Below are 115343 nucleotides of genomic sequence, written 5' to 3' on the forward strand. Positions count from 1 at the left end.
ATTTGAAGACAGAATTTCACAAGTTGATTTATTGAGTTAGGGGGCTAGCCCCCTAACTCAATAAATCAAATGACACAGTTTAATGAACACTCCCCATCCTATCAGTCATGCCATTAGTGGCTTACTTCAACCCATATTTCAAATCCAAACTATCTCTTAAAGGTAAATCTGTTACGTTGTGTTTTGTCCAATAGTCAGTCATGATTGTTTTCTTTAAAGTAGCTTTGCTCATTAAAGATTTTCCTTTGCTAATGTTTGTCTCTGTCCAACCCATAATTTTATACGGAAATGCTTCTTGAAAAATAATTTCTACAGAACGCTTCTTTTCAGGATAATCAAGACTAAATACTTTCAGTTTTTTCTCGCTAAAATCTGTTCCTGTATAATCTTTTAAGCTTGCATTAGCTTGAAGTACTGCGGGCAATTGATGTCTCAATCGACAATAAGTAAAACTTGGAATAATTTTAATTTCACCCGTTGGTAAACTTTCAGGATTAAGACGAATTTTATTCCAAATTTCATCTTCTAAAAGCACTCTTTCTAATGCTATATCTTCTTGTACTTCTTTCTCAAAATAGCTTTTCCCTTCTATTTGATAAGCTCTGTCTCGATTATTCAATTGTAAATAAGCCATTCCGCACCATTCTTGTACAGAAGTAGCTACTTTTAAAGCATGAGGAAAAGCTTTAGTATCAACTGGCGAAAACACAGAAGTCATCACAGAATAATCATAAATTCCAGTCAGGAACTTTTCGATAAAATTTACTTTTAATACATTGGTAGCGGCTTCTTTATTATCAGATTCTAGTTTTACTTGTTTATCCGTTCTGAAATCTTCGGTAACAAAAACTAACACAGCTTCTCCCGGGCAAATTTGTCCGTAACGGTCTTTTTCTAAAGTATAACTACTGATTTCGGCTTTGCCTTTGTACCAATAATTGGCAAAAGTTTTGTCTGAAGCCGTCGGCATTGCCAAGGAAGGAAGTACAGTTTTGGCTGGTTCTTGTTGATAAACGGTTGCACCTTTTGCAAAAGCAAAAACGACCGCTAGCGTGACACAAATGGCTAAAAAATTATTTCTGATGAAGTGATTCATACAATAGAAATTTCAAAGATTGAAATGAGATTCAATTTACACATTTTAGATAAATTCCGTATCTTAGAAAAAGAATAAACGTGGTATCGTTTTAGGTACTTACTAATCTAAATTATCAACATTCATCAAACATTCAAACCATGAAAAAACATTTATCAAGTTTCCTTACTTGTTGTTTATTAATCTTTTCTCTAACATCCATCGCACAAATTGAAAAAGCACCTCCACGAGCTGAAGGCGAAGGACAATTCAACCGCATGATTATCAGAGGAGTAAATCTAGTCAACGGAACAGGTTCGCCGATGCAAGGACCTTGTGATATAGTTGTCGAGAAAAATAAAATTGTAGAAATAAAAGTAGTAGGTTATCCAGGCGTTCCGATTGACCCCAAAAGTCGCCCAAAACTCAACCCAGGCGATAAAGAATTAGATTGCACAGGCATGTATATGTTGCCCGGTTTTGTAGATATGCACGGACATATTGGTGGAAAATCGCAAGGAACACCCGCAGAATATGTCTATAAATTATGGCTTGGACATGGTATCACCACCATTCGTGACCCATCGGCAGGAAATGGATTGGATTGGGTTTTAGAACAAAAAGCAAAATCATTAAAAAATGAAATTACTGCACCAAGAATCTTAGCTTATACAGCATTTGGAATGGGTGCAAAAGAAACTATTTCAACCGCAGAACAAGCAAAAGCTTGGGTAGAAGAAAATGCTAAAAAGGGAGCTGATGGTATTAAATTTTTTGGTGCAAGACCAGAAGTAATCGAAACAGCTATTAAAAGAAATAAAGAATTGGGTTTACGTTCAGCTTATCATCATGCACAAGTAGATGTGGCTCGTTGGAATGTGTTGAATTCTGCTAGAGCGGGACTTACTTCAATGGAACATTGGTATGGTTTGCCAGAAGCACTTTTTGAAAACCAAACGATTCAGGATTATCCAGCCGATTATAATTATAGCAACGAGCAAAATCGTTTTGAAGAAGCAGGGAAATTGTGGAAACAAGCTGCCAAACCGGGTTCAAAACGTTGGAATGAAGTAATGGATGAATTGTTGAAATTGGATTTCACCATCGACCCAACTTTTAATATTTATGAAGCCAATCGTGAGTTAATGTTAGCTCGTCGCTCAGAATGGCATGAAGAATACACCATGCCACAATTATGGCGTTTTTATCAGCCTTCGAGAGTTTCTCATGGTTCGTATTGGCAAGAATGGGGAACTGAGCAAGAAGTGCAATGGAAAGAAAATTATAAACTTTGGATGGCATTTATCAATGAATATAAAAATAGAGGAGGCAGAGTAACGGCGGGTTCAGATTCAGGCTTTATTTTTCAGTTATATGGTTTTGCTTACATCCGTGAATTAGAATTATTGCGTGAAGCAGGTTTTCATCCTTTAGAAGTAATTCGTGCGGCCAGCTTAAAAGGTGCTGAAGCTTTAGGAATGGCAGATAAAATTGGCAGTATTGAAGTAGGGAAATTAGCAGATATGGTGATTTTAGAAGAAAATCCGTTAAAAAATCTAAAAAATCTTTACGGAACGGGCGCAATCAGATTAACAGAAAACAACGAAGTAATACGTGTCGGCGGTGTAAAATACACGATAAAAGATGGTGTAATTTATGATGCAAAAAAATTATTAGAAGACGTCCGTAAAATTGTAGCTGATGCGAAGAAAAAAGAAAACTTCGAGATTTTCCAACCTGGATTAGAGAAAAAAACAGGTTCAAAAGTACAAGGGACGAAAGAGTAAGAGGTTGTTTAAAATAAGGTCAGACTCATCATAAGATAGTTATTACAAGCATTAAAACTTATGCTTGTATCCTTCAGCTTCCTCAATTTATTTTCCAATTAGCTGGCGAATTAATTCGCCAGCTAATTGGAAAATCACAAAAGTTTAAACAGTTTCCATAAAAAAGCACTTGATTAGCTAATCAAGTGCTTTTTTATGGAAAGGACTGTAAACAATTACTTCGGAAACTTCATTTTATAATCTACCTTGATATTTCCTTTAGTAATATTAGCAAGCTTGTTTTTCAACATTCTCTTTTTCACAGGACTTAAATGGTCGGTGAAAAGAATTCCATCTATATGGTCGTACTCGTGTTGAATAATGCGTGCTGCCAAACCCTCGTACTCTTCAATATGTTCCTTGAAATCAACATCTACGTACTTGATTTTTACATATTCAGGACGATAAACATCTTCACGGATATTTGGAATCGACAAACAGCCTTCTTCAAAAGCCCATTCGTCGCCATCTTCTTCCAAAATTTCAGCATTAATAAATACTTTTTTGAAATCTACTAAAGAAGGGTCTTTGTCTCGTTCGTCTAAATCTTCACCTTCATTAAACGGGCGACCGTCCACCACAAACATTCTGATAGCCATGCCAATTTGCGGAGCAGCCAAACCTACACCAGAAGCATTGTACATGGTTTCAAACATATCTTCTGATAATTTCTTAACATCAATTGAGCCTTTTTCTATATCAACGGCAACTTTTCTTAGAACGGAATCACCGTAGGCAACTATAGGATAAATCATTTTCTGTATTTTCTGAATTCGGCAAAACATCGCCGATTGGTTATGTATGTGATTGACTTTCGCAAATCTTTCCACAAAGTTACAGAAAAGGTTTATTTTTTCTTTCTTCGTTGTAAGGCTTCCTTGTTCGGAATGGTATGTTTTTCTAAAATTTGCTTTTTTGAGGCTTTTACTTCATCTGTTTTGCGGTGTCCCCATATTCGTTCTTTGGCGATTTTGGTGTTTTCTTCAAAATTGATAAGTGGCAAAGGATAATCCACATTGAGATGAAAACCGTAAAAATCTTGTTCCAAGTTCGTCATTTTCCAAGGTTCGTGGATGTATGCCAAAGGACAATTCTTTAATTCTGGAAGCCATTGTTTGATAAAAATACCTTCGGGGTCATGTTCTTGAGATTGTTTGATAGGATTATACATCCGAACCGTATTAATGCCTGTAACACCCGCTTGCATCTGGATTTGTGGATAATGAATGCCCGGCTCGAAGTCTAAAAACAATCTTGCCAAATGTAACGCTCCTTCTTTCCAATGCTGAAAAAGTTGATGAGTAAGTACCGAAACCAACATAGCACGCATCCTAAAATTAAGATAACCTGTTTCAATTAAACAACGCATACAAGCATCTACCAATGGAAAACCAGTTCTGCCTTCAGCCCAAGCCTTAAAAAAATCATCATTTTCAGCAATCAGTAACGAATCGTAGCCACGATTGAGATTTTCAAACTCCATTCGTTCTTCCATTTCAAACTTTTGGATAAAATGACAATGCCAACGTAATCTTGAACCAAAATTATCCAACTGCCACTTGAGTGTTGGATTTGCCTTTGAAGCCTTTGTTTGAGCTTGATAAATTTGTCGAATACTGATACAGCCCCAAGCAATATAAGGCGAAAGCCGACTACAGCCTTTGCGAGAAGCCAAAGGTTTTGAGAGCGATTTTGCATAATTTTTTACTCTTTCGTTCAGAAAAGAATTAAGGTAGCGATAAGCAAAACTTTCTCCTCCAGGTTGTTGTGCTTTATTGAAAGTATAGTCTTTGAAAAGTATTGCAGGATTGTTAATTGCTTGAATGGGCAAATCTTCTGGTAATTTCAAATTTGATTCTATGTTATTGAAATCAGCTTCTGCCAATGGCTTACTCATATATTGATGCCATTCTTTTACCCAGTTTTCACGATTGTGTTTGCCTCTCACTACGCCATTGTTCTGAAATTCCAGCCAAGTAATTTGCTCTTGTTTACAGAAAGCACTTACGGCTTTGTCTCGGTCATAAGTAATTTTAAGCCCTGTTTCTTGGTGTGAAAAGATTTTATGAATCGTTTCTTTTTTGTGCAAAGTTTCCAAGTAAGGAAGTATTTCTCCATGAATAATTTTAATAGAAAGTTGCGGATGAATACTTTGTAATTGTTTGTTCAAATCCCGTAAAGCTTCCCAAACAATTTGCCAATGTCTGGCTGAATAATGGGCATCTTGCATCACAGAAGGTTCAAAACAATAAAGCATCAAAAGCGGTTTTTTACCCGCCAATGCTTCTTTCAATGCTTCGTTATCTCTCAAACGAAGGTCACGTTTAAACCACAAGATATTGATCACTTATTTTGATAGGACATTTGAGTACTTTATAAATCTTGAAAGGAGTATATTTGTTTTGAGAATGAGTTTTAATTTATAAAATCATTAAATAAAAGCTTTAAACTAATCTCCAATGCCCATCTATCTCAACATTCACACACATCAAACTTCCACAGAAAAAGATATTTTGAGTATTATTAATGCTCAAACCGCTTCGGGTTGGATGGATATAGCTGTGGGGAAATTTTCGGTAGGTTTACATCCTTGGTATATAAAGCCTGAAAATATTGATGAGGATTTTGTCCAATTAGAAGAATTAGCTCGCCAACCAAATGTTTTAGCCATTGGCGAATGTGGCTTGGATAGATTGATAGATTTGGATATGAGTTTTCAAGAAGAAGTATTTATTAGACAAATTCGTTTGGCAGAAACTTTACAAAAACCAGTGATTATCCATTGTGTAAAGGCATTTTCAGAATTGATTATGTTGAAAAAAAAGTTAAAACCAAGCATTCCAATGATTGTGCACGGTTTTAATAACAATGCTCAGATTTGTCGGCAATTGGTAAATCATCAGTTTTATCTTTCCTTAGGAAGCGCTTTATTGAATTCCGAATCCAATGCGAGTAAAAACATTTTAACTATCCCAATTCAGCAGTTATTTTTAGAAACAGACGACAAAAATTGCTTTATTTCGACTATATTTGCCCATGCTTCAACCTATTTAACAGAGCCTGTTGAAGTTTTACAAGAACAAATATTACAAAATTTCAAAAGAGTAGTAAGTGCCGATTCGAGCGTGGTATGAAAAAAACATCAAGAGTAAAAAAACCGGTTGAGAAAGTGATTAAAACAGGTATTCCTCACACACCACCATCCATCCACTACCAACCAATTAGTATGCAAAGAAACTTTTATAAAGCCCATCCATGGCATGGCATCCAAATTGGAGATGAAATGCCCAAAATCGTAACAGCTTTCATCGAGATTGTATCGACTGATACTGTAAAATACGAAATCGACAAAGAGACTGGTTATTTGAAAATCGACCGTCCTCAAAAATTCTCTAACATCGTTCCTGCTCTTTACGGTTTTCTTCCTCAAACTTATTGTGGAGAAATCACGGCTCAGTTTGCTCGTGAGCAATCTGGAAAAGAAATCGAAAAAGGTGACGGTGACCCATTGGATATTTTGGTTCTCTCTGAACGTACTATTACTCATGGTGATATTATCTGTCAGGCGATTCCAATCGGTGGAATTAGAATGATTGATAAAGGAGAAGCAGATGATAAAATCATCGCAGTATTGAAAGGCGATTCAATGTACGGTGGCTGGACAGACATTTCGCAATGTCCAAAACCTATCATCGACCGTTTGGTCCACTACTTCTTGACTTACAAAAATATTCCTGGAGAAGAAAAAGTAGCTGTTGATATTGATGAGGTTTACGGTGCAGAAGTAGCTCACCAAATTATCTTAAAATCAAGAGAAGACTACCGTAACTTGGTAGGATAATATTTGATTTGAAAATTTGAGGATTTGAAGATTTGAAAATTATAAGTACGAAGGAAGATTAAAGAAATCTCACATTTATACTTTACAACATTTTCAAATTTTCAAATCTCCAAATTTTCAAATATATAATTTTCAAATCCTCAAATTTTCAAATTAAGCAACCACTTCCCCGTACAAATCAAACTCCTCTGCACGATTTACTTTTACATTTGCAAAATCACCCAAACGTACATATTGTGTAGCAGGAACTAATACTTCGTTATCTACTTCTGGTGAATCAAATTGTGTTCTTCCAATAAAGTATCCTCCTTCTTTTCTGTCGAATAATACTTTGTAAGTATTTCCGATTCTGTTCTGGTTCAATTCCATTGAAATATCTTGTTGTAAAGCCATGATTTCGTCGGCACGTTCTTGTTTTACTTCTGCAGGAACATCATCTTCAAATGAATGTGAATGCGTATCGTCTTCATGCGAATAAGTAAAAACACCCAAACGGTCGAAACGCATTTTTTCAACAAACTGATACGTTTCTTCAAAATCTGCTTCGGTTTCTCCAGGATGACCCGAAATTAAAGTTGTTCTTAAAGCAATTTCAGGTACTTTATCACGAATGGCATTGATTAAATCTTCGGTTTTTTCACGAGTAATTCCACGACGCATTCTTTTCAATACTTCTGTAGAACCACTTTGTAAAGGCATATCCAAGTACTTACAAATGTTTGGATATTTCGCCATTGTGTCTAAAACATCCATCGGAAACCCTGCTGGATAAGCGTATTGCAAACGAATCCAATCAAGTCCTTCAATGTCAGCAAATTGCTCTAACAATTCTGAAAGATTACGTTTTTTATAAATGTCTAATCCGTAATACGTTAAATCTTGGGCAATCAAAATCAATTCTTTTGTACCACGTTTTACCAAGGATTTTGCTTCAACTACTAAATCTTCAATAGAACGAGAAACGTGTCCGCCACGCATCAAAGGAATTGCACAGAAAGAACATGGACGATCGCAACCTTCCGCAATTTTCAAATAAGCATAATGCGTTGGCGTGGTCAATAAACGTTCGCCAATTAATTCGTGTTTGTAGTCTGCTTTTAGCGTTTTTAGCAAACGAGGCAATTCGTTTGTGCCAAAAAAAGCATCAACTGCTGGAATTTCTGCCTCTAATTCATCTTTATATCGGTGCGACAAACAACCCGTAACATACAATTTATCAATAATACCCGATTCTTTGGCATCAACATACCTCAAAATTGTATCAATAGATTCTTGCTTGGCATTATCAATAAATCCACAAGTATTTACAATCACAACGTTTGCATCATCCTTTTTAGATTCGTGTGTAACATTCATGCCATTGCCTTTCAATTGCGTGTAAATTACTTCCGAATCCACCAAGTTTTTACTACAACCCAGCGTTACGATGTTTACTTTATTCTTACGTAATGTTTTAGTTTTCATTTCAAGAAGCCCAAAATTTGATGGGAAATTTTATGTGCTTTAGCACATGTTATCTGTTATTGATAATTCTAAATTTTGAACAAGTTAGAATTAGCCTGCAATTTACAACAAAATTTTTCAGCATTAAGCTTTGAAGAGAGTGCTTCTATTTTTTCTTTTGAATTGGAAGTGATTCGAGAAGTATTTTTGCTATTTCAGAAATTACCAAAGAAATGAAAATACCTTGTTTCATTTTTAGTAGTAAATTTGTCATTCCAAAAAATATAAGGGCTTTTGATTGGCATAATCAATCCAAAATCCACCATCCCAATTCCCAAATAAAAATCATGGATTTCAATTTCAAACAATATCACATGCGTTCAATCAATGCTGCTTCGGCAGAAGAACGTGCAGCCATCAATCAAGAATTAAAAGATTTTTACGCTTCATTGAATGAAGAAGATAAAAAAACATTCAATACGCAATTACAAACCTTTATTGCCAGAGAAATGGGTCGTTTGAAAACGGATTATGAAGCGATTAAGCAGGGAACACAGAATTAGCTGTGAGCAGTCAGCTATGAGCTATGAGCTATGAGCTATGAGCGTTTAGCTTTGAGTTTTATTATAATCTATGGGTCTGTCTTAAAAAAGCTCATTGCTCAAAGCTTACAGCTAGAAATCATAACTAACAGATACACCCGATACATTGGCTCTTGAAGATGGTGTTGCAAAACCTCTTAAAGAATCAGATGAACCAAAATTGATTCTTTCGTAACGGAGTTTGATGGTTAGTTTTTTGATTTTTGCACCAATTTCAACAGCAGGAGATAACTGTCGTTTTAAGTCTAATTCAGCATTGGGCAAATTAAGATTTTTTTCGTCTAATTTCAATTTAGAAACAATCGGGTAGCTTCCTGAAATTCTTAAAGTAAGTTTTACTTTAGACTTCGTTGAATAATTCAACTTTGCACCAAAAGATGGAGATAAGAATTTGTACTTTTCTTCTACTAATAAAGGGCTACCTTCTGTTCCATAATCGGTAGTCCGTTGCCAAATTTTCCCTTCTAAACCCAAAAATGGTTCAATACTTATGTTTGAACTATCCCTTAATTTAAAAGGAATTCCAACATCTGCATTGATAAAACCTCCACTATAAGTAGTTTTGGGAGCAGTTGATACAAAACCTGTATGACTACCAAATTTATCATAACTTGAATAGAAAGCAGCTGGATTTGATGGCGTTAAAACACTTGCTCCGATTGTTTTGAAGAGTGCTGAACCAAGTGTAATATTTACTTTTTTACTGGGTTGAAGTTTAAAATCAATACCAAACTGACCAACCGTATTTTTCTCTAACCAGTCAATATTTTTGATTGAACCTGTGGGAGAAATCGTAATAAATTTGAGACTATCAGATTGAGCCCTTACACCCAAAGATGTAGCGCATAAGATGATGGTTAAATGTATAAATCGTTTCATAGGACAAGGGCAAAAATGAAATCTCATTTTCATCAATTATATTCAAACGCAAAATTAATTTTTAAATTGTCAAAATCACGACAATTTAAAATAGTTTTCCCCTGAAAAATTCTTAAAAAAACTTAAATTATTTTGTTAAATAGCAATGAGCTTTGAGTTCAAAGCGACAGGTTTTGACATATTGATTTCAAAAATGAAAATAAGGTAAATCATCAGGTATAATTACTCCTTATCAACAACATTTTCAATTACTTTCTGAATATTTGTAGGTACGTTTGACAAAAAATCATAACCCGTCAAGCGTTCTAATTCATCTACTGATATTCTATATTTTTTCCAATCTTCCGCTCCTACTGAATTCAAATTGGGCATATTTACTGCAATTACTCTCGTTGTTGTGTTAACTCTCACAGCGTCATATTCCCCAACTGGCAATACTACAATTACTTTCCAAATAGAAGCTGGCACTACAATATTATTGTTTTTCCCAATTGTTTTGGTCGTGCCGTTAGAACCAGTTCCACCTTGCCCAAGCGTTCCCGCCAAAATGTATAATTCATTTCCTTGGTCGAGTAATGTTCTTGTATATTCTTCTAAATGCTTCCAAATCCCTCGGTTGTTGTCAGGAGCTTGTGGCACCATGTTGGTCATGAAAAAAGTCTCTTGGTTTTCTTCTGGATTGCCATCTCTATCATCCGAAGGACATAAATGCCCTCTGTCGAAACCCGCATCAGAGTAATCTCTTGGTGTAACTTGGTACCATCCTTCTGGTAAAGTATTATCGGGACGAAAGTTATTTTGACGAGCCGCATCACCTTTCCAAGCTTTACTCAAATGCCAAGAAACCCAATTTGCAATGTTTTTACTTTTATTATAAGAAAGCGAATAGGATGTTTTTATCATCAAAAAATTATTCGGCGAAGAAGTACTTGAAATCGCTTTTGAAGGATTTCCTAAAGCTAAATTATCATCCCGTGTAGGTTTTGAAATCAAAACTATCGGTTCTTGAACAGTAGCAGAAGTATTGGGCGATTTAACAGTGTTTGAATAAGTAGCAATGCTAATATCATCAATATTCAAGCGGTTTTCTGTACCATCGGTTTTTCTGATTTCTATTCTACTTGGCTTTTTAGTAATTACTTCAAACGTTGCTATTTTTAGTTTTTTATTCGTCGCTTTTATCGCTTTTCCCATTTTCATCCAAGTCTTTCCAGCGTTGGTTGAAACCCAAAGCTCAAAGCTACTTTCTTCATCCGTTTGATAAATTCCGTACTTCAGTTTTACTTGCTGAATTCCCGTCGGAATATCAAAATTCATCGTCAGTTTCCCTTTTTCTTTCATCCTGACTGACTTTTCTCCATTTTTGGAGTCGTTATCAGAACCTCCAATCATTGCATTATCAAATGTCCATTCTCCCGAAGAAGTACTCACGACATCAATTGCATAGCTGTTTTTAGAAGCTGTTTCAAACTTTTCAGGGAAGTTTTGTGCAACTTTTGTAACAGGTTCTTGAAAAGATTTTTCAAAAGCATACGATGCAGAAACTGACATCGTAAACAAAGACATCATTAAGCCAAGAAAAGTTGGAATGAAAGTTTTTCTGAACATTGTTTTTGGGAAAAAGATTTTATTAAACAGACTTTGGGTAATTGTGATTGAGTGAGTTGTGATTAAGTGATTGATTTTTAAATTATACATCCAATAAAAAACAATCACTCATTCACAACTCACTCAATTATATCACCGCTTGGCGTACTCTTACCAGTTTTTCTAACAATTCTTCCAATTTATCCAAAGGCAACATATTGGCTCCGTCAGATTTTGCGATGGCAGGATTTGGGTGCGTTTCGATAAAAATACCATCCGCTCCTACTGCAATGGCTGCTTTGGCAATGGTTTCAATCATTTTGGGTTGTCCGCCAGTTACGCCAGTTGTTTGGTTTGGTCTTTGTAAAGAGTGCGTACAATCCATCACTACAGGCACTCCATGCGCTTGCATTTCAGGGATGTTACGATAATCCACTACTAAATCGCCATAGCCAAAAGAATTACCACGGTCCGTTAAAAATACTTGTGCTGAAGGATTTTCATGAAGGATTTTTTCAACGGCAAATTTCATCGAAACACCAGCCATAAATTGCCCTTTTTTAATATTCACCGCTTTACCAGTGCGAGCAGCAGCAGCCAATAAATCTGTTTGACGACATAAAAAAGCAGGAATTTGTAATACATCAACGTACTTCGCAGCCATTTCCGCTTCTTGCGATTCGTGAATATCCGTAACTGTTGGTAAATCGTAATGATTACCAATTTCTTGTAAAATTTCTAAAGCAGTAATATCGCCAATACCTGTAAACGAATCTAATTTAGTACGATTTGCCTTGCGATACGAACCTTTAAAAATATAAGGAATGCCAAATTGGTCTGTAATTCCTTTAATTTTTTCAGCAATTTCAAAAGCCAAATCACGGCTTTCAATGGCACAACTTCCTGCCATCAAGAAGAAATTATTCGTTTCGGTATGTTTTAATTTTGGGATGTTCATTCTTGAGATGTTTTATATATAATTTACTTCTGGAGTCAATTTAATACCAAATTTATCCAGTACTGATTGCTGTACTTTTTCGGCTAGTTTCTTGATTTCGTTGCCATTTCCACCACCATAATTCACTAAAACCAAAGCCTGACGAGCATGAACGCCAATTTGTCCATCTCTAAAACCTTTCCAACCGGCTTGTTCTATTAACCAACCTGCCGGTACTTTTACAGTATTTTCATTGATTGGGTAACTTGGTAACGTTGGATATTCTATCAAAATTTGCTTGTATTGTTCAATCGGAATTTCAGGATTTTTGAAAAAACTGCCAGAATTTCCAATTTCGGCTGGGTCTGGTAATTTACTTCTACGAATTGAAATAACTGCATCGCTTACGGCTTTGATTGAAAGTGCTGTCACATTCATTTCCGCCAATGTTTTTTGAATATCACCATAAGCGGTTTTGAAAGTCGCTACTTTATTCAAATGAAAAGTAACCGAAGTAATCACATATTTTCCTTTCAAAGCATGTTTAAAAACGCTTTCACGGTAACCAAACTGACAATCTGTTAAACTGAACGTTTCTATTTCAAGCGTTTCCAGATTAAGGGCTTGTAATTCCTGAAAAACATCTTTGATTTCTACGCCATAAGCACCAATATTTTGCATGGGTGCGGCACCAACTGTACCCGGAATGAGTGAAAGATTTTCAATACCCGCATAATGATTCTCTACACAAAACATCACAAATTGATGCCAAATTTCACCCGCACCAGCTTTGACATGAACAGAATTTTCGTCTTCAAAAACCTTTTCAACTCCTTTTAAGGCAATTTTTATGACTAATCCTTCGTAATTCTTGGTAAGTAGTAAATTACTTCCGCCTCCTAAAAACAATTTATCAAGGTTCTTGAAATCAGGATTTTGGAGAATATCTTTCAGTTCTTCAACAGTATTTACTTCAACAAAATATTGTGCAGAAGCTTCCAGACCAAAAGTATTGAAGGGTTTTAAAGAAATATTTTGTTGAATATTCATGGGGTTTTTAGAAATCAAAAATCAGAATTAAGGATGCTCAATAGCGGAAACAAAGTTACAATGAAAAAGGATATTTCAAGTTTTTGTCAAAAATTGTATCTTTGATGAATACTTCTTTTCAAGCCACCAAAAGTCTATCTGAAAAACTCAATTTTATATGCAACGCTTTCTTTTTATTTGTCTATCCATATTTTTAGTAATTCTAAGTGCTTGTTCCCCCAAGGTTCTTTCTAGCAAAGGTTCTTCTACTTCTGCCAGTACAAAATCATCTCATAAAAAAATAGATAAAATTTATGAAGAAGATTTATCGCAATATCTGCCCAAATACAAACAATTAAACGAGGCAAGTGATACGCTGAATTATTCGAAAAAAAATACAAAAAAGGCTTATTTAACCGAAGAGCCTATGCACATCAACAAAAAACTGGATGCTATTTTAGATACGATTTCGCTTAAAAATAAAAGTATTCGCTACGCAAATGGTTTCAGAATCCAGATTTATGTTGGGAATGACAGGAAAGCCGCTGATGATGCCAAGATTTATACTTACCAAACTTATCCAGAAATTTACCCTTATCTTAGCTATCAACAACCAATTTATAAAGTAAAAATTGGTGATTTTCTGAACAGAATGGATGCTGAAAGATACTTTGTTACGATTAAAGAAAATTTCCCTTCGGCAATGATACTGCCCGACAGAGTAGAAATAAAAAGAGGAATACTAGTTAAATAAAGTAAGAACTTGGGTTTTAGCTTTTTGGTTTAGTATTTTTGTATTGAATAAAATCACATTTAATTTTTAATTGCCCCCAAAATTAAAATCCCTCTTGGGCAGGGGTTGGACTACATGAAAAAAGCTCTTATTACAGGTATCACCGGTCAAGACGGTGCATATTTAGCAGAATTACTCCTCTCTAAAGGCTATGAAGTACATGGTATCAAGCGAAGAAGTTCATTAATTAATACACAAAGGATTGATCATCTTTATGAAGATTTACATGAAGATGGTGTAAAATTTATACTTCATTATGGTGATTTGAGTGATTCAACCAATATTATCAGAATTATTCAAGAAGTTCAACCAGATGAGATTTATAATCTTGGAGCGATGTCACACGTGAAGGTTTCTTTTGATGAACCCGAATATACTGCTCAAGTTGATGGTATCGGTACATTGAGAATTCTTGAGGCGGTTCGTTTATTGGGTTTGAATAAAAAAACTAAAATATATCAAGCTTCTACTTCTGAACTGTATGGTTTGGTTCAAGAAGTTCCACAATCGGAAACTACTCCATTTTATCCACGTTCTCCTTACGCTGTTGCCAAATTATACGCTTACTGGATTACTGTTAATTACCGTGAAGCATACAATATGTTCGCTGTAAATGGGATTTTATTTAATCATGAATCGCCTTTACGTGGAGAAACTTTTGTGACCCGTAAAATTACTCGTGCTGTTTCTCAAATCGCTTTGGGGCAACAAGAACAATTATACTTAGGAAATTTGGATGCACAACGTGACTGGGGACACGCCAAAGACTACGTAGAAGCCATGTGGTTAATTTTACAACAAGAAGTACCTGAAGATTTTGTTATTGCAACTGGTGTAACAACTCGTGTTCGTGAATTTGTAAGAATGGCATTTGCTTATTTGGGCATAGAAATTGGATTTGAAGGAGAAGGAGTCAATGAAATTGGTAAAGTAATAGCTTGCCAGAATCCAGAATACCAAGTAGAAATTGGCAAAGTCGTAGTTTCTGTAGATGAAAGATATTTCCGTCCAACTGAAGTAGAGTTGCTCATTGGGGATCCAGCAAAATGCCAAGCAAAATTGGGTTGGTCGCCTAAATATGATTTAAAAGGATTGGTTGATGATATGATGCAGTCGGATGTTGCTTTGTTTAAAAATAAGCAATAAGACTAAATTCTATCCAAACAGCACAAAACCTCAATATTCCTGATAAATGTTAATTATATTTGAAGGATTTGAATGTAGAGAAATATTATTATCCCATATAATTTCAATCAAAAAAGAATACTTATCCAAATAACAATTATTTAACCATGGAAAAAATCAAAGTCGGCGTAGTCGGAACTGGGTTTATAGGGCCTGCTCATATTGAGGCATTAAGAAGACTTCCAAATGTAGAAGTAACAGCACTTTGTGAAGTAAATATTGAATTAGCGACTGCCAAGGCTGCACAATTAGGTATCGAGCGTCCATGTACGTTTGAACAGTTATTGGCAATGGAAGATATTGCTTGTGTGCATATTTGTACTCCAAACTTTTTACATTATTCACAATCAAAAGCAGCTTTATTGGCTGGTAAACACGTTGTTTGTGAAAAACCATTGGCTAAAGATTTACACGAAGCTGAAGAATTAGTAGCCTTAGCTGCTGAAACTGGTTTGGTAAATGCCGTTCACTTCAATTTACGTTATTATCCTTTGGTTCGCCAAATGAAAACAATGCGTGAAAAAGGTGATTTAGGTGAAGTGTATTCAGTAATTGGTTCTTATTTACAAGACTGGTTATTCTATGAAACTGATTATAACTGGCGTTTAGAACCAGATAAATCTGGAGATTCTCGTGCAATTGCTGATATTGGTTCACACTTGATGGACATTATCGAGTATATCACTGGCTTAAAAACGGTTGAAGTAATGGCCGATTTCAATACGATTCACAAAACTCGTAAAAAGCCTTTGAAACCAGTAGAAACATATTCTGGCAAAATGCTTCAACCAGAAGACTATGCAGATGTAACAATTACAACGGAAGACCATGCTAACGTTTTATTACGTTTCGATAATGGAAATCGAGGTTCGGTAACAGTTTCTCAAGTTTCGGCTGGACGTAAAAATCAATTGAAATTAGAGATTTCTGGTGGAAAGAAAACATTTGCTTTCAACTCAGAAGCACCAAACGAAATCTGGATTGGTAATCGTGATGGCTACAACCAATCTTTAATGCGTGATCCTTCTTTAGCGTATCCAGAAGCAAGTGCATTGATGACATTCCCAGGTGGACACAACGAAGGTTTCCCTGATACTTCTAAGCAATTATTCAAAGAAGTATATGCAGCCGTTGCTGCTGGTAAACAACCAGAAAAGCCAACGTATCCAACTTTTGCTGATGGATATAGAGAATTATTAATCTGCGAAAGAATTCTCGACAGCCACAGAAGCCAAAGCTGGGTGAAGGTTTAGATGTTTAGTGAATGAGTTGTGAATTAGTGAGTTAGTGAATTTCAAAATTGCGCTAACTCATTATTTCACAACTTATTTTGTTTACTACACATAAGATTTATGGAAAATAGTCATACACAAAAAGATTTTGCAGAACGAATGTTTCAAAGAATAAAAAACTTTGGACTCAGATGTATTCCTGTATGTGATGAATTATTTTTAAAGTCTTTATCTGCTAAAAATATTGCTCGACAATTAGCTCGTTCGTCCGCATCTTCAGTTGCTAATTACCGTGCTACAAGAAGAGCTAGAAGTAACAAAGAGTTTTTTTCAAAATTAAGTATTGTCATCGAAGAACTTGATGAAAGTATATTTTGGTTGGAATATTCAATTGATGCTAATTTCTTTCAAGAAGTAAAATTGAAAAGTTTAATGGAAGAAGGAAATGAAATATTAAAAATTCTATCAAAATCCAGAAAAACAACAGGAGAACTATTGAGAAAAAAGAGTTCTGACTCATAATTCACTCATTCACAACTCACAATTATTCCATGAAAACAATCAAAGGTCCTGCTATATTTTTAGCACAATTTTTAGATAACGTTGCTCCTTTCAATACCCTTGATTCAATTACTTCTTGGGTAGCTGACTTAGGATATAAAGGAGTACAAATTCCTACTTGGGATGCTCGTGCAATTGATTTACAATTAGCTGCCGAATCAAAAACTTATTGCGATGAATTGAAAGGTAAATTGGCGGATAAAGGTATCCAAATCACTGAACTTTCAACACACTTACAAGGACAATTAGTTGCAGTAAACCCAGCTTACGATGTAATGTTCGATGGTTTTGCACCAGATTCAGTAAAAGGAAATCCAAAAGCCCGTACAGAATGGGCTGTGCAACAATTGAAGTATGCAGCAAAAGCTTCTCAGAACTTAGGTTTGAAAGCTCATGCTACTTTCTCTGGTGCTTTGATGTGGCATACAGTTTATCCTTGGCCTCAACGCCCTGCTGGATTGGTAGAACAAGGTTTTACCGAATTAGCTAATCGTTGGTTGCCTATTTTGGATGCTTTTGAAGATTCAGGAGTTGACCTTTGCTACGAAATTCACCCAGGAGAAGATTTACATGATGGTGTTACTTTTGAAATGTTCTTAGAAAAAGTAGGTAATCACAAACGTGCTAACCTGCTTTATGATCCATCTCACTTTGTATTGCAATGTTTAGATTATTTACAATACATTGATTTCTATCACGAAAGAATCAAGATGTTCCACGTAAAAGATGCTGAATTTAACCCTACTGGGAAACAAGGCGTTTATGGCGGTTATCAATCATGGGTAAATCGTGCTGGTCGTTTCCGTTCTTTGGGCGATGGACAAGTTGACTTTGGTTCTATTTTCTCTAAATTAACCCAATACGGCTACGATGGTTGGGCAGTGTTAGAATGGGAATGTGCTATCAAAGACCCTGTTCAAGGTGCAACAGAAGGCGCTCCATTTATTGACTCACACATCATCCAAGCGACATCTAAAGTATTTGATGATTTTGCTGGCGGTGGTGCTGATATTGAATTGAATAAGAAGATTTTGGGAATTTAAGAGGCTATCAGTAGTCGGATTTCAGATATCAGCTTTCTGTTTACAAAACCCTTGCAAGCCTGCAAGGGTTTTTATTTTTAAAATTTAGGGTATTTAATTTTTGATTTATCAAAAAAATAGTATTTTTATTATCAATATCATACCATATCAGCAATTATATTAAAAACTTCTATGTAAAGTAAGTTTTGAAAGCTGATGACCGAAACCTGATAGCCATACAACTATGCGTCTTTTCCAATCCGAATCTGAAATAGAATCCTTAATAGAAAAATTCAACACTTGTACTTTGCCAGCTGAGGCTTGGACACATGAAGCGCATTTAGCGATGGGCGTTTGGTATTTGCGTCAGTATAATCTTAAGCAGTCGATGCACTTGGTACGACAAAGAATTATTTTATTCAATAGTTCTGTTGGAGGACCTATCAACTTTGAAAGAGGTTATCACGAAACACTTACTTGGTTTTGGTTGAAAACCGTTGAGGCTTTTTTAGACAGATTTGGGAGAGAAAAAACATTACTGGAAGCGTGCAATGCTTTTTTAAGTAGCGAATACGCTTTGCGAGATAGAGCCTTATTGTTTTACAAAAAAGAAGAAGTCATGTCGCTGGAAGCACGGGCATTTTTGGTATTGCCTACCAATACTTCCCGCCCTTTTTAAGTATCAACTTTACTCCTCGAATAGTAATTTGTATATGTGCCATGATTACACCGAAAAAGCCAAAATGCTTTTTCAATACTTCATAGCGGTCGAGTAAGGAGCGTTTTAATTGTTTGTTGGAAATGCCACCAACCAAGTATTTTGCCACTACTGTATCTAAAAACTGTACTTTTTTCGCTCTTTTCAAACATTCAATTTCCCAATCAATATCAGCACTGAGGTTATTTTCAAGATAAAAAGGAGCGATAGATTTACGAGCGATAAAGGCTTGATGACAAACCAACATCCCTAAATTCATATCTTGCCATTTAAGGTTTTTGGGCAAACGATGCGGCGTAATTACTGAACGTAAGCCTTGAATTGTACCGTTTTCTTCTACAAAATAAGTATCTCCATAAAACACATCAGCATTGGTTTCAGCCAAAGATTGCATAAAATTTGCCACTACTTCACTATCATTAATTTCGTCGCCAGCGTTCATAAACCAGACAAAATCTCCCTTAGCCAAACGCAAACCTTTATTCATGGCATCGTATAAACCTTTGTCTGGTTCAGATACTAAAAGGTTTACTCTTTCGCCATAAGCTTTCGCAATTTCCAAGGTTGAATCTTTCGATTTTCCATCAATAATAATGTACTCAAAATCTTGGTTTGATTGAGCTAAAATACTCTCGATGGTTCTTTTTAGGAATTTTTCAGCGTTATAAGTAATGGTAATGATACTTAATTTCATAATAATGATTCATATAAAGCTTGGTACTGTTTCGCTACTACTTCTTCGGCATAATTTCCAATCACTTTTTGTCTGGCATTTTGACAAAGTAATTGATAATCAGCTTGAAACAATGTCCAGAAAATACCTTTTGCCAGCTCTTCAGCAGATTTAAAAGTAGCTAAATATCCATTTTTTTGATGTTTAATCATTTCAGGAATGCCACCTGTTTCAAAACCAACAACTGGTGTTGCGCAAGCCAAAGATTCCATAATGGTATTCGGCAAATTATCTTCCAAAGAAGAAACTACAAAAACAGAAGCGGAGGAATACGCCAAAGCGATTTCAGATAAATCTGAAAGTTTGCCTAAAACATTTACTTTAAAAGGAAGATTTTCAAAATCATTGGCATTCGCTTGTCCGAAAATAATTAGCTCAACCTCCTTATTATCAACCGAATACTTTTTTTTTAAAATCGCTAAAGCTTCTTTAAAATAGACAAATCCTTTCCGAACATCACTAATCTTAGCCGCCGCAAAAAGTATATAACGTTTGTTGGTATCTAATTGAAAGTGCTGTTGAGCAATTGATTTTTTGGTCGGTTTGAACAATGAAGTATCAATTGGATTTGGAATCGAAACAATTTTCTTGCCTTCTAATAAAGTACTCGCCTTCGCTTTTTTTGCTAACCAATTGCTACAAGCAACGATGGTAATGTTGGCATTTTGAAAAATTTCTTGTTTAGCTTTCCAGACTTGATTTGACAAATCTGTTGAAGAAGGATTTTTAAGAAATTCTGTACAATTTCCACAGCTTTGTTGATAATGAGTACAGTCTCTTGAATAATGACAACCACCCGTAAAAACCCACATATCGTGCAAAGTCCAAACAATTGGCTTTTGGGTTTCAATAAGTTTTTTGAGAGAATTAAGTGAAAGAAATCCAAAATTTATCCAATGTAAATGAATAATATCAGTTTTTTTAATCAATGAATGTTGACTAATATCAATACCTATTTTTGCTTGTGAAAAGATAAATCTTACTGCTTTGGATTTTTCATAAAAAGCAAATTGATAGCGATCGAAAGCGAATCTGGCAAGAGCTACTTTTTTCAAGAACCAATTTGGAGCAATTGCTTCGACATTGGGAGCTTTCCCTTTTTGGTCTTGCACAAGCATTTTTGATTCTAAGCCATTGTCATTTAAGGCTTTATTGAGCCTAGAAGCAGCGATAGACGCTCCGCCATAAGTATCAAAAGTGCTTAAAATCGTAATTTTCATATTATGGACGATAGCCAAAAATGTTTAATTGCAAATCCATCAAATCATTGCCTTTATAGCGATGATTAACGAGCGGTTTTGTGCGGTCTTGAGCAGAATTGATGAAGTAACGGAAACCATTTTTAGCCAAAATATTCAGAATTTCACCTAATTCCTGTGCTTGTTCTGGAAAAGCGTGATATTCGATAAAGATGTTTTTTACTTGCTTTAATGAGTCGGTACAGTCTTTCAACACTGCCGTTTCAGCTCCTTCAATATCCATCTTTAACATATCAACCGAAGGCGTTTTGTCAAGTACATCTTTCAAACGAAAAGAAGCAACTTTTACTTTATCGCCTTCGCCATAAATTGATGCTCCGTCAGAGCCTTCAGAGGCAAATTCAATGCCTTCGTCATCAATCCAAACGGCTTTATTGATTACTTCTACGTCCGAAAATCCATTTTTACTTAGATTTGATTGGAGTATTGTAGCAATTTTAGCATCAGCCTCAAAAGCTGTGATTTGAGCATTTGGATATTCTCTTTTGAAAAATGCACAACTTGAACCAATATTTGCTCCGCAATCTAAAATCACAGGGTTTGCCGAATTTGTATTGAATTTATAAAACTGTTCAACGAAAATTTCTTGAAACTGAAAAAGAAAAGACATACAATCAGGTACTTGGAATGTCATTCCTTGAAATGTTACTTCACGAGCTTCGTAGCGTTTTACATCTCCGTACTTTCTGAAAAGCTTTAGTAATTCACGACTTTCAGGAGTTCTGAAAGCATGATATGGTCCTTTTAATATGTATTTTAAAACAAACATTTTAATATGGTCATCAGCGGTCAGCTTTAGGCTTTCAGCTTTTTTTGATATTATGAATTACTCATGGCATGACTTAGAGTCATGCCATGAGTTTTCAATCAATTTGTCAACTCAATTTTAATTCAACAGTTTAACCCTGATTGCTGACAGCCGATGACCGACAGCTCTCAAAAGCCCTTTGATAATTTTTAATTACCACATGGATATTTACTTCGTCACGAATAATTTGACCAGAATTAAGTCCCATTTGGCGAGTTTTTGCTGGGTCAGACAAAAGTACAGCTAATTTTTTAAATAAATCATCGGCATTACCATCCTCAAAAATAAAGCCGTTGTAGCCATCTCTTACCAATTTTTTCTCTGTTCCGTCTGCTACTGCACAAACAATGGGTTTATCAAAACACATCGCATCGTTGATTGACAAACCGCCCATTCCTGCCAGAACATATACAAGCGAAGCATTAAAATATTGTCCGAGTTCGGTCATTTTATAAACTCCCCCCGTAAAAATTACTTGTTTTTCAATGCCCAAAGCGATAGCTTGTTCTTTGAGGTTTTGCTCTTCTGGACCAGTTCCAACAATTACTAATTCCGCCGTTGGAAATTGCACCAAAAGTTTACTAAAAACCTCAATCAGCATATCTACTCTTTTCCATTTCACCAATCTACCGACGTGTAAAAGTCGCAATGGATTTTCTGGCAAAACAGTATTAACTCCTTCAATTTTAGCTTTATCTGCCAAAATCAAATCAGTATCTGGCGAATTGTAAATCACAAAGATTTTCTCTTTCGGCACGCCATAACTGCCAAATACTTCGTAAGCTTCTTCGGTATAATCTACGTGAGCATCAACCAAATTAAAAGCTCTTTTATAGGAGTATTTCAGTAAAGTATATTTCAATTTAAAAGCCAAACTATCAGGTTTTAAATTGGTTTGCATCGTTTCCGAAGCAACACCTCCGTTGGCATAAAAATCAAGGGCTTCTTTGAATTTTGGAATATTGAACGGAATTTCCTTGAGTATCAATTTAATTCCCATGCTTCTTATTTTCCAAAGTAACATCGGATTATATACAAAAGCCAAGATATAAGGCCAAATCGTAACAATTACGTCTGGTCGCTCGGCTTCGATGGTTTCTATAAAATTCTTGAAGAAAGGTTTCCCCCAAAGTGTTTTGTATTCTTCTAAGAAATGTACTTTGAATTCTATACCATCTAAGGTTTGATGCACGCCAGAACCAACCGTTTTTCCACCACTTTTAGGAGCAATCACAACGATTTCTTGTCCTTCAATACGATTCAAACGATTGAGAACCAAGTTATAATAATGTGGCAAGCCACCAAAAGTAAATAATATTTTCATAGTTTTGATTCGTATGTAGTGATTAGTAAATAGTGATTGGTGATTAGGTCTTTTATTTAAACGGTTTAATTATTCTAATAACTACCTTCTCGTTATTTTACTAAACAAAGACTCTACTGTTCTACTTAAATCTTCTGAAATTCTAAAAAACAAGACTCCTCCACCAAAGAGTATCGTAATGCAAACGGATTTTATAGTGATATTCACAAAACTCATCCAAATGTTGCCTTCAAAACTTGGAATAAAAAGTGTGATTCCATAAGTGAAAAAGCCTAATAAAAGCGTTTTTACCGTCGCTAAATTGAATGGTTGAAGATTAAGTTTATACTTGATAAAAAAGAATTTTACTAAATTATACACTACCACCGAAACCAACATTGCCAAAGCCGCACCATTATAGCCATAAATTGGAATAAAAATTAAATTCACCAATAAGAGTACCACAAAACGGATGATGTAAAATCCAAAATCATATTTATAATAAGGCGAATTCTTTAGGATTTCAGAATTTAAACCTGTAGCCATGTCGAAAACGCTATAAAGTCCAACCATTAAAACCACAAATTTCCCTTGACTATACACAGCCGCATTTGGAATAATTTGAAAAACCGCATCAATATTTGTCCAAATTCCCAAGAACAGAAAACCACCGACAATCAATAAATTCAGGGCTGATTTTTGGTAAATTTCTTCGATATGTTCAAGATTATTGTTCTTCCAAGATTCCGCTAAAAGTGGCTCTGTGATTGAAGCAATGGCATTTCTAGGAATGGCAATCACCATTCCGATACTTGAAGCAATGAAGAAAATAGCCGTACTGTCTAAACCTCCTTTGTAGGCAGGAAGCATCAATTTTTCGATATTGGGCAAAAGCGTAGCCGTTGCTCCACCAAGAATAGTCCAAAGTCCGTACATATACATTTCTTTGAAAATCGGTTGTTTCAAGAAACTAAAATCAAAACGAAGGTAAAGTTTCCCTAAGATTTTGATGTAAATTAACAAGAAACAGATGTTCAAGAAATAAACCAGAATAATGCCATTCAGCAATTGGTCGAAAGTAATGAACTTAAAGCCAAACAATAACGCTAAAATGGAATTAGATGATTTTAGAAAAATTTCCCTGAGAATCGTTGGTACAACAATCCGAAGATGAACTTTGCTGTAGGTTTCTAAAGTAGTTGCATAAAGCAGGAAAAAAGTAATTAAAGGCAAGTACCAATAATATTGAATCAGTAATGGAGAATTATCCATATAAACCGACTGAAAAACACCTTTTAAACCTACATAAGAAAGTAAAAACAGCAAAAAACCAACGAATGGAGCTAACAATAAATACCCGAAAAAACCATTGTGTTGGCGTTCAGGATCAGCAAATCGAGTAAAAAATCTTACGCCAACATGGGGCGTTCCTAAATTTGAGAATGCTGCAAATACTTGAGGAAAACTAATTAAAGCCGTATATAAACCTAATTGCTGAGGTGAAAGAAATTTACTATAAAGAAACAAAACATTGACCGTTCCGATGATTACTCCGACGTAGGTAACAATGGAACTTTTGATGCTTTGACGTATGACGATGCCCATTAAATAAAGATTAAACAACAAAATTACTTCGAGAAACCTCGTTTATATTTTTGTCTTGATAAATAGAGTTGAATCAATCTACCCATCATTCTGAATCCGATGAATAGTATTTGCCAGCTTCTTTTCCAAGATTGCTGAGCAATTTGCTCAATAATATGAGTTAACCAAAGTGTTTGAAATTTTACAAAAGCTTTTCCTAAACCCCAACGAACATTCTTGAGCAGCGCCAAGTATTGTCCGTAGAATTGCATTTTTTCTGAATAGGAAAGACTGGCTTTATTGATACTTTTCAGACGATTTTCTCGTGCATGAACAATACTTGCGTTCGGAACGAAACCGATTTTGAAACGATGAAAAAGTGTACGATTCACAAGGTCAACGTCTTCACCATACATAAAAAAAGCTGGGTCGAAGTAACCGATTTTATGAAATGCCTTCAAATTCAGCAACCAAGCAGCGGCATTTACAAAAGGCAACTCGTAAATTTCTTTCTTACTTTCAAAAAAAGTATCAGATGCCCATTGCCAGTTTTTCGAAGTTGACAAGTAAATCCCAAAACCTTCGTCTAAAGCAGTTTGCTCTGAATTAAAATGCACAGGACTAATTATACCAAAATCTTGATTTCGTTCTGCTACTTTCACCAAACGTTCTACACAATCATTTTCAATCAGCCAAGCGTCTTGATTCAACAGAAAAACATATTCTGCATTCCTTTCAATGGCATATTCAATGCCCAAATTGTTAGCTCTTCCAAAACCGATGTTTTCGTTTAGCTCAATGTGTTTTACTGCTGGAAATTGCTCTTTAATCAACTCTATACCCTTTTTTTCAGGCGAATGATTATCAACAACAATAATTTGGTCTTTGAAATGACTGTTTTCAAAACTTTTCAAACAGCGTTCAATCCATTCCAAACCATTATAATACACAATGATTACCCAAGTATTTTTATGAACGATACTTTCCATCTTCATAAAATTACACTTTCAGCAAGCCCAAGCTTCTAGCAATTTCTGGACGACAAATCAAATAGTTTGATTCGTCTGTAGCAATAATATCTTTTTGTAAAGTTGTTGTACCGTCTTCATCAATACTGTAAAAAAGATAATTGCACCCTTTCAGAATTTCTTGTACTTGTTTGCCTAATTCATCCGTGAAAATTTCGATTAATAAAGTTGGCTGGAATTTCTGCAAATACTCTCCCATTCCACGCAAAGCTTCTGGTTCGTGCATTTCCACATCCACTTTCATTAAATCAATGTTCGTAATGTTATTGGCTTCTATATAATCTTTCAGCGTTGTCGCTGGTACTTTTGTTTCAAAACGAGTGTCTTTATGAGAAACGTGGCGAACATCCGAAAACTCTTTGTTCAAAGTAGCACTATAGTTATTGGCTTCTGGAATATCATACAAAGTAAGTTCGCCCGTGAAATCCGAAACCGCCATCCATTCAGCTCTTACCTCATAATTGTTCAATTTACAGTTTGCTGCATACTTATCGTGTGTTCTTTTTACGGGTTCAAAGCCATAAACTGCGGCTGAAGGATTTACACTTTTGGTCAGCAAAGAGTACATTCCTGTATTTGCACCCACATCAAAAACTACTTTTGATGATTTAGAAAGTTGCGTCCATAATCTTAAAGAGTAACCTTCACGGCCAACGCCTAAACCAACCCAGAAAAGACCGTCTTCAATAATAAAACCGTGTGTATTGTAATGATTGATGTAGAAAGATTTATCACCTTCAACTTTTACTTTAAATTTTCCATCAAAAAAAAGATGACGATAAACAGATTTTGAAGGAACATAGATGCTTCTGATGAGTTCAAAAATTTGTCTTTTAAAAGGGATATTCTGATAAATTGTTTTCAGTACACTATTTTTGTTAATTTGTGTCATCTTTTACTAATGGTTATTTTGAAGTATTTGCAAAGTTACAGATTTTAAGATAGCTCAAAAAATTTGATTTTGCTTGTGCCTAAATATTGTCTTATTTTGCAAACCTAACGAATGAAAAAATTGAAGTTTAAATTCCCTTTGTTCAGGACGAGTATCTCGTCGCAATCACCATCTTTCATTATTTTTTTACTATTTATTACATTCGTTTTTGCTACTTATTACTGTTTAATTACTCTTTGGAATTATACTCAGATTTCAGATTTCAAAAACTATTATGAAGAAGGCATTTTGTTTTTAAAAACTGGAAATATGTCTCCTCAATTTCTTTTCTTTCAAGCGCCTGGACATCCTTTTTTAATCAGTAAAATTTTTAACATCTTTGATTCTATTAATCCAGTAATCATTCAATTTCTTAATATCTGTCAATATATCACGGCAATTATTCTAACGCATTTCAGTTTCAAAACGCAATTTTCTTGGATAAAATATGTAGGAACGTTTAGCCTTTCCATCTGTGTGTCCTATTTAAGCTTAATGGGTTTTCTGGCGGCTGAGTTTAATTTTCTGTTCTTTTTTGTAATCGGTAATTTTCTATTAATCAGGTATTTGCAAAATGAAAATACTTTTGGTATTTTACCAAGAACTTTACTGATTTTAGCCATTGCATTTACTTTTGGCTTGGCACAGTTTGTTCGTCCTTTGAGTTTCTATTATTTATTATTTTTTGGATTTGGTCTTTTTTACCTGAAAGTAATTAGTAAAAAAACATTAATTCATAGCAGTAAAGCAACACTTAGGCAGTATGGACTTGTCTTTAGTTTATTCTTGTTTGTTGCCATGAATTTATACAGAAATATTTCTGGAAAATGGACTTATCAGCCTCCCCAAAACGGAATATGGAGTATTTATGTAGGATTCAATGCTAAAGCGAAAGGAAGTTATAATGCCGAAGATATTACGCAATTCAAAAAAATTGCCGAACCACTTCATTGGAACGGGGAAGCTTTGCGAGCAATATTAAAACCAATAACGATTGAAAGAGTAAAAACCAATTGGCAAGCAAACATTCGTCAATCGCAACAGCGAGCCATCCGTTTGTTAGTGCCTTATTTTACTTCCTATTGGTTTTTTGCAAAGGGAATTCCGCCGAGTAAAAACCCCATTTGGATTTTATGGATGAAAGCAGTTTTCCTTTTATCCACTTTTACCGTTTTAATAAGTTATCTAAGTAATGGTATTTATCTTTTTAAGTTATTCCGAAAAAAGCATTTGAATACTATTGAAACCTTTGCCTTTTGTTCTTTAATCAGTACTTTTTTATATATTTTAATTCATGTATTTTGTTTAGAAATCCAGCCGAGATATGCTGCTCATTTGGTGTTTATTAATCTTTGGATTTTGCCTTTAAGCCTAGAAAATTTCATACAACCAAACCCGAAATTTCAATGAATCGTCTTAGCTCGCTCTTATTTTTAATGGTATTGTGCTTTTACAATACTTCAGTGAATTTTGCCCAAGTACGCCGTTCATTAGGCCCACCAGTCAATCACCCAACATTTAATGAATACGCTCCTTCCATCAGCGCCAATAACAAAACCATGATTTTTGAAACCGATCGTGCTGGCGAAGGAAAATGGGAATTATATTACACCACAAAAAATGAAAAAAATAGATGGACGCCTCCTAAACCCATCGTGAATATCAATAAAATCGGGAAAGACAATGATTTAATCGGTGGACCATCTATTAGCTACGACGGAAAAACCCTTTTCTTTTTTGCTTCTTTTGAAGGTGGGCAAGGCGATATGGATATTTATCACTCTACTTGGAACGGCACAGATTGGTCAGAACCAAAAACGTTTGGTAATAATATCAATACCAAAGCTTACGAAGGTTTTCCTTCGGTTTCTGCTGATGGAAAATCTATGTATTTTATTCGTGATAATTTTTCTAAAAGGAAAGATAAAGCTCTGTGTTACACCATTTGGGTTTCTAAAAAACAAGATGATGAAACTTGGGGAGTTGCCGAAAAACTACCTGCACCCATCAATATGGATTGTGAGAAAGCACCTAGAATCATGGCTGATAACCGTACTTTGATTTTTAGTTCTGTCAGAAAAGATGGAGTAGGTGGTTTTGATTTGTATCAATCTTTTCAAGAAGATGATGGCTCTTGGAGTACTCCTATTAATTTAGAATACATCAATACTGAAGAAGATGACCAATTTGCTTCTGTGTCGGCTGCTGGAGATTTAATGTATTATCACACTGCAGGCGATATTTATACCGTAACGATTCCTGATAAATACCGAAAATATAAATTAGTAACCGTTGACGGAAAAGTAATTGATGCCATTACCAAACAACCAATTGCTACAAAGTTGACGTCAAAAAGCTCCAACCCAAAAGAAAGAGCGATTAATACAGTTGTAGATGCCAACGGTTTGTTTTCTATGATTTATCGAGTTGGAAGTAAGTATGATGTAACGACTTCGCCATTGGCGGATTATTTGCCCTATCGTGGTAAAATGGACATGAGTACAGCCAAAGAAACCGATAATATCGAGAAAAATATTGAGCTGATTCCAAAGAAATTAGTTTTCCAATTTCAGTTGCTTGATAAAGATACCAAAGCAATTTTGAAAGACCCAAAAGTAAAAGTAATGGACGCTGAAACGAAACAGTTGTTAGAAGTAAAAGTGGATAAAGACATTGCCAATGTTACGCTTGAAATTGGCAAACTTTACAAATTTGCAGCCAATACTTTAGGTTATTCATTTTTCTCACGCTCATTCAAGCCCGATACTGTTGATGCTTTTAAAGATAGATTGAAAAAAATACCTTTAGCAGTGTTGAAAAAAGATGTAGTGGTACAATTACAAGATATTACTTTTGAAACTGGTAAAGCCGAATTAAAGCCTGAATCAGGAGAAGAATTAGACCGTTTGGTGGCTTTGTTGGATGGTAATAAAACCATTAAAGTAGAAATATCAGCTCATACGGATGATGTTGGAAATGATGATGCCAACTTGAAACTTTCAGAAAAAAGAGCAAAAGCGGTGGTAGATTACTTAACGACTAAAGGCATCAAAGCCGACAGGATGATTGCAAAAGGCTATGGCGAAACGCAACCACTTGTCCCTAATGATACTGATGAAAATAAAGCAAAAAATCGTAGAGTGCAGTTTAAAATCAATTAGGTTAAAAACAGAAAAGACTTCGCTACAAACGAAGTCTTTTCTGTTTTTAAAACTCTACAAATTATTTCTTTCCACCAAAATGATAGCCAACACCTAACCAAGCTCTGAAAACACCACTTGTCCCATCATAATTTACATAAGGACTGAGTTCAAAATTGACACTCACTTTGGGTGCTTTCTCAAACGGATAAGCACGCATCCCAACACTTCCGAAATAACCTTTTACGACGTCTTGATTATCAACAATAGAAGCTACAATTCCAAAGTTTACTCCACCGCCCGCATAAATAAAGGCATTTTTAGTATAACCAAGATTAACCATCAATGCGGGTTCTGTATTCAATGAAGAAGTAAAAGAATTCATCTGAAAACGAAAATCCATCCAAACTACTTTGGTTGGATTGGTAGCAATCGACAATTGACTATTGAAAGGATAATAACTAATGGCTTGCGCTTTGGCAGCGTAATTAATAAACTGAAAAGTAAGGATTAATAAAAATAGCTTAAGTAGTTTCATGAATTTGATTGTTAGGTTTTATAGCTTTGAGCAATTAGCTTGTGGCTTATTATTTTGTTATAATATTTTATTTTTTTACTTCTGAGAATAACACATCTTAAACGATACCATTTCATTACCTCACAGATTTTAATCTGTAATATCAGCGGGTATAGTCTTCTCAACTAATCTAATTTTTGTAGTTTGAAGCTCTGCATTCCAAACTCAAAACTCTACACTCCTCAGTATCCTAATTCATTCAAAGCCGCTTTTGCTTTGTTGTCGATAGAGTTTTTGTACTCGTGTTTTTTGTAAGAAATAGCTTTTTCAAAATAGCTTTTTGCTTTTCCTTTTTCACCTTTTACTTGGTAAATATAGCCCAATTGTAAAGCCGAACTAGCACCAAAAGAAACAATTTGCTGTGCGGATAAAACAATTGCACGTTCATAAAAAGGAATTGCTTGTAGAATATTGTTTGACAGTTGAAAAATTCTTCCTTTTCGGTAGTTAAATTCCATTCGGTCTTGAATTTGTTCAAAATTACTTTCTGAATACTTCTCCAGAATCATCAAAGCTTTGTCATAAAAACCGCCATCACATGCCAAACGAGCTTTCATCAGTACTTTCTGACTAATCGGTTTTTTAGGATTTAATGCTAAAAAGTTGTCTGCAAATTTGGTCGCAGCCTTGTCGGCTTCAACAATATTTTCGCCTACTAATTTTACTTTTTCTAAGAATACTCTTCCTTTGGCATCTTCATTATTCAACCAATAACTTAAAAAGATTTTGTAATAAGTATCTTTCACAAAGTTAAAACCTTTATAATGAGCTAAAAAACTTTGAAAACCTTTTGATGCCAATTGATATTGCCCTTTCTGCAATAAAATATCTGCTTTAAGATATTCAAGGAATGGGAAAGACAAGTACTCATTACTTTCTGGTCGATTTTCAAGAATGTTAAAAGCAATTTCACTTTTCCCTTCTTTCATAAAAGTAGTTACGCCAAAAAACTGAAAGAGTAAATTATCTTGATGCTGACTAATAAATTGCTGAAACTCACTCAATTTTTTAGGATTGAATTTCAGGATATAAGCATGAACGACATAATCTAAAAATTGTGCTTCTTCTTTAAAAACACTGTCTTTATGAATCACATTTTGTAATTCACTCAATCCTAGTTTAATATTTCCTTTCAGTCCAATCAGTTTAATTACCCATTGGTAGTTTTCGGGAGTAGAGCCAATTAAGATATGCAATAAACCGAGAGATTTTTGATTGGGTAAAAAATTAGGAAATTCTTTGGCATTGGCATCCAGTAATTTGTAGGCTTTAATAATTTCCCAACTTCCTTTGGTTTCATGTCCGAATTTTAGTTTTACAAAAGCTGAATGCAAATGAAGCTCTGCCAATAAAAAACGAAAGTAAGGTGATTTTTTATCAAGATTTTCAATCAAATCAATCCGTTCATCTTGTTGATTGATAAACTTTTCATAGAGAGATTTATCTTCCGTAATCATCAATTCTATTAAATCAGCATAACTGTTTAGATAAACATTTATGCCATTTACAGATTTATCATGTGCTAAAATACTTCTTCCATTGGCAATTTTCATTTTCAAGATTTCAGAGTAGGCTTTTTGCATGGTGCCATTCATTTCGAAATCTGAGGCTTTTCCCGAAGTAGTTATCAACAATAAAGTCATCCAAAAAGTAAGATGCATTTTCTTGGAAGCGTATTTTCTCAACCAAAGCTGAATCTTATCAATATGGTTTGGAGGATTTTTTTTCATTTGATGCGTTGATTATTGTATAAACGGAATTTATGCAATAATATTTAAGGCAAATTGTTGGCAATCAGACCAAATCATTCTGATGTAGCTAACATGAAAAAAGCCCATAACGTTGAGGTTACGGGCTTTTTGTCTTGCAAACCAAAAGGCTTATTTCTTAGAGATGAAAACAATATCTTCAACGTCTGCCAAAATACGTCCACAGTGTTCGCAAACAATAATTCTTTTCTTGTCTTTGATGTCAGCCTGACGTTGTGGTGGAACTGCACTAAAACAACCTCCACAAGCACCACGTTTTACTAAAACAACTGCTAAACCATTTGGATAATTTCCACGCAATTTATCGTAAGGGCGTAATAAACGTTCTTCAACAAATTTCACAGCCTTATCACGGTTGTTCATTAATTTTTGTTCGTCTTCTTCGCTTTCAGCAATCAAAACATTTAATTCTTTCTTTTTTGCATCAAGGTCTTTTTTACGAGTATTCAAACGAGTTTCTGTTTCAGAAACATCGTCTTTTTTATTCAAAATCTTGAATTCAAATTCACGAGTACGTTTGTCAGCCAATTCCATTTCAAGTTGTTGCAATTCAATTTCTTTTGAGATTGCATCATACTCACGGTTATTGCGCACATTCATTTGTTGGTCTTTGTACTTATTTACCAACTTTTCAGCTTCTTTTTTAGCATTACGGTTTTTTGTAATGTCTTCTTCCAAAATAGCGATTTCTTTGTTGAATTTGCTAATACGGGTTTCGATACCAGCAACTTCATCTTCCAAATCACGTACTTCTTCGGGTAAATCGCCTCGCATCTTTTTGATGCCATCCAAGGCTGAATCTATGTTTTGAAGCTTCAAAAGAGCTTCTAATTTCTGAGCAATGGTTGTTTCGGTTGCTACTGCTGCCATTGGTTTTATTCGGTTTTATCTGTGTAACCGCTATCGGTATTAAGTTATTAGTTGAGATGGACTAATTATCCTGCATTTTCAAGGAAAGATAATTAATCAATTTGAACCAATCACGAATCACTGATAACAAAATCAAAAATACTGTACAGGGTTTGTATTGACCTGACTTTTGAGAACCGCAAAATTACTAAATTTTTCAGACAAATACCTAACAATTAACTCCTTTGTATAAACTTCTGACTCATAATGTCCTATATCACAGATAATAATTTGATTTTCGGCATCAAAAAACTCGTGATACTTGTAATCTGCGGTAATAAAAACGTCAGCTCCTTGGCTAATTGCATCTTTCAATAAGAATCCGCCAGCTCCTCCACAAAGAGCAACTTTCTTAATTTCTTTGCCTAACAATGGCGTATGGCGAATTACTTTTAATGCCATTTTACTTTTCAGCATTGTTAAGAAGTCAATTTCAGATAAAGATTCTGCTAATGTTGCCACTACGCCAGAACCAACTTCTTGATTTTCGTTTTCAAGGACACTGACATAATAGGCTACTTCTTCATAAGGATGAGCAGATTTTAGTACTTTGATAATTTTAAATTCTTGATGAGCATCAAAAATTACTTCTATCCTATTTTCTATTACTTCTTCGGCTTCGTTCAAAGTACCAATTACTGGATTCGCATTGCCCGAAGGCGTAAATCTTCCCGTTCCTTCTACCGAAAAACTACAATTTTTATACTCACCGATTTGTCCAGCACCAGCTTCATGAAGTGCTTCTAATAATTTGGGAGCATTTTCAGTTGGCACAAACGTGACTAATTTCTTTAAGATTTGCTTTTTAGGCGAAAGAATTTTTACATTTTCCAAGCCTAATTTTTCGGCAATCATAAAATTCACACCACCTTTTACACTGTCCAGATTGGTATGTGTAGCATAAATGGCAATATCATTTTTGATGGCGAGCATCACCGCACGTTCTACATAATTTTTTCCATTAAAGCGTTTTAATCCTTTAAAAACAATTGGATGATGTGCCACAATCAAATTACAATCTCTTTTTATCGCTTCATGAATAATTTCTTCGGTACAATCAAGCGTAATAAGTACACCAGAAACTGTAGTTTGTGGAGAACCAACGATTAATCCAGCATTATCATAACTTTCTTGATAAGCCAGTGGGGCGAGTTGCTCTAAATAATTGGTAATATCTTTGATGCTTGGCATGAGTACGAACGATTGAAAATTGGATACAGCCCCAAAAATAGAAAAGGAGCAACAATATATTGCCCCTTTTTACGATTTGGTTTAGAAATTAAATTTAATCTCGTTCAATTACGCTGCCTCCAGAAGTACTTCTTTCAAGTGTAGGATTTCCTCTGTAGCGCACATTGCTTCCCCCAGAAGCTGATACTCTCAAGAATCTTATCGTATTTACTCTTACTCTGCTTGCTCCTGAAACATCTAAATTTTGTTCGTCTGTAATAAAATTGAAATTGTTTACTTGAGATGCGCCAGAAACTGTACCGATAATTTTTTCTCCGTCGCCATACATTGATAATTGTGAAGCTCCTGAAACATCAAAAAACAGATTCTGAGCATCTAATTCTGTTTTTAATTGCGAAGATCCCGACAAATAAATGTTCAGATTTTTTGAAGAAAAACCTTCGATGTATGAATTACTTGCCCCAGAGAAATCGACCATTCTTAAACTTGGCATCGTGATATTTATCACAACGTTATATCTACGATTTCTGTAATTCACATATTCGGCAAACAAAGTACCGTTACGAACATATACATTTAATTCATCAAGGTCGGTTTCATCGCCGATGACTTCAATGCGATAAGAACTTCCTTGAATTACATTTACGTGGAAGCCATTTCCCATTTTTATTTGGTCAAAGTTTTTCAAGTAATAATAATCATGCTGTTCGTAATAAGCAGGAAGAGGGTCTTCTATGTGAACAAAACAAGAAGAAAGTGCCGAAAGCATAAATAATGAAATAGCGATTATTAAAGATTTTTGCGAGGTTTTCATATAAATTGACAGTTTAAGTTTTATGTTTGTGAAGTATAGACAATGAGATATTCTTTAACCCCCATAATCACTTTTGGATATTAAGACTTTAAATGAATGACATCTAAAAATCTATATATCATTGCGGGATGTAACGGAGCAGGAAAAACAACTGCATCATTTTATATTTTACCTAATGTTCTTGATTGTAAAGAATTTATTAACGCTGATGAAATAGCCAAAGGATTATCTCCATTTCAACCTGAAAAAGTAAGCCTTGAAGCTGGGAAAATAATGCTAAATAGAATTGATGAATTGTTAGCAAAGGATGTTGATTTCGCACTAGAAACTACACTTTCATCAAAAGCTTATGCTAAAACAATTAAAAAGGCACAAGAGAAAGGATACTTTGTAACACTGCTATTTTTTTGGTTGGAAAGCCCAGAACTTGCTAAACAAAGAGTGAAAATTAGAGTAAGTGAAGGAGGACATAATATTCCAGAAGATGTTATTGAAAGACGCTATGAACGTGGTCTTAAAAATCTTTTTGAAATTTACTTGCCTTTGTGCGACAATACAATGCTTTTTGATAACTCAGATAGAATGCCTATTTTAGTTATGAAAAAAGTAAAAGATGAAGAAGCTGAAATAATAGACTTTCAAAAATTTAAAAGTATTCAAAATGGAAAAGAATGAAATTTTAGCGTTACAAGATAAAATCGTTGAGGGTTTGAAAATCTCATCGAAAAAAATGATTGAAAATAAAAAAAAGAACAACGGCAAATTGGTTATTTTCAACAATAACCAAATCAAAACCATTAATGCGAAGAAAATTTAAACACCAATTTTAAATTCACAACTCATTATTCACAATTCAGAACTATTACTTATATACTCCTATGAAAGTACGTCCAAGTGTAGCCATTATAGAAAATGAAAAGGTATTATTAATGCGTTATCGTTATGGCGATACCGATGTTTTTAATCTGCCCGGTGGAAATGTAGATGCTGGCGAAACGCTTACAGATACACTTATCAGAGAATTACAAGAAGAATTAGGCATACAAATTGCCGTTGGAGAAATGCTGGTGGCTGGCGAAGTAATTTTGCCACAACAAAAAACAGATGTATTACACTGTGTTTTTAAAGCTAGCATTATAGAGGGAACTCCTATACTGAATGCCAAAGAAACCTCTGCATTAGAAGTCCTTTGGCAACCAATTACTTCATTAAATCAATTGGCGATGTACCCGAATGTATCGGATGATTTACAAGTAATTTTAGTAGAAAATAAAGGTTTTGAATATCTGGGAAGACTAGACCAAGTTTGGTATTGATACTTCGGATAAATCAAGATTACATACAAGTTAATCTTCCTCCATCCACAGGTAAATTCACACCATTGATGTATGCTGCGGCGGGACTGCATAAAAAGGCTACCGCTGCTCCAAATTCTTCTGCTTCGCCGAATCTTCCTGCTGGAATATCCGATTGAAATACTTTTTCCATCTCTTCTTTTTCCAAACCAGCCGCATTTGCTCTGGCATTTACCACAAAGTCTAAACGTGCTGTTTTGGTATAACCCGGCAAAACATTATTGACCGTAATGCCGAATTGTCCTAACTCATTTGCCAAGGTTTTTGACCAAGAAGCCACCGCTCCACGAGTAGTATTCGATACGCCCAAGCCATTGATTGGTTGTTTTACCGAAGTAGAAATCACATTAATAATTCTACCAAAACCTGCTACTTTCATACTTGGTACGCAAGCTTGAACCAAAATATGGTTACAAATTAAATGATTAGAAAATGCCTGTGTAAATTCTTCAATTTTAGCTTCTAAAATCGCTCCTCCTGCTGGTCCGCCCGTATTATTGACTAAAATATGAACCTTTGGATTTGCCTCAAGATGTTTTTCAATACCTGCTTTTACTTCTTCTGGCTTAGAAAAATCAGCGACAAAATAAGTATGTTGCTGTCCTTTTGAACTATCCAAGCTTTTAAGAGTTTCCTTGAGTGTGTCTTCGTTTCTAGCAACCAAGGTTACGTTTGCTCCAAGTAAAGCTAACTCAATAGCCGAAGCTCGCCCAAGCCCTTGCGTACTGCCACATACAATAGCGTTTTTATCAGTTAAATCTAAATTCATGTTTTAAGGAAATTAAATATATTACACTACTTTTACTTTAGCTCATGGATATGATTATCTCATAAACCTCAAACTTTAATCTCATAAACTTTAAACGAGTATTCACCAACAAAGATATGCCAGATTTATCATTTAGAAGTACCGAAAAAGAACTGATTGACGACTTAGATTTAGATAATGATGCCCTCCGTCAGAATTTGGAAGAATTGGCAATCATCAATCAATACTTGGGCGGAAACCAAGTAACGATTAGCGGATTGGAAACTGTTCTAAAGGTTTCAAAGCCAACACAAACTACTTATAAAATAGCAGATTTGGGCTGTGGTGGCGGAGATATGCTGATGGTAATTGCTAAATGGGCAAGAAAAAAGCAATTAAAAACAACACTGATTGGCATTGATGCCAACGATTTTATGATTGAATTTGCAAAAAAAAGAACGGCTCAATTTCCAGAAATAACGTATTTACATCAAAATATTTTTGCGAGAGAATTTCAAGAACATTCTTTCGATATTGTTACGATGACGCTCTTTTGTCATCATTTTGATGACGAAAGTTTAGTAAAATTACTCAAGCAACTCAAACAGCAAAGTCGTTTGGCGATTGTGATTAACGACATTCACCGACATTGGTTTGCCTATCATTCCATCGCTTGGATTACCAAATTATTCTTAAAATCGTACTTAGTAAAAAACGACGCAAAGCTTTCAGTGTGGCGAGCCTTCCGAAAATCAGATTTAGAAAACATCATTCAACAAGCAGGTTTTACTCGCTTTTCTATCAAATGGAAATGGGCTTTTCGTTGGGAAGTGGTTTTGTTTTGTGAGGAATAATTACAAGGGAGTGTCCACTCATAGCATGACTGATAGAATACTTTGATGCTCAAAATAACCCAATGAGTCATGCCATGAGTATTATGAATAAGCCAATTTTATTACATTTGTTTTACTCTTTATCATGAAAGAGTATTTTAATAATCCCCCAAAACTATGAAATCACTCATTATTCTTGCTACAATTTTTACTATTTCTGCGAGTTGTTTTAATTCAAATGTTCCAAATTCGGATGCAAAGCCTGTGAGTCATGATGCTTGGACGACTTTGCTTAAAAAGTATGTAAACACCAATGGAATGGTGAATTATAAAGCTTTTCAAAAAGATTCTGTCGCTTTGAATAAGTATTTGGAAATGCTATCAAAAAACACACCCAACGAAAAAACTTGGACGAAAGATGAGCAATTGGCTTATTGGATTAATGCTTATAATGCTTTTACGGTACAACTGATTCTAAGAAATTATCCTCTGAAAAGTATCAAGGACATTGTTAAAGTAAACATTACTTATATCAATTCTCCTTGGGATATAAAATTCATCAATTTGATGGGGAAGAAATTTGATTTGAATGATATTGAAAATGGTATTATCCGTAAAAAATTTGATGAGCCACGCATTCATTTTGCTCTAGTTTGTGCGGCGATTTCTTGTCCAAAACTAAGAAATGAAGCCTTTACGTCCACTGCACTCGACGAACAATTAACCGATCAAGCCATAGATTTCTTGAATGACAACAAGAAAAATGTAGTCTCAGCCAAAGGAGCAAATCTGTCAAGTATTTTTGATTGGTACAAAGGCGATTTCACCAAGAAAATGTCTTTACAAGCTTTTGTTAATCAATACGCCAAAGTAAAAATGCCCACAGATGGCAAAATTCAATTCGTTAATTATAACTGGGTATTGAATGGGCTTTGATTGGGGAAAAACTAGTCGTAGAAAGGATTTCCCCTACGGACTAAAATATCAAAAAGAGTTATACCTTCTTTGATTTAGGAATCACAAAACAGGTCTTCAATGTCATGAAATATCTAACGAAGGTTCAAATGTTCAAAATCACTGTAGCAATATATTTTTGGGTATCCTTCTATGTCTTATGTTGCAATGCACAAAACAACACATTCTTTGTTTCAAGATTGAATACCAAAGCAGAAAAAAACGTTTCTCACATTGCATCGTTAGATACCAATAATAAACATACGTCTAAACTTAATAACTTTAGAATAAGCTTAATAGACAAGAATGAGACAGATTATTTATTATCTATTTACTCAAAAGATAACAGATTGATTTACAAAAGTATCTGCCAAGGCATATCAAAAATTTATGAGGACTCCATTGGGGTTTATTTTGTAGAGTATTCTTTATTCACAGAAGATGGGCATACAGAAGGAAAAATTATTACTCTTAATTCGTTTAAACAGAACATTCTCAAAAGTAAAAATAGCTACAGTAATTGTACTAATCCATTTAGATTGAATGATAAGCTTTATGTAATTTCTGATATGAAATTATTACAGTTAAACAGGCATTTGGATATTGAATCTCGAATGAAAATTTACTTGTATAAATCTCATAAGGTAGTTAATACAAGCTATGCAGATAATTATTTATTCTGTGACATAGACAATAAAAATAACGAAATAAGCATCAACTTTACGCCCGACCGTACAAAATTAAGTTGTAAAATATATACAGGACAGCTTAACATTAATTCATCTCATATTAATATAATCTTCAACTAGTCGTGGGCTTTCTGGAACTCCCCGTAGGTTTTTCCTACGTCCTAAAATGGAAAGAGCGTCTCGCTCGCCCTATGATTCAGGAATCACAAAATAGGTCTTCGATGACATAAAACATCTCTCAGGAATCACAAAATAGGTCTTCGATGACACAAAACATCTCTCGGGAATCACAAAACAAGTCTTCGATGACACAAAACATCTCTCGGGAATCACAAAATAGGTCTTCGATGACACAAAACATCTCTCGGGAATCACTTTACATCTCTCCGATGACATAAAATATCTCTCAGGAATCACAAAAAAACTTTCGCTTCCCCTCTTTTCAAAAAACTTTCAGCCCAATTATTAGTTGATACAATTTAGCTATTAATATACAATTCCCTAATACTGTTTTCGGGTTTTGCTCAATCATTCTCAAAACTATTGCCGATTATTGCAATCTTAAATTTCATGAAAATACTCCTTTGGTTTCGCAACGATTTACGTGTTCACGACCATGAAGCTTTGTTCAAAGCTTCACAAAAAACGGCTCAAGTATTTCCGCTTTATGTACTCGACCCCAGAATTTCACAAGAAATGCCGATGGGATTTCCCAAAACTGGCAATTTGCGTACTCAATTCCTTGTTGAATCGCTTGAAAACCTTCGTAAAAATCTCCAAAGTATTGGCTCGAACTTAATTATCAGGATTGGGCATCCTGAAGAAATCATTCCACAATTAGCGAAAGAATTGTTGATTGATGAAGTATTTGTTTCGGAAGAAGTAACTTCTGAAGAAACGGACACAGATACTTCGGTAGAAATTGCTTTGAAAAAAGAAGGCATCAAAATGAAGTTTTTCTGGCAAGCTACGCTCTATCATTTGGATGATTTGCCCATGGAGATTGAAAATTTGCCTAATATTTTCACCCAGTTTAGAAACCAAGTAGAAAAAGCGACCAAAGTAAGAAGTACTTTTCCGATTCCTAAAAATCTTAATTTCTCAAACACGATTGACATTCGTGAATTGCCAAAGCTTGATTTTCCCAAAACAAATCAGCAATTGTACAAAGGTGGCGAAGACGAAGCCTTAAAAAGATTGGAGGAATATTTTTGGCAAAAAGACTTGTTAAAAGTATATAAAGAAACTCGCAATGGAATGTTGGGTTTGGATTATTCTTCTAAATTCTCGCTTTGGCTGGCAAATGGCTGTATTTCGCCAAGATATATTTACGAACAAGTAAAAAAATATGAAGCCGAACGAACCCAAAATGATTCTACATATTGGTTGATTTTTGAATTACTTTGGCGTGATTATTTCCGTTTTGTGGCTTTGAAGTATGGCAACAAAATCTTTTTTGAAAAGGGTATTCAAGGCAAAACCGTTGTTTGGAAACAGCATAAAGGTATTTTTGAAAAGTGGAGATTGGGCGAAACGGGCGTTCCCTTGATTGATGCTAATATGAAAGAATTGTTGGAAACGGGTTTTATGTCGAACCGTGGGCGACAAAATGTAGCGAGTTTTCTGGTAAAAGATTTACAAATAGATTGGCGTTGGGGTGCGGCTTGGTTTGAAAGTCAATTGATAGATTACGACGTTTGCTCTAACTGGGGCAATTGGCTTTACGTGGCGGGTATCGGCAACGACCCACGTGAAAACCGTTATTTTAATATTCTGAAACAAGCCAATAATTACGACCCCAAAGGCGAGTATGTAAAGTTTTGGCTACCAGTCTTAGCCGATGTTCCTGCCGAAAAAGTACATTCAGTGGCATTATTGACCGCCGAAGAACAAAGGGAATATCAAGTAAGCATAGGAGTAGATTATCCAAAAGCGATAGTTGATGTAAGGAAATGGAATATCAAAAAATAAATGAAAAGGGTTTTTGACCGTTCAAAATCAAAAAACAAATATTCAGCATAGAAGTAATGCAGGCGCTGAAAAAATATCTACATTTGAAACAGTTTTACAGAGTGGTATAATTATTTTACCTTTGTAATACATCACATATTCACATTAAATAATTAAAACTATGTCAAAAGGACTTCTTATTGGATTAGGTGTTGCCGCATTATTGTTATTCTGGGGTATTGGTGTCAGAAACGGCATGGCGACCGAAAATCAGGAGGTTGAAGCATCTTGGGCGAAAGTACAAACTGCTTATCAACGTCGTGCAGATTTGATTCCAAATTTAGTAAAAACGGTTCAAGGAGTAGCCAACTTTGAAAAAAGTACTTTAACCGATGTAATCAATGCACGTGCGAGTGCAAGCCAGATTAAATTAGACGCTAAGGATTTAACGCCTGAAAATATGCAGAAATATCAAGCGGCACAAAGCCAGTTAAGTGGCTCATTATCTCGTTTGATGGTTGTTGCAGAAAGTTATCCACAACTGAAAGCTACTGAGAGTTTCTCGGAATTACAGTCGCAATTAGAAGGAACTGAAAACCGTATCAAAGAAGAGCGTGACCGTTTCAACGATACTGTAAAAGGTTATAACAACAAAATTGTTACTTTCCCGAATAGCTTAATTGCAAGTTTTTCAGGATTCACAACCAAAGGCTATTTTGAAGCTGACGCTGGCGCATCAAAAGCTCCAACTGTTGATTTTGGAAAATAGTTTTTCGATGAAATAGCACAAGGCGAAAAGCAGAAAACAAGATAAATTTTCGCTTTTCGCCTTTTTTATTGAGTGAATTAGTGATTGAGTGAGTTAGTGATTTTTTTGAGTTGTGAGTTATCAATTAGTGAATTGTGAATTAGTGAAAATATGTTTTATAATAATCACTAATTCAGTGACCCACTCAATCACTCATTAAAAAAATCACTAACTCACAATTCACTCAATCACTTATTAAAAAATCACTAATTCACAATTCACTAATTCACTAAATAGACATGCCTCAGAACTTTTTTAATGAAGTACAGAAAGCACAGATTGTCAAGGCAATTCAGGCAGCAGAATTGAATAGTTCTGGAGAAATCCGATTGCATATCGAGAAGAATTGTCCCAAGCCAAACGTGTTAGATAGAGCCAAAGAAGTATTTCAAGAAATTGGAATGACCAACACTGCACAACAAAATGGTGTACTCTTTTACTTGGCAGTTGAAGACCGAAAATTTGCAGTCATTGGCGATAAAGGAATTGACAAAGTAGTACCTGATGATTTTTGGGAATCGACCAAAGAATTATTAAAAAGTCATTTTTCGCAAGGACTTTTTACCGAGGGATTCATCAAAGCAATTCATTTAGCTGGCGAACAGTTAAAACATTACTTTCCTTATCAAAAAGACGATACAAACGAATTGCCAGACGAAATTTCGTTTGGCTAAATAAGCCCAAACCTTTTCTGAGAAGGAAGGGATTTCTTTATGAAGATGTTTAAGAAATTTTCAATTTATATACTCTGGACGCTCTTTAGTTTTTCACTATTGTCAGTTCATTCGCTTGTAATTGCACAAAATATTCCAGCCAAACCTAGTCCACAAAGATTAGTGAACGATTATGTGAATATTTTGACCAGTCCAGAACGAGAATCATTAGAGCAAAAACTCAGAGGTTATGCCGATTCTACCTCAACACAATTAACCATTGTAATTGTAAAAAACACAGGAGAATCTGACCCTTACGATTTTGCCATGAAAATTGCGAAAGATTGGGGCGTTGGTCAGAAAGACAAAAACAATGGTTTAGTACTTTTATGGGCAACTGAAACTCGTAAAATCAGAATCGTAACGGGGCGAGGTATGGAAGCAACCATTACGGATGCCATTGCTAAAAGAATCATCAATCGAACACTTTCACCCAATTTCAAAGCAGGTTTATGGTACCAAGGTTTGGATGAAGCCACAACAGAAATGATGAGAAGAGCTTCTGGTGAATTTAAAGCAGATGAGAAAGATGATGGTGGAGGTTTTGGTTTCTTGTTCATTGTATTTATCATCGTAATTATCGTTTTAATCATTGCTTCACGCAACAGACGTGGTGGTGGTGGCGGCGGTTTTAACAGTGGCGGTTGGGGTGGACCAATCATTTTCACTGGTGGTGGTTTTGGCGGTGGACACTCTGGCGGAGGAAGTAGTGGTGGTGGTGGTTTCGACTTCGGCGGTTTCGGAGGTGGAGACTTTGGCGGTGGCGGTGCTGGCGGAGATTATTAAGCATAATAAACAATATAGGAAGGCTTCGTTTCGACGAGGCCTTTTCTATTTCAGCCCTTGCTACAAGATTTATAATAATGTTTCGTAATTTTGATTAACATTAAAATAAACATAGAAAAATTCGTGATTGATATTATTGCACAAGAACTCAACGAAGCACAATTAGTACTTCAAAACTTTATTGCTAATCCAAAAAATCTTGCTGATATTCAAGCTGCTGCCCAAATAATGGCTGATGCCATTCGTGATGGAAACAAAATAATTTCTTGTGGAAATGGTGGCTCACATTGTGATGCGATGCACTTTGCAGAAGAGTTATCGGGTCGCTATCGTGACGACCGCCGTTCTTTAGCTGCTATTGCCATTTCTGATGTTTCTCATATTTCTTGTGTAAGTAACGATTATGGTTTTGACCATATTTTTTCTCGTTTTGTAGAAGGTTTAGGAAATAAAGGGGATGTTTTGTTAGGTATTTCTACAAGTGGGAATTCTGCCAATATTATCAAGGCGGTTGAAGCGGCTAAAGCCAAAGGCATGAAAATTGTATTACTTACTGGGAAAGACGGTGGAAAATTAGATGGACAAGCTGATGTAGAAATCAGAGTCCCACATTTCGGCTATGCCGACCGTATTCAAGAAGTACATATTAAAGTAATTCATATTTTGATTTTATTGATTGAAAAGTTGGTGATTTAGTTTAAGATTTGAGGACTAAAAGACTGTAAGACTAAAGATTTGGGTAAGAGCAAATGATTAAAAGATTTTAGAATCTATGGATGTGAAAACTTAATATTAAAGTCTTAAATCTATAATCTAATGTTTCTAGTCCTTAAGTCATCAAGTCAGTGTAAGTCTTCCAGTCAGTCCTAAAGTCTTTTAGTCTTAAAATCCTAAAGTCTCACAAAACCATGAAAAAAGCCTTAATCATTCTAGTTTCGATTATTACTTTATTTGCTGTCGTGCTTTTTGCAGTGCCTTTCTTTTTTAAGGATACTATTCAAGCAAAGGTCAACGAAGAAATTCAGAAAAAAGTAAAGGCAAAAGTTTATTATAATGATTTTGACTTATCTTTTTTCAAACATTTCCCTTCATTAACCATTTCTTTGACAGACTTTGGTGTGGTTGGTTATTCGCCTTTTTCAAGTGATACTTTGGTGCAAGCCAAAGAGTTTTCTTTAGCAGCCGATTTAAAATCAATTATTTCTGGAGATAAAGTAGCCATCAATTCAATCGCTATTGAAAGTCCAAAAATCTTGATTAAAGTATTGCCAGATGGCTCTGCCAATTATGATATTTATAGAACAGATTCGCTACAAGTTCAGCAAGAAGAGACAAAAACCAAAAGTAATTTTAATGTCGGAATTGAATCATGGAAATTGACCAACGGGCAAATTACTTATGATGATAGACTGAAAAATACTTTTGTATTACTTCAAAACATTACACATGAAGGTTCTGGAAATATTGGTGCTGAAATCTATGATTTGACGACCAATACTCAGGTTGAAAAAGCATCTATCAGTTACGGAGGCACAGAATACATGCACGACAAAACATTGTCGGCGGATATGAAAATCAATATTGACCAAGCAAAAAGTAAGTATTCTTTCACTAAAAATTCATGGAAGGTTAATGATTTCACCTTGAATTTTGACGGCTCAGTAGCCATGCCTGATACATCAAATATTGTATTAGACATTACTTATTCTTCGCCAGAAAATACTTTTAAAAACTTACTTTCATTGGTGCCAAATATCTATACAGATAAGTTCAAAGACGTTGATGCTGATGGAAATGTACAATTTAATGGTTTTGTAAAAGGAACGATGAATGCTACTTCATTTCCTACTTATGCCTTCAATTTATTGGTAGAAAATGCCATGTTCCAATATCCCAATTTACCAACGGCAGTTACGGGAATCAACCTTGATTTTAAAGCAAGTAATACCACGAACGACCTTAACAATTCGGTATTGAACATCAAGAAATTCAACATGAATTTGGGCAAAAACCCTATCAATGCACGTGCTATGATAGAAGGTTTGGGAAAATCAAAAGTAGATGCGGATGTGGTTGCGAAAATTGATTTACAGCAAATTGGACAAATTTTCCCGATGAAAGGCTTAGAAATGCGTGGACTTTACAGCATGGATTTAAAAGCAAAAGGTACTTATGATTCCCTGACAAAAGCATTTCCACAAGTAAATGCAGTAATGAGTTTAGCGAACGGATACATTAAATCTGACCAATTTCCACAACCCATTCAAGATCTGAATGTTAAAGCCAATTTAGTGAATACCAACGCTGCTTTAGCTTCTACTCGTTTGGCCATTACGGAGATGAGAATGGTTTTAGATGGCGAACCTTTTACGGCTAATGGAGTAATTGAAAACTTTGAAAATTACAATTGGGATATTAAAGCAAAGGGAAAAATAGATTTAACCAAAATGACCAAAATCTATCCTTTGACTGACATGACTTTGAAAGGAAAAATTGATGCAGATATAGAAACCAAAGGAAAAATGTCGGACGTGAAAGCAAAACGTTATGCTAGTTTGCCTACTTCTGGAAAAGCAACCATGCAGAATTTTGAATTTGTTTCAAAAGAATACCCACAAGGAGTAAAAGTTACTTCTGCGGACATGACTTTCACGCCAACAGCCATTAAAGTAACAAATGCAAAGGGTTTCTTAGGCACAAGTGATTTTGTGGCAGATGGAACATTTACCAATTACATGGATTATGCCTTGAACAATGGTACAGTAAAAGGTAAAATGAATGTAAAATCGAATAAATTCAATGTGAATGAATGGATGACGGATAGTCCAAAAACTACTGCTGCTGGAGGAACTGCACAGCCGTTACAAGTAGTTGAAATTCCTAAAAATATTGAGTTGGTGATGGATTCTGACATTGGAGAAGCACTGTATAGTCAGATGAAAATGCAAAATATCAAAGGTGCGTTGGTTGTAGGAAATGGCGCTGTGAAAATGCAAAACGTAGCTTTTCAATCTTTGGGAGGAAAATTCACGACGAGCGGAACTTACAATACTTCCAATTTAGCCCATCCTCTATTTGACTTCGCCTTGAACCTTGAAAATATTGAAATTGCTCAGGCTTATCAACATTTGAATATCGTAAAATCCTTGATGCCAGTAGCGCAATATTTAATTGGCAATGTAACTTCAAAATTACAAATCGGTGGAGAATTAGGACAAGATATGATGCCAAAAATCAATTCCTTGACTGGCGATGGCTTGATGAAAGTATTGCAAGCAACAGTTTCAGAAAGTAATCCTTTGGTTCAGAAATTGGTAGAAACCACCAAAATTGCTAAATTAAAGGAAACCAAATTGAGTAATTTATTAATGCAATTTGAAATCAAAGATGGAACATTTGGTGTAAAACCATTTGATATTAAATTTGAAGATTATAAAATTACAGCGAGCGGTCGTCATGGTTTGACGGGTTCAATGGATTATAATTTACTCTTGGATGTACCTTCTGGCAAAATAGGTGAAGCTTTTGGCAATGTATTTCAAAAATGGACAGGTAAAAATCTTCAAGGAACGGATAGAGTAAAATTTGATTTACAGTTAGGTGGAACACTCAAAAACCCAGCTTTTGGTTTTAAAGGAAGTAGTACAGCAAATTCTTTAAAAGATGTTGCCAAAGCTACTTTGCAAGCACAAATTGATGAGGGCAAAAATAAAGTATTGGATCAACTTAATATCAAAAAAGATGCCTTGCCTGCGCAAATTTTAGACAAAGATGCGATGGAAGCAAAAGCGAAAACTACAGCAGATAGTATCAAGAAAGCAGCGGCAGACAAAGCAAAAAAACTATTAGAAAGTCAGAAGAAAAGCGTTATCAATGGACTTTTCAATAAATTTGGAAAACCTGCTAAAAAAGATACAGTTTAGTTTAAGCGATTGGTGATTAAAATTTTCAGGAAGCATTGCATATAATTTAAAGACAATTCTAATCACTAAGAACTAAAAAAATCACTAAGCAAAATGGTTATTTTCACAGCGATACTTCAAAAGTTTGATAAGAAAGGAGAAAAAACTGGCTGGACTTATTTTGAAGTACCAGCGGATATTGCACAGCAAATCAAAGCGGATACTCGTGTAAGTTTTAGAGTAAAAGGTAAAATAGATGAATTTTCGATAAAATTGGTCGCTCTTATCCCAATGGGTGAGGGTGATTTTATTTTGCCCATTAATGCACAAATAAGGAAAGGGATTCGAAAAACTGATGGTGCAAGCGTACAAGTAAGTTTGGAAGAAGATAAAAGTGAGTTAACTATTTCTCCTGAACTATTAATATGCCTAGAAGATGATGCAGTTGCCTCAAAAGCTTTTCATGCAATGCCAAAAAGTCACCAATTTTATTACAGTAAATGGATTGAATCAGCAAAAACTATTGAAACTAAAACCAAACGCATCGCTATGACTGTCCAAAGCCTAGCAATGGGTATGGATTACGGGCAAATGTTGAGGTATTTTAGAGATTTAGGAAAGTAAAGTTTTGATAGATATTCCAACAAAAAACCCACAAGAATTTTAATCCTTGTGGGTTTTATATTTTATCATGACTAATATTAGCTACACATCAATTTTAGCATATTTCGCATTTTTCTCAATAAATTCTCTACGTGGTGGTACTTCATCACCCATCAACATTGAGAACAAATGGTCAGCTTCAACAGCAGATTCAATGGTTACTTGTTTCAAAGTACGAGTATCTGGATTCATCGTAGTTTCCCACAATTGTTCAGCGTTCATCTCTCCAAGACCTTTGTAACGTTGTACGCCAACAGAGTCCTCTTTACCATTACCAGCAATACGTTTGATGGCTTGCTCACGTTGTGTTTCTGTCCAACAATATTCCATTTGTTGTCCTTTTTTCACTTGGTATAATGGCGGTTGTGCGATATAGATATAACCTTTATCCAATAAATCTTTCATATAACGGAAGAAGAAAGTCAAAATCAACGTTCTGATGTGAGAACCATCGACATCGGCATCCGTCATGATGATTACTTTATGGTAGCGTAATTTTTCAGTATTCAAGGCTCTTTCATCACCATCTCTACCAAAACTTACTCCTAAAGCAGTAATCATATTCTTGATTTCTTCACTTTCGTAAATCTTATATTCTTGCGCTTTTTCAACGTTCAAGATTTTACCTCTTAATGGCAAAATTGCTTGGAATGCACGGTTACGACCTTGTTTGGCAGTTCCACCTGCCGAGTCCCCTTCTACTAAGTATAATTCACAAACGTGTGGGTCATTATCAGAACAGTCAGCTAATTTACCCGGTAAAGAGTTTCCACCTAAAACGGTTTTACGCTGCACCATTTCACGAGCTTTACGAGCAGCATGACGAGCCTGAGCCGCCAATACAACTTTCGCAACAATCTGACGAGCCTCTTTTGGATGTTCTTCCAACCAAGATTCTAACATATCAGACATCGCTGCAGAAACCGCACCTGAAACTTCACCGTTACCTAATTTAGTTTTGGTTTGTCCTTCAAATTGTGGTTCTGCTACTTTTACAGAAATTACCGCCGTTAAACCTTCACGGAAGTCATCTCCAACAATATCAATTTTTAATTTATCTAAAGCACCTGATTTATCCGCATAGTTTTTCAACGTACGAGTCAAAGCACCACGGAAACCTGCTACGTGTGTACCGCCTTCAATCGTATTGATGTTGTTTACATACGACACTACATTTTCTGTATATGAAGTATTATACATCATCGCTACTTGTACTGGAACACCATTTTTATCACCTTCCATATAGATTGGTGCTTCAATGATTTTATCACGGCTAGCATCCAAATACAATACAAATTCACTTAAACCACCTTCTGAGTAGAATAAATCAGTTTTAGGTTCGCCATTTTCATCTAAATCACGAAGGTCGGTCAAACTAATTTTGATACCAGCATTCAAGAATGAAAGTTCACGTAAACGACCCGCAACGGTTTCGTATTTGTATTCAGTTACTGTAAAAATTGATTCATCTGGCTTGAAAGTAACGGTTGTTCCGTGATTTTCAGTTGTTCCGATTTCTCTTACAGCATATTGTGGAATACCTATTTTATATTCTTGTTCAAATACTTTTCCTTCACGGTAAACAGTAACTTTCAAATCTGTAGAAAGCGCATTCACACAAGAAACCCCCACACCATGCAAACCACCAGATACTTTATAAGTGTCTTTATCGAATTTACCACCAGCGTGAAGCACCGTCATTACAACCTCCAAAGCCGATTTTTTCTCTTTTGTGTGCATTCCAGTTGGAATACCACGACCGTTATCTTCAACAGTAATTGAATTATTGGTATTGATGGTTACTTTAATCGTATCACAATGACCCGCAAGTGCCTCATCAATTGAGTTATCAACAACTTCCCAAATTAAGTGGTGAAGACCTTTAAATCCAGTATCACCAATATACATGGATGGACGTTTTCTTACTGCCTCTAGGCCCTCAAGGACCTGTATGTTGTCGGCATCATAATTTGCTCTACTGTTTTCTTCTGGTTCTTGAAATTCTGACATATTTTATTTGATTTTGGAAGGTTGACCTTAGAGGTCGCTTATATTTTCTATATAAACGACAAAATCACCTCTTCCATTTTCATTTATATTTTTTGAAGATTTTTGTAACGTGGTCTTTTAATTACGCAATTTGCTTTATTTCCAATTAAAAAGTAAAAATACAAAAAACCTATCAAATCATCTAACGTTTGTGGTTTTTTGCGTAGAATTCGGGCTAAAAATGGGGCTTTTTTCTAGAATTGATGAAATGAAAATTTAGCTTGCATTTTACTCGTTAAAATAAGGCAAAAAACCTCGCTCAAATCATGAGCGAGGTTCTATAAAAATCATTTTAAATTCCTGATTTTTAGTGCTTAAAGTGTCTTACACCAGTCATTACCATTGCTAAATCATTAGCATCGCAATAAGCTACAGAATCTTTGTCTTTAATTGAACCTCCTGGCTGAACTACCGCAGTAATTCCAGCTTTATGAGCAATTTCAACGCAGTCTGGGAATGGGAAGAAAGCATCAGAAGCCATTACTGAACCTTGTAAATCAAAACCAAATTCAGCTGCTTTGTCAATCGCTTGTTTCAAAGCATCTACTCTTGAAGTTTGACCAACACCAGAAGCCAAAAGTTGACCTTCTTTTGCTAAAATAATCGTGTTTGACTTAGTATGCTTACAGATTTTCAAGGCAAATTCTAAAGCACGTAATTCAGAATCAGTTGGTGCTTTTGTCGTTACAGTTTTGAAATCAGCAACAGTTTCAGTAGCTAAATCTTTATCTTGTTCCAATACGCCATTCAACAATGTTTTGAACATCATTTTTGAATTTTGTACAGGTTTACGTTTCAATAAAATACGATTTTTCTTAGATTTTAATACTTCTAAAGCTTCTTCAGTAAAATCTGGAGCAATTAAAATTTCGAAGAATAAAGTATTCATTTCTTCTGCCGCAGCTTTATCAACTGTTCCATTAGTTGCTAAAACGCCTCCAAAAGCAGAAATAGTATCACAAGCAAAAGCATTCAAATACGCTTGGTGAACAGTTTCAGCAGAAGCTACACCACAAGCATTGGTATGTTTGATAATTACAAAAGATGTTTCCTTGAATTCATCCAACAAAGTAATACAAGCATCAACGTCAACAAGGTTGTTGTACGACAACTCTTTTCCATGCAATTTATCAAACAAAGCCGCTAAATCACCATAGAAAGTAGCTGATTGATGCGGGTTTTCGCCATAACGAAGGGTACTTTGTGGCAACGATTTAAAATCGTAAATATCAGTTTTGTTGCCATTAAAATACGCATGAATAGCAGTATCGTAATGAGAAGAAGTACCAAAAGCCAACATCGCAAAACGCTTACGGTCTGATAAATCAGTTCCGCAGTTTTTAGCTTGTAAAATAGAAAGTACTTCAGCGTATTGTGTACGTGACGAAACTATCAATACGTCGTTGTAGTTTTTCGCTGCACCACGAATTAAAGAAATACCACCGATGTCAATTTTCTCAATAATATCATCTTCAGATGCTCCACTCGCAACAGTTTCCTCAAAAGGATATAAATCAACAATTACTAAATCAATTGAAGGAATTTCATATTGAGCAGCCGTAGCTACATCGCCTTCATGATCACGACGATAAAGAATACCACCGAAAACTTTTGGATGAAGTGTTTTTACTCTTCCTCCGAAAATAGAAGGATAACTTGTTAGGTCTTCAACTGCCGTAACAGGAATACCTAATTCTTCAATAAAAGTTTGCGTACCACCCGTCGAGTATAATTTTACTCCATTTTGATGAAGTAATTCGACAATCGGAGCAAGTCCGTCTTTGTAATAAACCGAAATAAGAGCTGATTGTATTTTTTTGGAAGACATGATTTTGGGATTCTGAGCAACAAGTAATTTACCTATAACTCAAAGATTGTTCAAACGAAGATGCAAAATTAATAGATTTTGTATTTTTCATAGTATTTTCAACGAAAATTATCCGAATACAGTGATTATTTTTAGATTAATTTCTTTCAAAAAGCACAAAAGCCAGTGAAAATCATATTCACTGGCTTTTGAAGTAATCAATAAAATCATTTTTTATAAATATACTGGCAAATCAATGCTGAAATCAATCGTACAAATTGACGTTAAATCTGCGATTTCAGTCAATTTTTCACGAGAAATTTGTTCTACTACTCCTACTTTTTTACCAGTATAATGTAAAGTGATTCTTTCGGCTTTAATTCTGGTTTCTGCAATTAAAGGATGAATTGAACCATCCAATACTTTAGCAATATCTTCTGCAAATTCCTTGAACATCAAATTGGTTGGCAATAAGTACAATTCTTCATTCAAATGATTTTCACCTGTTACAAAAACTGGAACTGGATAAAATTCTGTAGAAGCCGCTAACGTTGAATACACTTTTCGGGCTTTCACAAAACTTTCTTCTTGGGCTTCTGGCGAAAATCCTCCGAAAATAATCGCTACTTTTTGTCTATCATCAAGCTCTTCAATTCTTTTGGCAATGGCAACATCAAGTTTCGTTAATAATTGCTGAAACTTAAAAGTACTTTTGCCAGTACGCATTCTTTCCCGAATCGACTGACGAATAAAGTACGTTATAGAATCCGTCACATTCAAACCAATTTCAGCCATTTGTTTAAAAATGATAGAAGTTGGCGACATTCCCGGAATCGTATTTGGGTCGTGTAGAATTACTTTACCTTCTGGCGTAACAAAACCGTCAATACGAGTACAAACACCAAATTTTAGCGAATCAAATGCTTTTTTCACATCCGCCTGTACTTGTTGATTGTTTTCTAAAGAAGTAGTAATCGGGATTTTCTTACGAGTAGCTGACGATTGATATTTTGCTTTAAAATCAAATACTTCAACATTTGCTACGATTTCGGTTGGCGGTAAAGCTACAGATTCGCAATCTGGATTTTGAATCACACCACAGCTAAATTCTTGTCCTTTTACAAAACCTTCAATCAAAATAGCATCTTCCGAATTCATTGAAATCAAGGCTACGTTTTCTTGAGATTGCTCGAAATGAGCTGAAATTTTTGTTAATAACTCAGCAGGATGATAGACAACTTCACCATTCATCGAAACTGGCAAACCAATTCCTTCATCCAAATTTGCCATTCTTTGTACAAATTCCTGATGCTCAACACTGTTCCATTCTTCCAAAGATACTTCTCTGATAAACAAACATTGTTTTACGGCTTTTACAAAATCTTCAACCACATCTTTCTTCACAAAAGCCACACCAATTGATGAACCTTGATGCGGAGCTTTCACCACGAAAGGCAAACCAACAGAAGCTTTTACTTCTTCAAAAAGTTTAGTAGCATCTTTACTTTCAAAATATTCACGGCTGATACTGGTTGTTTTTTTATCCAAACCAACAGCCAAACGAATTAAATCGTTTTGGGCAATTTTATCAATTCCGATAGATGAACCCATTAAGCTTGGTCCAGAATATGGTACTCCATACCATTCTAACAAACCCTGAATACTTCCGTCTTCACAAGCTGGTCCGTGCATGGCGATAAATACAAAATCAAATTTCTTTGAAAATTGCTCTGGTGTAATACGTTCGCCAACTTCTGCAATAATTTTATTTAATTCATCTTCAGACAATTCACCTAAAGATTCAACATAAATACTGTAATCACCTTGATAAGATTTTGGAGGATAAAAATCACGAATCGAAGTAGAATATACTAATTCAGGTTTTAAAACAATAAAATTCCCAAGACCATCCACAAAAACAGGAATCGGTTCAAAAAGAGTTTTATCAATATTTTCCATTGCGGTTTTACCTCCAGCAAAACTGATTTCACGCTCACGAGCAGGCCCGCCAAAGAAGATGCCTATTTTCATAAAAGGGATTGATTTTTCGATGTTGAATGGATGAAAGAAAAACGGATAACGAAATAATAGTGAATCAAGACATATCATCTAAAATCCGAAAGCTGACGACTGAATTCCGATAAGCAAAGTTAAGAAAAAACCCTTGTAGAATTGCGCTACAAGGGTTTTTGATTTATGTCTAATTCATATAGAATTACATATTTACGGCTTCTACCTTAATAATTTCTGGTACTTCACGAAGAATGGTTTCTTCAATACCTCCACGGAAAGTCATTGCAGACATCGAACATGCACTACAAGCACCAACCAATTCGAGGCGAAGGATGTTACCATCTACAATCTCAAGTACTCTTACATTTCCTCCGTCGGCTACTAAGTAAGGACGAATTTTATCTAAGGCTTTTTCTATTTTTTCCTGTAAAGGATATTCAACGGTTGTTTCCATAAAATGTATCACGCAGAAAAAGAACTCTTTATTGCGTTTTAATGGTAATATTTCTCTCAAATATACTAGAAAAAACTACACTTTTACTTGTACAGGCTTGGTCTTTTCTTTTGTTGCATTTCTAATAGCAACTTGTTGAGCTAACAATTCAGCCGATTTTTTGAAAGCAGTTGCAATAATACTATCGCTCATTACGGCAGGTTTTCCATCGTCACCAGCTTCTCTGATACTTTGTACTAAAGGAATTTCACCTAATAAATCTGTTTCGTATTTTGTTGCTAAATTCTTTCCGCCGTCTTTTCCGAAAATATAATACTTATTATCAGGTAATTCTTCTGGCGTAAAATATGCCATATTTTCAATGACGCCTAAAACTGGCACATTAATTTGTGGCTGACGGAAAAACATTAATCCTTTGGTAGCATCTGCCAAAGCTACTTTTTGTGGAGTCGTTACAATCACTGCACCTGTAACTGGTACTAATTGCACCAAAGAAAGGTGAATATCAGAAGTACCTGGAGGTAAATCAATCAATAAATAATCTAATTCTCCCCAATGAGTATCACTAAAAAACTGACGTAAAGCTTGCGTTGCCATTGGACCTCTCCAAGGTACTGGATTGTCTTGTGGAGCAAGAAAACCCATTGAAATCATTTTGATGCCGTATTGCATGATAGGTTGAATCATGTTTTTGCCATCAATTTGGCTTACTAAAGGTTGCATATCCTCAGCACCAAACATTACTGGAATAGAAGGTCCAGAAATATCCGCATCAATAATACCAACTTTAGCGCCTGAAAGCTTCAGTGCCATCGCTAAATTGGCGGTTACAGTAGATTTCCCTACTCCACCTTTTCCTGAAGCAATCGCAATAATATTTTTTACATTTGGTAAAAGCGTTGTCCCCATTCTTGACGAAGTAACATCTGCCGTCATATCAATTACAACACTTAGGTTTTCGTCAACATGTGTATGAATCGCTTCTTCGCATTCTTTACGAATTCTTTCTTTTAATGGACAAGCCGGAGTAGTAAGTACTACCGTAAAACGAACTTCACCTACGCCTAATTCAATGTCTTTAATCATATTGAGCGTCACCAAATCTTTCTTCAAATCTGGTTCTTGTACTGTTGACAAGGCTCTGATGATGTCTTCTTTTTTTATTTTTAAATCGCCCATTTTTATGTTTTAAAGGTTGTGCTTTTTCAAAAAATCTAATAATTTCTACTTGAAAAAACCTTTATTAATCATACAAAACACTTCTAATAAAATTGAACGACAAAGATAAGCTCAAAGTTTCGATTTGGAAGTCGAGAAATTAAAAAAGGTGATTTTAAGATATTCCATTGTGGCATATTCAAGTCAATTCACTCTTCAAAATAGCGCTAAAGAATTAGCATTTGTTAATCAAAAGCATGTTTTTAAAGCGTATTTATACACAATCATTCAAGTAGCAAATCAGCTAAAATAGCAGTTTAAGCCTTACAAAGTGATGTTTTAAACCAACAATCAAGCGATTCAGCTCAAAACCCACTTATCAACAGGCCTTACTTGGTAAATTTGAAAAGGAAAGGATAAGTAAGAAATGAGAAAAACGAGTAACCATATATTTTTTTGGATAGCCTATACTTTGTACTTTTTTTTATCCGGATTCATCACTACTCCTGAAAAGTTTACTCAAATCCATCACATTTTTCAAAATGTGATTATTTCTGTATTAGAAATTATCGCATGTTTCTACCTGCTCTTACATCGAATTTTCCCTGAAACATTACCCACCAAAAAATACCAATTATTATTCTTTTCATTAATTACATTGGCTGTGGTTTGTTCCGTTGGTAATGCCTTGATTATTTATTTTTACAGGGCTATTATTAACGAAACATTCAATTTTTATAGATCCTGTACAGTTGGTTTAAACAATCTATATCTATCAATACATTTTGCTTTGGCATATTGGTTTGCTACCAATTTTATCCAAAATGTAAGAGAACAAAGTAAGGCTGAATTACAAAAAAACATGTTAGAAAAATCTATTTTAGAAGCAGAATTATCCTCGCTCAAAAATCAGATTAACCCACATTTTTTTTATAATTCTTTGAATTTCCTATATGCTCAAGCATTGCCAATGTCAAAAAAATTATCCGATTCTGTGATGTTACTGGCAGAAATGATGCGCTATACCATCAAAGAAAATGATAACGAAGGCAAAGTATCTTTGATGAAAGAAATACAATACATTAAAAACTATGTAGCAATCCAGCAAATTCAGTTTGATGGAAAATTAAATATTGAACTGGAAATCATTGGAAACATTAATTACAGACGCATTCATCCATTAACAATAAGTCCACTCATCGAAAATACTTTTAAAAATGGCGTTTTAAATGATGCTCAATGCCCTGTAAGTATTTGGATTGAAACACAAGCAGACAATTTATTCTTAACGATTACCTATAAAAGAAAAATAGGCATCTGTGAAAAAAATATTTTTGATGATTTGATGGATGTCCGTAGGCGATTGTACATCGGATATTTTAATAAGCATTTTATCAAATTCGAGCACTCTGATTGCAGCCAAAAAATCTTCCTGAAATTAAGCTTATGAACTCTATCAACATCAAATACCATTATTATTATTGGATACTGGATTTTTCATTTCATGCTTTTATACATTATTCAAATTTCGACACCAAAATCAATTTTATCAGCATAGGTATTATTTTCTACAACATTCTCTTGAAAATGTTGGTATTCTATTTATCCTTAAAGGTAATTTTCCCTTTACTACTTGATAGAAAAAAACCTATTATGCTGAGTCTAGTAACGATTTTAGTCATTTTTCTGATCGCAAATCTGGGCGTTCTGATTGATAGAACCTTGATGCCCAAAACAGCAGAAAACATTAATAATACGCCTTTTTGGAGTATTAATGTAATGCTAAGATTTTGGTATTTACTGATGATGATTCCGACGGCTTTTGTGTATTGGTATGCTGAAAAAATTCTGAATCAAGAAAAAAGACAGCAGGAAATAGCATGGCAAACAAATGAGCTTGAAAAAGTAATTGTAAGGTCTGAACTTTCAAGTATCAAAAATCAGATTAATCCAGACTTTTTATTTAAAACCTTACATTTTTTCAATGTGCAAGCAAAAGTATATTCTACCAATTTATCAAGAGCCATCACGCTACTTTCGGACATCATGAGTTATGCTTTGCATGATAATTATCAAGTAGAAAAAGTGCCTTTGGCTTCTGAATTAAAGCATATTCAAAACTATATAGAAATTCAACAATTGCGTTTTGACAATCGTTTACAAATTATTCTGAGCGTTTTCGGTGATTTAACTGAGAAGCAAATCATGCCTTTAATCCTGATTACTTTCGTAGAAAATGCCTTTAAACATGGAGAATTGAACAATTGTGATAGACCCCTCAGAATTATGGTTGAAGTTGAGGGCAATGAATTACGATTTATGACTCATAATTATAAACGACAAGGACCAAGGGAAATTTCTGGAAAGATTGGATTAGAAAACACTAAAAAACGTCTATTGCTAGGTTATGCTGGCTCGCATTGTTTAGAGATTACCGACGAAGCTGGTTTTTATGAAGTAAACCTTTCTTTGAAAGTTTAATAGCCTTATCAGATAGTCGGAAATAAAAAAGGCTACATCTTTTCGACGAGCCTTCTATTATCTTAATTAGATGAAAACTAGTTGAAAATAATAGGTGCTCTATCTACTGAGAATGACTTTTATGTATAAAACTTTAGTCCTCAAAATTTGCCGTAAAGAATTGTTAACAAAAATTATTTACACCAAACCCTTATAAAAAATGACGAACTAGAGCTTTTCAAGGGTAAACACATTTATCGGCATTTCGTAGTGTTTACTTGTCAATTTCAAACATTATAATCTAACATACAATCTGTAATTTTGTAAAATAAACGTTTAGAAATTGCTTTAAAATATCTGTAAAATAGCACCTAAAAACTGCTATTTAAATGGTTTGCTGAAAAATATTATCCAAAAAATCAGCATCAAAAAACCTTTTGCAATAAATAAAAAAACAGAATTCATCCTTTGAAAAGAAAGCTTGAATTTTTACACCCGAAATACCACTATGAGTATAAATTGTTTAATCATTGACGACGAGCAAGCTGCGATTGATATTCTAAGGAGTTATATCAAAAGCATTCCCTCATTAAATCTTGTGGCAACCAGTATTGACCCACTTGAAGCGCTGGATATTGTAAATACTCAGAAGATTGATTTAGTTTTTATTGATATTCAAATGCCAGAACTTTCGGGTATCAGCTTTATAAAGCTTGTAAAAGGAAGATGCAAGTTTATTCTCACGACTGCTTACAAGCAATACGCCATTGAGGGTTTTGATAACAATGCCATTGATTATTTGATAAAACCTATAGCTTTCGAGCGCTTTTTACAAGCCTTACAAAAAGTACAAATTCCACATTCTGCTAGTAATATTATTCAAGAAAGTAATACTGGCAACCAAGTAAACACTGATAATTTTATCTTCGTAAAAACCGATAACCGCATCCAAAGAATTAATCTTTCAGAAATCCTCTTTATTGAAGGTTTGGGAAATTATGTAACGATTCATACCGAAAAAGGAAAATTTGTAACCCTTTTAAATGTAAAAGATTTAGAAGAATCTTTGCCTTCGGAAGGTTTTGCCAGAGTACATCGTTCTTATATAATTTCTTTAAGCAAGATAGAATTCATCGAAGGAAATCAGGTTTATTTAGACAAAGACCTGAATATTCCATTGGGCGATACTTATAAAAATCAACTTTGGGCGATTCTCGACGGCAAAACAATTACGGGGAAAAAGCCACCTTTCTGAGATGAAACAAGAAAAGAGTCAGTATTAAAATACAAGTTGTAATAATCTTTTCCGACCTTTGTGAAAATTTTTCAACGACTATAATCATTTTATGAGACCAGACCAACGACCATTTATCGTAGGCATCACCGGAGGCAGTGCTTCGGGCAAAACATTATTTCTCAATCAATTACTTCGTTCTTTTTCAAAAGATGAAATTTGTTTGATTTCACAAGACAATTATTACAAAAACCGACACGAGCAAGTTATCGACAAACATGGTTATATTAATTTCGATGAACCCGAATCGTTAGATTTGCATCAATACGCTATTGATATTGAAACGATTCGTTCAGGACAAGCTTTCCAACGAAAAGAATATACTTTTAATAATCCTGATATTATTCCAGAAATAATTACATTTCAGCCTAAGCCTATCATTGTTGTTGAAGGACTATTCGTTTTTTACTTTAAAGAAATTGCTGATTTATTAGATTTGAAAATCTTTGTTGATGCTAAAAGTAAAATCAGACTCGACAGACGTATCAGAAGAGATGCACAAGAAAGAGGTTATGGCGAAAAAGAAGAAGTAATGTATCGTTGGGATAACCACGTTGAACCTGCTTTTAAAAAATATGTAAAACCTTATCGTAAAACGTCGGACATTGTGATTCCAAACAATATTCACTTCGAAAAAGGACTTGAAATTTTGGTAGGATATTTAAGAAGTAAAATATAGAATCTCCTTAAGAGGTTAAAATGGCTAATGACATAAAAAATCATTAGCCATTTTTTGTATCTGGTGAATGTGATATTTTGTGACTCACGAGACACATTTTAGGTCATCAATGACTGGTTTTGTGACTCTCGAGACATGTTTTAAGTCTTCGATGACTGATTTTGTGACTCTCGAGACATATTTTAGGTCTTCGATGACTGGTTTTGTGACTCTTGAGACATGTTTTAGGGCTTCGATGACTGGTTTTGTGACTCTTGAGACATGTTTTAAGTCTTCGATGACTGGTTTTGTGACTCTCGAGACATGTTTTAGGTCTTCGATGACTGGTTTTGTGACTCTCGAGACATGTTTTAAGTCTTCGATTACTGGTTTTGTGACTCTTGAATCATTGAAAAAGGAGGTTCTTTACCATTTTAGGTCGTATGGAAGAGCCTAATAGCAGTTGAGCAAACATCCCTGAATTTTAGTCCACAATTTCAGTTTTTATCCTTAATTTAGTTTTAGGTTCAAGTTACTTGTATTAAATAAGTAATTGTGAACGGTGAAACTCATTATAACTTTTCAAAACTATCCAGAATCACTCATTATGAAGTACTCATTCCTTGCATTCTTTGGAGCTATTTTGATGCTATCGTCCATCAAGACATTTGCTCAACTTCCTGTAAAGCCTCTTGCTCCACAAGAACAACTCCTTAAAAGTGACAACCCAACGCTTGAACGCAACAAAAAACTCGTGTACGATATGTGGCGAGAATTCTTAGAAGGCGGACACCTTGAAGTAGCAGAAAAATACTTTGATGAAAATTATATGCAACACAACCCTAATGCTGCTACTGGCAGAAAAGCTGTTGTAGATTTCTTTGCAAAATTCACGAAACCTCAGCCTATTGCAAACAATATCAAATCGTCGGTGGTAGCAATTATCGCCGAAGGAGACCTTGTAATGCTAAGTTTTGTAAGAGAAATGCCAGACCCCGTAGATAAATCTAAAAAATATACGACTACTTGGTTTGATTTATTTAGAATTGAAAATGGCAAAATTGCAGAACACTGGGATTGTGCAGAAAAAATGAAACCAAACTAAGCTTGTCGAGATTGCTAATGATGCAATGAGATATTTCAACCTATCTTTAATCATTAGGGCTGGGCTTAAGTCCAGCCCTAATGAATAAAAGAGAGTTTTCTGATAATGCTAAACCAAAGGAAACTCTCCAGCTTGATGTCTTTTCGCCATTTCTACATAATGTAAGGCACTCAACGTAAGTTTTTCAGCTTGTTCTGGTGAAATTTGTCGGATGATCTTAGCAGGAATACCCACCACCAAAGAATAATCTGGAATTTGCATTCCTTCAGGTACTAAAGCATTTGCGCCAATGATACAATACTTCCCAATTTGGGCTTTATTCAAAACAGTCGCCCGCATACCAATCAGTGAAGAATCCCCAATTGTAGCACCGTGAACAATTGCCCCATGCCCTACCGTTACATCGTTTCCAATAATCGTTGGGTCACTAGGGTCAGCATGCAAAACAGCAGTATCTTGGATATTGCTACGGTCGCCAATGCTAATTTTCTCTACATCAGCTCTGATAACAGCTCCGTACCAAACAGACACATCTTTACCAAAGCTTACTTGTCCCATTACCGAAGCATTTGGGGCTATAAATGGTTTATTTTCCATGAAAAATTCAATTAATATCGTTGAAACAAAGGTACACAAATGGGATACAATGAGTACAAGTATATGGAAAATCTCTTCAATAAAGGATAATAGTATAGTTTTTGAGTGCTATATTTAAGCTCGTTTTTAAAAAATATTATCCAAATAAAAATGTCCAATTTACAAATTATGAAGAAAGCTTGGCTTGTTTCTGCATTGTGTTTACCAATGCTTGCAAATGCCCAGCAAAGTGTTTCCTTAGACGATATGTCTTTTTGGAAAACATCTGACAAGACAAACTGGCAAATCGCTAGTGACGTAACTGCAGACATCACTAAACCTGAAACAATGACTTTGGCAACAGGAAAAGGTGTCCTTGCCAATTTACCAAATCCTCAAAATCGTGCTAATTTACAGTCAGTTGCAGAATTTGCAGACGTAGATGTATCTTTCGATTTTATGATGGCGGTGCATTCTAACTCAGGTTTTTACTTGATGGGAAGATACGAAGTTCAGCTATTAGATAGCTGGGGCGTAAAAAATCCTGCAACGGGCGACTGTGGCGGTATTTACAAACGTCGTCGTTATGAAAATGGTAAAGAAATTCTTTTTGAAGGACATGCTCCAAGATTAAATGCTTGCCTTGCTCCTGGTCTTTGGCAACACATGGATATTTCATTCCAAGCACCACGTTTCGATGCTTCTGGCAAAAAAATCGCTAATGCTAAAGTACTTTCTATTAAATTGAATGGATATACCATTCAAGAAAATGTTGAATTGACGGGTCCAACGGGCGGTCCAATTTCTGAAACAGAAGCACCAACTGGTCCATTCATGATTCAGGGTGACCACGGCGCAGTGGCTTTCCGCAATTTTAAGCTTTCAAATTTAGGTGGAAAACCTGCTGAACTATCAGACATTTCTTACAAAGTGTTTTATGGTAATTTCAGAGAACCTAAAGATTTCTTGAGCAAAAAACCTGACGCTACAGGTAAATTAGATAAACTTACTTGGGAAGTTGGTACTAAAACTAACGATTTCGCTCAAATCTTCAATGCTACTTTAAAAGTACCTGAAGCAGGCAAACATACTTTTACTTTCCAAGCGGGTGGTAAATATTATGTGAACGTAAATGGTAAAGAATTACTTGCAGACGAATGGACAACTTCACGTGACAAACGTACTGCATCAATGGATTTACCAGCAGGCAATATTCCTGTTGAAATCACGATTTATAAAACTGATGGTTGGGTTTCTCCAATTCTTGGTATGGAAGTTCAAGGACCTAATTTCAGAGCCGTTCCTTTCCATTCTTTAGGTTCAGTATTAGCGGGTACTCCTTCAGACCCAATTTTATTGGATGCACCAGAATCTACTTTACTTCGTTCGTTCTCGGATATTTACAAAGATGGTAAAAAGCAAAAACGCATCGTTCATGCCATCAATGTGGGTAATCCTGCCAAATTACATTATACTTATGATTTAGATAATGGTTCAATCGCTCAGATTTGGAAAGGAGAATTCTTGAATACTTCACCTATGTGGGATGACCGTGGCGATGGTTCTTCTCGTCCAAGAGGTCCAATTTTGAATCTTGGTGATGTTCCTTTGATTGTTTCAGGAGAAACTAAAACTTCATTGACCGATGCAGTAGCAAGCAATGCTAACTTTCGTACTTTAGGTTACGATGTTGATGCTGATAATTTACCAACTTTCCGTTATCAGATTTATGGTACAGAAGTAGAAGACCAAGTGAGAGTTATCGACGGAAAATACCTTTCTCGTACTTTAACGCTTAAAAATCCAGAAGCAAATACAGCTTTACTTTGTCGTTTGGCAGTTGGAAAAAGCATTACAAAGTTGACTGACGATTTGTATGAAGTAGATGGGAAAAGCTATTTCATCAAAGTTTCAAGTGCTGCTACAATTGAAAAATCTGGAGACAACACCATCTTACTTGTTCCAGTAAAAGACAAAGTACAATATTCTGTAATGTGGTAAAAATCCCTCAAAACAATGAGGTTTTAAATCTGAAAAATCAAATGAATATCAAAAATATAAGCCAGTCATTTAGCCATTCAATTACCAAAATCGGTTTGGCATTGGCAATGACTACTGGAGCTTTCGCACAGGATGCTCCTACTGAAAATGATTATTATAAAATTGCCAAACTTCCAATTCCAGAAGGAATCGTTTTAGAAGTTGGTGGTTTAGTTACATTACCAAATGGTGATTTGGCAGCTTCTACTCGTCGTGGAGATGTTTATATCATCGAAAACCCAAATTCTAGCGCACCAGTATTTCGCAAATTTGCGAGCGGTCTGCACGAAATTTTAGGACTTGCTTACAAAAACGGTAATCTGTATTGTGCGCAAAGAGGTGAATTAACCAAATTGGTTGATAAAAATGGCGACGGCAAAGCTGACCGCTATGAAACAGTTTATTCTTGGCCAATTTCTGGACATTACCATGAGTACTCTTTTGGTCCTAAAATTGGTCCAGATGGTTCATTTTATGTAACAGGAAACGTAGGTTTTGGAAATTCTGACTGGTGGGCTGGAAAATCATTTGTGCCGTGGAGAGGTTGGACAATGAAAATTACCGAAGATGGTAAAATGACTCCATTCGCTGCGGGGATGCGTTCTCCTTGCGGAATCGGTATGATTGACGGAGAATTCTTCTACGGAGATAACCAAGGTGACTGGATGGGTTCTGGTTTTATTTCACAAGTAGAAAAAGGTGATTTCTTGGGTCATCCAGCTTCATTGGCTTGGGCTGACCGTCCAGATTCTCCTGTGAAAATGCGTGCGGACATGATTTATTCAAAGGTTGATCCAAGAGATAATCCAAGAGTAAAACCTGAATACGTAAAAAATGAGCCGATGACTACAATTTACGAAATGGGCAAAAATACGTATCCAAACATGGGAATTAAATCACCAGCAGTATGGTTGCCTCATGGAGTATTGGGCGTTTCTACTTCAGAAATCATTCAAGATGAAACACAAGGTGGCTTTGGTCCTTTCGCAGGTCAAATTTTCGTTGGAGACGAAGGGATGTCTAAAATTGCCAGAGTATTCTTAGAAAAAGTAAATGGTAAATTCCAAGGTGCTTCTTTTGATTTTAGAAGTGGCTTCCGTTCAGGCGTATTAAGAATGGCTTGGGGAACAGACAAAGCAATGTTTGTAGGTGGAACAAACCGTGGTTGGGGTTCTACAGGGAAAGAAGCTTTCGGTTTAGAAAGACTAGTATTTTCTGGAAAAATGCCTTTCGAAATGAAAGCCGTTAGAGCAATGCCCGACGGTTTTGAAATTGAATTTACCTTGCCAGTTGATAAAAAGACGGCTGAAGATGTAAACAATTATGATGTTTCTAGCTATACATACAAGTATCATCCAGTATATGGTAGCCCAATTGTAGATAGAAAAGATAATGCTGTAAGAGGTGCAAAAGCAAGCGAAGACGGTTTAAAAGTTCGTATCGTTGTTGATAATTTGCGTGAAGGTTATATTCATGACATTAAACCAGAAGGCGTACTTTCGGCAAATTCTCGTTTGAATGTATTGCACGGTTCGGCATATTATACTTTAAACAGTATTCCACAAGGAGCGAAAGCAAATATCACTTTAGTAACGCCAAAAACTCGTGCTCAACGTGAACGCATTGATGCTGGTGCAAAAGTAAATACACCAGATAATCAAATGAAAGAAGCGATGCCAACAGCTGCTGGTGAAAAAGCAAAAGCTAAAATGACATCAAGTGTAATTTCAGATGCTGAGGCGATGAAATTATTAAGCAAAAGTACTTGTTTGGCTTGCCACAAAGTAAACGAACGTGCAGTTGGTCCTTCGTATCAAGAAATTGCTAAACGTAAATATACAGTGGCTCAAATTGAAGCCTTGATTTATGAACCAAAGCCTTCTAACTGGCCAGAATTCGCTACTCCAATGCCACCGATGGCACATTTACCAAAAGGTGATGTGAAGAAAATCGCTACTTGGATTAGCTCTTTGAGTAAGAAATAAGCTTTAGATTAAATGTAAAAAGGCGATTCTGTTAAACGGAATCGCCTTTTTTTATCATGATTTTTTATCAATCTTCTGGTTTACTAGGAAAAAGATATTTAGTAACTGCTAAGAAAAATGCTGTAACATTGATGGTAGTTGAACCAATTAATCCTAAAATGATGGAATCAGATAGCAGTAAAAGTTTCAAGCCTACAAAAACAATAATAGCAACAATTGAGATTAGCCAACCTACTACCATAAAAAATATCCACTTAGCAAACTTCTTTCTCTCAGAAATATCCTGTTGTTTTCCTTGAATTTGTGTGGCTTTAGCTAAATCATCTAAATTAGATAAAGTGTATTGATCAGGTTTAGTTTCAACTCGTCCAAAAGCTAATTTCGCTTTTTCTTCAAGCTGTTGCAAAGGTGTCATGTGCGTCAACTTTTATATCAAAGGTTTCTTTAAAATAATCTGCAATTAGGTCATTCTCAATTTTGGCATTACTGAAATTTTCAATGCCTTCGTTTTTAAATACTTTAAACCAAGGTGAATTTTCAATATGTGTCCAATTTGATAATTGTACCGCATCTACATCTTTAGTAATATTCCATGTTAAATCAATCGCTTGTTCGGCTGAATCACAAAGTACATCTAATTTTAAAACAATTGCTTGATTAGATAAAGCGCCAATTAAAGTTGGTTCTACAATCGGTTGGTTACCCCAGTTTTTATAATAATTATAAACTTGAGGAATAACTGGCCCGTATTTCCAAGCTTCAATATTTTCATTGATTAATGGCTTTCCCGAATACACTAAATGCAAACCATGCGCTATATAAAGCATTTTCTGTAACTTCATTTGCGTTACAGGTTTGCCATTATCAATAGCCCTATTCACAAATTTGCTTGCTATCACTAATGCTGAATACATAGTTTTACGATTTTTATAACATTTAACGTAAATTTAGTTTTTTTAGTTTTATCCACAAGATACTGAGGGAAATAGTCACTTATATAAAACAAAAAATCTTCACCGCATTTCCCTTATCAACAATTCTTTGAAGAACAAAACCACAGTTTTCCACAAAAGCTATCAATTCATTTTCTAAGTAAAGTGGTTTTAAACATCCTTCATGAATTTCGCCTTCGTATTGAGCTAATTGTTCTTCGATAAAAAGCATCCCTCCTTTTTTCAGTATTGATTTACAATCATCCAAGATTTCACTAGGAAACAAAAACTCATGAAAACTATTAATAATCAATACTTTATCAAAAGTACTTTCAGGTAGATTGGTTTGTGTTTCAGAACCAATAACAGGAATAAATTTCCCTTGAATTGATTTGTTTAAGAATTTTTCATAAAATAAAATACCTTCCTTAATTTCTTCATCATTACACAATTCTTCATCAATATCTTGAAGATAAAAAGTCAATCCATCCACTTGTGAAGCAAAGTAAATTTCCCAAACTCCTCCAGATGCACCGATGGAGGCAATGGTTTCATTACTCTTAAAATCGTATGTTTTGAATGATTTTTCCATAAAAAAACCCTTTCAAAAGAAAGGGCTATGTTGTTTTATTAAGTTTTTATCTGATTATTTAACATCGAAACTACCCGAACCAATTTTATATCCTTCGCAAAATATTTCTACTGTATAATGACCAATTCTATATTTTGTCGCTCCGCCTCTTGCATAAATCATTTCAACAGCTTGACCATTATTTTGATACAGAATATCTTTTTTAACAGTATAAGTAGTTTCTTTTCCTGCTAATTCAAAATTTCCAGAGCCTGCATTTGTATCGAACATTACTGCACCGTCTGGGTCTAATACTCTTACAAAAACCGATTTTACATTTTGTTTAGCAATCAAATTTGGCTGTAATTGAAAAGCAATTTTAATCTTCTCAATTTTTGATACTCTATAAACGCCATTACTTCGTTCTTTATTTCTCCTTGAAATAGCATTTACTTTCACTAATTGTGCTTGTAAAGAAGATGCTAAATTTACTGTTGCTGTGAGTGCTTGGTTTCTTTTTGCATAAACTTCAAGAGAATCACTCAATCCTTGTTTTACCATTTTAAGCAGAATGTTCTCACTGCTTAACGACACATTTTCAGAGACAAGACTTTTGTTCTTTTCAAGTAATTTTGTGTTCTCTTTCTTGAATTTGGCAATTTCTGTATCTTTTTTAACTAAAATACTTACATATTCTTTGATTCTCTCCTCATACTGAGCCACTGAAAATGTATTAGCCCTTCTCAAAAGCATTCTATCGTTTTCCAATTGCTTTTTTGTAGCTTCCAAATCCTCAACTTTTCCTCCTAATGACTTTATTTGAGCAATTTTAGCATCTAATTGAATCCCAATTGAGTCTAAACGAATACTTGTTGAAGATAAAGCTTGAACTTTTTGACGAATAACATCTTCTTGAGATTTCTTAAAACTATTAGCATCAAATAACAAATAGGCAAGAATTGCAACTATAATAGCTAAAAAACCAGTTAATACCTTCCAAAAACCACTGCTTTGCGATGTCTCTTCCATAAATAAGTTAAATTTTGGCAAGCACTAGTCAATGGCTAACCTAATAATTTCATTGAGTTTCCGAATTTAGTAATTCCGACTGGATTAGAGAAATTTTTAGCTGTAAAGTTCAATTCGAAAAAGCCCTAAATTTCAACCATTTAAGGATTTTATCATTAAAAATACACTCAAATCTCTCTTATTATTTCGAGTTTTTTATCCTGATTTACCGAATAAAAAATTAATTTATTTTAATAGATTCTCTCTTTTATGGTGAAGTAAAAGAGAAGAAAAAGCCTTTTCAAAACATTCCCAACTGCTCGTTACTTCCTAACTTCTCTGTATAATAATCATTCACATCCTTGTAGTTGTCTGGAAGATTTTTCCGAGTACTTGATATATTGAAATGAGTGAATATTTTTTCTAATTCTTCCGCTGCTTTGTGTCCAGCTTTATCGTTATCTAAATAAAAAACTACATTTACTCTTTTAAAGAGTTTTGCCCATTCTCTTTTAAAAATATTGGCCGTTCCTAAACTTACGGCTGTTTTCCCTTCTTGTGCCAAACGCATACAGTCAAAAGCTCCTTCCGTTACGTAAACGGTTTCGTCTGTTTTGGTTTTCTTCAAAGCATCAACGTTAAAAAGTGTCAGCGGTTGATTATTCAAAAAGCAATAACGATTTGTACCTTCGCTGGGTTTTCCAATAACACGCCCTTGTAAATACACAATTCTACCTTCTCGATAATACGGAATAATTAATGAATGTGAATAAAAAATAAGGTTATTACGCTGATTGTATAAGCCAGATTCCTGTAAATCTAAAGTAGAAAAATGCTGTTTTAAATACCATGTTACTTCGGTATAATCTTTTATGACAAACAGGTTAAACGCTTTAATAGTTTTATCTGTAAAACCCCGTTGCTTTAAATAAGCAAGCGCAGATTGTGATAATTCGTTGGATTGTTGTTGCAAACAAAAATTCCGAAAGGCTTCATAAATCTGCGAGTGAATTTCTTCAGTAGGCTTTTCTTTCTCTTGCACTCGTCTGATGGCGGCAACATCAAATAAATTACTTGTTGGCAGTTTTTTCTTAGCAAATTTTTTAGATTGTTGAAAACCTGGAATATATTCTACTGCCATTTCTTGAATGGTAGATTTTATATCCATTTTTTTAATTTCTGAATACAGACTGATAGCATTACCAGTTTTAGCACAGCCAAAGCAATAAAAGCTATTGGTATGTGGATAAAGTACAAGCGAAGGAGTATCGTCTTCATGAAATGGACAAATCATTCGTTGCCGTTTCACATCCAATCCCAAATCTTCTGCCACTTGAAGAATAGATACTTGGTTGAGTTCGTCTAAAATATTCATATCATAATGATTTAAATTTATCCGATATATCCTTAAAACTAACTGAACTTAAACACAAAAACCCGTAAGAATGATTGATTCTAACGGGTTTTATTAGATAATTTTCAATGAAACTTAGTTATTAAATTTCATTTTCAATTCATTAAGTCTTGCCTTTACAGAAGTATCAATCTGACGATCGTTAACTTGAAGGATATATCCACCGATTAAATCAGTATCAATTTTCTCAATTACTTCTACAGTTTTGCCTGTATTTCCTGCAACAATTTGCTGAAATTCAGCTTTTTGAGAAGCAGTCAAAGGAGTAGCTGTAGTAACATAAGCTTTTTGAATACCTTTATGCAATTCGTATTGCACTAAATAGTCTTCAGCAATAAGTGGCAATACAGCTTCACGATTTTTTTGAGTAATGATTTCAAAAATAGACATCGTTGAAGCATCTACTTTACCTTTGAAGATTTGTCTAAGAATCGTCAATTTATGGTAATGAGAAACGATAGGGTTTTTCAACAGTAAATAAAACTGATGATTTTCGTCGCAAACTTGGTTGAAGAGTTTCATATCTTCATATACCTGAGCTTCAACGCCTTTTTCTATTGCCAAACCAAGTAAAGATTTGGCATATCTGAACGCAACGGTTTGCTGGGACATTTCGATTTTGGATTTTTGATGTTGAATTTAGATACCGAAGTATCGTCATTCTTTATTCAAATCTTAATATCAATAATGATATTAGTTTAATTTAGCATCAGCCAATAAGCTCGTTACTAACGCTTCTTGGGCAGCACGGTCAGCTAATTGATTACGTAATACTTTCTCTGCAATTTCTAAAGATAAAGAAGCAGCTTCTTTTCTTAATGTAGCTACTGCTAATACTTTTTCTTGGTTGAATGCAGCACGAGCTTTTTCAATTTCTTCAGCACCAGCTTTTTGAGCTTCTGCTTTTGCTTGAGCAATCATTGCTTCGCTAGCTTCTTTTGCTTCTTTTAACACTCTGTCACGTTCAGCACGTGCCTCAGCGATTAATTTCTCGTTACCAGCTTTCAATTCAGCCATTTCTTGGCGAGTTTTTGCTGCTAAAGAAAGAGCATCTTCAATTGATTGTTCTCTTTCTTGTAAAGATGCCATGATTGGTTTCCAAGCAAATTTTGATAACAAGAAAAACAAAAGACCAAAAATTACTAATTGCCAAACTATTAGACCAAGACCAGGGGTAATTAAATCCATCGTTGTCTGTGATTTTGTATGTGAAAATTTCTATGAATGCTTTCTGAAAATGTAGGCTTAAATACTGTTGTAAGTGATTTAGCTACATTTGAGTTTTTTGAGATGAAAATCAGCAAAAGCCTAATGCTTGATTTGCTGATTTTCAAATTTTGCTTTGATTCAGTTTTGACGACCGAGAAACTAGCTTTTTCGGAGATAAAATCGAATCAGTTGGTTTTGAATTACTTCAACGTTACCAACAAACAGATTACCGCTGCGAAAAGAGCTACGGCTTCAACGAATGCTGCAACGATCAACATAGCACCTTGGATTTTTCCAGAAGCTTCAGGTTGACGAGCGATAGCTTCCATTGCAGAACCACCGATACGACCAATACCTAAACCAGCACCGATAGCTGCAACACCAGCACCTAAACCAGCAAGACCTAAACCTAAAGAAACTTCTCCTAAGATTGACAAAAGTGACATAATTGTAATTGTTTATTTGTTAAATTAATTTGAAAAACGTTTGAATAAAATATTAATGATGATGCTCTTCAACGGCTGAACCAATATAAGTTGATGTCAACATTGTGAAGATATATGCTTGCAATAAAGCTACCAATAATTCGATAAGGTTCATGAAAATTGAGAAACCAACGATGATTGGGCTAATTGCGATACTTTCAAAGATAAAGATTAATGAAATTAAGCTCAATAAGATGATGTGTCCTGCACTAATGTTAGCAAAAAGACGAACCATTAATGAGAAAGGTTTCATAAATAAACCGATAACCTCTACTGGTGTTAATAAAATCAATAACCATTTCGGTACGCCCGGCATTGCAAAGATGTGTCCCCAATAAGTGCTTTTACCGTTAAGGTTAGTTACAAAGAAAGCAATTACGGCTAATACTAATGTTACTGCGATGTTACCTGTTAAGTTAGCGCCACCCGGTAATAAGCCTAAAAGGTTATTAATCCAGATAAAGAAAAACAATGTTAACAAATAAGGAGTGAAACGTCTGTAATGTTTTTCGCCAATGTTATTTTTTGCAATTTCATCACGAACAAAAATAATGATTGGTTCTAATAAAGACTGTAATCCTTTTGGAGCTTTTCCTTCACGTTCTTTATAACCTTTTGCTACAGATAAGAAAATGGTTAATAAAAGAACTGCACTAAGTAATAATGAAGCTACGTTTTTTGTGATTGAAAAATCATAAACCGTAGAACCATCTTCAGCAACAATATGGTGATGTTCTAACTTTAAACCTTCATAAGAAGCTGGTTCATGGTGTTCGTTTTTGAACTTACTTGAAGAGAATACTTTTAATCCATCTTTAGTGTAAACGATACAAGGCAAAGAAATTGAAACATGCGAATGTCCAATCGTAGCAAAGTGCCATTCGTGCTCATCACCGATGTGTTCAAGGATAAGTTTACCCGGCTCAAATTTTGCTTCGCCATGAGTTTCTTCATGCTTGCCTTCTACGGCTTCTGTGCTAGTTTCGATTGCTGGCGTAGCTGTTGTATCAGAACCATGCTCGTGCTGAGCAAAAGTTACCGAAGAGAACAAAAATAAAAAAGCTAAAATATTTGAAAAATACACTTTCTTCATCACGGCTTCTTGGAAGTATATGGTTGTTTTTTGAATATGCTTGTAATAAAAACTTTATCGTTTCGAGTGATAATCAACGCTTTACAAATAAAAGTATTGAAAACTCCTCTAAAAGTGTCGCAAGTTACGATACAATCCGTAAATTTCAAACCCTGTGTAACATAAATAGAGTACAAAAAAATTGGTAATAAAGATATAGATGTCTTTTGTACCCATGTAAGCAATTACTCCTACGAAAATCAGACTAAGAATTAATCGGGTTACAATCCCTCCTAAATAGAACTGAACAAAGTTTTCACGATTGTTAGCAAAACCTAATTGGGCAAGTAAATGATTAAGGTAAGAAACCGCAAAAAAGAAAGCCAAAATAATCCATTTATACTCATGGAGATATTGGGAAAGTCCTATTTGAGGGGAAAAATAAAATATCAAACCCAAGCCAATTGTCAGGATAATAATTCTGAGCATAATCAATAATTTTTGCAAAGGTAGGGAAAGACTAACTTTCAGAAAAGGAGAATCATAAAAAAAGCTAATCAACAAATACGTTGACTAGCTTTTTCTATCCAAAAAGTGAAAAATATATTACTTTACTTGGTAAGTATGTTTAGCAATTCCGATTCCTCCATTATATGCAGTACCTTCTGCGACAATATTGATATTAGCTTTTGCATCTGTATTCCAATAAGTTACTGTTGCTTTTCCAGTAGAATCCGTTTGTACATTAGGTGCCCAATGAAGCGTAGAACGAAAATCTGGACGAACATGTTCAGGCTTCTCTACATCGTATTTAGGTGCATAAAACTCTCTTGGAACATTGTAACCCAAACGTTTTTGTATCGATACGCCAATCGCTGGGTCTTTTGAGTAATCATAGTTTGGTCCGCCTCTTTTAGTAAGTACTGAAATTACGCCATTCGATGCTCTTGAGCCAAAAATAGTAGCATCAGCACCTTTCAGTACATCTATTTGTTCTACATCACAAGGATTAATTCCTGTTAAAATATCTATAGAAGCAGGCATTCCGTCTAAAACAACTAATGGATCACTACTTAAACTAATAGAACTGATTCCTCTGATTACTACTTTATACCCACCGCTTCCATCAGACGACACTTGTACTCCAGGCACTCTACCTTGCAACATTTGTAAAACATTGGTAGCTCCAGCACATAATCTATCATCAACTTTTAAAGTATTACTAGCCCGACCATAAATTTTACGAGAATCCTGCGTTTCTTTTTTAGCTTTTACCACTACTTCATCAAGCATCTGAACTTTATTGAGCTTTAATTTCTTTTCAAGCTCAACAGCTTCTTTTGCTTTTTTCAGGAAATCAGCTAACTCTCTAGCATCAAACTCCATTGGATTAAAAGGTGTTTTAATGATTTGTACTTTAGGCGCATTTTTCTGAGCATCAATAGATACTTGCAGATTTTTACTTCCCTTTTCTTTCATTCCTTGAATAAAAACTTCTGTACTATCGTTAAAATCTATTCCATAAAAGCCATAATTTCCTAAAGAATCAGCATTACTCATCAGAATTTGTGGTGAGCCTTTTTCACTTTTAAGCATTAAAGTAAGGCTTACATTATTGGCAGGTTTGCCATTCGGACGTAAAGCTTTTCCTGTAACATTTAAGCCAGTTTCTAAAATATGTTGAAAATTTGGTTTTCTATCTTCGATAATGTCTTTCCAAACAAATCTTCTCCAGCCTTGTGTCAACATCAAAATATCTAAATGGCGTGTTGCATTTTCATTATTTGATTCAAAATAATAAGCTGGTTGTTCAATTGTGCCTCTAATACTTGAATAATATTCATTAGATTTTTTCTCAGCAATGTCTGAACTCAAGAGTAAGTAAGTCAATAAATTTTCTTGAAAAGCATTAGGAATTACTTGATTACCATCGGTAACAGCTACCGAAAAATCTCCTTTAACAGGTTTCCCTTCCTTATCGGTCGCTTCTATATTGAGCGTTACTTTTTCTCTACTTTTATAGATTCCTTTGTCCGAACTGATTTTCAGATTTATCTGCTTATTCTTATTCACAAAAGCGATGCGTTCGCATACTGGTTCGCCTTTTGAATCGAACAGTGTAATTTGTACAATTCCATCGTCTGGAATTCTATCTTTTGGGATACTAATTCCAAACGATTTCAATTTTTCAGAACCTTTTGCCACAAAACAAATTTGTCCTTTTTGTTGAGCAACAATCACTACTTCCTTCGCTTTTTCAGCAGGAATTGGCGTACTATTTGAAATAAAAACTTTGATTTTCTCTTTATTAGAAAGGTTATCAATTGCCATTGTATAACCTTGTTCATATACTTTTGGCAAAGGAAAAGGCTTTAATGTACCGTCTTTTTGTTTGATATATGCGGTATAAGTATCTAAATTTTCAGGAATAAAGCTAAAATATCCCATTCCCAAATGTTCTGAACTAAATGCCGTGACGGTGTCTTTGGAACTGCTTAATACAAAACCTTCGCTTTCAACGCCTTTTCCTGCAATATTAACGGCTTTAAAACCTACTCTTGAAGAAATTCCAATGACTAAGTTTCCTCCTTCTGGAAAAAACTGAAAATCTGCTACTTCTGATAATTTGTTGGCATTACTTTCTGTAAGGCGATTTTGGGTAGTTCCTTGCCAAATTTTCACTTCTTGTCTGAAAAAGAATTCTTCAGAGAAGTTTCGCATATAACTGGTATAAGCTCTGATTTGGTAGCTCCCTTCTTCTAAAGAATCAGGAAGTGCAATGTCCCCAAAAGTTGAACCATCGCATTTCAAAGTACGCTGGATAATTATTTTCCCTTTCGATTCGTCAATCAAATCAACATAAAGTACTCTACTTACTGAATCAATCCTATGATAAGTAGCATCAAATAAATACCCTTTAAACCAAATGGTTTCACCAGCCATATAGTAAGGCTTGTCGAGATGTAAATAGACTTTTTCTTGTGGATTTTCGTGATGGTATTTTTCAAATTTTGCGACTAATTTTTCAATGAAGTCGTTACCATCTTCGGTAAAGGTAAAAGCAGAAGTTGTAATTAGGATTAAAGATAATAAGGTAAACAGTTTTCGATTCATACGTTTAGGTGGTTTAATTTTATCGTTAAAACGTTCCAAATATGCAATTTGGTGTTTACAAACGCAATTATTTTATGATAGATGGAGTGATTTAATAGTTAAATAAAGTACATAAAAAAAGATGACTCCAATTGTTTACAATTGAAGCCATCTTTTTGTTTATTAATAATGAATAATTTTACAAATTACTCAAGTCGAAACCATCCATAAAGGCAGTGGTAAAGTTACCAGATTTAAAACGTTCGTCATCCATCAATTTAATGTGGAATGGAATAGTTGTTTTAATTCCTTCGATAACAAATTCTTGCAAAGCACGCTTCATACGAAGTAATACTTCTTCACGAGTTTGTCCAGATACGATTACTTTCGCAATCATAGAGTCGTAGTTTGGTGGAATAGTATAGCCAGAATACACATGACTATCAATTCTTACCCCACGACCGCCCGGAAGGTGCAAGTTGGTAATTTTTCCTGGAGATGGACGGAAACCATTTTTAGGATCTTCAGCATTGATACGACATTCTAAAGCAAATAATTTAGGGAAATAATTTTGTCCCGAAATAGCTTCACCTGCCGCTACTTTGATTTGTTCCTTGATTAAGTCAAAATCCGTAACTTCTTCAGTAATTGGATGTTCTACTTGAATACGAGTATTCATTTCCATAAAGTAGAAATCTCCGTTTTTGTCAACCAAAAACTCAATTGTACCAGCTCCTTCGTAACCGATAGCTGCAGCACCTTTGATAGCGGCTTCACCCATTCTAGCTCTTAACTCTGGAGTAAGTGCTGGTGAAGGAGTTTCTTCACATAATTTTTGGTGACGACGTTGAATAGAACAATCACGTTCAGATAAGTGACACACTGTACCGAATTGGTCTCCAACAATTTGAATTTCAATATGGCGAGGTTCTTCAACATATTTTTCCATGTAAAGACCATCATTTCCAAATGCTGCTGCTGATTCAGTTTTAGCATCTGTCCATAACTTATCAAATTCTTCTTCTTGACGAATGATTCTCATACCACGTCCACCACCACCAGCAGTTGCTTTGATGATAACAGGATATTTAATGTCTTTCGCTAGTTTTTTTGCTTCTTCAACAGTATCAATCAAACCATCAGAACCAGGAATTACTGGAACGCCTGATTTTTTCATAGTTTCTTTAGCTGTTGCTTTATCACCCATCGAATTGATTTGATCGGCGGTAGCTCCAATAAATTTGATGCCATATTCAGCACAAATTCTTGAAAACTCAGCATTTTCAGATAAGAAACCATATCCTGGATGAATCGCATCAGCACCAGTAACTTCAGCCGCTGAAATGATGGCAGGAATATTTAAGTAAGATTGACGACTTGGCGGTGGACCAATGCAAACAGCTTCATCAGCAAATTTTACATGAAGGCTTTCACGATCGGCAGTTGAATAAACGGCCACCGTTTTGATGCCCATTTCTTTACAAGTCCTGATGATGCGAAGAGCAATCTCACCTCGGTTGGCAATTAATATTTTTTTAAACATGATTCAATTTGAGCATTTGAAAACTTGAGAATCTATAACTTGAAATCAACATTTAGAAATGTTTTCAACCTATTCAATTTTCAAATTAAGCCAGTTCTACAACAAATAATGGTTGGTCAAATTCAACTGGCGTTGCATTTTCAACCAATATTTCAACAATTTTACCTGAAATTTCAGACTCAATTTCATTGAATAATTTCATCGCTTCAATGATACAAACGGTTTTACCTTTTGCGATTTCTTTTCCTATTTCAACAAAAGAAGGTGAATCAGGACCAGCAGAACGATAGAACGTTCCAATCATTGGTGATTTGATAGTTACTCTATTAGCAGCAACTACAGGAGCGGCAGCTGGAGCAGCTGGTGCCGCAGGAGCAGCCGAAGACGCAGCAGGAGCTGCTGCTGGAGCAGGAGCCGCAGCCACAACTTGTGGAGCCGCAACTTGCTGTATTACTGGCGCTGCACCATAACGTTTCACAGATAATTTTAACTCCGACGTTTCGATGTTTACTTCATCAAGCGTTGATTGTGCAATAAAATCAAGGAGCTTCTGAATTTCTTTATTTTCCATGTTTGGACTGTTATAGGGATTACTTTACTCTTTCAGCGTACTCATAAGTACGAGTATCAACTTTAATTTTTTCGTCTGTTTGAATGAATAATGGTACGATAATCGTTGCACCGGTTTCCACTGTAGCTGGTTTTTTAGGAGAATTGGCTGTATCACCTTTAATACCTGGTTCAGTATAAGTTACTACTAATTCTACAAATGGAGGCATCTCGCAAGAGATTGGCAATTCAGTTTCAGCATTAATTAGGATTTCAACTTCTTGTCCTTCTTTCATCAAATCAGCTGCTTCAACCATTTCTTTATTAAGCGTGATTTGCTCGAAAGTGATATTGTCCATAAAAGTAAAACCAAATTCTTCAGCATAAAGATATTGGAATACTCTACGCTCAACACGTACAGGGAAAATATTTACCCCTGAGTTGAAAGTATTATCAATAACTTTTCCAGAAGTCAATGACTTTAATTTTGTTCTTACAAAAGCAGGTCCTTTACCTGGTTTCACGTGCAAGAATTCAATAATTGAAAATAAATCATTATTGAATTTAATTACTAAACCGTTTTTGATGTCTGCAGTAGTTGCCATTTTTATTATTGATACTGAAAAGTAAATGTCGTAAAAACGAAATCATTCAATCAATATCGCTATTATTTTTTAAATAAATTTTGTTTACTAAGAATAAAATATCCGCAAAATTAGTCTTTTATTAATAAATAGTAAAATAAATAAATATCAGAAATTTTGCGAGTAACATTGTTGGTCTAATTAGCTTAATAAGCCCATTTTAGATAGATACTACCCCAAGTAAACCCACCACCAAATGCTGCTAAAACAAGGTTGTCCCCTTTTTTTAGCTGTGATTCATACTCCCATAAACATAGTGGAATAGTTGCGGCAGTGGTATTGCCATACTTTTGGATAGTTAACATTACTTTGTCGGGACCAATACCCATACGGTTTGCCGTAGCGTCAATAATTCTTTTATTGGCTTGATGTGGTACAAGAAAAGCAACATCTTCACCTGTTAAATTATTACGTTCCATTATTTCAGCAGAAACGTCAGCCATTCTAGTTACAGCAAATTTAAAAACAGCCTGTCCTTCTTGGTGAATATAATGTTGACGCTGGTCAATTGTTTCGTGGGTTGGTGGATAAGCACTTCCTCCAGCTTTCTGTATTAAATGATTAGCCCCAGAACCATCTGATTTTAAAATAAAATCTTGAACGCCTAAGCCTTCTGTATTAGCTTCCAACAGCACAGCACCTGCACCATCGCCAAATAATACACAAGTAGTTCGGTCTGTATAATCAACAATAGAAGACATTTTATCAGCACCTACCACAACAACTTTCTTGTATCGTCCAGCTTCAATAAACATTGCTCCTGTTACAAGTGCATTTAAAAAACCTGAACAAGCAGCAGCTAAGTCGTAAGAACCAACATGAGGAATACCCACTGCTTCACAAATAATATTGGCAGTTGCTGGGAAAAAATGGTCTGGAGATATGGTAGCACAAATTAATAAATCAATTTCCTCTGGCTTAGTATTTGTTTTGGCTAACAAACCTTTAACTGCTTCTATTGCCATGACAGATGTCCCTTTACCTTCGCCACGTAGAATATGACGGGTTTTAATACCCGTTCGGCTCATTATCCATTCATCTGTGGTGTCAACAAATTTTGCAAGGTCATCGTTGGTCAATATATCTTCGGGTACATAACCTTGTACTCCGGTAATTGCTGCAGTGATTTTGGTCATGGTTATATGGGAAATGATCGAATGACAAAATGTTTGAAAAATCAAATCATGAAATTAGATTTTTGCAAATAGATTATTCAAAACCTTAAATTCGCTCATTCTGTATTACTTTAAGCAAACGCTTTTTTAATTTTTTCAGTAAGCTTAGATTCAACAATGCGGTGGCATAGATGAACCATGTTTTTGGTAGCAAGTGCCGACGAAGAACCATGGGCGATAACAACGTTTCCGTTTACGCCAATAATCGGACTGCCTCCTACGGCTTCATAATTTGTTTGGTCTATGAAGTCGTCTTTAACGCCTCTTTCAGACAAGATTCCGTACAAAGATTCTCCCATTTTCAAGAGAATATTACCCGTAAAGCCATCCGTTACAATAACATCTGCTTTGGCTTTGAAGAAATCTTTTCCTTCGATGTTCCCAACGAAATTGATTTTTCTTTCTTCTTGGAGTAATTTATAGGCTTGCTGAACGATGACTGAACCTTTTTCTGGTTCTTCTCCAATATTCATTAAAGCAACTCTTGGAGATTCAATACCCATTGTAGCTTTTGCATAGATTGAACCTAAAATACCAAATTGTGCTAACATTTCAGGTTTTACATCGGCATTCGCACCAATGTCAAGAATCACCGCAAGGCTACCATCAATTTGAGGAGCAAAACCAGCAATTGGAGGACGTTGGATACCTTCTATCGTTTTGATAGAAAATAAAGAGCCAACCATCATTGCTCCTGTGTTGCCAGCAGAAGCAAAGACATCAATTACTCCTGTCTTTAAAAGTTTAAACCCAACTCCGATACTGGAATTGGGTTTAGACTGTAATGCTCTTACAGGATGTTCACCCATTTCTATTGTTTCATTAGCTTCCACAATTTCAATGTTAGAACCCGTAAAATTTTGGTTATCAATAATCTGCTGAATTACTGCTGTCTGGCCAATCAAAACGATGGTTACATCAGCTGGTAATTCTTGAGCTGCCAATACTATTCCTTCAACGATAGCTTTTGGGGCGAAATCTCCACCCATTGCATCAATCCCTATCTTCATTCAATTATTATTTTGTTATTCATAAACAGAATGACAAAAATAACATTTTATGAAGTGTGAAACAGCGTTTTTGTTTGAAAATAGTTTTGAAAACTGATAGTTTTTTATCAAATGTTAGCTTGAATATTGATATTCAGCACATTATGTGATAGACAATTACCAAAATCAACTAATTATGCTTGAACTGCATAACCTTCTACAACCATTTTACCTTTGTAAAACAAGTTTCCTTCAAATACGTGAGCACGGTGACGTAAGTGAATTTCACCAGTTGTTGGATCTGTAGTGATTGTTTTTGGAGTTCCAAAATCGTGTGAACGTCTTTTATCTCTACGAGTTGTCGAGTGTCTGCGTTTAGGATGTGCCATTTGCTTATTTCTTTATTTTATGATTCTTTATTTATTTAAAAATGTGATTTGCATGTATGGAAGCAAATCATTAATTATTGTTCAATTTCTTTAAAATTGCCCAACGTGGGTCAATTTCTGGTTCATCTTCGTTTGTCTGCTCTTCATCGTCATCATCTTCTGAATCTGCGGTTGAAGTAGAATAAACAATTTCACCTTCGTCATCATCTTCCCAAACTAAATCTTCAAAGTCTTCGTCTGAATCATCATCTTCATCAAAATCTGATAAAAATGTTTGTTCTTCAACTTGAAAACGGGGATGAAGCTTTTTCATTGGTATTTGTAAGCCAATGAATTCATAAATATCTTGGGCTACATTGATATACTGTGTGTTTCTATCAATAAGCATCAATTCATCTGAAATCTCTTCTGTATGGTCAGAAAACTTTAATATCATTTTCTGAGTAATATCTACAGGAAAATCAAAAGTATCTAAACTACGATCACAAGTTAGTTCTACAGAACCTACAATATGATACAATAATTGTATCATTACTTCCGATTTATCTAAGGTAACAGTTGCCTTGAAATGCCCTTTTTCGATTAAATCTTGCTCTAATGCCGCAAAGAAATCATCTCCTCCTTCAAATTCATGCACATAATGCTTGTTTTCAAGGCGGAAGATGTCAATCTTAAATGTATTTAATATGCTCTTTTTCACTTGGTTTCATCGAAAAGACTGCAAAATTAGGGACTATTTTTTACAATGACAAGTATTGAACAAAATATTACAAGTACTTATTGGCAAATATCTTTTCGCTAGCGACCTTTGTTCTATGAAACAAATTATTAAAAACAACCTTTTTTACTTTAGCTTGTATGCAATTGTTTGGCTTTTGGTGCTGATTTGGGTATTAATGCACAGCAAATTCGAGCAAATGGTATTTATTAATCAACGCAATAGTTTGTGGGCAGATTACTTTTTTCAAGGGGCAACACAATTAGGAGAAGGTTGGTTTTTTGTTGCTATTATTTTAGTTTACTTATTTATTAGTTATGATAAAGCTTTAATGTTAACCGCATCGCTGGCTTTAAGTTCATTACTTTCATCATCATTAAAGCTGAGTTTTGATACACTTCGTCCGCTTAGTTTTTTTGCAGATAAGCATGTCAACTGGCATTTTGTAGAAGGTTTACAAATTAATATTCATTTGAGTTTCCCATCAGGGCATACCACTACAGCCTTTGCGATTTTCACTTTGCTGACAATCTTCCTTTACAACAAAAAATGGTCTTTACTCTTTCTATTGCTGGCTTGTTTGGCTGGTTATTCAAGATGTTATTTATTTCAGCATTTTCCTGAAGATGTTTTGGCAGGCTCGGTAATTGGTACTTTCAGTAGCCTTGTGGTTTATGTCTTAATCAACAGGATGTTAGAAAATAATCCGAAAGAGTGGCATAAACGGAAATTACTCAGTCAAAAAAAAATCCTGAACCAGTAATGATTCAGGATTTTCGATTAATGAATTGCTAAGTTTTTCTTTTCCAACTTCTTGAAAAAATCATACATTGGATTGACATCCAACTTCACAAATTTTTGCCAAAGTTTAATGGCTTTAGTAATTAATTGGCTTTCAATCAAAAAGCCATCGTGACCGTATAAAGAATCTAAGGCTTGAAAAGTAGCCCCAGGAATGTGTTTCGCTAAAAATGCTTGTTCATTAATTGGGAAAAGTGCGTCAGATTTAATTCCCATTACCAACGTTTTTGCTTTAATCTGTGAAAGTGCTTGAATTGCACCACCTCTGCCACGCCCCACATCTTGCGAATCCATCACTTGTGAAAGTACAAAATAAGAATAAGCATTAAAACGCTGCGCTAACTTTTCACCTTGATAACGCTGATAACTTGTTGCACGATGTACTTTGCCCAAAGGCTCGTCGTTTCTTGCTTGCGTTACGCCATAGGTTTCATAGTTTCTGTATGAAATCAAAGCAGTAGCACGAGCAGCCTTCATGCCTTCAATTCCAGCTTGTGGATTACTTTCTTTCCAAGTAGGGTCAACTTCAATCGACATCCTTTGTGATTCATTAAAAGCAATTCCCCAAGGTGAATGTTGAGCATTAGTCGCAATTAAAATCAGGTTTTCAATCAAATCAGGTTGAGAAATTGCCCATTCTACACATTGTTGTCCACCTAAAGAACCACCAATACAAGTTCTAATTCGATTAATTCCGAGATGTTCACGAAGTAAATCGAATGAATTCACAATATCTCTAATGGTAATAAATGGAAAAGTATGATAATAAGGTTCGCCAGTATTTGGATTGATAGAAAGCGGGCCAGTACTTCCATAATGCGAACCTAAAACATTCACACAAATGATAAATTGCTTATCTGGGTCGAAAAGTTTACCTCTTCCTACCAAACCTTGCCACCAATCTTCTACATCTTGACTACCCGTAAAGGCATGACAAACCCAAACTACATTAGAGCAGTCTTCGTTCATCTTACCCAAAGATTGATATGCTAGTTCAATTTCTGGTAAAACTCCTCCCGCTTCTAATGCGAAGGCTTTGTTATATTTAAAAAGATTATTCAATGGATAAAAAATGAGCACCAATACTCTTTTTGGGTGAAACCTTTATTTTAAGCAATCAAAAGCTCGTTATTTAATAATTGCTTTTCCAAGTCCTCGAAATTCTCTTCATATTCCCAATACATCAATCTACCATGCGGACCTGTAACTAAAATATATTTCTCAGAAATAGATTGAATACGCTCGATAGCGACAATTTTCACCATTTTCTGTGGCACAGTTACTTCTTCAACAATTTCCTTATTGCTGGCGTCGAAACCATGAACAATTAGATAATTGCCCGTTGTAAGTTTAATAAATTTTGACATAAAGCTGAAAAGTTTGGTCACGAAAAAATCATGACGATAAACGAAAATAAATCGTAAACCTGACGAATACTTTACAGCATGAAAAATGACTGGGAGAGTAATCGTAATTGGTTTATATTTCCTAAAAAAGCCCAATAATCAGCTATCTATTTTAGGTAGGAATTAGCACCTTGCCTTTACGAGCGGTAGGTTGCCAGAAGTTCATAGAGCCTATTCTCTCCCTTCTTCTTTATAAATCAATTACTCCGATGAGGCTGAAAACCTCGGAAGAAAATTGACTTGATGATGCAAAGTAAAACCTCAATGCTGGGAAATGCAAATTTTTTGATGATTCTCGTTGAAGATTCTTCTTTCAAAAGCTAAATTCAAAGCATTCATTAAGCTTTGATAGTTTGATTTATACAGATAATTTCCAAGCCAAAGTATAAATAAAGGAGTTTTTAAAATAACTTTGCTTATTCGTGACATTAAAATTGTACATTAACTTATAAAATGCGGGCGGCAAGCCGTTTTTCATCATTATGCCCCAATACGACTTTTTAGTTATCGGCTCAGGCATTGCAGGGCTTTCTTATACAGCAAAAATTGCTTCTTATTTTGAAGAAAAAGGTCAAGATGTTAAAATAGCGATTCTTACCAAAACTGTTGAAGAAGAAAGTAATACAAAATATGCACAAGGGGGTATTGCTACTGTTTGGAAAGATGATGATTCGTTTGAAAAACATATCAATGATACGATGGTGGCAGGTGATTTTATGTCTGATAAAAGAGCCGTTGAAATTGTTGTAACCGAAGCTCCTGAACGCTTAAAAGAACTGATTTCTTATGGCACTAATTTCGATAAAAAGAATGATGGTACTTATGATTTAGTGAAAGAAGGTGGACATTCTGACCAAAGAATTTTACATCATAAAGACTCAACAGGAAATGAAATTGAAAGAGCACTTTTAGAAAAAGTAAAGTCTTTCAAAAGTGTTGATTTCTTCACGCATTACTTTGCTATCGACTTAATTACGCAACACCATTTAGGCGAAAAAGTAACGAAAGATACGCCTGATAAAAAATGCTTCGGTGCTTATATCCTAAATACTTTTACCGGAAAAACTGAAACTTTTTTAGCCAAAACAACTCTTTTGGCTACTGGAGGAATCGGTCAGGTTTATCAAAGTACGACGAACCCAACGATTGCAACTGGCGATGGTATTGCTATGGCATATCGTGCAAAGGGTCTAGTTGAAGGAATGGAATTCATTCAGTTTCACCCTACTTCTTTGTATCAACCTGGCAAAAAACCTTCTTTTTTAATTTCTGAAGCTTTACGTGGGCATGGTGGTATTCTGAAAAATATTGATGAAACTACTTTCATGGAAAAATATGACGAACGTCTTTCGCTTGCACCTAGAGATATTGTCGCCAGAGCGATTGACTCTGAAATGAAAAAGAATGGAGTTGACCATGTTTACTTGGATACTCGTCATTTAGACAGTGAGGATTTCAAACATCATTTCCCAATGATTTATGAGTATTGTAAGGAAAATCTTGGTTTGGAAATTACCGAAAAAGATATGATTCCAGTGGTGCCAGCTCAGCATTATCTTTGTGGGGGAATCAAAGTAAATGAGTATTCGCAGACTAATATTAATTACTTATTTGCTGCTGGCGAATGTTCTTCAACAGGATTGCACGGTGCTAATCGTTTGGCATCAAATTCTTTACTTGAAGCCATTGTTTATGCGCATAGAGCTTTCTTGAAATCCATCGAAACCTTTGAAGAAAACATCCTTCCAAACAATATTCCAGATTGGAACGATGAGGGAACTACGCATCCAGAAGAACTAGTTTTGGTAACAGAAATGGCTAGGGAATTAGAATCTATCATGAGTAATTATGTGGGTATCGTAAGAACTGACCGACGACTAAAAAGAGCTTATGACCGCTTGGAATTGATTTATATAGAGCACGAAGAACTTTATCGACAATCAAAAATTTCCGTTCAAATCAATGAACTTAGAAATATGATTAATGTAGCTTATTTGGTTATTAAAGATGCTAGAGCTCGTAAAGAAAACCGAGGCTTACATTATAATCTTGATAACATTAAAAATTAATCATACTTATACAAAAAAGCCTGACGAAGTATTTACAGCGTCAGGCTTTTTTTATGTAATAATCATATTCTTAGAGAAGTAATCCCGCTAAAGTTGCAGACAAATAACTTGCTAAAGTACCACAAATCAAGGCTTTGAAACCTAATTTTGCTAAATCCGTTCTGCGTTCAGGAGCTAACTCCCCGATACCACCAATCTGAATTGCCACCGAACTAAAATTCGCAAATCCACACAAAGCAAAACTTGTAATAGCCAATGTTTTAGCATCAAGTGTTTCTTTCAATTTTACTAAATCCAGATAAGCAACAAATTCGTTTACTACCATTTTTGTCCCCATCAAAGCACCAGCAACTTGCGTGTCTTTAGCAGGTACACCCATTGCCCATGCAAAAACAGAGAAAACATTTCCTAAAAGGAAGTTCATGCTAAGGTTTGGCATTCCGAAAACGTAGAACCCAATATGCCATAAAATTGAATCAATTAAAGCAATCAGAGCGATGAAACCAATCAACATTGCAATTACATTAAAACCAACTTTTAATCCTTCAGAAGCACCAGAAGCAATAGCATCTACTAAATTAGAATGTACTTTTTTGATTTCAAGCTGAACAAACCCCTGTGTTTCAGACTTTTCCGTTTCTGGGTAAACGATTTTAGAAATAACCAAAGCACCCGGAGCAGCCATAATACTTGCCGCCAAAAGGTACGAAGCGGGTACTCCTAATTTGATATAAGTAGCCATTACGCCCCCAGCAATACAGGCAAAACTTCCCGTCATCGAGGCCAATAATTCAGATTTCGTCATTCCTTTTAAATAAGGTTTAATCATAATCTGAGCCTCTACTTGTCCAACAAAAGCCGAAGCCGCATTTGAAAGCGCCTCTGCCCCACTTACTCCCATTAGCCAGTGCATACCTTTTGCCAAAACGGCAATGACTCTTTGCATAATACCAAGATGGTAAAGAATATTTACCAACACAGCTACAAATACAATAGTAGGAATTACTTTGAAAAAGAACACAAAATCATGTCCTGGACCAAACGCTTTTGTCATCAATTCTGGTTGAACCAAAGAACTAAAAACAAATTCTGCACCCTTATCAGCTTTTTCAAGTAACTGATTTACCATCTCTCCTAACTTTGTAAAGAGTGTTTTTCCTATATCAGTTCGTAAAATAAAAACTGCCAAACCAAACTGTAAAGCCAAACCAACACCGACGGTGCGGTAATTGATTGCTTTTCTATTATTCGACATCAAATAGGCAATTCCTAAAATTAATACAATTCCAATAAGTCCTGTGAAACGTTCCATGTACAAAGTGTTAATACCAAATCTTTTATGTGGTTGTTGAATGAAAAGTTAAAGATAAGGGAAAAAAGACGAAAGGCGATACTTGCAAAAAACTAAAAGATACTTAGCATTTGATTTTGGATTTTTACAAGATTGAAATATGTGTCTTCATCCATATAAAACCTACAATTAAATTCCCAAACGCTTTCTTAATTCAGTAATATGTGCGGTGTGATGTCTGCCATGCCAAGAATACATCCCGGTAACTGTTCGAAGTGAATTGGCTTGTTGCGTAGCAGGATGAACAAATGTTCTTTCAAATTGTTCTTCTGTCATCGACTTTAATAATACAATCCATCGCTTATGAAGTACTTCTAATAAAGTCAACGACCATTCGATAGGTCCATTTTTTCCATCTTCTAATTCTGCCCAAAATTGTTCTTCATAAGGTCTAATGGTTGGAGTATCCTCTGTCAATGCTAATTTAAAACGACAATAGGCATTTATATGTGAATCTGCTACATGATTTACGGTTTGTCTCAGCGTCCAACCTTCTGGGCGATAAGGCAATTCCAATTGTTCTTCGCTCAAACTATCAACCGCTTTTTTTAATAAAGTAGGTAACGCTTCAATATCTTCAATCCAAGATTTCAATAAATCATCAGTGATTTCATTGGGTTTCTTAAATACTCCGATAGGGTAACGCATTTGCTCTAAGGATAGATTTTCCATCATATTATTTTGTTATTGTTTTCGAATACAAGATAATCTAAAATTTGATTGATAAAATCATGAAGTGTTATTTTCCAAAGAATTAAGTAGTTTAACTTATAAGTACTTATATAAAAAAAACTAGATTGAAGAGCTTGATTAAAAGGAAAACTTTTATCACTTTTCAGCATGACTTTTTACCACTCTTGGAAGAATTATATTTATTATAAAATTTTAACTAAATATACTTTCTTCCTTCTAATTAATTAATAATTTTTAAAAATTATGTTTGGCGTTTTAAATAAATTCATTATAATCGTACTTAGAAATCAACGAAAAGCAAAATAAAAAACTGTATTTGGGCATTTCTTAAAAACTCTTTAAATTTTGCATTAAGTATAATTTCTTATATCAAAAAACACAGCAAACTAAAACAACAATTACTCGACTTCCGAAAGTCGGACAAAGCATTACTAATTCCTTTATTTGATTACTTCCAAAAACAACACTTCAATTTATACCATATTTCATTAAATCACATTTCCACTTTTAATCAAAAAGTGTAGTGATAGTTCCTATTGTTTTGATACAGATTTAAAATTTTATTCCTGAGAAATCATTTTAGCCTTTGACCCAAAATCACTGGCCTGATATACTATTTCCTTTATCAAAAGCAATTGAATTAAATAGAATTACCAACCATATAACAACAAACATTTATGAACAAAATTTTACTATTCTTATGGGGAATACTGTTGGTTTCATCAACGGCTTTCTCTCAAAAACAAACTGTTACGGGAACAGTCACTTCCGCTGAAGATGGTACAGCAATGCCCGGTGTAACTATATTAATCAAAGGAACTACAAGTGGTACAAATACAAGTAGTGAAGGGAAGTTTAGCATTGCATGTCAGCCCAAAGATATACTAGTATTTACTTTCGTTGGGATGACTCCTTATGAAGTGCCAGTGGGTTCGCAAAGCTCAATCTCAGTAAAAATGAAACCTGATGTCATGCAACTCAGTGAAGTAGTAGTTACAGCATTAGGCGTACAAAGAGATAAAAAAGCATTGGGTTTCTCTCAGCAACAACTTAAAGGTGAGAGTGTTGTAGAAGCACGATCTACCAACTTAGCGAATGGGCTTTCTGGTAAAATTGCTGGCTTCAGAGTAAATACTAGTTCTGGACCGGGTGCTGCTTCTACCATTCAAATCCGTGGTTCATCTTCAGTTTCGGGTAATAACCAGCCTTTAGTGGTCATTGATGGTGTGCCTATTCAACAATCATTTGATAAGCAATTCGGTTCGGGTTTATCAGAAGTAAACCCAGATAACATCAAAGATATTGCTGTTTTAAAAGGGCCAAACGCTGCGGCCTTGTATGGTTCTAGAGCGGCCAATGGTGTTATTTTGATTACTACCAAAAACGGTGCAGGAACTAAAGGGATTGGTGTAGAAGTAAATTCAAACTTTGTTGCTGATAGACCATTCATTTCTCCTAATTTCCAAAATACTTATGGTGGTGGTAACGGATACCGTACTTGGTACAGTGATGGTTGGAGTGGTTCTATTACAGATGCCAATCAAATTGCACAGTACAGAGCGGCTTATGGGCCAAATGCGCCTTTGAGTGGTACGGATGGAACTGACGAAAGCTGGGGTGCGCCAATGGATGGGAGATTGGTTCGTCAATGGTGGACTGGTACTGATGTTGCGCCACTTACGCCACAGCCAAATAACTACCAAGAATTCTGGCAAACAGGAACAGCCTTTACTAACAACGTAGCTATTTCTGGCGCAAACGATAAAGGAAATTTCCGTTTATCAGTTGGGCATCTCGACCAAAAAGGAATTATGTATTACAATGATTTTCACCGTAATAACTTCAAATTTAACTCTGGGTACAACTTTACAAACAAATTCAACATTACTTTATCAGCGGAGTACGTAAAATCTTGGGCAGATAACCGCAGTTATGCTTCTGGACAAGAATTTATCTGGTCGCATCGTAGTGTATCTTGGGCGCAATTACGTGACTGGGAATCATATACTTCAACACATATTCAAAGAGCAGTTGCGGGCAGATTACCAGACAACGACCCACCAAACTGGCAACATACTTTCTTTACGAACCCTTACTATATTCAACAAAAATTACCTTCGTCAAATGATAAAGATCGCTTAGTTGGAAACATTGCTTTGAACTATAAAATCTTACCTTCATTAAGTGTAATGTTGAGAACAGGAACAGACGTTTGGTCGGATACTCGTATTAATATTGTCAACTTTGAAAGAGTAAGAAATGGAAACCGTACTCCGGGTCGTTTCTCAGAAGAAGTACTTCGTCGCCAAGAAACAAACACCGATGCGATATTAACGTATAACGGAAACGTTAATAAAGACATTTCAATTACTGCACAAGCTGGTGGAATTGTAAGAAGCAATTATTACAAAAGAAATTATATCTACGTTGGTGAATTAGTAATCGACGGATTATACAATGCAGGAAATGCAGTACCAAGCCAAAACACAATTGCTTCAACCATTACGAAGAGTGAAGTACAAAGTGCTTTTGGTTCTGTAAACTTAGGTTTCAAGAATGCTATTTTCTTAGATTTAACTGCTCGTAACGACTGGTCATCTACTTTACCTGCTGGCAACAGATCATACTTTTATCCATCAGCATCTTTGAGTGCAGTTTTCACTGATTTAATTGATGGTATCAAAGGAGATGTTTTATCATTCGGAAAAGCACGTTTCAGTTTGGCACAAGTAGGTAACGACGCCGACCCATATCAATTAGCACAAACTTATCGTGCTGGTACTTCATGGAATGGGGCAACTCCAGAATTTGCGGAAAATACTACGATTTCAAATTCAACGCTTAAACCAGAAATTACAACGGGTTTAGAGGCAGGTTTAGACCTTCGCTTATTTAAAGGAAAGGTAAATTTAGACCTTACATACTATGAGCAAAAAACCAAAAACCAAATCTTAGGTGTTGAAATTTCAAAAGCTACAGGTTATAATACTCGTATTTTGAATGCTGGTCAAATCTCTAACTCAGGTATTGAAGTAACGCTTTCAGGTACTCCATTAAAGCTTTCAAACGGTTTTTCTTGGGATGTTAGCTTCAACTTCTCTCGTAACAGAAACAAAGTGGTTGAATTGGCTGAAGGCTTAACTACTTATGTGTTGAACGAACGTAGAGGTTTAACTTCGGAAGCAAGAGTTGGTCAGCCTTACGGAACACTTTATGGTTATGGATTTGAAAGAGCTCCAGACGGACAATTAATCATGGTGAATGGTTTACCTCAACTTTCAACCACTCAAAAAATCTTAGGTAATATTCAACCAGATTGGATTGGTGGTTTCACGAACTCATTTTCATACAAAAACTTCTCTTTATCTACTTTGATTGATGTACGCATGGGGGGGGCTATTTTTGACGAAGGAACAGCCAATGCTCGTTGGACAGGACAATATGCAGAAACAGCTGTTGGTCGTGAGGAAGGTGTAATTGGTTCAGGGGTGAAGGTGATATCAACAAACTCTGATGGAACAAAAGTATATGCTCCAAACGATGTTATTGTAAGTGCCAACCAATACTATGGTTATAACAACCCACGTCGTTATCATGAAGCAGCCATTTTTGATGGTAGCTATGTAAAATTGCGTGAAGTATCATTCGGTTATAAGTTACCAACAGCTTTAGTGAAAAAATTAGGTTTCCAATCAGCAAAAATTTCAGCAGTTGGGCGTAACGTCTTGATGATATTCAAAAATCATCCTCACCAAGACCCAGAAATTGATGCAAATGGTGGTAACAGACAAGGCTTTGGTTATGGAGAGTTACCTTCAACGAGAAGTATTGGAGCCAACTTATCATTCAGCTTCTAAACAACAAAGTCGATTAACTCAATCATTGTGAGGACTAGTAAAGCAAAACGAAAACTCACATTCATTTAAAAAGATTTTTATAACATGAGAAAATATAGCAAAATATACCTTCTGGCTACCAGCATTATTTTAGCGGCAGGGTCTTGTACTAGTACTTTCGATAAAATGAATGTTGACCCCAACAATCCGTCGTCGATTACGCCACAATTCCTTTTACCAACTGGTATTGAAAGTTCCATCGACCGCTACTGGGGACATCGTACCCGTTTTGAAAGAATCAATCTTGACGGTGCAGCACTTTGGGTTCAACATTTAACCAGAAATATTTACTCAAACGAAGGAGATAACTACGGTATCTCACAAGCATTGCCACTAAATAACTGGAAAGGTTTTTTCAACGATGCACAATCGAACTTCAATAGAATCATCGCTATTTCTGGAGAAAAAGGAACTACTCCTAACGCAAACTACGAAGGCATTGCCTTAATAATGCGTACTTGGAACTTCTCTTTATTAACAGATATGTGGGGAGCAATTCCATATTCTGAAGCCTTAAAAGGAACAGCAGAAGCCCCAATCTATACGCCTGCTTATGATTCAATGGAGAAAGTATATGCAGGAATGCTTGAAGACTTGAAAGTGGCCAATGAAAAGTTGAGCGTTGCTGGTTCGGCAGTTTCTGGTGACATTCTTTACAGCGGGAATATTCTAAAGTGGAAAAAATTTGCCAACTCTCTACGTTTACGTCTTGCAAATCGTCAAGCTGCTAAAAAGCCAGCTGAGTCAAGAGCAATTATGCGTGAAATTTTAGCAGACCCAGTAAAGTACCCAATCTTCACCAGTAATGATGATAATGCTTCGCTAAAATGTACTACGATTTTACCAAGTAATAACGAGTGGAATCAAGTATTGATACAAGATGGTAGAACCGACTGGAATTTAAGTAAAACATTGGTTGATAAAATGAACGGAGTAAGCGATGCCAGAATCAAAATTTTTGGGAATCCGAACAAGGTAGGTAAATATGAAGGTCATGCCAACGGTTTACCAGATGCTATCGCTACAACTTACTTAGAAAGCAGTTCAACAATTGGTAGTTTCTTTACTGCCGCAGCGGCACCAGAAGTAGTGATGACTTATGCAGAACTCCAATTTATTTTAGCTGAAGCAAGTATTGATGGAGACATCACTGGAGATGCGCAAGCTTATTTCGAAAAAGGTATCACGGCTTCATTTGCTCAATATGCCGCTACTGGCTCAAGCGATTTGATTGCACAACTAGGAACAGTTACTCGTGAAAAAATCCTTGATCAAAAATGGATTGCTTTATTTGGACAAGGCATTGAGGCTTGGACAGAGTATCGTAGAACAGGTTATCCTGTGATGCCAGCAGCCGACCCAAGAGCAGTTTTCGAAAATGGAGCAATTATTCCGACACGATTGCCTTATCCGGGTTCAGAATATTCATTGAATGCTAAAAATGTGTCTGAAGGAGAAAAACTAAATGGTGGCCCGAACGACATGAAAACCAAACTTTGGTGGGCAGAAAAATAAACCAAAGGCAGAAGTACTTAACATTAAATTAGAACAATCATGAAACACATAGATAAATTACCCCCAATTATTCTTATTGCTCTTTTCGCATTATTAACGATGGCTTCTTGTAAAAATGTTGATGACCCATTCGTTCCGAGAGTAGTTTCTCCAGTTTTAGTAGCTATTGATGGCACAGCTCCTGGTGATTTCGCAACTGAACCAACCATTAGTTATACCAAAACTGGCAATGTGGTTTTATCAGCTAGAATACTTGAACTAGACAAAACCAATCTTTTGGATTACACTAAAGGGATTGATTCTCTCCCAGTAGCAAATACAAAAATCACGATTACCTTGCGTAATAGTGGTGCAGTTGTAGCAGAGCTAACAACTGATGCAAAAGGTAAAATCAGTGTAGAAAAAACGTGGCAATCTTTAGGACTTACAAGCCCAGCTTCAGGAAATAGCATTCCTCTTAATTGGAGTGGTACTTACAAAAGTCAAGCCTTTACTCGTCTGTCTAGGGTTTCCGTAAAATAGCTTAGATTCAATCAATAAAGTCTATAGATTCGATTCCTGAATATTATTTTTGTACAACATTTTTTACATAAATGAGTGTTTTCCTCTATTTAAAAAAAAACTTATTTTATGTACTTTTGCAAAGTAATTTAAATAATAGATAATTTTACAACAGAAAAAACGTGCATTTTTAAATATATTATCATTTATCAATACATTTTTAAACGAAAAAATTATCGAAATCAATTTTGATTTTAAAAACTTTAAATTACCTTTAAATAAAAATAGTACAACAATCATACTTCATCAATCTATAAAATCAATTTCCGAATTCTACGGGGTTCAAACCCCGTAGGAGTTCAGAGAATTTACTTAGCAGACTTTCATTGAAATATATAAAAGCTTTATTATCTTCATCATAAATTTAATTCATTCACTCTTAAACGTTGTGTGAAATGTCATCAAATCTGAATCGCCGTAATTGGCTTAAAAAAAGTCTTTTTGCAACCGCTGGTTTAACTACAGCGTCTGCTTTCATTCAAAAAGCTGCTGCAAATCCTGTCCTTAGACAAGAATTACAATATAGTCTTCTTCCAGAATTTCTACTTGAAAAAGAATACTCAAATATCCCTGTTGTAGCCAAAACTCTTGTTAGATTAAGTGCTAACGAAAATCCTTGGGGACCATCAGAAAAAACAAAGCAAGCTTTAATTGGTGCAATTGGTGATGCTAACCGTTATGCCTTCAAACTTCGTGGCGAATTGGTAAAAGCCATCGCTGAAAAAGAAGGAGTACCTGAAAACTATATTTTATTAGGTGCAGGTTCTTCTGAATTATTAACAGCTTCTTTAGTAGCTTACGGACAAAAAGGCAAAATCATCGTTGGTGACCCTTGTTACATTTCTGGTAACGAAGAAAGAGTACCAATGGAAAAAGTTGCCTTGACGAAAGATTACCAATATGATTTAGATGCCATTGCTGGGAAAATCAACGGTTCACAAAGTTTGGTATATGTTACCAATCCAAACAACCCGATTGGTGCAGTATTACCTTCAGAATCATTCAGTGCTTTTATTGATAAAGTTTCAGACAAAATCACTGTTCTTTCTGATGAAGCTTATATCGACTATGCAAAAGACCCTAAAACTGCTTCTATGATTCCAGCCGTTAAAGCTGGGAAAAATGTTTTGGTTCTTCGTACAATGTCTAAATTATATGCTTTTGCAGGTTTACGTTGTGGTTATGCCATCGCTAAGCCAGAAATTTTAAAAATGATTCAACCGTATTGTTCAGGTGGTTTTGATATGTCTGTTCCATCTTTCGCTGCTGCTATCGCTGCATTTAAAGATGTAGAATTCCAACAATTGACATTGAAAAACACTGAGGAATCAAAACAATACTTGTATTCATTCTTAACCAAAGCTGGATATACATACATTCCATCATCTGCCAACTTCGTTATTTTCCCTCTAAAAATGAAAGGTTCTGATATGTTAGCCAAAATGGCTGCTGAAGGCGTCATGCTTAGAAAATGGGAATTTGATCGTCAACATTGGTGCCGAGTTTCAATCGGAACAATGGACGAAATGAAGGCATTCGCCGAAGCCTTTACAAAGGTTATTTCTTAGTTCTGTAATTCCTTGTGAAAACGTTTCATCCTTTATATTTCACAAGGAATTACTAATTTGCGACAGATGACAAGAAGAGATTTTATCGAAAAAACTGGTTCTGCCAGTTACCTGACCATGCTAGGTTTCGGTTTAATACCTGAAGCTAAAGCCGAGCCACTTAACTTACAACGAAACAAAGCCAATAAAAAGATTATCATTTTAGGAGCAGGTTTAGCTGGAATGTCAAGTGCTTATGAATTAATAAAATTAGGATATGAAGTAACCATTTTAGAAGCAAGAAGTCGCCCTGGCGGTAGAGTTTGGACAGTTAGAGGCGGAACTACAGAAACTGAAATTGGTGGTATTACACAAACTTGTAAGTTCGATAAAGGTCTTTATTATAACGGTGGAGCAGCCAGAATCCCACACAATCACAAGCTTTCTTTACACTATTGCCGTGAATTCAATATCCCTTTAGAGATATTCATGAATGTAAACGAAGGAGCTTACTATTATTCAGAAGGAACTGGAAAATTATCGAACAAACCTGTTAAAATTAGAGAGATTCATGCAGATGTGCGTGGATACACAAATGAGCTTTTAACAAAAGCGATTGACAAAAAAGCATTAGATGAAGAAGTTACCAAAGAAGACCTTGAAAAATTAAGTGCATACTTAAAAGAAGAGGGCGATTTGGACATCATGAAAAAGTACAAAGGTTCTGAACGTCATGGTTATAAACGTCAAGGTGGATACGGAGAGCAATCTCCAGAATTAGCTTCACCACATTTATTACATGATATTGTTGAATCTGGGCTTTTTCATCCAGCTTTTTCGAATGTTGGTGAATATACTTTTAATCAACAACCTGTAATGTTACAACCTGTTGGTGGAATGGACGCACTTCCTTATGCTTTTGCACAGAGATTAGAAGGTAAAATTCAGTTTCAGTCAGAAGTACAAGAAATCAGAAAAACTTCACCGGGCGTAAAAATTGTTTATAAAGACAAAACAGGTACTGTTAAAGAAATTCTAGGTGATTATTGTATTTGCACAATTCCATTACCCGTTTTAAAAGGTATTACTTCTGATTTATCCTCAGATATTCGTAGAGCAGCAGATTTTGTGCCTTATATGAATACTGGAAAGATTGGTTTACAATTTAAAAGAAGGTTCTGGGAAGAAGATGACAACATATTTGGTGGAATTTCTAAAACCAATATGGACATTACACAAATTTTTTATCCTTCTTACAATTTTATGGGTAAAAAAGGCGTGTTGAAAGGCTATTACAATTTTCACGATAGAGCTTTAAGATTAGGAAATCTTAGTTTAGCAGAACGAGAAAAAGTAGCCTTGGAACAAGGTGGAAAAATTCATCCACAGTATAAAACTGAATTTGAGAGTTCTTTTTCATTAGCTTGGCAAAAAATTAATTATTCAAAAGGCGGTTGGGCAGAATACAGCGAATCAGCAAGAAAACGCTTCTATCCTGCTTTGATTAAACCTGATGATGAAATTTATTTAGCTGGAGAACATACTTCTCATTTAACAGCTTGGATGGCTGGAGCTTTAGAATCTGCCAATTCAGTAGTTACACAAATTCACAAACGAGTAAACGCTGCTTAGCTTTCGACTCGTAAAACAAGATTTTAGCATGAAGAAATTTATATACTTTATTACCTTACTTTTTTTATCAACTAGTGTTTTCGCCCAAGAAGGTGAAAAAATGGGTATCAAACTAAGTGAATTTGAAGCTGTAAAGAAAATCGCTATCAAAAACTTAGATAAAGATACTTATGTAAAAGATGGAAACTTTGTATTAGATAACAGTACTTCTCCTTATGTTTTCAAGTTTTCAGACGGTTTAGAACGAAGAATTTACTTGTATAAAGTACTTGAATCGGCTGGAATGAAAGAAATTGCTAACTTAATGATTTTCACTACCCCAAAAGATGGCAAAAGAATCAGTTTAGTTGTTCCAAATCCATTAGCTGAAAAAGAAACTTGGGGCAAATACATTGATGATTTGAAAGATGGCGAAAAAGCAGTTTCTGGGTTTTCATCTTGTGTAGCTTTCGTTTTGGCAAAAGAATTCTCTGGTGTTGCTGGCGATAAAGGCAAAGAAGAAGACAAATACGAATATTGTTTTCCAGCCGAAGCTAAAATCACAATGGCTAATGGTGAAACAAAAAACATTAGTGATGTAAAAGTCGGCGAGTATGTAGTTTCTTATAATGTTATCAAGAAAACTGCTGAGTCAACAATTGTAGAGAAAATTGATATTCATGAAAATAGTGAATTCGATATTGTAAAAGTATTTTTAGTAGATCCAAGTGAAATGATTACGGCTTCTGTATCTGTTAAATACAAATTAAAAGAGCTTGAAGCAACTGCTAATCACCCGATTTATACTGAAAATGGTAAAACAACGATGGGAGATTTAAAAGTTGGACAAAATGTGTTTGTTTACGATAGCGAAACAAATAAATTTAAAAAGTTCAATGTATTTCTTACAAAAGCTGGCGCTAGAAAAGTAAACAAAGTTTATAATTTGATTACAGAAAAAAATAGTTATCTGGTAAACTCAGTTGTAGTTTTAAAGAAATAAAAATATTTAATTTTTTGAGATTGTTTTTGGATATTTCCGTAAATCCTTTCTCCTTTGGGGAAGGGATTTATTTTTTTATAAGCAATTCAAAATGAAATACTTACGGTAAACTTTCCAATAAAACATAGAACTATTAAAATTAAAACTTGTCACAAAAACACATTAAGTGAAAAAAAAAGTCAATAAAGTTATATTTTATATAAAATTTTATTCTACCTTTGTAAAGGCTTAAACGCCAATATCCAAAAACAATCTTAAAAATAAATGAAACGCATAGTGGTTGCAACATTCATTGTTGGACTTCTTGCTACTTCATGCACTCGGGAAACAATACTTGTGAAAGCCAACAACGACTTTCATGCTATAAATACCGAAAATCGTTCTTTCACGATAGTTCAGGAAGTGAGTCGCCCACAAGAATCAATATCATCGTTAAACGAAATGGTGATTAAAGAGGAAATTGAGAAGCAAATGGAAATAAGAGGATACACTGAAAGTAGAGAAAATGCAGATGTGTTGATTTCTTATGCTATTTATGATAAAAACCTCAATTTACAACAAGTAAAAAAAGTGTACGGAAACACACAAACACAAAATGATGAGTTTGAGGTGTATCAAAAAAACTTAAAGAATGGTACTTTAATCATTTCGATGATTGACAAAAATTCTAACAAAGTATTTTGGACTGGTTACGCTTCTAAAATTTTGAAATTCAACAAATCTTTAGCGAATAGAGATTTAAAAAATATTACCAGAGCAATTTTTGATAATTATAGAGTAACCGCCAATAGTTATTTGGCAAAAAACAATTAACAATCCTCTTATACAATACCATTTAACAATGAAGCTCTGAAAACCTCGATTATATCGAGGTTTTTTATTTTTATAGGAGTTTGCTCATTACTTCTTTAATCTCCTCAGAAACGTCAATTCTAGCACTAATTTTCTCCAAATCAGTTAAAAGAGTGGATAAAAATTGTTGATGAGCTTCTGACTGTTCATTAAAAGGACGATGAGCCAATCTTTTCTTAATTTGATTCCAATCTGCAATAAAAGATTTTAATTCACCGTCGAAATAAGTATCAGCAAATTTTTCATAAATATAGTTTTCGGCTACTTCATTTGGATGAATTAAATCGGCTTTATAAAAGCGATAATCACGCAAATCATCCATCATTAATTCATAAGCAGGAAAGTATGCTACATCGCTATAATCTGCCGTTAAATAATGACAAGCCGCACGAAGTATTGATTTAGAAATATGATTCTCTGGAATGCCATCTTTGGTATGTCTTACTGGCGAAAGTGTAAGAATTATTCTCAAATTAGGATTTACGGCTTTCAACTGCTTATGGAGCATCGCAAAGCTTTTACAAATATCTTTTACACTCAATAAGTCTTTTTCAAAAAGTTTATTGGGCATTTTATGGCAATTTGCCACATAAACTGGAGTCGATAAAAGTTTGTAAATAAAAGCTGTTCCGAAAGTAATTAAAACGAAATTGGCTGATTGAAGTTTGCTTGATAAGTCGTTGATGCTCTCATTGATTGTTTTAGCTAATTCTTCTTCTGTATTGGCAAAAAACTGTGAATGGAAATCATAATGAAACCAAGTACTTTGGTTTTCGATGAAGAGGCGTTCATCTGCTAATTGATAGTCGGGAGATAAAACTTTAAAAATTGAAAGTGGATTAAATAACGTTCCTAATGGATTTACTTCAATTTTCAACTTATTATTTTTCAATTGATTCCCAACTACATCCGCAAAGCAAGAGCCTAACGTAATGAGTTGAGAATCAAGAGAAATCTTATTTTGAGCTTTTGGAATCGTAAACGTTGTCCTAAATTCAGCCATGAAGAGCTTATTTTTGTTTAACCGTAAACGCTAAAGTATCTGCATTTACACCTGTAAAGATACCTAATCCGTTAGTAATTGTACTAGGTGGCGTACTGATGTTTTGCGAAGTACTTCCTGTACTATTATACAAAGCTGCATAATCTGGGTTTACTTTTAACAACACAATGTTGTGTTTTCCAAAATATTGAAATTGCTGAGAACGTAATATCGTAGTAGTTCCTTGTACTGGTTGACTTCTAAAACGTCTTGTTAAATCGCTAAAATTAGTCGTTGTTGGCAAAGTAATAATTAATACTGGGCTTACTTCAAGGTTATCAACAACTACAAAATGGTAATCGCTGGTTGGATTACTCCATGTTAAATTAACATTTACATTTTCATCGACACCACCACCAAAACCACCACCAGAAGAAAGATTCAATTTAGTACGTGCAATCGAAGTAATATCGGTAGTAAAACCAACAGGTTTCGTTGGAATAATAGTACTTGCCGTTACAGGGTTACCATTGTAAACAAATGATAAATTATAAGTAACACCAACTTTCAATTTTACATTTGTATCCGATTTATACAAACCCTCTCCTACTGATGTTAACGCATAAGTATTAGTACCATCCGAAATTTTGATGTCTAATCCATTGATAGGCGTTTGCGTATTTGAAGTATCTTCATTGTAGGCAATTTCTTTTTTCACAATCAAAGAAATTGGTTTGCCTGCAACTAAATAAGCTTCAACAATTGGCTTAGCTCCTCCTTGTATAAAATTAGAATCCTCTTCGCAAGCAATTAAAAAACCAAGTAATGCAGTAGCCATTACAAAAGCAAAGAGGTTCTTTTTTGATGATATATAATTGATATATGATTTCATTTTTTCGTCTTTAATTTGATTTTTTGCCTGATTTGATTATTCGACAAACAAAAAACATTTCAACTTACTTGAACTTATAGCTAAATGTGATGTTAGGCGTAAAACCTAAATAATTGACATCCGTAATTGAAAGGTACTTATCTCCTGTAGTTGCATCGGTAATTGTTTGATATTTTTTGTACCAAACATTTGTTCTTCCGTAAGCATTAAATACAGAGAATCCGATACTTCCACGTGAGAAATTGTAAGTAGCTGAAACATCTAAACGATGTGAAGCTGGCAAACGATTTCCATTTGTAATTGATGGATCTGTAAAGTCAATTTCTGTTCCGTCTAATAGTTTTACGGTATAACCACCCACAATTGAAGTATAAGGTTTTCCTGAAGCGTAAATCCAAGTAGCTGCTAAATCCCAACGACCTAATTTATAAATGTTTACCGATTTGAATTCGTGTCTTACATCAAAGTTAGAAGGGAAAGAATTTGCTGAGAATTGAGCGATATATTTATCAGAATGAGCAAAAGTATAACCAACCCAACCAGTATAATCACCAAATTTCTTCTGAACCAAAAAGTCAATTCCTTTTACTTTACCTGTACCGTTAAAGAAAGTTTCATTCGCAATTAAACCACGACCAATTTGTGGAGCAAAACGTAATGTATAACGAGTATCGTTTTGAATATCTTTATAATATCCTTCCACATCAAACAGGTAATCGTTCAATTCATAACTCAATCCAAAAATATAGTGAGTTGAAGAAGTAACTGGCAAGTAAGAATTATTAGCCAAAACCCAGAAATTACGACTTCCGTTTGAAATATCTTCTCTTTCAACCTGTTTAGCAAACTGATAATAAATACCCCAGGCTCCTTTGAACTTCAAACGGTCGTTTACTGAATAAGTACCTGAAAGTCTTGGTTCAAAATAGTTTTTGCTCGTTACATCAAAATAATTGGCTCTGATACCAGCTTTCAACACCAATTTACTATCAAATAATTTTATTTGGTCTTGTAAATAAGCGGTCAACAAACTTCCTTTATCATTTTTAGCGATAATAACTGTCGTATCATTTTGGCTGTTCGAGTATTGAATATTAAGTCTTGTCGCTTGAATACCAAAAGCTAGCTGATTACTTTTTGAAGTATTGTACTCAATATCTGTTTTAGCAGAAAAGTCTTTTAAATCGTTGCTTTCAATTGAACCAAACTTAACGGTAGTCGTTTCGTTATTTCTTACAAATGAGTTTTCACTTGTATTATCTCTTCCACTAAAGAAGTTTGAATAACTAATCAAGGTATTTGTATAGAATTTATCACTCCATTTTTTCGACCATTTCAAACTCGTACCTGTATTTCCCCATTTAGAAAGGTCGGTATTGTTGAAACCTCCTCCACCACCAAATGGCAAACCTAAACTTTGCGAATTATCAAGGTAATCTTCTCCGTTGTAAATACTCAAACTTACGTTTTCATTTTCAGAAGGTTTGAAAGTAATTTTTCCATTCAAATCATAAAAATATGAAGTTGCTGTTTGTGCACTCTGAGTCCTTCTGAAACCTCCACCAAAGCCTCCGCCTTGTGTGCTAGTAGTACTTGAATTAAAAGTATTAAAAATCTTATTATAAAGTGGACCAGCCCATGAACGACGACCCGCTACCGAGAATGTCACTTTTTTGTCTTTAGTAACAGGACCTTCTGCCCAAACATTGGCACTGATTAAGCTTAAATCTCCACCAAAATTAAATTCTCTTTTATTACCATCTTTACTTGTAATTTCAACTACAGATGAAATTCTTCCTCCAAATTTAGCATCGAAACCACCTTTATAAAGCTGTACATCTTTGATTGGATTTGAGTTGAAAGCCGAGAAGAAACCATAAAGGTGATCAACATAATAAACCGTAAAACCATCGTAAAGTACAAGGTTTTGGTCTGGCGTACCACCACGAACATACAAACCAGAAGAAGATTGATTGGCAGCACTAATACCTGGCATTAATTGAAAAGAACGGAAAATATCTTTTTCGCCAACGTTTGGTAATTTAGCAATGTTACGAGGCGTCATTTTAAACATACCAATTGTTTCGGCAGCTTTCAATACTTCTGTTTTCTCGCCTTTTACTACTACTTCATCCAATTCCGTATTATCTGGTTCCATTTCGATAGTAATGCCAGAAATTGGAGCATCAGGTACCAATTTTATCGTAGTAGTTACATAACCAATATAACTTAAAATTAAAGTTGTCGTATCTGTCGGTACTTTCAAGAGTGTAAAATAACCGTCCACATTGGTTTGTGTACCTGTTTTTTTACTCTTAATCATGATATTAACGAAAGGAAGTGGCTCTGATGAACGAGCATCAAGAATTTTCCCGGTAAAAGTAAAATCGAATTTCGTAGCAGGTTTTAAAGCAGCTTGGCGACGAGTATTTTGTGGAATTGCTTCCATCGCTGGACGATTAACAGCAATCTGCGGTGTTGTTCCTTGTGGCGTTGGAGCAGTAATTCCAGCATCTGCAATTGCTGGCGCAGGTACGGCAGAGTTTCCACCATAATAAGTACCACTATTGTAACTACTTTTCACATAGACTTTTTGTGATTTAGGAACAATATGAACTAATTGATTATCATCTACATAAAACTTCAGCCCAGAACCTTTCAAAAGTCCTCTCATACCTGTTTCTAATGACATATTATCAAACCAGTAACTTGCATATAAGCCTTTAATTTTAGTAGGATCATAAATAAATTTAGCACCTACTTTTGTTTCTAAATCAGCTAAAATTTCGGCTAGAGGGCGATTATTATAGAATTCATCTTTGATAGTAATCCCAGTAGTTGTTGTAACCTGCGAAAATACCTTCACTGAGAATAGTACTAAAGTGGTTAAGAGAAAAAGTTTTTTCATGAAATACAGTTGGTTAATCCGAGTACAAAGTTAGGGCAATCTTCTCATAAATTGCCACTTACTTTAGAATACATCAAATAGACCGCTATTATTGTGCGATAGTTGCGTTAAAAAATGTTAAATGCTTTGATATGATATGAAAACGAGCAATGTGCTTACTTATTGACCGATGCTTTTAAAAAAGCCTTCTGAATAACTTTCGCTGATGGGAATTTGTGCATTACCAATTTTAATCTTTAAGTTTCTGATAGATTCGATTTTATCTAAGGAAACAATAAAAGACTTGTGTACTCTGTAGCAATCGGGTGTTGGGAGTTTCTCTTCAATGGCTTTCATCGTCATTCTGGTAACAATAGGTTTTGAAGAAGTAGAAGTATAGATTTTGATATAGTCTTTCAAACCTTCAATATAAGTAATTTCTGAAACCTTAATTTTCACTAATGAATAATCAGCATTTACAAAAATGGCTGATATTTTATCTACTACAGGCTCTTCGCTTACTTGTGGTTTATTTCGTAAAGTATATAATTCAGACGCTTTGTTGACCGCTTTTAAGAATCTTTCAAAATCAATAGGCTTCAAAAGATAATCTACTACATCTAATTCAAAACCTTCAAGCGCATATTGTTTATAAGCCGTAACAAAAATTACCATTGGTTTCGTTTTCAAGCTATGCAAAAACTGAACGCCAGTAATGCCAGGCATTTGTATGTCCAGAAATATCAAATCAATCTGTTCATTTTGTAAAACTTCAATCGCATCAAAAGCATTTTTACAGCGTTTTACAAGTTTCAAAAATGGTATTTTATTAATATTGTCCTCAAGTAAATCAAGGGCTAGACTTTCATCATCTACGGCAATACAATTCAGCATAAGCAATCTTATTTATCACATTTCAACACTTTGAAAGAGTAAAATATGTTTTATCTATCTTCAAAGATACTCTTTTTGTGCTATTGGAAAATTACAAAATCAAATTAAGCCAATTCATCTTTACGAATGATGACAAGCTTTATTTTGTAATAATCATCTTGATCTTTAATGATTAACTGATGATTCTCTGGATAAAGTAATTCAAGCCTACGTTTTACATTGGCAAGACCAATACCAGAAGCTTCATCTTTTTTTTCTAAAAACTGTCTGTTTACTTTATTACTTACTTCAAATGTCAAACTGTTTTTTTGGGTTGTCAAAGTAATTTCAATGGTTGGGTTCGAAATCATGCCGACGCCATGTTTAAAAGAATTTTCCACAAAAGGAATCAATAACATGGGTTCAATCGTTTGATTTTTATCTAAATTTCCAACTTCAAAATTGATTGCAATATCATCACCAAAACGTAATTGTTGAAGCTCAATGTAAGCTCTGAGATACTGAGCTTCTCGTCCTAAAGTTACCATTGCATCATCAGATTCATAAAGCATGTAACGCATTAAATCAGAAAGTTTTACGACTACGGGTTCTACTTTTTCTGGTTTTCTTCTTGAGAGTGAAACAATACTATTTAATACGTTAAATATAAAATGTGGACTAATCTGCGAGCGTAAAAAGGATAATTCAGATTTTAGCCTTTCGTTTTCTTGTTCTTTTTTCGATTTTTCATATTCCAGAGTATCAGACACAATGCGATAAGAAGTACTAATTGCTAGAAAGAAAAGTATTTGAAAAGTAAAGCCTGTTTTGGGGATAAATTTTGCATGTAAAAAAACGCTTTTCACAATTGTTGTCAGCAAAAACACTGAAGCAATGAGTATAACAATTGAAAGCAAATACCACCAAATACCTTTTGTCTTTAAAATTTTAGGAATTAGGAAATTACTATTCAAGTAAAAAAACGGTATATTCAATAAAGTAAAAATGGCGAAAAAAGTAGTAATTGATACTTTGGGCGTCGGCGGAGGACGACGAATAATTGATTTAACAGGTTCTGCATTTTGAGATTGTAACAAAAAAGGTAAAGCCAACATAAAAGCCCAAAATGCAATATGGAGAAACACAACTTGATATTTTGTTAAATTAGTTTTAGTCATTTGAGACATCTCATTTTAAAGCAGTTATTCATCGAATAGCCTATTGATAAAAAGGCAGTCAGACAAATTTAATTAAAGATAAGCTGTTAAAAAACATAATAGTATATTCCGTAAATTTGTGCAGACCATTAAGCTTATAAAAGCGACCATTGAATATCAAATCTAATTTTTTCAATTCAATCAAAAAATGAAAGAGATAATCTTAAGCTTCGCTGTACTTACAGCCATCGGAAACGTAGCGTATTCGCAAGAAAAACCCAATAAAGTGGCAAAAGCCACCATTAGTAAAGTAAAGAAAGAAGTAATTCTGGAAGAAGGGAAAGACCCAATTTGCAAAATGAACGTAGAAAAAGACGCTAAAAACACTTCTACTTATCAGGGTAAAAAAGTACATTTTTGTAGTATTGTTTGCAAAGAAATGTTTGATAAAAATCCAGAAAAATATGCTTTAAAAGCGGCTGTGAAGCGTTAAAATTAGTAATATTCGTTTTATTTAAAATAAATGTATTAGTAGAACTCAAAAAGAATATTCGTGATGAAAACTCTTGAAAAACTAAAAGCTATTTTCCTGAGAATAGATAATGCTAAAAGTAATTCAGAAATCGAAGCTTTGAGTTTAGAAGTAGATAAGTTATTAAATGAAAGACCAATTGAAGGAATTGCTGATTTTTTACTAGAACAGGCTAATTTATTGAATCAAAAAATAAAATCAATAAGTACTGAATTTGAGGTAAATGTGGTTCAATGAATCTATTTTGCAATTCATAAAAAAACACCCTCCAAGCAAACAACAAGTTTTCAGGAGGGTGTTTTTATTTCAGGTAAAACTTAAACTTCCATTTTAGTCCAAACTGCACCTGCTGCATTTGATTTCAAAACAGTATCAATAAATACCATTCCACGTAAACCTTCTTCAATGCCCATAAAGTCATGAATTTCAGGATCATATCCTGATGTATTTTCGCCTTCTCCATTTAGTCCACCAGTAGCATTTTTCTGAGCTTCTTCTCCCCATCTTGCACGAAGTGCATAAGTAAAGTTTCTATAAATATTGGCAAATGTTTCAATGTATCCTTCTGGATGACCTGCTGGTTGACGAGTATGCGCTTGAGCAGCTTTAGATAAATTACCCACACCAGTACGGATAATTCTTGAACCATTTTCTTGATTTGTCAAAATCAACGTATTTGGCTCCATTTGTTTCCATTTCAAACCACCAAATTCACCATATACTCTGATATTCAAATCATTTTCTTCGCCATTACAAATTTGTGAATTGTGCAATATACCTTTTGCTCCATTATCAAAACGTAAAAGCATATTGGCATCATCATCCAATTGACGGCCTTCTACGAAAATCGTTAAGTCAGCACAAATCTCAGTAATTTTTAAACCAGTAATATATTCAGCCAAGTTTTCGGCATGTGTACCAATATCTCCAACTCCACCTGCTGCACCACTTCTTGCTGGGTCGGTTCTCCAAGAGGCTTGTTTTTGTCCAGTTGCTTCAACCAGTTGCGCCAACCATCCTTGTGGATACTCAACAATTACTTTACGAATTTTACCAATGGCACCAGCTTTTATCAAAGCTCTTGCTTCTTTCACCATTGGATAACCAGAGTAATTATGTGTCAAAGCATAAATCAATCCTGATTCTTCAATAATATCTTTTAATAAATAGGCTTCTTTAGAATTCAAGGTAGCAGGCTTATCAGATACCACATGAAAACCATTTTCTAAAGCCATTTTGGCAGCAGGAAAATGCACATGGTTTGGAGTAACAATAGAAACAAAATCCATTCTTTCTCCTTCTGGCAATGCTTTTTCAGCCAAAATCATTTCCTCAAATGAACCATAAACACGGTCTGGGGAGATATACAATGCTTCGCCTGTAGCTTTTGATTTCGCAGGGTCAGAACTAAAAGCTCCACAAACTAATTCAATTTCGCCATCCAATGCCGCCCCACGACGGTGAACAGCTCCGATGAAAGCTTCCAAGCTTCCACCAATCATACCCATTCTAATTTTTCTTGCCATTTTTCGTATCAATCAGTCGGTAAGTAATTGTTTTATGTATTTTATTACCACAAATTTACCGCATAGTATTCTAATAAATTCCTTTCTTGTGATAAACTAAGTACAAAATTTCATAAAAATACTGATAAGAACTTACAGACAATCTGGAAAAAAATTCGTTTTTTTGATAGATTTTTCTTTGATGATTTTTCACATATCTAAGATTCCTAATTATTCAAACACATTTTAAATCCCTAATCAACTATGTCTCAAATCGTTAACCGTGACAAACTTTTCTTAGGAAGTTGTTTTGCCTTAATTACTACGGCAATGGCTTTCGGTATCCGTGCAGGTGTCCTTACTCAACTCGGTGTAGAATTCAACCTTTCGTCACAAGAACTTGGTTACGTAAATCAAATGGCTTTCTTGGGCTTTCCTATCGCAATGATTATCGGTGGCCCTCTTTATAATGCACTTGGTCCTAAAAAAATTATCTGGGTAGCTTTTGTTACACACGTTTTAGGTTTAATAATGACTATCTTTTCTGGTGGATTCTGGACTTTATTAATTTCAACTTTTTTTGTTGGTTTTGGTAATGGTACGGTTGAAGCTGCTTGTAATCCGATGATTTCGGATATGTACGAAGGAAACGAGAAAACAAAAATGTTAAACCGTTTCCACATGTGGTTTCCGGGCGGTATTGTAATCGGTAGTTTGCTTTCTCAATTCATGACTTCAGCAAATATGGGCTGGCAATTACAAATCGGTGCAATTTTAGTTCCTGCTGTGATTTATGCCTTTTTATTCTTCGGTCAAGCATTTCCTGCTAGTCAAGACGAAGGTGCAGTTTCTACTGGCGAGAACTTCAAAGCAATGCTTTCACCATTATACATTTTCATGTTAGCTTGTATGGCTTTAACAGCGATTTCAGAATTCGGTCCAGAACAATGGATTGGACCAATTCTTGGTAAAGCTGGTGCAAGTCCAATGATTATTTTGGCTTTGGTAACTGGTTTAATGGCTGTAGGTCGCTACTTTGCTGGCCCTATTGTTCACTCTATCAACCCAACTGGTGTATTATTGGCATCAGCCATTTTCGCTACGATTGGTGTTGTATTGATGAGCCAAGCTACTGGTGCTATGGTTTATGTTTCAGCAGTAATTTTCGCAATTGGCGTATGTTACTTCTGGCCAACAATGATTGGCTTCGTTGCTGAAAACCTACCTCGTACTGGTGCTTTTGGTCTTTCTATCATGGGTGGTATGGGTATGTTCTCTACTTCTATCTTCCAACCAATCATTGGTGCATGGTTAGATGGTGAAACGGCTAAAGCTGCTGAAGCTGGATTGACTGGTGATGCTGCTGAATTAGCTGCCGGACAAGCAACTTTGCAAAATATGGCGATTTTCCCAATTATCTTAATTGCTGCTTTCATTGGCTTATACTTATATAAGCGTAAAAATGCTACTGTACACGCATAAGATATTTCATCATATTTCTTTAAACGAAACCCCACAAATACTTGTTATTCTGTGGGGTTTCTTGATTTTAAAGCATATTTTTTCTACTTTTATTTAATAAAAATCAAATGTTATGCTAACCGTTTCTGAAAAAATATATACTGTAACAGAATACTTCGAGCTGGAAAAAACCTCAGAAGTAAAGCATGAATTTGTAGAAGGACACCTTATTGAAATGCCTGGAGAAAAGAAAATTGCAAATCGTATCGCTGGAAGTCTTTACGCTTTACTGTTACAACTACTGAACCAAGAAATTTTTGATGTTTACTTTCAAGATGTACGCCTAAGTACCGTAAAAGGTAAACGCTATCGCTATCTCGATGTAATGGTTGTACCAACGATTGATGATGAAGATGAATATACTGTTCATCAAGCAGTATTAGTAGCAGAAATACTTTCTCCAACAACTGAAAAAACTGATAGAAACGAAAAGCTGAAAGAATATTCCAAAATACCAACGCTACAATATTATTTATTGATTTCACAAGAAGAACCAGTCATCGAATTGTATAGAAGAAACGGAGCTATTTTCGAATACCTTTTCTTTACTGACAAGACTGAACGTATTGATTTACCTTTCTTTGATGTATCATTTACATTAAATGACATATACAAAAAAATACTTTGAAATGTCATTAATCATACTTTCACCAAACAAAGCCTTGTAGATATTTGTAGTATCTGCAAGGCTTTTTATTTAAGTGAAATACTTTGTTTGTTATCAGTATTTTTGAAGAATCAACTGGTTATTCCGTTTAAAATGAATCAGACAAAAATGTTAAAAATCGGAAAAAGACTGCTCATTGCATATATCATTCTCTTTATCATCTCGCAAATTCTATCTTCATGTTTCAGTTTTAGAATGAGTCAGCAAGAAATTGATAAGGCTTTTACTGGCTTCAAACAAAAACCCATTCAACATCAAATAGAGGTACAAGGAACAAAAATGAATTTTGCCGAAATCGGGAATGATTCTTTGCCTGTCGCTTTTTTTGTGCATGGTTCGCCCGGTTCTTGGACGGCTTTTATTGATTTTATGAAAGATACTGTTCTGTTGAAAAAAGTAAAAATGGTTTCTGTAGATAGAATCGGTTTCGGAGCATCTGAACTTGGCGACGGTGAAAAATCTTTGCAAACACAAGTAGATTTACTGAAACCTATCGTAGCTTATGAAAAACGTTTTGGTAAAAAGATTATCCTCATCGGACATTCTTTGGGTGGTCCAGTCATTGCGAAAATGGCGATGGAGTATCCATCATTGATTGATAAACTTATTATCGTAGCAGGTTCTATCGCTCCAGATTTAGAACCTAACGAAAAATGGTTTAGAATTCCGATGGCATTTTCGCCTATCCGAGTATTAATTCCTGCCTCTTTTCGGGCATCTAATGATGAAATCTTATTTTTGAAACCAGAATTAGAAAAGATGTTACCTTTGTGGAAAAATATTCGGCAACCCGTTATCGTGATTCAAGGAGGAAAAGATATGTTGGTGAATCCGAAAAATGCAGATTTTGCCCAAAAAATGTTGGTCAATTCAGCAAAAGTAGAAATCATACGGGTAGATACCATGAATCATTTCGTGCCGTGGTCGCATCCGTTTTTAATAAAGAAAGCAATAAGCAGTGAGCTTTGAGCAATGAGCTTTGAGTTTTTATTTTCCAAAATCTCAAAGCTCAAAGCTCATAGCTCGTAGCTCGAAGCTAAAAGCTAAAACATGAAACTAAGAGTAGGACAAGGCTACGACGTACATCGTCTGGAAGAAGGAAGAGATTTTTGGTTGGGTGGAATTATCGTTCCACACACACATGGAGCTGTTGGGCATTCGGATGCTGACATTGTTTGCCATGTAATTTGTGATGCCCTTTTGGGTGCAGCCAATATGCGAAATATCGGTTATCATTTCTCAGACAAAGATCCAAAATACAAAGGCGTCGATTCTAAGATTTTGGTAAAAAGAGTATTAGAAATGATTCGTGAAGCAGGTTGGGAAGTAAACAACCTAGACGTAACGGTGATTTTACAAGAACCCAAACTCAATCCGCATATTCCAGCTATGAAAACCTGTTTGGCAGCAGTGATGAACATTCCCGAAGAAGATATTGCTATCAAAGCCACCACTTCCGAACACATTGGTTTTGTAGGACGTGGCGAAGGCATCGCCGCCCAATGTGTGGCTTTGATTTGTAAAGAGTAAGAATATTACACAAACCCCGAAGGGCTAAAAGAATTATCACTTACTGAATTATTCTTTTAGCCCTTCGGGGTTTTTATGCTCAATACTTCTAAACCTTAATTTGCTTAAACACTCTGCCCAAAAGTCAGCAGATTATTGTCGGGGTCTAGGATTGAGAACTCTTTTTGTCCCCACGGTTTTAGCTGTAAATGTCCTGCTGGATGAATACTTGTTTTATTGGCTAAAAACGTTTGGTACAATTGGTCAATATCATCTGTTCGGATATATACTTGCCCATAGTTTTCGTTCGGGTCTAGTGCTGTAAACTCAAAGAAGTGAATTTGAATATTATCATTTTGTACCATCAAATAACCATCAAAATCAGCGCTCCCAAATTCTTGAAAGCCCAATTGATTAATATAAAAATCCCTTGTAATAGCCTTATTACGCATGGGAAGTTTAGGATTGATGTCGGTAAGCATATCTTAATTGTTTAATGCTAAAAGAAATATTGTTTGTAAAAGTATTTGCAGACAGCTCCTGCATTTTATTTATCGTTTCAAGGCGAAATCACTAATGCTGTTTGGTGTCTTTATACTGCCAAAGAACATTAATGATTTTCCAAGTACCATTAAGTTTCACAATGTGCATATAGTCAATCCATTCGTCGGCAATTAATTTTACAGAGGCTGTACGTTCTGAAACGTCGAGCAGTATAACTTCTTTTTTAGGTGACGAAGGAAATTTGTCGCCATTCTTGTTATAACTTTCTGCTAGCAAAACCATCGATTCTGTAGTCGTTTCTCGGACATAATCTTTTCCTGTTGCTTTGTCTTTCCAAAAAGTACGTTTAACCATTCTAGGGTGTAATGCCCCATCCATTTGTTTAGGATTTGGTTTGTGTTGAGATTCTATATAGTCAAGAGCGGCTTGTTTGATGGCTAAACTATCTTGTTTAGTTTGTCCAAAAACCATATTACTTGTCAGAAATAATACAAGGTATAAAAGAACATGTTTTGTCTTCATTTTAGTTGTTTTGTTGATGAATAAAGTTTAGTGAAAATTTTATATTGTTGGGTGTGATGATAATTTTAATTCTGCTATGTAAAGTAGAAAAAAGATTTGAAACAGCCAGTGATAGTCTATTTTAAATAATAATAACCCGTTACAACAGCATTTTCTAGTTTTTCTCCTCGTAAACTTCTAGGCTTATTGATATCCATCGTAAAATTAATATCATATTTAAATCTAATTCTTACTTCTCTTCCATCTTTGATAAGTGATTCTATAAAGCCCGCTGTTATCATTTTTATTACCTTCTCATGCTTAGGAATAACTAATTGAAAATTGATGATGTCGTCTAGGTCTTGTTTTTCGTAGTTCCCCTCTTTATCCATAGTTCCCATTTCAATTCCACTTATTGCTTGTTCTGATTCCATCCACATTTCATTATGATACCATGGCTCATATTTTGACTTCCTATTTTCTATTTCAACACAAGAGTAAAGCCATTCTTGAATCATATAATTTGTATCCGTTTTATTTACAAACGTTAGTATTAATCTGGGTTTTGAATCTTTATATACATAGTTCATAGAAACATCAACCGAATCATTGATAACTTGCTGTTTATCTTCTTGATTATAATTTACACAACCAGTGATTATCAAAATCAACATTAAAAAAAATGAAAGCCTTTGTTGTGGTTTTTGCATGGACTCCTTAATGTTAAATACTCCTCTTCATAAATTTCGAGTGGGACGCTCTTCCATGTTTTAGGTCTTAGGAGAACCTAAGACTAGTTGGAAAATCTCTCAGTCGGGAAGCAAAATCCCTTAGTCAGGTTGCTTAATCTCTCAGTCGGGAAGCAAAATCCCTCAGTCAGGTTGCTTAATCTCTCAGTCGGGAAGCAAAATCCCTCAGTCAGGTTGCTTAATCTCTCAGTCGGGAAGCAAAATCCCTCAATTAGGATGCTTAATCTCTCAGTCGAGAAGCAAAATCCCTCAGTCGGGTTGCTTAATCTCTTGGTCGGGAAGCAAAATCCCTCAGTCGGGTTGCTTAATCTCTTAGCCATTGTATATGTCTCCACACACAATTTCAACTTGCTATAAAAAACCCTTTAACAAATTTTGTGCGGGACGCTCTTTTATGTTTTAGGTCTTAGGAGAGCCTGAGAATAGTTGAAGGACTAAACAATAGATGAAGCTTTTCCTTTAATTTTGTCCACTGCTTTTATTATACTCCTGTTTTTACCTGATTTGTAATAATAATGTACAAAGTATTCAATAAATATATTCATGATATTTTTTATCTCTTTTCGTTTTAGTAAAAATAACTCATCACTCATGTTCCTATGTAAAGTAAGGTTTCTTTCGATATATAGTTCAGTGATTACATATTCTACATAAGTGTCTATATTACTGTTAAAAGTACTTTTATTACTACTAAATAACTGAATATTATCTACAATGTCTTCTATAATTAGACTATCAATTTCTGATTTTAGTACATGGATATTCTTCTGAAATCTACGTAATTCAGATTTTGCCGTCTTAGTATTTATGCTTAGTTTTTCAGCTACTTCCTTTGATAAAATATAGTCTTCTGGGTTTAGTAAACTATGCTTTTGGGTCAGTGAATTAGATAAGATATTTTTCCATTCAATCAGATAATAATTATTTAGATAAAGTTTTAAAATAGCTTTGATAAGCTCTTTTATATTACTCTCACTTTCAAATAATGCCTCTAAGCATACCCAAAGTTTTCCTGGGTAGTACATTTTATCTGTTAAAATATCAGAGACAACACTTATAAAATTCAATACTCTTTTATCTTCTTCATTTTCTTGTTTTAGTTTATCTATATAATGTAATCTACTTTTTTGATATTCAAGTATTTCATCAATGGCGCCAATTTGAGGTAAGGCATTAGTTGTACCCCAGATTCGATTAAAACTACTATTTGTAACAAAAACATTATTAACAAATACTTTACCGTTTAACTCTAATTCTCTATTCAAAACAGATAAAGCTAATTTTACCTTTTTATAGCCTTTTAAATATATTTGTTCTTCTTGCAAGCCTTCTACTTTTACGAAAGCATTACACTGAGATTTATTTTCATCTTCATTGTAATTTAATGAAAACGTTTCATTAAATATTATAGAAGGCAATTTCTCTTTTAAGGTTATCTTGGGATTAAAACCAATGTTAGGATTGTAAAACTCTACATCTAAAAAATGTAATGGCTCGCATCGCCAATTAACATCAAAAACTCGAAATATTAAATAACGAGTTTTTAAGGGTCTATTGAGTAAATTAACAATACTTTCTATCTGCTTTTTTAAGGTAAGTGTTTCCCACTCATTTTTTTTATATTCATTATATTCGTGATTACTCGTAAAATCAGCATCCGATTTTTCAAATGGGAATCTATCAATATCAAAGAGTATTTCAGGTAGTTCTTTGATCAGCTTTGCATTAAAACCTTTATTGAAAAGTTCAATAATAAAATAGTTAGTGAGTTTTTTTATATCCTCTTTATCATTATTATCAATAGGTGTATTTTTTTCAAGTAATTCTATTAAACACTTAGAAATTTCAAAAGAATAACTACTATCTATCCAGTTTTTAATTGTTAATATGTGTTTTCTTAACAAATGTTTTCTAGGCTGAATATTAGCTTTAGCTTCATTTTCCCATGCAGTTTTTGATGTACTTTTAACCTGTATTATATAATCAATAGCTCTTTTTACTTTTTTCTTTACAATTCTTTTAATCAAAATATTATCGTTCCCGTAATGTTCATCATCATAGAATTGTGTTATATATTTATGTGCATAAAAAAAATTCCCTTCTATTTGAAGTTTTACCTTTTCAATAATTGTTCTGTGTGATTTTAAATAATACTTGTCAAAAATCACATCTTGTGCATAAAAAACCAATTG

105 protein-coding genes and 1 riboswitch (1 of these 106 running past the window's edge) are annotated in these 115343 nt (G+C 34.9%); of the genes, 46 read left to right on the top strand and 59 right to left on the bottom strand.

Annotated features, from left to right (window positions below):
• Positions 1-121: 121 nt before the first annotated feature.
• A complete protein-coding gene (locus ABID42_RS17935) occupies positions 122-1096 on the bottom strand; it encodes a hypothetical protein (protein ID WP_367284854.1) in 975 nt (324 codons plus the stop codon).
• Between the two features lie 140 nt (positions 1097-1236).
• On the opposite strand from ABID42_RS17935, the gene ABID42_RS17940 reads away from it, so the two are divergent.
• Positions 1237-2862 (top strand): amidohydrolase family protein, encoded by a 1626-nt coding sequence (locus ABID42_RS17940; protein WP_367284855.1) that lies wholly within the window; start codon positions 1237-1239, stop codon positions 2860-2862.
• 215 nt (positions 2863-3077) lie between these two features.
• On the opposite strand, the gene def is transcribed toward ABID42_RS17940, so the two are convergent.
• Positions 3078-3656 carry a peptide deformylase gene (def, locus tag ABID42_RS17945; protein ID WP_323256324.1) on the bottom strand — a complete coding sequence of 193 codons (579 nt, stop codon included), beginning with the start codon at positions 3654-3656 and terminating at the stop codon, positions 3078-3080.
• 92 nt (positions 3657-3748) lie between these two features.
• Positions 3749-5248, bottom strand: a complete 1500-nt coding sequence (locus tag ABID42_RS17950; protein WP_367284856.1) for a cryptochrome/deoxyribodipyrimidine photo-lyase family protein — start codon at positions 5246-5248, stop codon at positions 3749-3751.
• Positions 5249-5360: 112 nt separating this feature from the next.
• On the opposite strand from ABID42_RS17950, the gene ABID42_RS17955 reads away from it, so the two are divergent.
• On the top strand, positions 5361-6035 hold the full coding sequence (locus tag ABID42_RS17955) for a TatD family hydrolase (protein WP_367284857.1): 675 nt from the start codon (positions 5361-5363) through the stop codon (positions 6033-6035).
• Between the two features lie 92 nt (positions 6036-6127).
• A complete protein-coding gene (locus ABID42_RS17960) occupies positions 6128-6742 on the top strand; it encodes an inorganic pyrophosphatase (protein WP_323256769.1) in 615 nt (204 codons plus the stop codon).
• A gap of 153 nt (positions 6743-6895) precedes the next feature.
• Here ABID42_RS17960 and rimO read toward each other — a convergent pair whose 3' ends face one another.
• A complete protein-coding gene (rimO, locus tag ABID42_RS17965) occupies positions 6896-8206 on the bottom strand; it encodes a 30S ribosomal protein S12 methylthiotransferase RimO (protein ID WP_367284858.1) in 1311 nt (436 codons plus the stop codon).
• A gap of 326 nt (positions 8207-8532) precedes the next feature.
• On the opposite strand from rimO, the gene ABID42_RS17970 reads away from it, so the two are divergent.
• Positions 8533-8748 (top strand): hypothetical protein, encoded by a 216-nt coding sequence (locus ABID42_RS17970; RefSeq protein WP_309912624.1) that lies wholly within the window; start codon positions 8533-8535, stop codon positions 8746-8748.
• A 111-nt stretch (positions 8749-8859) separates the two neighbouring features.
• On the opposite strand, the gene ABID42_RS17975 is transcribed toward ABID42_RS17970, so the two are convergent.
• The 4 genes from ABID42_RS17975 to murB all read right to left on the bottom strand — a co-directional run bounded on the left by ABID42_RS17975 (position 8860) and on the right by murB (position 13240).
• A complete protein-coding gene (locus ABID42_RS17975; RefSeq protein WP_367284859.1) occupies positions 8860-9666 on the bottom strand; it encodes a hypothetical protein in 807 nt (268 codons plus the stop codon).
• Between the two features lie 222 nt (positions 9667-9888).
• Complete coding sequence (locus ABID42_RS17980) at positions 9889-11274, bottom strand: DNA/RNA non-specific endonuclease (RefSeq protein WP_367284860.1); 1386 nt, start codon at positions 11272-11274, stop codon at positions 9889-9891.
• Positions 11275-11401: 127 nt separating this feature from the next.
• Entirely contained in the window at positions 11402-12211 is an 810-nt protein-coding gene (gene kdsA, locus ABID42_RS17985) for a 3-deoxy-8-phosphooctulonate synthase (RefSeq protein WP_323256336.1), read from the bottom strand.
• A gap of 12 nt (positions 12212-12223) precedes the next feature.
• On the bottom strand, positions 12224-13240 hold the full coding sequence (gene murB / locus ABID42_RS17990; protein ID WP_367284861.1) for a UDP-N-acetylmuramate dehydrogenase: 1017 nt from the start codon (positions 13238-13240) through the stop codon (positions 12224-12226).
• Between the two features lie 157 nt (positions 13241-13397).
• On the opposite strand from murB, the gene ABID42_RS17995 reads away from it, so the two are divergent.
• From ABID42_RS17995 to ABID42_RS18020, 6 genes are all read left to right on the top strand, one after another.
• Complete coding sequence (locus tag ABID42_RS17995; RefSeq protein WP_367284862.1) at positions 13398-13973, top strand: SPOR domain-containing protein; 576 nt, start codon at positions 13398-13400, stop codon at positions 13971-13973.
• Positions 13974-14087: 114 nt separating this feature from the next.
• Complete coding sequence (gene gmd, locus ABID42_RS18000) at positions 14088-15158, top strand: GDP-mannose 4,6-dehydratase (RefSeq protein WP_367284863.1); 1071 nt, start codon at positions 14088-14090, stop codon at positions 15156-15158.
• Between the two features lie 146 nt (positions 15159-15304).
• Positions 15305-16450, top strand: coding sequence for a Gfo/Idh/MocA family protein (locus ABID42_RS18005; protein WP_367284864.1), 1146 nt, complete (start codon positions 15305-15307; stop codon positions 16448-16450).
• Positions 16451-16549: 99 nt separating this feature from the next.
• Positions 16550-16951, top strand: coding sequence for a four helix bundle protein (locus ABID42_RS18010; RefSeq protein ID WP_367284865.1), 402 nt, complete (start codon positions 16550-16552; stop codon positions 16949-16951).
• Between the two features lie 29 nt (positions 16952-16980).
• A complete protein-coding gene (locus ABID42_RS18015; protein ID WP_367284866.1) occupies positions 16981-18033 on the top strand; it encodes a sugar phosphate isomerase/epimerase family protein in 1053 nt (350 codons plus the stop codon).
• A gap of 223 nt (positions 18034-18256) precedes the next feature.
• A complete protein-coding gene (locus tag ABID42_RS18020) occupies positions 18257-18691 on the top strand; it encodes a hypothetical protein (protein WP_367284867.1) in 435 nt (144 codons plus the stop codon).
• Here ABID42_RS18020 and ABID42_RS18025 read toward each other — a convergent pair.
• The 7 genes from ABID42_RS18025 to ABID42_RS18055 form a co-directional block, all read right to left on the bottom strand.
• Positions 18666-19424, bottom strand: coding sequence for a glycosyltransferase family 2 protein (locus ABID42_RS18025; protein ID WP_367284868.1), 759 nt, complete (start codon positions 19422-19424; stop codon positions 18666-18668). The genes ABID42_RS18020 and ABID42_RS18025 overlap by 26 nt on opposite strands.
• The gene (locus tag ABID42_RS18030) at positions 19421-20683 is read right to left on the bottom strand and encodes a glycosyltransferase (RefSeq protein ID WP_367284869.1); all 1263 of its coding nucleotides are present in this window, start codon (positions 20681-20683) and stop codon (positions 19421-19423) included. Before ABID42_RS18030 ends, ABID42_RS18025 begins: the two co-directional genes overlap by 4 nt.
• Before the next feature lies 1 nt (position 20684).
• Positions 20685-21491 carry an FkbM family methyltransferase gene (locus ABID42_RS18035; protein ID WP_367284870.1) on the bottom strand — a complete coding sequence of 269 codons (807 nt, stop codon included), beginning with the start codon at positions 21489-21491 and terminating at the stop codon, positions 20685-20687.
• A gap of 130 nt (positions 21492-21621) precedes the next feature.
• Complete coding sequence (locus tag ABID42_RS18040) at positions 21622-22854, bottom strand: glycosyltransferase family 4 protein (protein ID WP_367284871.1); 1233 nt, start codon at positions 22852-22854, stop codon at positions 21622-21624.
• A gap of 81 nt (positions 22855-22935) precedes the next feature.
• Positions 22936-24438, bottom strand: a complete 1503-nt coding sequence (locus tag ABID42_RS18045) for an oligosaccharide flippase family protein (protein WP_367284872.1) — start codon at positions 24436-24438, stop codon at positions 22936-22938.
• A gap of 23 nt (positions 24439-24461) precedes the next feature.
• Entirely contained in the window at positions 24462-25412 is a 951-nt protein-coding gene (locus ABID42_RS18050) for a glycosyltransferase family 2 protein (RefSeq protein ID WP_367284873.1), read from the bottom strand.
• Between the two features lie 4 nt (positions 25413-25416).
• Positions 25417-26337, bottom strand: a complete 921-nt coding sequence (locus ABID42_RS18055) for an FkbM family methyltransferase (protein WP_367284874.1) — start codon at positions 26335-26337, stop codon at positions 25417-25419.
• Between the two features lie 111 nt (positions 26338-26448).
• Between ABID42_RS18055 and ABID42_RS18060 the strand changes: the two genes are divergently transcribed.
• Together ABID42_RS18060 and ABID42_RS18065 are read left to right on the top strand one after the other, a co-directional pair.
• A complete protein-coding gene (locus ABID42_RS18060; RefSeq protein WP_367284875.1) occupies positions 26449-27786 on the top strand; it encodes a hypothetical protein in 1338 nt (445 codons plus the stop codon).
• On the top strand, positions 27783-29537 hold the full coding sequence (locus ABID42_RS18065; RefSeq protein ID WP_367284876.1) for an OmpA family protein: 1755 nt from the start codon (positions 27783-27785) through the stop codon (positions 29535-29537). Before ABID42_RS18060 ends, ABID42_RS18065 begins: the two co-directional genes overlap by 4 nt.
• A gap of 61 nt (positions 29538-29598) precedes the next feature.
• Here the strand turns inward: ABID42_RS18065 and ABID42_RS18070 are convergent, their stop codons facing one another.
• The 5 genes from ABID42_RS18070 to ABID42_RS18090 all read right to left on the bottom strand — a co-directional run bounded on the left by ABID42_RS18070 (position 29599) and on the right by ABID42_RS18090 (position 34776).
• On the bottom strand, positions 29599-30054 hold the full coding sequence (locus ABID42_RS18070) for a hypothetical protein (RefSeq protein WP_323256370.1): 456 nt from the start codon (positions 30052-30054) through the stop codon (positions 29599-29601).
• A 221-nt stretch (positions 30055-30275) separates the two neighbouring features.
• The gene (locus ABID42_RS18075; protein ID WP_367284877.1) at positions 30276-31823 is read right to left on the bottom strand and encodes a tetratricopeptide repeat protein; all 1548 of its coding nucleotides are present in this window, start codon (positions 31821-31823) and stop codon (positions 30276-30278) included.
• Between the two features lie 150 nt (positions 31824-31973).
• Positions 31974-32732 (bottom strand): zinc ribbon domain-containing protein, encoded by a 759-nt coding sequence (locus ABID42_RS18080; RefSeq protein WP_184130078.1) that lies wholly within the window; start codon positions 32730-32732, stop codon positions 31974-31976.
• A gap of 132 nt (positions 32733-32864) precedes the next feature.
• Positions 32865-33962, bottom strand: a complete 1098-nt coding sequence (locus ABID42_RS18085) for a Nif3-like dinuclear metal center hexameric protein (protein ID WP_367284878.1) — start codon at positions 33960-33962, stop codon at positions 32865-32867.
• A 94-nt stretch (positions 33963-34056) separates the two neighbouring features.
• Positions 34057-34776, bottom strand: a complete 720-nt coding sequence (locus tag ABID42_RS18090; protein WP_367284879.1) for a head GIN domain-containing protein — start codon at positions 34774-34776, stop codon at positions 34057-34059.
• 96 nt (positions 34777-34872) lie between these two features.
• Here ABID42_RS18090 and ABID42_RS18095 point away from each other — a divergent pair, with 96 nt between their 5' ends.
• The 3 genes from ABID42_RS18095 (at position 34873) to ABID42_RS18105 (ending at position 36092) form a co-directional block, all read left to right on the top strand.
• Positions 34873-35451: an ATPase gene (locus tag ABID42_RS18095; protein ID WP_323256378.1), complete on the top strand. Its 579-nt coding sequence runs from the start codon at positions 34873-34875 to the stop codon at positions 35449-35451.
• Complete coding sequence (locus tag ABID42_RS18100; RefSeq protein WP_323256380.1) at positions 35438-35593, top strand: DUF8506 family protein; 156 nt, start codon at positions 35438-35440, stop codon at positions 35591-35593. The genes ABID42_RS18095 and ABID42_RS18100 overlap by 14 nt, the downstream gene beginning before the upstream one ends.
• Before the next feature lie 61 nt (positions 35594-35654).
• Positions 35655-36092: an NUDIX domain-containing protein gene (locus ABID42_RS18105; RefSeq protein WP_367284880.1), complete on the top strand. Its 438-nt coding sequence runs from the start codon at positions 35655-35657 to the stop codon at positions 36090-36092.
• Between the two features lie 19 nt (positions 36093-36111).
• Here ABID42_RS18105 and ABID42_RS18110 read toward each other — a convergent pair whose 3' ends face one another.
• Complete coding sequence (locus ABID42_RS18110) at positions 36112-36900, bottom strand: SDR family oxidoreductase (protein ID WP_367284881.1); 789 nt, start codon at positions 36898-36900, stop codon at positions 36112-36114.
• Positions 36901-37016: 116 nt separating this feature from the next.
• Between ABID42_RS18110 and ABID42_RS18115 the strand changes: the two genes are divergently transcribed.
• The 9 genes from ABID42_RS18115 (at position 37017) to ABID42_RS18155 (ending at position 48138) form a co-directional block, all read left to right on the top strand.
• The gene (locus ABID42_RS18115) at positions 37017-37733 is read left to right on the top strand and encodes a methyltransferase domain-containing protein (RefSeq protein ID WP_367284882.1); all 717 of its coding nucleotides are present in this window, start codon (positions 37017-37019) and stop codon (positions 37731-37733) included.
• 156 nt (positions 37734-37889) lie between these two features.
• Positions 37890-38648: a DUF547 domain-containing protein gene (locus ABID42_RS18120; protein WP_367284883.1), complete on the top strand. Its 759-nt coding sequence runs from the start codon at positions 37890-37892 to the stop codon at positions 38646-38648.
• Between the two features lie 1277 nt (positions 38649-39925).
• On the top strand, positions 39926-41326 hold the full coding sequence (locus tag ABID42_RS18125) for a DASH family cryptochrome (protein WP_367284884.1): 1401 nt from the start codon (positions 39926-39928) through the stop codon (positions 41324-41326).
• Positions 41327-41486: 160 nt separating this feature from the next.
• The gene (locus tag ABID42_RS18130; RefSeq protein ID WP_367284885.1) at positions 41487-42074 is read left to right on the top strand and encodes a LemA family protein; all 588 of its coding nucleotides are present in this window, start codon (positions 41487-41489) and stop codon (positions 42072-42074) included.
• Between the two features lie 278 nt (positions 42075-42352).
• The gene (locus ABID42_RS18135; RefSeq protein WP_367284886.1) at positions 42353-42787 is read left to right on the top strand and encodes a TPM domain-containing protein; all 435 of its coding nucleotides are present in this window, start codon (positions 42353-42355) and stop codon (positions 42785-42787) included.
• A 45-nt stretch (positions 42788-42832) separates the two neighbouring features.
• Positions 42833-43612: a TPM domain-containing protein gene (locus ABID42_RS18140; RefSeq protein WP_367284887.1), complete on the top strand. Its 780-nt coding sequence runs from the start codon at positions 42833-42835 to the stop codon at positions 43610-43612.
• A gap of 123 nt (positions 43613-43735) precedes the next feature.
• The gene (lpcA, locus tag ABID42_RS18145; protein WP_367284888.1) at positions 43736-44308 is read left to right on the top strand and encodes a D-sedoheptulose 7-phosphate isomerase; all 573 of its coding nucleotides are present in this window, start codon (positions 43736-43738) and stop codon (positions 44306-44308) included.
• A 212-nt stretch (positions 44309-44520) separates the two neighbouring features.
• Positions 44521-47535, top strand: coding sequence for an AsmA-like C-terminal region-containing protein (locus tag ABID42_RS18150; RefSeq protein ID WP_367284889.1), 3015 nt, complete (start codon positions 44521-44523; stop codon positions 47533-47535).
• A gap of 93 nt (positions 47536-47628) precedes the next feature.
• A complete protein-coding gene (locus ABID42_RS18155; RefSeq protein WP_367284890.1) occupies positions 47629-48138 on the top strand; it encodes a DUF1905 domain-containing protein in 510 nt (169 codons plus the stop codon).
• A gap of 81 nt (positions 48139-48219) precedes the next feature.
• Here ABID42_RS18155 and gyrB read toward each other — a convergent pair whose 3' ends face one another.
• The 5 genes from gyrB to ABID42_RS18180 all read right to left on the bottom strand — a co-directional run bounded on the left by gyrB (position 48220) and on the right by ABID42_RS18180 (position 55679).
• Entirely contained in the window at positions 48220-50187 is a 1968-nt protein-coding gene (gyrB, locus tag ABID42_RS18160) for a DNA topoisomerase (ATP-hydrolyzing) subunit B (protein ID WP_367284891.1), read from the bottom strand.
• A 346-nt stretch (positions 50188-50533) separates the two neighbouring features.
• Entirely contained in the window at positions 50534-52054 is a 1521-nt protein-coding gene (purH, locus tag ABID42_RS18165) for a bifunctional phosphoribosylaminoimidazolecarboxamide formyltransferase/IMP cyclohydrolase (RefSeq protein ID WP_367284892.1), read from the bottom strand.
• A 213-nt stretch (positions 52055-52267) separates the two neighbouring features.
• On the bottom strand, positions 52268-54064 hold the full coding sequence (locus tag ABID42_RS18170) for a D-alanine--D-alanine ligase family protein (protein WP_367284893.1): 1797 nt from the start codon (positions 54062-54064) through the stop codon (positions 52268-52270).
• A gap of 184 nt (positions 54065-54248) precedes the next feature.
• Positions 54249-54500: a NifU family protein gene (locus ABID42_RS18175; RefSeq protein WP_184129078.1), complete on the bottom strand. Its 252-nt coding sequence runs from the start codon at positions 54498-54500 to the stop codon at positions 54249-54251.
• Positions 54501-54575: 75 nt separating this feature from the next.
• Positions 54576-55679 (bottom strand): Mrp/NBP35 family ATP-binding protein, encoded by a 1104-nt coding sequence (locus tag ABID42_RS18180; protein WP_323256413.1) that lies wholly within the window; start codon positions 55677-55679, stop codon positions 54576-54578.
• Between the two features lie 523 nt (positions 55680-56202).
• Between ABID42_RS18180 and ABID42_RS18185 the strand changes: the two genes are divergently transcribed.
• The 5 genes from ABID42_RS18185 (at position 56203) to ABID42_RS18205 (ending at position 61175) form a co-directional block, all read left to right on the top strand.
• On the top strand, positions 56203-57108 hold the full coding sequence (locus tag ABID42_RS18185; RefSeq protein ID WP_367284894.1) for a sensor histidine kinase: 906 nt from the start codon (positions 56203-56205) through the stop codon (positions 57106-57108).
• The gene (locus ABID42_RS18190; protein WP_367284895.1) at positions 57105-58139 is read left to right on the top strand and encodes a sensor histidine kinase; all 1035 of its coding nucleotides are present in this window, start codon (positions 57105-57107) and stop codon (positions 58137-58139) included. Before ABID42_RS18185 ends, ABID42_RS18190 begins: the two co-directional genes overlap by 4 nt.
• A 487-nt stretch (positions 58140-58626) precedes the next feature.
• A complete protein-coding gene (locus ABID42_RS18195; RefSeq protein ID WP_323256417.1) occupies positions 58627-59373 on the top strand; it encodes a LytR/AlgR family response regulator transcription factor in 747 nt (248 codons plus the stop codon).
• 91 nt (positions 59374-59464) lie between these two features.
• Complete coding sequence (locus tag ABID42_RS18200; protein WP_323256419.1) at positions 59465-60091, top strand: uridine kinase family protein; 627 nt, start codon at positions 59465-59467, stop codon at positions 60089-60091.
• A gap of 586 nt (positions 60092-60677) precedes the next feature.
• Positions 60678-61175: a nuclear transport factor 2 family protein gene (locus ABID42_RS18205; protein ID WP_367284896.1), complete on the top strand. Its 498-nt coding sequence runs from the start codon at positions 60678-60680 to the stop codon at positions 61173-61175.
• A 108-nt stretch (positions 61176-61283) separates the two neighbouring features.
• On the opposite strand, the gene ABID42_RS18210 is transcribed toward ABID42_RS18205, so the two are convergent.
• The gene (locus ABID42_RS18210) at positions 61284-61772 is read right to left on the bottom strand and encodes a gamma carbonic anhydrase family protein (RefSeq protein ID WP_367284897.1); all 489 of its coding nucleotides are present in this window, start codon (positions 61770-61772) and stop codon (positions 61284-61286) included.
• Positions 61773-61922: 150 nt separating this feature from the next.
• On the opposite strand from ABID42_RS18210, the gene ABID42_RS18215 reads away from it, so the two are divergent.
• Together ABID42_RS18215 and ABID42_RS18220 are read left to right on the top strand one after the other, a co-directional pair.
• Positions 61923-63752 carry a 3-keto-alpha-glucoside-1,2-lyase-like domain-containing protein gene (locus ABID42_RS18215; RefSeq protein WP_367284898.1) on the top strand — a complete coding sequence of 610 codons (1830 nt, stop codon included), beginning with the start codon at positions 61923-61925 and terminating at the stop codon, positions 63750-63752.
• A gap of 41 nt (positions 63753-63793) precedes the next feature.
• A complete protein-coding gene (locus ABID42_RS18220; RefSeq protein ID WP_367284899.1) occupies positions 63794-65776 on the top strand; it encodes a c-type cytochrome in 1983 nt (660 codons plus the stop codon).
• Positions 65777-65843: 67 nt separating this feature from the next.
• Here the strand turns inward: ABID42_RS18220 and ABID42_RS18225 are convergent, their stop codons facing one another.
• The 18 genes from ABID42_RS18225 to ABID42_RS18310 form a co-directional block, all read right to left on the bottom strand.
• Positions 65844-66191 carry a hypothetical protein gene (locus ABID42_RS18225; RefSeq protein ID WP_323256427.1) on the bottom strand — a complete coding sequence of 116 codons (348 nt, stop codon included), beginning with the start codon at positions 66189-66191 and terminating at the stop codon, positions 65844-65846.
• Positions 66169-66690, bottom strand: a complete 522-nt coding sequence (locus ABID42_RS18230) for a Panacea domain-containing protein (protein ID WP_323256429.1) — start codon at positions 66688-66690, stop codon at positions 66169-66171. Before ABID42_RS18230 ends, ABID42_RS18225 begins: the two co-directional genes overlap by 23 nt.
• 79 nt (positions 66691-66769) lie before the next feature.
• Positions 66770-67300, bottom strand: coding sequence for a methyltransferase domain-containing protein (locus ABID42_RS18235; RefSeq protein ID WP_367284900.1), 531 nt, complete (start codon positions 67298-67300; stop codon positions 66770-66772).
• A 54-nt stretch (positions 67301-67354) separates the two neighbouring features.
• Entirely contained in the window at positions 67355-68308 is a 954-nt protein-coding gene (locus ABID42_RS18240; protein WP_367284901.1) for a DUF8428 domain-containing protein, read from the bottom strand.
• A gap of 280 nt (positions 68309-68588) precedes the next feature.
• Complete coding sequence (locus tag ABID42_RS18245) at positions 68589-69662, bottom strand: CHC2 zinc finger domain-containing protein (protein WP_367284902.1); 1074 nt, start codon at positions 69660-69662, stop codon at positions 68589-68591.
• Between the two features lie 114 nt (positions 69663-69776).
• The gene (gene atpH / locus ABID42_RS18250; protein WP_367284903.1) at positions 69777-70313 is read right to left on the bottom strand and encodes an ATP synthase F1 subunit delta; all 537 of its coding nucleotides are present in this window, start codon (positions 70311-70313) and stop codon (positions 69777-69779) included.
• An 81-nt stretch (positions 70314-70394) separates the two neighbouring features.
• Entirely contained in the window at positions 70395-70889 is a 495-nt protein-coding gene (atpF, locus tag ABID42_RS18255) for a F0F1 ATP synthase subunit B (protein ID WP_367284904.1), read from the bottom strand.
• 221 nt (positions 70890-71110) lie between these two features.
• The gene (atpE, locus tag ABID42_RS18260) at positions 71111-71356 is read right to left on the bottom strand and encodes an ATP synthase F0 subunit C (RefSeq protein WP_184129022.1); all 246 of its coding nucleotides are present in this window, start codon (positions 71354-71356) and stop codon (positions 71111-71113) included.
• 52 nt (positions 71357-71408) lie between these two features.
• The gene (atpB, locus tag ABID42_RS18265; RefSeq protein ID WP_367284905.1) at positions 71409-72488 is read right to left on the bottom strand and encodes a F0F1 ATP synthase subunit A; all 1080 of its coding nucleotides are present in this window, start codon (positions 72486-72488) and stop codon (positions 71409-71411) included.
• 108 nt (positions 72489-72596) lie between these two features.
• On the bottom strand, positions 72597-72956 hold the full coding sequence (locus ABID42_RS18270; RefSeq protein ID WP_184129016.1) for a hypothetical protein: 360 nt from the start codon (positions 72954-72956) through the stop codon (positions 72597-72599).
• 117 nt (positions 72957-73073) lie between these two features.
• On the bottom strand, positions 73074-75581 hold the full coding sequence (locus ABID42_RS18275) for a TonB-dependent receptor plug domain-containing protein (RefSeq protein ID WP_367284906.1): 2508 nt from the start codon (positions 75579-75581) through the stop codon (positions 73074-73076).
• 178 nt (positions 75582-75759) lie between these two features.
• Positions 75760-77103, bottom strand: coding sequence for an acetyl-CoA carboxylase biotin carboxylase subunit (accC, locus tag ABID42_RS18280; RefSeq protein WP_323256446.1), 1344 nt, complete (start codon positions 77101-77103; stop codon positions 75760-75762).
• Between the two features lie 85 nt (positions 77104-77188).
• On the bottom strand, positions 77189-77674 hold the full coding sequence (accB, locus tag ABID42_RS18285; protein ID WP_367284907.1) for an acetyl-CoA carboxylase biotin carboxyl carrier protein: 486 nt from the start codon (positions 77672-77674) through the stop codon (positions 77189-77191).
• A 19-nt stretch (positions 77675-77693) separates the two neighbouring features.
• The gene (gene efp, locus ABID42_RS18290; RefSeq protein WP_323256450.1) at positions 77694-78257 is read right to left on the bottom strand and encodes an elongation factor P; all 564 of its coding nucleotides are present in this window, start codon (positions 78255-78257) and stop codon (positions 77694-77696) included.
• Between the two features lie 185 nt (positions 78258-78442).
• Positions 78443-79432 (bottom strand): beta-ketoacyl-ACP synthase III, encoded by a 990-nt coding sequence (locus ABID42_RS18295; RefSeq protein WP_323256452.1) that lies wholly within the window; start codon positions 79430-79432, stop codon positions 78443-78445.
• Positions 79433-79542: 110 nt separating this feature from the next.
• The gene (gene plsX / locus ABID42_RS18300) at positions 79543-80481 is read right to left on the bottom strand and encodes a phosphate acyltransferase PlsX (RefSeq protein ID WP_323325557.1); all 939 of its coding nucleotides are present in this window, start codon (positions 80479-80481) and stop codon (positions 79543-79545) included.
• A 173-nt stretch (positions 80482-80654) separates the two neighbouring features.
• On the bottom strand, positions 80655-80849 hold the full coding sequence (gene rpmF / locus ABID42_RS18305) for a 50S ribosomal protein L32 (protein ID WP_184129002.1): 195 nt from the start codon (positions 80847-80849) through the stop codon (positions 80655-80657).
• A 70-nt stretch (positions 80850-80919) separates the two neighbouring features.
• Positions 80920-81549: a YceD family protein gene (locus tag ABID42_RS18310; protein ID WP_367284908.1), complete on the bottom strand. Its 630-nt coding sequence runs from the start codon at positions 81547-81549 to the stop codon at positions 80920-80922.
• A 115-nt stretch (positions 81550-81664) separates the two neighbouring features.
• On the opposite strand from ABID42_RS18310, the gene ABID42_RS18315 reads away from it, so the two are divergent.
• The gene (locus ABID42_RS18315; protein ID WP_367284909.1) at positions 81665-82330 is read left to right on the top strand and encodes a phosphatase PAP2 family protein; all 666 of its coding nucleotides are present in this window, start codon (positions 81665-81667) and stop codon (positions 82328-82330) included.
• A gap of 17 nt (positions 82331-82347) precedes the next feature.
• Here the strand turns inward: ABID42_RS18315 and ABID42_RS18320 are convergent, their stop codons facing one another.
• Together ABID42_RS18320 and ABID42_RS18325 are read right to left on the bottom strand one after the other, a co-directional pair.
• Positions 82348-83448: a homoserine O-acetyltransferase family protein gene (locus ABID42_RS18320; protein WP_367284910.1), complete on the bottom strand. Its 1101-nt coding sequence runs from the start codon at positions 83446-83448 to the stop codon at positions 82348-82350.
• Between the two features lie 29 nt (positions 83449-83477).
• Positions 83478-83735, bottom strand: a complete 258-nt coding sequence (locus ABID42_RS18325) for a hypothetical protein (RefSeq protein ID WP_367284911.1) — start codon at positions 83733-83735, stop codon at positions 83478-83480.
• Positions 83736-83844: 109 nt separating this feature from the next.
• Positions 83845-83973, bottom strand: a riboswitch (SAM riboswitch).
• Between the two features lie 283 nt (positions 83974-84256).
• Between ABID42_RS18325 and nadB the strand changes: the two genes are divergently transcribed.
• Entirely contained in the window at positions 84257-85843 is a 1587-nt protein-coding gene (gene nadB, locus ABID42_RS18330) for an L-aspartate oxidase (RefSeq protein WP_367284912.1), read from the top strand.
• Positions 85844-85913: 70 nt separating this feature from the next.
• Here the strand turns inward: nadB and ABID42_RS18335 are convergent, their stop codons facing one another.
• Together ABID42_RS18335 and ABID42_RS18340 are read right to left on the bottom strand one after the other, a co-directional pair.
• Entirely contained in the window at positions 85914-87155 is a 1242-nt protein-coding gene (locus ABID42_RS18335; protein WP_367284913.1) for a NupC/NupG family nucleoside CNT transporter, read from the bottom strand.
• Between the two features lie 168 nt (positions 87156-87323).
• The gene (locus ABID42_RS18340; RefSeq protein WP_367284914.1) at positions 87324-87866 is read right to left on the bottom strand and encodes a YfiT family bacillithiol transferase; all 543 of its coding nucleotides are present in this window, start codon (positions 87864-87866) and stop codon (positions 87324-87326) included.
• A gap of 698 nt (positions 87867-88564) precedes the next feature.
• On the opposite strand from ABID42_RS18340, the gene ABID42_RS18345 reads away from it, so the two are divergent.
• From ABID42_RS18345 to ABID42_RS18375, 7 genes are all read left to right on the top strand, one after another.
• Positions 88565-91744, top strand: a complete 3180-nt coding sequence (locus tag ABID42_RS18345) for a SusC/RagA family TonB-linked outer membrane protein (RefSeq protein ID WP_367284915.1) — start codon at positions 88565-88567, stop codon at positions 91742-91744.
• 84 nt (positions 91745-91828) lie between these two features.
• Positions 91829-93298, top strand: a complete 1470-nt coding sequence (locus ABID42_RS18350; protein ID WP_367284916.1) for a SusD/RagB family nutrient-binding outer membrane lipoprotein — start codon at positions 91829-91831, stop codon at positions 93296-93298.
• 39 nt (positions 93299-93337) lie between these two features.
• Positions 93338-93820, top strand: coding sequence for a hypothetical protein (locus ABID42_RS18355; RefSeq protein ID WP_323256476.1), 483 nt, complete (start codon positions 93338-93340; stop codon positions 93818-93820).
• A 434-nt stretch (positions 93821-94254) separates the two neighbouring features.
• Positions 94255-95427: a pyridoxal phosphate-dependent aminotransferase gene (locus ABID42_RS18360; RefSeq protein ID WP_367284917.1), complete on the top strand. Its 1173-nt coding sequence runs from the start codon at positions 94255-94257 to the stop codon at positions 95425-95427.
• A 66-nt stretch (positions 95428-95493) separates the two neighbouring features.
• Positions 95494-97038 (top strand): flavin monoamine oxidase family protein, encoded by a 1545-nt coding sequence (locus tag ABID42_RS18365; RefSeq protein ID WP_367284918.1) that lies wholly within the window; start codon positions 95494-95496, stop codon positions 97036-97038.
• A 28-nt stretch (positions 97039-97066) separates the two neighbouring features.
• On the top strand, positions 97067-98020 hold the full coding sequence (locus tag ABID42_RS18370) for a Hint domain-containing protein (protein ID WP_323256482.1): 954 nt from the start codon (positions 97067-97069) through the stop codon (positions 98018-98020).
• Positions 98021-98284: 264 nt separating this feature from the next.
• Entirely contained in the window at positions 98285-98833 is a 549-nt protein-coding gene (locus tag ABID42_RS18375; RefSeq protein WP_367284919.1) for a DUF4136 domain-containing protein, read from the top strand.
• 70 nt (positions 98834-98903) lie between these two features.
• Here the strand turns inward: ABID42_RS18375 and ABID42_RS18380 are convergent, their stop codons facing one another.
• The 5 genes from ABID42_RS18380 to ABID42_RS18400 all read right to left on the bottom strand — a co-directional run bounded on the left by ABID42_RS18380 (position 98904) and on the right by ABID42_RS18400 (position 105684).
• Positions 98904-99875 carry a GSCFA domain-containing protein gene (locus ABID42_RS18380; protein ID WP_367284920.1) on the bottom strand — a complete coding sequence of 324 codons (972 nt, stop codon included), beginning with the start codon at positions 99873-99875 and terminating at the stop codon, positions 98904-98906.
• 7 nt (positions 99876-99882) lie between these two features.
• On the bottom strand, positions 99883-100746 hold the full coding sequence (locus tag ABID42_RS18385; RefSeq protein ID WP_367284921.1) for a DUF4249 domain-containing protein: 864 nt from the start codon (positions 100744-100746) through the stop codon (positions 99883-99885).
• Between the two features lie 64 nt (positions 100747-100810).
• Positions 100811-103654 (bottom strand): TonB-dependent receptor, encoded by a 2844-nt coding sequence (locus ABID42_RS18390; RefSeq protein ID WP_367284922.1) that lies wholly within the window; start codon positions 103652-103654, stop codon positions 100811-100813.
• 159 nt (positions 103655-103813) lie between these two features.
• The gene (locus ABID42_RS18395) at positions 103814-104527 is read right to left on the bottom strand and encodes a LytR/AlgR family response regulator transcription factor (protein ID WP_323256491.1); all 714 of its coding nucleotides are present in this window, start codon (positions 104525-104527) and stop codon (positions 103814-103816) included.
• A gap of 104 nt (positions 104528-104631) precedes the next feature.
• Positions 104632-105684, bottom strand: coding sequence for a sensor histidine kinase (locus ABID42_RS18400; protein WP_367284923.1), 1053 nt, complete (start codon positions 105682-105684; stop codon positions 104632-104634).
• Between the two features lie 187 nt (positions 105685-105871).
• On the opposite strand from ABID42_RS18400, the gene ABID42_RS18405 reads away from it, so the two are divergent.
• Positions 105872-106156, top strand: a complete 285-nt coding sequence (locus tag ABID42_RS18405) for a YHS domain-containing protein (RefSeq protein WP_367284924.1) — start codon at positions 105872-105874, stop codon at positions 106154-106156.
• Positions 106157-106219: 63 nt separating this feature from the next.
• Entirely contained in the window at positions 106220-106432 is a 213-nt protein-coding gene (locus ABID42_RS18410; protein WP_367284925.1) for a hypothetical protein, read from the top strand.
• 80 nt (positions 106433-106512) lie between these two features.
• Here the strand turns inward: ABID42_RS18410 and ABID42_RS18415 are convergent, their stop codons facing one another.
• Positions 106513-107703 (bottom strand): Gfo/Idh/MocA family protein, encoded by a 1191-nt coding sequence (locus tag ABID42_RS18415; protein WP_367284980.1) that lies wholly within the window; start codon positions 107701-107703, stop codon positions 106513-106515.
• Positions 107704-107964: 261 nt separating this feature from the next.
• Between ABID42_RS18415 and ABID42_RS18420 the strand changes: the two genes are divergently transcribed.
• The 4 genes from ABID42_RS18420 to ispF all read left to right on the top strand — a co-directional run bounded on the left by ABID42_RS18420 (position 107965) and on the right by ispF (position 111418).
• A complete protein-coding gene (locus tag ABID42_RS18420) occupies positions 107965-109182 on the top strand; it encodes an MFS transporter (RefSeq protein WP_367284926.1) in 1218 nt (405 codons plus the stop codon).
• A gap of 112 nt (positions 109183-109294) precedes the next feature.
• Positions 109295-109849: a Uma2 family endonuclease gene (locus tag ABID42_RS18425; RefSeq protein ID WP_367284927.1), complete on the top strand. Its 555-nt coding sequence runs from the start codon at positions 109295-109297 to the stop codon at positions 109847-109849.
• A gap of 132 nt (positions 109850-109981) precedes the next feature.
• A complete protein-coding gene (locus ABID42_RS18430; protein WP_367284928.1) occupies positions 109982-110857 on the top strand; it encodes an alpha/beta fold hydrolase in 876 nt (291 codons plus the stop codon).
• A gap of 81 nt (positions 110858-110938) precedes the next feature.
• On the top strand, positions 110939-111418 hold the full coding sequence (ispF, locus tag ABID42_RS18435; protein WP_323256506.1) for a 2-C-methyl-D-erythritol 2,4-cyclodiphosphate synthase: 480 nt from the start codon (positions 110939-110941) through the stop codon (positions 111416-111418).
• 104 nt (positions 111419-111522) lie between these two features.
• Here ispF and ABID42_RS18440 read toward each other — a convergent pair whose 3' ends face one another.
• From ABID42_RS18440 to ABID42_RS18455, 4 genes are all read right to left on the bottom strand, one after another.
• Positions 111523-111879: a bleomycin resistance protein gene (locus tag ABID42_RS18440; RefSeq protein WP_367284929.1), complete on the bottom strand. Its 357-nt coding sequence runs from the start codon at positions 111877-111879 to the stop codon at positions 111523-111525.
• A gap of 91 nt (positions 111880-111970) precedes the next feature.
• Entirely contained in the window at positions 111971-112423 is a 453-nt protein-coding gene (locus ABID42_RS18445) for a nuclear transport factor 2 family protein (RefSeq protein WP_367284930.1), read from the bottom strand.
• A 116-nt stretch (positions 112424-112539) separates the two neighbouring features.
• The gene (locus ABID42_RS18450) at positions 112540-113112 is read right to left on the bottom strand and encodes a hypothetical protein (protein ID WP_367284931.1); all 573 of its coding nucleotides are present in this window, start codon (positions 113110-113112) and stop codon (positions 112540-112542) included.
• Between the two features lie 473 nt (positions 113113-113585).
• Positions 113586-115343, bottom strand: the 3' portion of a protein-coding gene (locus ABID42_RS18455; protein WP_367284932.1) for a hypothetical protein. The gene runs 93 nt beyond the window's last position; the window shows 1758 of its 1851 coding nt (coding positions 94-1851); its start codon lies beyond the right edge, outside the window; the stop codon is at positions 113586-113588.

It is taken from the genome of Arcicella rosea, assembly GCF_040543805.1.
Lineage (GTDB): Bacteria > Bacteroidota > Bacteroidia > Cytophagales > Spirosomataceae > Arcicella > Arcicella rosea.

Excerpts from the sequence above, each read along its gene's own strand:
- ABID42_RS18140 (WP_367284887.1), top strand. The coding sequence starts at position 42,833 with ATGTTTAAGAAATTTTCAATTTATATACTCTGGACGCTCTTTAGTTTT.
- ABID42_RS18235 (WP_367284900.1), bottom strand. The coding sequence starts at position 67,300 with ATGGAAAAATCATTCAAAACATACGATTTTAAGAGTAATGAAACCATT.
- ABID42_RS18040 (WP_367284871.1), bottom strand. The coding sequence starts at position 22,854 with ATGAAAATATTATTTACTTTTGGTGGCTTGCCACATTATTATAACTTG.
- ABID42_RS18200 (WP_323256419.1), top strand. The coding sequence starts at position 59,465 with ATGAGACCAGACCAACGACCATTTATCGTAGGCATCACCGGAGGCAGT.
- ABID42_RS18365 (WP_367284918.1), top strand. The coding sequence starts at position 95,494 with ATGACAAGAAGAGATTTTATCGAAAAAACTGGTTCTGCCAGTTACCTG.
- ABID42_RS18070 (WP_323256370.1), bottom strand. The coding sequence starts at position 30,054 with ATGAAACTACTTAAGCTATTTTTATTAATCCTTACTTTTCAGTTTATT.
- ABID42_RS18195 (WP_323256417.1), top strand. The coding sequence starts at position 58,627 with ATGAGTATAAATTGTTTAATCATTGACGACGAGCAAGCTGCGATTGAT.
- ABID42_RS18125 (WP_367284884.1), top strand. The coding sequence starts at position 39,926 with ATGAAAATACTCCTTTGGTTTCGCAACGATTTACGTGTTCACGACCAT.
- ABID42_RS18440 (WP_367284929.1), bottom strand. The coding sequence starts at position 111,879 with ATGCTTACCGACATCAATCCTAAACTTCCCATGCGTAATAAGGCTATT.
- ABID42_RS18315 (WP_367284909.1), top strand. The coding sequence starts at position 81,665 with ATGAAACAAATTATTAAAAACAACCTTTTTTACTTTAGCTTGTATGCA.
- ABID42_RS18130 (WP_367284885.1), top strand. The coding sequence starts at position 41,487 with ATGTCAAAAGGACTTCTTATTGGATTAGGTGTTGCCGCATTATTGTTA.
- ABID42_RS18060 (WP_367284875.1), top strand. The coding sequence starts at position 26,449 with ATGAAAAAATTGAAGTTTAAATTCCCTTTGTTCAGGACGAGTATCTCG.
- ABID42_RS18405 (WP_367284924.1), top strand. The coding sequence starts at position 105,872 with ATGAAAGAGATAATCTTAAGCTTCGCTGTACTTACAGCCATCGGAAAC.
- ABID42_RS18240 (WP_367284901.1), bottom strand. The coding sequence starts at position 68,308 with ATGGAAGAGACATCGCAAAGCAGTGGTTTTTGGAAGGTATTAACTGGT.
- accB (WP_367284907.1), bottom strand. The coding sequence starts at position 77,674 with ATGGAAAATAAAGAAATTCAGAAGCTCCTTGATTTTATTGCACAATCA.
- accC (WP_323256446.1), bottom strand. The coding sequence starts at position 77,103 with ATGTTTAAAAAAATATTAATTGCCAACCGAGGTGAGATTGCTCTTCGC.
- ABID42_RS18090 (WP_367284879.1), bottom strand. The coding sequence starts at position 34,776 with ATGAAAACCTCGCAAAAATCTTTAATAATCGCTATTTCATTATTTATG.
- murB (WP_367284861.1), bottom strand. The coding sequence starts at position 13,240 with ATGAATATTCAACAAAATATTTCTTTAAAACCCTTCAATACTTTTGGT.
- ABID42_RS17940 (WP_367284855.1), top strand. The coding sequence starts at position 1,237 with ATGAAAAAACATTTATCAAGTTTCCTTACTTGTTGTTTATTAATCTTT.
- ABID42_RS18020 (WP_367284867.1), top strand. The coding sequence starts at position 18,257 with ATGCGTCTTTTCCAATCCGAATCTGAAATAGAATCCTTAATAGAAAAA.
- ABID42_RS18015 (WP_367284866.1), top strand. The coding sequence starts at position 16,981 with ATGAAAACAATCAAAGGTCCTGCTATATTTTTAGCACAATTTTTAGAT.
- ABID42_RS18045 (WP_367284872.1), bottom strand. The coding sequence starts at position 24,438 with ATGGGCATCGTCATACGTCAAAGCATCAAAAGTTCCATTGTTACCTAC.
- ABID42_RS18270 (WP_184129016.1), bottom strand. The coding sequence starts at position 72,956 with ATGCTCAGAATTATTATCCTGACAATTGGCTTGGGTTTGATATTTTAT.
- ABID42_RS18360 (WP_367284917.1), top strand. The coding sequence starts at position 94,255 with ATGTCATCAAATCTGAATCGCCGTAATTGGCTTAAAAAAAGTCTTTTT.
- ABID42_RS18385 (WP_367284921.1), bottom strand. The coding sequence starts at position 100,746 with ATGAAATCATATATCAATTATATATCATCAAAAAAGAACCTCTTTGCT.
- ABID42_RS17975 (WP_367284859.1), bottom strand. The coding sequence starts at position 9,666 with ATGAAACGATTTATACATTTAACCATCATCTTATGCGCTACATCTTTG.
- ABID42_RS18345 (WP_367284915.1), top strand. The coding sequence starts at position 88,565 with ATGAACAAAATTTTACTATTCTTATGGGGAATACTGTTGGTTTCATCA.
- ABID42_RS17980 (WP_367284860.1), bottom strand. The coding sequence starts at position 11,274 with ATGTTCAGAAAAACTTTCATTCCAACTTTTCTTGGCTTAATGATGTCT.
- ABID42_RS18210 (WP_367284897.1), bottom strand. The coding sequence starts at position 61,772 with ATGGAAAATAAACCATTTATAGCCCCAAATGCTTCGGTAATGGGACAA.
- ABID42_RS18295 (WP_323256452.1), bottom strand. The coding sequence starts at position 79,432 with ATGACCAAAATCACTGCAGCAATTACCGGAGTACAAGGTTATGTACCC.
- ABID42_RS18275 (WP_367284906.1), bottom strand. The coding sequence starts at position 75,581 with ATGAATCGAAAACTGTTTACCTTATTATCTTTAATCCTAATTACAACT.
- ABID42_RS18225 (WP_323256427.1), bottom strand. The coding sequence starts at position 66,191 with ATGACACCTTTGCAACAGCTTGAAGAAAAAGCGAAATTAGCTTTTGGA.
- ABID42_RS18110 (WP_367284881.1), bottom strand. The coding sequence starts at position 36,900 with ATGAATTTAGATTTAACTGATAAAAACGCTATTGTATGTGGCAGTACG.
- ABID42_RS18175 (WP_184129078.1), bottom strand. The coding sequence starts at position 54,500 with ATGGAAACAACCGTTGAATATCCTTTACAGGAAAAAATAGAAAAAGCC.
- ABID42_RS18335 (WP_367284913.1), bottom strand. The coding sequence starts at position 87,155 with ATGGAACGTTTCACAGGACTTATTGGAATTGTATTAATTTTAGGAATT.
- ABID42_RS18135 (WP_367284886.1), top strand. The coding sequence starts at position 42,353 with ATGCCTCAGAACTTTTTTAATGAAGTACAGAAAGCACAGATTGTCAAG.
- ABID42_RS18350 (WP_367284916.1), top strand. The coding sequence starts at position 91,829 with ATGAGAAAATATAGCAAAATATACCTTCTGGCTACCAGCATTATTTTA.
- ABID42_RS18180 (WP_323256413.1), bottom strand. The coding sequence starts at position 55,679 with ATGGGCGATTTAAAAATAAAAAAAGAAGACATCATCAGAGCCTTGTCA.
- ABID42_RS18370 (WP_323256482.1), top strand. The coding sequence starts at position 97,067 with ATGAAGAAATTTATATACTTTATTACCTTACTTTTTTTATCAACTAGT.
- ABID42_RS18430 (WP_367284928.1), top strand. The coding sequence starts at position 109,982 with ATGAATCAGACAAAAATGTTAAAAATCGGAAAAAGACTGCTCATTGCA.
- ABID42_RS18065 (WP_367284876.1), top strand. The coding sequence starts at position 27,783 with ATGAATCGTCTTAGCTCGCTCTTATTTTTAATGGTATTGTGCTTTTAC.
- ABID42_RS18375 (WP_367284919.1), top strand. The coding sequence starts at position 98,285 with ATGAAACGCATAGTGGTTGCAACATTCATTGTTGGACTTCTTGCTACT.
- def (WP_323256324.1), bottom strand. The coding sequence starts at position 3,656 with ATGATTTATCCTATAGTTGCCTACGGTGATTCCGTTCTAAGAAAAGTT.
- ABID42_RS18230 (WP_323256429.1), bottom strand. The coding sequence starts at position 66,690 with ATGTATTCAGCATTAGTGATAGCAAGCAAATTTGTGAATAGGGCTATT.
- ABID42_RS18105 (WP_367284880.1), top strand. The coding sequence starts at position 35,655 with ATGAAAGTACGTCCAAGTGTAGCCATTATAGAAAATGAAAAGGTATTA.
- ABID42_RS18355 (WP_323256476.1), top strand. The coding sequence starts at position 93,338 with ATGAAACACATAGATAAATTACCCCCAATTATTCTTATTGCTCTTTTC.
- ABID42_RS18030 (WP_367284869.1), bottom strand. The coding sequence starts at position 20,683 with ATGAAAATTACGATTTTAAGCACTTTTGATACTTATGGCGGAGCGTCT.
- ABID42_RS18050 (WP_367284873.1), bottom strand. The coding sequence starts at position 25,412 with ATGAAGATGGAAAGTATCGTTCATAAAAATACTTGGGTAATCATTGTG.
- ABID42_RS18450 (WP_367284931.1), bottom strand. The coding sequence starts at position 113,112 with ATGCAAAAACCACAACAAAGGCTTTCATTTTTTTTAATGTTGATTTTG.
- ABID42_RS18075 (WP_367284877.1), bottom strand. The coding sequence starts at position 31,823 with ATGAAAAAAAATCCTCCAAACCATATTGATAAGATTCAGCTTTGGTTG.
- ABID42_RS18190 (WP_367284895.1), top strand. The coding sequence starts at position 57,105 with ATGAACTCTATCAACATCAAATACCATTATTATTATTGGATACTGGAT.
- ABID42_RS18410 (WP_367284925.1), top strand. The coding sequence starts at position 106,220 with ATGAAAACTCTTGAAAAACTAAAAGCTATTTTCCTGAGAATAGATAAT.
- ABID42_RS18100 (WP_323256380.1), top strand. The coding sequence starts at position 35,438 with ATGGAAAAGAATGAAATTTTAGCGTTACAAGATAAAATCGTTGAGGGT.
- atpF (WP_367284904.1), bottom strand. The coding sequence starts at position 70,889 with ATGGATTTAATTACCCCTGGTCTTGGTCTAATAGTTTGGCAATTAGTA.
- ABID42_RS18415 (WP_367284980.1), bottom strand. The coding sequence starts at position 107,703 with ATGGGTATGATTGGTGGAAGCTTGGAAGCTTTCATCGGAGCTGTTCAC.
- ABID42_RS17935 (WP_367284854.1), bottom strand. The coding sequence starts at position 1,096 with ATGAATCACTTCATCAGAAATAATTTTTTAGCCATTTGTGTCACGCTA.
- rpmF (WP_184129002.1), bottom strand. The coding sequence starts at position 80,849 with ATGGCACATCCTAAACGCAGACACTCGACAACTCGTAGAGATAAAAGA.
- atpB (WP_367284905.1), bottom strand. The coding sequence starts at position 72,488 with ATGAAGAAAGTGTATTTTTCAAATATTTTAGCTTTTTTATTTTTGTTC.
- ABID42_RS18120 (WP_367284883.1), top strand. The coding sequence starts at position 37,890 with ATGAAATCACTCATTATTCTTGCTACAATTTTTACTATTTCTGCGAGT.
- atpE (WP_184129022.1), bottom strand. The coding sequence starts at position 71,356 with ATGTCACTTTTGTCAATCTTAGGAGAAGTTTCTTTAGGTTTAGGTCTT.
- ispF (WP_323256506.1), top strand. The coding sequence starts at position 110,939 with ATGAAACTAAGAGTAGGACAAGGCTACGACGTACATCGTCTGGAAGAA.
- rimO (WP_367284858.1), bottom strand. The coding sequence starts at position 8,206 with ATGAAAACTAAAACATTACGTAAGAATAAAGTAAACATCGTAACGCTG.
- gmd (WP_367284863.1), top strand. The coding sequence starts at position 14,088 with ATGAAAAAAGCTCTTATTACAGGTATCACCGGTCAAGACGGTGCATAT.
- ABID42_RS18390 (WP_367284922.1), bottom strand. The coding sequence starts at position 103,654 with ATGAAAAAACTTTTTCTCTTAACCACTTTAGTACTATTCTCAGTGAAG.
- purH (WP_367284892.1), bottom strand. The coding sequence starts at position 52,054 with ATGTCTTCCAAAAAAATACAATCAGCTCTTATTTCGGTTTATTACAAA.
- ABID42_RS18215 (WP_367284898.1), top strand. The coding sequence starts at position 61,923 with ATGTCCAATTTACAAATTATGAAGAAAGCTTGGCTTGTTTCTGCATTG.
- ABID42_RS18085 (WP_367284878.1), bottom strand. The coding sequence starts at position 33,962 with ATGCCAAGCATCAAAGATATTACCAATTATTTAGAGCAACTCGCCCCA.
- ABID42_RS18055 (WP_367284874.1), bottom strand. The coding sequence starts at position 26,337 with ATGACACAAATTAACAAAAATAGTGTACTGAAAACAATTTATCAGAAT.
- ABID42_RS17955 (WP_367284857.1), top strand. The coding sequence starts at position 5,361 with ATGCCCATCTATCTCAACATTCACACACATCAAACTTCCACAGAAAAA.
- plsX (WP_323325557.1), bottom strand. The coding sequence starts at position 80,481 with ATGAAGATAGGGATTGATGCAATGGGTGGAGATTTCGCCCCAAAAGCT.
- ABID42_RS18150 (WP_367284889.1), top strand. The coding sequence starts at position 44,521 with ATGAAAAAAGCCTTAATCATTCTAGTTTCGATTATTACTTTATTTGCT.
- ABID42_RS18220 (WP_367284899.1), top strand. The coding sequence starts at position 63,794 with ATGAATATCAAAAATATAAGCCAGTCATTTAGCCATTCAATTACCAAA.
- gyrB (WP_367284891.1), bottom strand. The coding sequence starts at position 50,187 with ATGTCAGAATTTCAAGAACCAGAAGAAAACAGTAGAGCAAATTATGAT.
- ABID42_RS18380 (WP_367284920.1), bottom strand. The coding sequence starts at position 99,875 with ATGGCTGAATTTAGGACAACGTTTACGATTCCAAAAGCTCAAAATAAG.
- ABID42_RS18325 (WP_367284911.1), bottom strand. The coding sequence starts at position 83,735 with ATGTCAAAATTTATTAAACTTACAACGGGCAATTATCTAATTGTTCAT.
- ABID42_RS18395 (WP_323256491.1), bottom strand. The coding sequence starts at position 104,527 with ATGCTGAATTGTATTGCCGTAGATGATGAAAGTCTAGCCCTTGATTTA.
- ABID42_RS18115 (WP_367284882.1), top strand. The coding sequence starts at position 37,017 with ATGCCAGATTTATCATTTAGAAGTACCGAAAAAGAACTGATTGACGAC.
- ABID42_RS18005 (WP_367284864.1), top strand. The coding sequence starts at position 15,305 with ATGGAAAAAATCAAAGTCGGCGTAGTCGGAACTGGGTTTATAGGGCCT.
- ABID42_RS18025 (WP_367284868.1), bottom strand. The coding sequence starts at position 19,424 with ATGAAATTAAGTATCATTACCATTACTTATAACGCTGAAAAATTCCTA.
- nadB (WP_367284912.1), top strand. The coding sequence starts at position 84,257 with ATGCCCCAATACGACTTTTTAGTTATCGGCTCAGGCATTGCAGGGCTT.
- ABID42_RS18445 (WP_367284930.1), bottom strand. The coding sequence starts at position 112,423 with ATGAAGACAAAACATGTTCTTTTATACCTTGTATTATTTCTGACAAGT.
- ABID42_RS18400 (WP_367284923.1), bottom strand. The coding sequence starts at position 105,684 with ATGACTAAAACTAATTTAACAAAATATCAAGTTGTGTTTCTCCATATT.
- ABID42_RS18425 (WP_367284927.1), top strand. The coding sequence starts at position 109,295 with ATGCTAACCGTTTCTGAAAAAATATATACTGTAACAGAATACTTCGAG.
- ABID42_RS17960 (WP_323256769.1), top strand. The coding sequence starts at position 6,128 with ATGCAAAGAAACTTTTATAAAGCCCATCCATGGCATGGCATCCAAATT.
- atpH (WP_367284903.1), bottom strand. The coding sequence starts at position 70,313 with ATGTCCCAGCAAACCGTTGCGTTCAGATATGCCAAATCTTTACTTGGT.
- kdsA (WP_323256336.1), bottom strand. The coding sequence starts at position 12,211 with ATGAACATCCCAAAATTAAAACATACCGAAACGAATAATTTCTTCTTG.
- ABID42_RS18010 (WP_367284865.1), top strand. The coding sequence starts at position 16,550 with ATGGAAAATAGTCATACACAAAAAGATTTTGCAGAACGAATGTTTCAA.
- ABID42_RS18420 (WP_367284926.1), top strand. The coding sequence starts at position 107,965 with ATGTCTCAAATCGTTAACCGTGACAAACTTTTCTTAGGAAGTTGTTTT.
- ABID42_RS18245 (WP_367284902.1), bottom strand. The coding sequence starts at position 69,662 with ATGAATATTTTAGACGAACTCAACCAAGTATCTATTCTTCAAGTGGCA.
- ABID42_RS18170 (WP_367284893.1), bottom strand. The coding sequence starts at position 54,064 with ATGAAAATAGGCATCTTCTTTGGCGGGCCTGCTCGTGAGCGTGAAATC.
- ABID42_RS18155 (WP_367284890.1), top strand. The coding sequence starts at position 47,629 with ATGGTTATTTTCACAGCGATACTTCAAAAGTTTGATAAGAAAGGAGAA.
- ABID42_RS18205 (WP_367284896.1), top strand. The coding sequence starts at position 60,678 with ATGAAGTACTCATTCCTTGCATTCTTTGGAGCTATTTTGATGCTATCG.
- efp (WP_323256450.1), bottom strand. The coding sequence starts at position 78,257 with ATGGCAACTACTGCAGACATCAAAAACGGTTTAGTAATTAAATTCAAT.
- ABID42_RS18340 (WP_367284914.1), bottom strand. The coding sequence starts at position 87,866 with ATGGAAAATCTATCCTTAGAGCAAATGCGTTACCCTATCGGAGTATTT.
- ABID42_RS18095 (WP_323256378.1), top strand. The coding sequence starts at position 34,873 with ATGACATCTAAAAATCTATATATCATTGCGGGATGTAACGGAGCAGGA.
- ABID42_RS18035 (WP_367284870.1), bottom strand. The coding sequence starts at position 21,491 with ATGTTTGTTTTAAAATACATATTAAAAGGACCATATCATGCTTTCAGA.
- ABID42_RS17995 (WP_367284862.1), top strand. The coding sequence starts at position 13,398 with ATGCAACGCTTTCTTTTTATTTGTCTATCCATATTTTTAGTAATTCTA.
- ABID42_RS18080 (WP_184130078.1), bottom strand. The coding sequence starts at position 32,732 with ATGGCAGCAGTAGCAACCGAAACAACCATTGCTCAGAAATTAGAAGCT.
- ABID42_RS17970 (WP_309912624.1), top strand. The coding sequence starts at position 8,533 with ATGGATTTCAATTTCAAACAATATCACATGCGTTCAATCAATGCTGCT.